This window comes from Massilia sp. 05N420, from assembly GCF_056397205.1.
The window spans coordinates 1-113,527 of record NZ_JBFTMX010000008.1; the positions used below are offsets into that span (position 1 = coordinate 1).

At 67.2% G+C, this 113,527-nt stretch carries 107 protein-coding genes and 1 pseudogene (1 of these 108 cut by a window edge); 62 read left to right on the forward strand and 46 right to left on the reverse strand.

The annotated features are described in order from the left end of the window. Window positions 1–107: 107 nt before the first annotated feature. The 3 genes from AC1DIX_RS06490 to AC1DIX_RS06500 all read right to left on the reverse strand — a co-directional run bounded on the left by AC1DIX_RS06490 (window position 108) and on the right by AC1DIX_RS06500 (window position 4,147). Window positions 108–278, reverse strand: a complete 171-nt coding sequence (locus AC1DIX_RS06490; protein WP_477322941.1) for a hypothetical protein — start codon at window positions 276–278, stop codon at window positions 108–110. Window positions 279–644: 366 nt separating this feature from the next. Then, window positions 645–1,127, reverse strand: a complete 483-nt coding sequence (locus AC1DIX_RS06495) for a hypothetical protein (RefSeq protein ID WP_477322943.1) — start codon at window positions 1,125–1,127, stop codon at window positions 645–647. Window positions 1,128–1,276: 149 nt separating this feature from the next. Further along, window positions 1,277–4,147, reverse strand: coding sequence for a TonB-dependent receptor (locus tag AC1DIX_RS06500; RefSeq protein ID WP_477322945.1), 2,871 nt, complete (start codon window positions 4,145–4,147; stop codon window positions 1,277–1,279). 256 nt (window positions 4,148–4,403) lie between these two features. Between AC1DIX_RS06500 and AC1DIX_RS06505 the strand changes: the two genes are divergently transcribed. From AC1DIX_RS06505 to AC1DIX_RS06545, 9 genes are all read left to right on the forward strand, one after another. Then, window positions 4,404–4,742 carry a hypothetical protein gene (locus AC1DIX_RS06505; protein WP_477322947.1) on the forward strand — a complete coding sequence of 113 codons (339 nt, stop codon included), beginning with the start codon at window positions 4,404–4,406 and terminating at the stop codon, window positions 4,740–4,742. A gap of 123 nt (window positions 4,743–4,865) precedes the next feature. Then, window positions 4,866–6,128, forward strand: coding sequence for a putative Na+/H+ antiporter (locus AC1DIX_RS06510; RefSeq protein ID WP_477322949.1), 1,263 nt, complete (start codon window positions 4,866–4,868; stop codon window positions 6,126–6,128). Between the two features lie 29 nt (window positions 6,129–6,157). Continuing rightward, window positions 6,158–6,619 carry a type VII toxin-antitoxin system HepT family RNase toxin gene (gene hepT, locus AC1DIX_RS06515; protein ID WP_477322951.1) on the forward strand — a complete coding sequence of 154 codons (462 nt, stop codon included), beginning with the start codon at window positions 6,158–6,160 and terminating at the stop codon, window positions 6,617–6,619. Between the two features lie 76 nt (window positions 6,620–6,695). Then, window positions 6,696–7,274 carry a DUF2760 domain-containing protein gene (locus AC1DIX_RS06520; protein WP_477322953.1) on the forward strand — a complete coding sequence of 193 codons (579 nt, stop codon included), beginning with the start codon at window positions 6,696–6,698 and terminating at the stop codon, window positions 7,272–7,274. Window positions 7,275–7,282: 8 nt separating this feature from the next. Continuing rightward, complete coding sequence (locus tag AC1DIX_RS06525) at window positions 7,283–9,142, forward strand: Hsp70 family protein (RefSeq protein WP_442122484.1); 1,860 nt, start codon at window positions 7,283–7,285, stop codon at window positions 9,140–9,142. A gap of 3 nt (window positions 9,143–9,145) precedes the next feature. After that, window positions 9,146–12,043, forward strand: coding sequence for an Hsp70 family protein (locus AC1DIX_RS06530; RefSeq protein ID WP_477322955.1), 2,898 nt, complete (start codon window positions 9,146–9,148; stop codon window positions 12,041–12,043). Window positions 12,044–12,064: 21 nt separating this feature from the next. Next, on the forward strand, window positions 12,065–12,379 hold the full coding sequence (locus tag AC1DIX_RS06535; protein ID WP_477322957.1) for a hypothetical protein: 315 nt from the start codon (window positions 12,065–12,067) through the stop codon (window positions 12,377–12,379). Between the two features lie 73 nt (window positions 12,380–12,452). Then, window positions 12,453–13,451, forward strand: coding sequence for an aldo/keto reductase (locus AC1DIX_RS06540; RefSeq protein WP_477322959.1), 999 nt, complete (start codon window positions 12,453–12,455; stop codon window positions 13,449–13,451). Between the two features lie 49 nt (window positions 13,452–13,500). Beyond that, on the forward strand, window positions 13,501–13,845 hold the full coding sequence (locus AC1DIX_RS06545; protein WP_442122470.1) for a TfoX/Sxy family protein: 345 nt from the start codon (window positions 13,501–13,503) through the stop codon (window positions 13,843–13,845). A gap of 21 nt (window positions 13,846–13,866) precedes the next feature. On the opposite strand, the gene AC1DIX_RS06550 is transcribed toward AC1DIX_RS06545, so the two are convergent. After that, a complete protein-coding gene (locus AC1DIX_RS06550; protein ID WP_477322961.1) occupies window positions 13,867–15,060 on the reverse strand; it encodes an L-dopachrome tautomerase-related protein in 1,194 nt (397 codons plus the stop codon). 18 nt (window positions 15,061–15,078) lie between these two features. Continuing rightward, window positions 15,079–15,873, reverse strand: a complete 795-nt coding sequence (locus AC1DIX_RS06555; protein ID WP_477322963.1) for an SDR family NAD(P)-dependent oxidoreductase — start codon at window positions 15,871–15,873, stop codon at window positions 15,079–15,081. A gap of 99 nt (window positions 15,874–15,972) precedes the next feature. Between AC1DIX_RS06555 and AC1DIX_RS06560 the strand changes: the two genes are divergently transcribed. The 14 genes from AC1DIX_RS06560 to AC1DIX_RS06625 all read left to right on the forward strand — a co-directional run bounded on the left by AC1DIX_RS06560 (window position 15,973) and on the right by AC1DIX_RS06625 (window position 28,381). Beyond that, window positions 15,973–16,890: a LysR family transcriptional regulator gene (locus AC1DIX_RS06560; RefSeq protein WP_442122483.1), complete on the forward strand. Its 918-nt coding sequence runs from the start codon at window positions 15,973–15,975 to the stop codon at window positions 16,888–16,890. Window positions 16,891–16,962: 72 nt separating this feature from the next. Next, complete coding sequence (yghU, locus tag AC1DIX_RS06565) at window positions 16,963–17,817, forward strand: glutathione-dependent disulfide-bond oxidoreductase (protein WP_477322965.1); 855 nt, start codon at window positions 16,963–16,965, stop codon at window positions 17,815–17,817. 85 nt (window positions 17,818–17,902) lie between these two features. Next, the gene (locus tag AC1DIX_RS06570; RefSeq protein WP_477322967.1) at window positions 17,903–18,529 is read left to right on the forward strand and encodes an SDR family oxidoreductase; all 627 of its coding nucleotides are present in this window, start codon (window positions 17,903–17,905) and stop codon (window positions 18,527–18,529) included. 113 nt (window positions 18,530–18,642) lie between these two features. Further along, window positions 18,643–19,314 (forward strand): PRC-barrel domain-containing protein, encoded by a 672-nt coding sequence (locus AC1DIX_RS06575; protein WP_442122465.1) that lies wholly within the window; start codon window positions 18,643–18,645, stop codon window positions 19,312–19,314. Window positions 19,315–19,391: 77 nt separating this feature from the next. Beyond that, on the forward strand, window positions 19,392–22,328 hold the full coding sequence (locus AC1DIX_RS06580; protein ID WP_477322969.1) for a monovalent cation/H+ antiporter subunit A: 2,937 nt from the start codon (window positions 19,392–19,394) through the stop codon (window positions 22,326–22,328). Then, window positions 22,328–22,684 (forward strand): Na+/H+ antiporter subunit C, encoded by a 357-nt coding sequence (locus tag AC1DIX_RS06585; RefSeq protein ID WP_442122463.1) that lies wholly within the window; start codon window positions 22,328–22,330, stop codon window positions 22,682–22,684. Before AC1DIX_RS06580 ends, AC1DIX_RS06585 begins: the two co-directional genes overlap by 1 nt. Next, window positions 22,681–24,300, forward strand: coding sequence for a monovalent cation/H+ antiporter subunit D (locus AC1DIX_RS06590; RefSeq protein ID WP_477322973.1), 1,620 nt, complete (start codon window positions 22,681–22,683; stop codon window positions 24,298–24,300). Before AC1DIX_RS06585 ends, AC1DIX_RS06590 begins: the two co-directional genes overlap by 4 nt. Further along, window positions 24,297–24,824 (forward strand): Na+/H+ antiporter subunit E, encoded by a 528-nt coding sequence (locus AC1DIX_RS06595; RefSeq protein ID WP_477322977.1) that lies wholly within the window; start codon window positions 24,297–24,299, stop codon window positions 24,822–24,824. The genes AC1DIX_RS06590 and AC1DIX_RS06595 overlap by 4 nt, the downstream gene beginning before the upstream one ends. Next, on the forward strand, window positions 24,808–25,086 hold the full coding sequence (locus AC1DIX_RS06600; RefSeq protein WP_477322980.1) for a K+/H+ antiporter subunit F: 279 nt from the start codon (window positions 24,808–24,810) through the stop codon (window positions 25,084–25,086). The genes AC1DIX_RS06595 and AC1DIX_RS06600 overlap by 17 nt, the downstream gene beginning before the upstream one ends. Continuing rightward, window positions 25,083–25,514 (forward strand): monovalent cation/H(+) antiporter subunit G, encoded by a 432-nt coding sequence (mnhG, locus tag AC1DIX_RS06605; protein ID WP_442122459.1) that lies wholly within the window; start codon window positions 25,083–25,085, stop codon window positions 25,512–25,514. The genes AC1DIX_RS06600 and mnhG overlap by 4 nt, the downstream gene beginning before the upstream one ends. 64 nt (window positions 25,515–25,578) lie before the next feature. Continuing rightward, a complete protein-coding gene (locus tag AC1DIX_RS06610; RefSeq protein WP_442122458.1) occupies window positions 25,579–25,947 on the forward strand; it encodes a nuclear transport factor 2 family protein in 369 nt (122 codons plus the stop codon). A 10-nt stretch (window positions 25,948–25,957) separates the two neighbouring features. Beyond that, on the forward strand, window positions 25,958–26,839 hold the full coding sequence (locus AC1DIX_RS06615; protein WP_477322982.1) for an alpha/beta fold hydrolase: 882 nt from the start codon (window positions 25,958–25,960) through the stop codon (window positions 26,837–26,839). Continuing rightward, window positions 26,836–27,699: a helix-turn-helix domain-containing protein gene (locus AC1DIX_RS06620; protein ID WP_477322984.1), complete on the forward strand. Its 864-nt coding sequence runs from the start codon at window positions 26,836–26,838 to the stop codon at window positions 27,697–27,699. The genes AC1DIX_RS06615 and AC1DIX_RS06620 overlap by 4 nt, the downstream gene beginning before the upstream one ends. Window positions 27,700–27,850: 151 nt before the next feature. Continuing rightward, the gene (locus AC1DIX_RS06625; protein ID WP_477322986.1) at window positions 27,851–28,381 is read left to right on the forward strand and encodes a DUF6622 family protein; all 531 of its coding nucleotides are present in this window, start codon (window positions 27,851–27,853) and stop codon (window positions 28,379–28,381) included. Here AC1DIX_RS06625 and AC1DIX_RS06630 read toward each other — a convergent pair. After that, the gene (locus tag AC1DIX_RS06630) at window positions 28,333–29,151 is read right to left on the reverse strand and encodes an alpha/beta hydrolase (protein ID WP_477322988.1); all 819 of its coding nucleotides are present in this window, start codon (window positions 29,149–29,151) and stop codon (window positions 28,333–28,335) included. The genes AC1DIX_RS06625 and AC1DIX_RS06630 overlap by 49 nt on opposite strands. Window positions 29,152–29,252: 101 nt before the next feature. Here AC1DIX_RS06630 and AC1DIX_RS06635 point away from each other — a divergent pair, with 101 nt between their 5' ends. Continuing rightward, window positions 29,253–29,966 carry a CPBP family intramembrane glutamic endopeptidase gene (locus tag AC1DIX_RS06635; protein WP_442122452.1) on the forward strand — a complete coding sequence of 238 codons (714 nt, stop codon included), beginning with the start codon at window positions 29,253–29,255 and terminating at the stop codon, window positions 29,964–29,966. Window positions 29,967–29,975: 9 nt separating this feature from the next. Here the strand turns inward: AC1DIX_RS06635 and hrpA are convergent, their stop codons facing one another. Beyond that, window positions 29,976–34,292 (reverse strand): ATP-dependent RNA helicase HrpA, encoded by a 4,317-nt coding sequence (hrpA, locus tag AC1DIX_RS06640; protein WP_477322990.1) that lies wholly within the window; start codon window positions 34,290–34,292, stop codon window positions 29,976–29,978. A gap of 46 nt (window positions 34,293–34,338) precedes the next feature. On the opposite strand from hrpA, the gene argA reads away from it, so the two are divergent. Both argA and AC1DIX_RS06650 read left to right on the forward strand, forming a co-directional pair. Beyond that, window positions 34,339–35,661, forward strand: coding sequence for an amino-acid N-acetyltransferase (argA, locus tag AC1DIX_RS06645; RefSeq protein WP_442122450.1), 1,323 nt, complete (start codon window positions 34,339–34,341; stop codon window positions 35,659–35,661). A gap of 35 nt (window positions 35,662–35,696) precedes the next feature. Next, the gene (locus AC1DIX_RS06650; RefSeq protein WP_477322992.1) at window positions 35,697–35,969 is read left to right on the forward strand and encodes an oxidative damage protection protein; all 273 of its coding nucleotides are present in this window, start codon (window positions 35,697–35,699) and stop codon (window positions 35,967–35,969) included. Window positions 35,970–36,053: 84 nt separating this feature from the next. Here the strand turns inward: AC1DIX_RS06650 and AC1DIX_RS06655 are convergent, their stop codons facing one another. The 4 genes from AC1DIX_RS06655 to AC1DIX_RS06670 form a co-directional block, all read right to left on the reverse strand. Further along, entirely contained in the window at window positions 36,054–37,301 is a 1,248-nt protein-coding gene (locus tag AC1DIX_RS06655; RefSeq protein WP_477322994.1) for a glycosyltransferase family 9 protein, read from the reverse strand. Window positions 37,302–37,648: 347 nt separating this feature from the next. Continuing rightward, window positions 37,649–37,984, reverse strand: coding sequence for a hypothetical protein (locus AC1DIX_RS06660; protein WP_442122447.1), 336 nt, complete (start codon window positions 37,982–37,984; stop codon window positions 37,649–37,651). A 13-nt stretch (window positions 37,985–37,997) separates the two neighbouring features. Beyond that, a complete protein-coding gene (rpiA, locus tag AC1DIX_RS06665; RefSeq protein ID WP_477322996.1) occupies window positions 37,998–38,675 on the reverse strand; it encodes a ribose-5-phosphate isomerase RpiA in 678 nt (225 codons plus the stop codon). Between the two features lie 55 nt (window positions 38,676–38,730). Further along, window positions 38,731–39,495, reverse strand: a complete 765-nt coding sequence (locus AC1DIX_RS06670; protein ID WP_477322998.1) for an autoinducer binding domain-containing protein — start codon at window positions 39,493–39,495, stop codon at window positions 38,731–38,733. Between the two features lie 132 nt (window positions 39,496–39,627). Between AC1DIX_RS06670 and AC1DIX_RS06675 the strand changes: the two genes are divergently transcribed. The 4 genes and pseudogenes from AC1DIX_RS06675 to AC1DIX_RS06690 all read left to right on the forward strand — a co-directional run. After that, window positions 39,628–40,107 (forward strand): VOC family protein, encoded by a 480-nt coding sequence (locus AC1DIX_RS06675; RefSeq protein ID WP_442122444.1) that lies wholly within the window; start codon window positions 39,628–39,630, stop codon window positions 40,105–40,107. A gap of 22 nt (window positions 40,108–40,129) precedes the next feature. Then, entirely contained in the window at window positions 40,130–40,972 is an 843-nt protein-coding gene (locus tag AC1DIX_RS06680; RefSeq protein WP_477323000.1) for a DUF1444 domain-containing protein, read from the forward strand. Window positions 40,973–40,993: 21 nt separating this feature from the next. After that, window positions 40,994–41,278, forward strand: a complete 285-nt coding sequence (locus AC1DIX_RS06685) for a hypothetical protein (protein ID WP_477323002.1) — start codon at window positions 40,994–40,996, stop codon at window positions 41,276–41,278. Continuing rightward, a pseudogene (locus tag AC1DIX_RS06690) lies at window positions 41,278–41,406 on the forward strand (hypothetical protein); the annotation flags it as partial. The gene AC1DIX_RS06685 and the pseudogene AC1DIX_RS06690, both read left to right, overlap by 1 nt. Window positions 41,407–41,671: 265 nt before the next feature. On the opposite strand, the gene AC1DIX_RS06695 reads toward AC1DIX_RS06690, so the two are convergent. From AC1DIX_RS06695 to edd, 4 genes are all read right to left on the reverse strand, one after another. Further along, window positions 41,672–42,154: a hypothetical protein gene (locus tag AC1DIX_RS06695; protein WP_477323004.1), complete on the reverse strand. Its 483-nt coding sequence runs from the start codon at window positions 42,152–42,154 to the stop codon at window positions 41,672–41,674. 99 nt (window positions 42,155–42,253) lie between these two features. Further along, on the reverse strand, window positions 42,254–42,838 hold the full coding sequence (locus AC1DIX_RS06700; RefSeq protein ID WP_477323006.1) for a Rhs element Vgr protein: 585 nt from the start codon (window positions 42,836–42,838) through the stop codon (window positions 42,254–42,256). A gap of 18 nt (window positions 42,839–42,856) precedes the next feature. Next, entirely contained in the window at window positions 42,857–43,483 is a 627-nt protein-coding gene (gene eda, locus AC1DIX_RS06705) for a bifunctional 4-hydroxy-2-oxoglutarate aldolase/2-dehydro-3-deoxy-phosphogluconate aldolase (protein WP_477323201.1), read from the reverse strand. A 21-nt stretch (window positions 43,484–43,504) separates the two neighbouring features. Beyond that, complete coding sequence (edd, locus tag AC1DIX_RS06710; RefSeq protein ID WP_477323008.1) at window positions 43,505–45,427, reverse strand: phosphogluconate dehydratase; 1,923 nt, start codon at window positions 45,425–45,427, stop codon at window positions 43,505–43,507. A gap of 254 nt (window positions 45,428–45,681) precedes the next feature. On the opposite strand from edd, the gene pgi reads away from it, so the two are divergent. The 9 genes from pgi to tal all read left to right on the forward strand — a co-directional run bounded on the left by pgi (window position 45,682) and on the right by tal (window position 54,103). Beyond that, window positions 45,682–47,322 (forward strand): glucose-6-phosphate isomerase, encoded by a 1,641-nt coding sequence (pgi, locus tag AC1DIX_RS06715; RefSeq protein WP_477323010.1) that lies wholly within the window; start codon window positions 45,682–45,684, stop codon window positions 47,320–47,322. Between the two features lie 19 nt (window positions 47,323–47,341). Beyond that, entirely contained in the window at window positions 47,342–48,238 is an 897-nt protein-coding gene (locus tag AC1DIX_RS06720; RefSeq protein ID WP_477323012.1) for an SMP-30/gluconolactonase/LRE family protein, read from the forward strand. Between the two features lie 179 nt (window positions 48,239–48,417). After that, complete coding sequence (gene zwf, locus AC1DIX_RS06725) at window positions 48,418–49,887, forward strand: glucose-6-phosphate dehydrogenase (RefSeq protein WP_477323014.1); 1,470 nt, start codon at window positions 48,418–48,420, stop codon at window positions 49,885–49,887. Between the two features lie 13 nt (window positions 49,888–49,900). Then, on the forward strand, window positions 49,901–50,755 hold the full coding sequence (locus AC1DIX_RS06730; protein ID WP_442122434.1) for an SIS domain-containing protein: 855 nt from the start codon (window positions 49,901–49,903) through the stop codon (window positions 50,753–50,755). Window positions 50,756–50,765: 10 nt separating this feature from the next. Further along, a complete protein-coding gene (locus AC1DIX_RS06735) occupies window positions 50,766–51,389 on the forward strand; it encodes a glutathione S-transferase family protein (protein WP_477323016.1) in 624 nt (207 codons plus the stop codon). A gap of 34 nt (window positions 51,390–51,423) precedes the next feature. Then, entirely contained in the window at window positions 51,424–52,125 is a 702-nt protein-coding gene (locus tag AC1DIX_RS06740) for a YjjG family noncanonical pyrimidine nucleotidase (protein WP_477323018.1), read from the forward strand. Window positions 52,126–52,209: 84 nt separating this feature from the next. After that, window positions 52,210–52,707 (forward strand): GAF domain-containing protein, encoded by a 498-nt coding sequence (locus AC1DIX_RS06745; protein WP_477323020.1) that lies wholly within the window; start codon window positions 52,210–52,212, stop codon window positions 52,705–52,707. Then, entirely contained in the window at window positions 52,701–53,111 is a 411-nt protein-coding gene (gene fos, locus AC1DIX_RS06750; protein ID WP_442122430.1) for a fosfomycin resistance glutathione transferase, read from the forward strand. Before AC1DIX_RS06745 ends, fos begins: the two co-directional genes overlap by 7 nt. 62 nt (window positions 53,112–53,173) lie before the next feature. Next, window positions 53,174–54,103, forward strand: coding sequence for a transaldolase (gene tal, locus AC1DIX_RS06755; protein WP_442122429.1), 930 nt, complete (start codon window positions 53,174–53,176; stop codon window positions 54,101–54,103). Window positions 54,104–54,226: 123 nt separating this feature from the next. Here the strand turns inward: tal and AC1DIX_RS06760 are convergent, their stop codons facing one another. Beyond that, window positions 54,227–55,294, reverse strand: a complete 1,068-nt coding sequence (locus tag AC1DIX_RS06760; RefSeq protein WP_477323022.1) for an NAD(P)H-dependent flavin oxidoreductase — start codon at window positions 55,292–55,294, stop codon at window positions 54,227–54,229. Next, the gene (locus tag AC1DIX_RS06765) at window positions 55,291–56,508 is read right to left on the reverse strand and encodes a YbfB/YjiJ family MFS transporter (protein WP_477323024.1); all 1,218 of its coding nucleotides are present in this window, start codon (window positions 56,506–56,508) and stop codon (window positions 55,291–55,293) included. The genes AC1DIX_RS06760 and AC1DIX_RS06765 overlap by 4 nt, the downstream gene beginning before the upstream one ends. 64 nt (window positions 56,509–56,572) lie before the next feature. Between AC1DIX_RS06765 and AC1DIX_RS06770 the strand changes: the two genes are divergently transcribed. Next, a complete protein-coding gene (locus tag AC1DIX_RS06770; RefSeq protein ID WP_477323026.1) occupies window positions 56,573–57,466 on the forward strand; it encodes a LysR family transcriptional regulator in 894 nt (297 codons plus the stop codon). A 14-nt stretch (window positions 57,467–57,480) separates the two neighbouring features. Here AC1DIX_RS06770 and AC1DIX_RS06775 read toward each other — a convergent pair whose 3' ends face one another. The 3 genes from AC1DIX_RS06775 to AC1DIX_RS06785 form a co-directional block, all read right to left on the reverse strand. Further along, the gene (locus AC1DIX_RS06775) at window positions 57,481–57,924 is read right to left on the reverse strand and encodes a hypothetical protein (protein ID WP_477323028.1); all 444 of its coding nucleotides are present in this window, start codon (window positions 57,922–57,924) and stop codon (window positions 57,481–57,483) included. A 3-nt stretch (window positions 57,925–57,927) separates the two neighbouring features. After that, a complete protein-coding gene (locus AC1DIX_RS06780) occupies window positions 57,928–58,434 on the reverse strand; it encodes a hypothetical protein (protein WP_477323030.1) in 507 nt (168 codons plus the stop codon). A 92-nt stretch (window positions 58,435–58,526) separates the two neighbouring features. Beyond that, a complete protein-coding gene (locus tag AC1DIX_RS06785) occupies window positions 58,527–59,051 on the reverse strand; it encodes a TetR family transcriptional regulator (RefSeq protein ID WP_477323032.1) in 525 nt (174 codons plus the stop codon). Window positions 59,052–59,308: 257 nt separating this feature from the next. Here AC1DIX_RS06785 and AC1DIX_RS06790 point away from each other — a divergent pair, with 257 nt between their 5' ends. The 6 genes from AC1DIX_RS06790 to AC1DIX_RS06815 all read left to right on the forward strand — a co-directional run bounded on the left by AC1DIX_RS06790 (window position 59,309) and on the right by AC1DIX_RS06815 (window position 68,766). Further along, complete coding sequence (locus AC1DIX_RS06790; RefSeq protein ID WP_477323034.1) at window positions 59,309–60,556, forward strand: efflux RND transporter periplasmic adaptor subunit; 1,248 nt, start codon at window positions 59,309–59,311, stop codon at window positions 60,554–60,556. Window positions 60,557–60,583: 27 nt separating this feature from the next. Beyond that, complete coding sequence (locus AC1DIX_RS06795) at window positions 60,584–63,742, forward strand: efflux RND transporter permease subunit (protein ID WP_477323036.1); 3,159 nt, start codon at window positions 60,584–60,586, stop codon at window positions 63,740–63,742. 8 nt (window positions 63,743–63,750) lie between these two features. Continuing rightward, window positions 63,751–65,172, forward strand: a complete 1,422-nt coding sequence (locus tag AC1DIX_RS06800; RefSeq protein WP_477323038.1) for an efflux transporter outer membrane subunit — start codon at window positions 63,751–63,753, stop codon at window positions 65,170–65,172. A 110-nt stretch (window positions 65,173–65,282) separates the two neighbouring features. Then, window positions 65,283–66,272: a M28 family peptidase gene (locus tag AC1DIX_RS06805; RefSeq protein ID WP_477323040.1), complete on the forward strand. Its 990-nt coding sequence runs from the start codon at window positions 65,283–65,285 to the stop codon at window positions 66,270–66,272. A 13-nt stretch (window positions 66,273–66,285) separates the two neighbouring features. Beyond that, on the forward strand, window positions 66,286–67,014 hold the full coding sequence (locus tag AC1DIX_RS06810) for a haloacid dehalogenase type II (RefSeq protein WP_477323042.1): 729 nt from the start codon (window positions 66,286–66,288) through the stop codon (window positions 67,012–67,014). A 123-nt stretch (window positions 67,015–67,137) separates the two neighbouring features. Beyond that, on the forward strand, window positions 67,138–68,766 hold the full coding sequence (locus AC1DIX_RS06815; RefSeq protein ID WP_477323044.1) for a methyl-accepting chemotaxis protein: 1,629 nt from the start codon (window positions 67,138–67,140) through the stop codon (window positions 68,764–68,766). A 12-nt stretch (window positions 68,767–68,778) separates the two neighbouring features. On the opposite strand, the gene AC1DIX_RS06820 is transcribed toward AC1DIX_RS06815, so the two are convergent. The 4 genes from AC1DIX_RS06820 to AC1DIX_RS06835 form a co-directional block, all read right to left on the reverse strand. Then, window positions 68,779–70,524, reverse strand: coding sequence for an ArnT family glycosyltransferase (locus AC1DIX_RS06820; RefSeq protein ID WP_477323046.1), 1,746 nt, complete (start codon window positions 70,522–70,524; stop codon window positions 68,779–68,781). A 96-nt stretch (window positions 70,525–70,620) separates the two neighbouring features. Next, entirely contained in the window at window positions 70,621–71,199 is a 579-nt protein-coding gene (locus AC1DIX_RS06825) for a DUF4337 domain-containing protein (RefSeq protein WP_477323048.1), read from the reverse strand. A gap of 8 nt (window positions 71,200–71,207) precedes the next feature. Further along, window positions 71,208–72,569: a sensor histidine kinase gene (locus AC1DIX_RS06830; protein WP_477323050.1), complete on the reverse strand. Its 1,362-nt coding sequence runs from the start codon at window positions 72,567–72,569 to the stop codon at window positions 71,208–71,210. Then, complete coding sequence (locus AC1DIX_RS06835; RefSeq protein ID WP_442122412.1) at window positions 72,550–73,251, reverse strand: response regulator transcription factor; 702 nt, start codon at window positions 73,249–73,251, stop codon at window positions 72,550–72,552. The genes AC1DIX_RS06830 and AC1DIX_RS06835 overlap by 20 nt, the downstream gene beginning before the upstream one ends. Window positions 73,252–73,483: 232 nt before the next feature. Here AC1DIX_RS06835 and AC1DIX_RS06840 point away from each other — a divergent pair, with 232 nt between their 5' ends. From AC1DIX_RS06840 to AC1DIX_RS06855, 4 genes are read left to right on the forward strand one after another with little or no spacing between them, the layout of a single operon-like run. Further along, window positions 73,484–73,870, forward strand: a complete 387-nt coding sequence (locus AC1DIX_RS06840) for a hypothetical protein (protein WP_477252676.1) — start codon at window positions 73,484–73,486, stop codon at window positions 73,868–73,870. Further along, window positions 73,867–75,138, forward strand: a complete 1,272-nt coding sequence (locus AC1DIX_RS06845) for a TolC family protein (protein WP_477323053.1) — start codon at window positions 73,867–73,869, stop codon at window positions 75,136–75,138. The genes AC1DIX_RS06840 and AC1DIX_RS06845 overlap by 4 nt, the downstream gene beginning before the upstream one ends. Further along, entirely contained in the window at window positions 75,135–76,295 is a 1,161-nt protein-coding gene (locus tag AC1DIX_RS06850) for an efflux RND transporter periplasmic adaptor subunit (RefSeq protein WP_477323057.1), read from the forward strand. The genes AC1DIX_RS06845 and AC1DIX_RS06850 overlap by 4 nt, the downstream gene beginning before the upstream one ends. Next, complete coding sequence (locus tag AC1DIX_RS06855) at window positions 76,285–79,401, forward strand: efflux RND transporter permease subunit (protein WP_477323061.1); 3,117 nt, start codon at window positions 76,285–76,287, stop codon at window positions 79,399–79,401. The genes AC1DIX_RS06850 and AC1DIX_RS06855 overlap by 11 nt, the downstream gene beginning before the upstream one ends. A gap of 21 nt (window positions 79,402–79,422) precedes the next feature. Here the strand turns inward: AC1DIX_RS06855 and AC1DIX_RS06860 are convergent, their stop codons facing one another. Then, window positions 79,423–80,616: an aminotransferase class I/II-fold pyridoxal phosphate-dependent enzyme gene (locus AC1DIX_RS06860; protein WP_442122407.1), complete on the reverse strand. Its 1,194-nt coding sequence runs from the start codon at window positions 80,614–80,616 to the stop codon at window positions 79,423–79,425. 198 nt (window positions 80,617–80,814) lie between these two features. On the opposite strand from AC1DIX_RS06860, the gene AC1DIX_RS06865 reads away from it, so the two are divergent. Continuing rightward, window positions 80,815–82,134 carry a carbohydrate porin gene (locus AC1DIX_RS06865; protein WP_477323065.1) on the forward strand — a complete coding sequence of 440 codons (1,320 nt, stop codon included), beginning with the start codon at window positions 80,815–80,817 and terminating at the stop codon, window positions 82,132–82,134. 8 nt (window positions 82,135–82,142) lie between these two features. Here the strand turns inward: AC1DIX_RS06865 and hemW are convergent, their stop codons facing one another. Together hemW and rdgB are read right to left on the reverse strand one after the other, a co-directional pair. Continuing rightward, window positions 82,143–83,399, reverse strand: coding sequence for a radical SAM family heme chaperone HemW (gene hemW, locus AC1DIX_RS06870; RefSeq protein WP_442122405.1), 1,257 nt, complete (start codon window positions 83,397–83,399; stop codon window positions 82,143–82,145). After that, on the reverse strand, window positions 83,396–83,986 hold the full coding sequence (rdgB, locus tag AC1DIX_RS06875; RefSeq protein WP_477323070.1) for an RdgB/HAM1 family non-canonical purine NTP pyrophosphatase: 591 nt from the start codon (window positions 83,984–83,986) through the stop codon (window positions 83,396–83,398). Before rdgB ends, hemW begins: the two co-directional genes overlap by 4 nt. A 111-nt stretch (window positions 83,987–84,097) precedes the next feature. On the opposite strand from rdgB, the gene AC1DIX_RS06880 reads away from it, so the two are divergent. After that, window positions 84,098–84,541 carry a nuclear transport factor 2 family protein gene (locus tag AC1DIX_RS06880; protein ID WP_442122403.1) on the forward strand — a complete coding sequence of 148 codons (444 nt, stop codon included), beginning with the start codon at window positions 84,098–84,100 and terminating at the stop codon, window positions 84,539–84,541. Here the strand turns inward: AC1DIX_RS06880 and AC1DIX_RS06885 are convergent. Continuing rightward, entirely contained in the window at window positions 84,538–85,608 is a 1,071-nt protein-coding gene (locus tag AC1DIX_RS06885; RefSeq protein ID WP_477323074.1) for a glycoside hydrolase family 43 protein, read from the reverse strand. The two genes, AC1DIX_RS06880 and AC1DIX_RS06885, sit on opposite strands and share 4 nt — an antisense overlap. A gap of 259 nt (window positions 85,609–85,867) precedes the next feature. Between AC1DIX_RS06885 and AC1DIX_RS06890 the strand changes: the two genes are divergently transcribed. Together AC1DIX_RS06890 and AC1DIX_RS06895 are read left to right on the forward strand one after the other, a co-directional pair. Further along, window positions 85,868–87,076 (forward strand): cation:proton antiporter, encoded by a 1,209-nt coding sequence (locus AC1DIX_RS06890; protein WP_477323080.1) that lies wholly within the window; start codon window positions 85,868–85,870, stop codon window positions 87,074–87,076. Between the two features lie 13 nt (window positions 87,077–87,089). Next, window positions 87,090–87,212, forward strand: a complete 123-nt coding sequence (locus tag AC1DIX_RS06895) for a DNA-binding protein (RefSeq protein WP_477323083.1) — start codon at window positions 87,090–87,092, stop codon at window positions 87,210–87,212. A 12-nt stretch (window positions 87,213–87,224) separates the two neighbouring features. On the opposite strand, the gene rph is transcribed toward AC1DIX_RS06895, so the two are convergent. The 3 genes from rph to AC1DIX_RS06910 are packed head-to-tail and all read right to left on the reverse strand — an operon-like array spanning window position 87,225 to window position 89,882. Beyond that, on the reverse strand, window positions 87,225–87,959 hold the full coding sequence (gene rph, locus AC1DIX_RS06900; protein ID WP_442122399.1) for a ribonuclease PH: 735 nt from the start codon (window positions 87,957–87,959) through the stop codon (window positions 87,225–87,227). Between the two features lie 11 nt (window positions 87,960–87,970). Further along, a complete protein-coding gene (locus tag AC1DIX_RS06905) occupies window positions 87,971–88,900 on the reverse strand; it encodes a PP2C family protein-serine/threonine phosphatase (protein ID WP_442122398.1) in 930 nt (309 codons plus the stop codon). Between the two features lie 10 nt (window positions 88,901–88,910). Further along, window positions 88,911–89,882 carry a serine/threonine protein kinase gene (locus AC1DIX_RS06910; protein WP_477323087.1) on the reverse strand — a complete coding sequence of 324 codons (972 nt, stop codon included), beginning with the start codon at window positions 89,880–89,882 and terminating at the stop codon, window positions 88,911–88,913. Window positions 89,883–90,000: 118 nt separating this feature from the next. On the opposite strand from AC1DIX_RS06910, the gene AC1DIX_RS06915 reads away from it, so the two are divergent. From AC1DIX_RS06915 to AC1DIX_RS06930, 4 genes are all read left to right on the forward strand, one after another. Continuing rightward, entirely contained in the window at window positions 90,001–90,888 is an 888-nt protein-coding gene (locus AC1DIX_RS06915; RefSeq protein WP_442122396.1) for a YicC/YloC family endoribonuclease, read from the forward strand. A gap of 225 nt (window positions 90,889–91,113) precedes the next feature. Then, window positions 91,114–91,761 carry a guanylate kinase gene (gene gmk / locus AC1DIX_RS06920; RefSeq protein WP_442122395.1) on the forward strand — a complete coding sequence of 216 codons (648 nt, stop codon included), beginning with the start codon at window positions 91,114–91,116 and terminating at the stop codon, window positions 91,759–91,761. A 62-nt stretch (window positions 91,762–91,823) separates the two neighbouring features. After that, window positions 91,824–92,027 (forward strand): DNA-directed RNA polymerase subunit omega, encoded by a 204-nt coding sequence (gene rpoZ / locus AC1DIX_RS06925; RefSeq protein ID WP_005665923.1) that lies wholly within the window; start codon window positions 91,824–91,826, stop codon window positions 92,025–92,027. A gap of 199 nt (window positions 92,028–92,226) precedes the next feature. After that, window positions 92,227–94,464 (forward strand): RelA/SpoT family protein, encoded by a 2,238-nt coding sequence (locus AC1DIX_RS06930; RefSeq protein WP_477252654.1) that lies wholly within the window; start codon window positions 92,227–92,229, stop codon window positions 94,462–94,464. 30 nt (window positions 94,465–94,494) lie between these two features. On the opposite strand, the gene AC1DIX_RS06935 is transcribed toward AC1DIX_RS06930, so the two are convergent. The 12 genes from AC1DIX_RS06935 to greB form a co-directional block, all read right to left on the reverse strand. Further along, window positions 94,495–94,860, reverse strand: coding sequence for a VOC family protein (locus AC1DIX_RS06935; RefSeq protein WP_477252651.1), 366 nt, complete (start codon window positions 94,858–94,860; stop codon window positions 94,495–94,497). A gap of 71 nt (window positions 94,861–94,931) precedes the next feature. Continuing rightward, window positions 94,932–95,729 (reverse strand): prohibitin family protein, encoded by a 798-nt coding sequence (locus tag AC1DIX_RS06940; RefSeq protein ID WP_442122392.1) that lies wholly within the window; start codon window positions 95,727–95,729, stop codon window positions 94,932–94,934. Window positions 95,730–95,855: 126 nt separating this feature from the next. After that, on the reverse strand, window positions 95,856–98,570 hold the full coding sequence (locus tag AC1DIX_RS06945; RefSeq protein WP_477323091.1) for an ATP-binding protein: 2,715 nt from the start codon (window positions 98,568–98,570) through the stop codon (window positions 95,856–95,858). Between the two features lie 112 nt (window positions 98,571–98,682). Then, window positions 98,683–100,221, reverse strand: coding sequence for a Tar ligand binding domain-containing protein (locus AC1DIX_RS06950; protein WP_477323093.1), 1,539 nt, complete (start codon window positions 100,219–100,221; stop codon window positions 98,683–98,685). Window positions 100,222–100,338: 117 nt separating this feature from the next. Further along, window positions 100,339–100,641, reverse strand: coding sequence for a hypothetical protein (locus AC1DIX_RS06955; protein WP_442122389.1), 303 nt, complete (start codon window positions 100,639–100,641; stop codon window positions 100,339–100,341). Between the two features lie 9 nt (window positions 100,642–100,650). Continuing rightward, window positions 100,651–101,445, reverse strand: a complete 795-nt coding sequence (locus AC1DIX_RS06960; protein WP_477323095.1) for a DUF6597 domain-containing transcriptional factor — start codon at window positions 101,443–101,445, stop codon at window positions 100,651–100,653. A gap of 33 nt (window positions 101,446–101,478) precedes the next feature. After that, complete coding sequence (locus AC1DIX_RS06965) at window positions 101,479–102,216, reverse strand: hypothetical protein (RefSeq protein ID WP_442122387.1); 738 nt, start codon at window positions 102,214–102,216, stop codon at window positions 101,479–101,481. A 19-nt stretch (window positions 102,217–102,235) separates the two neighbouring features. Continuing rightward, entirely contained in the window at window positions 102,236–102,601 is a 366-nt protein-coding gene (locus AC1DIX_RS06970; RefSeq protein WP_477323097.1) for a hypothetical protein, read from the reverse strand. Continuing rightward, window positions 102,588–104,435, reverse strand: a complete 1,848-nt coding sequence (locus tag AC1DIX_RS06975; RefSeq protein WP_477323099.1) for a carbamoyltransferase family protein — start codon at window positions 104,433–104,435, stop codon at window positions 102,588–102,590. Before AC1DIX_RS06975 ends, AC1DIX_RS06970 begins: the two co-directional genes overlap by 14 nt. Continuing rightward, entirely contained in the window at window positions 104,432–105,304 is an 873-nt protein-coding gene (locus AC1DIX_RS06980) for a GDSL-type esterase/lipase family protein (protein ID WP_477323101.1), read from the reverse strand. The genes AC1DIX_RS06975 and AC1DIX_RS06980 overlap by 4 nt, the downstream gene beginning before the upstream one ends. Window positions 105,305–105,631: 327 nt before the next feature. Then, complete coding sequence (locus tag AC1DIX_RS06985; protein ID WP_477323103.1) at window positions 105,632–106,231, reverse strand: biliverdin-producing heme oxygenase; 600 nt, start codon at window positions 106,229–106,231, stop codon at window positions 105,632–105,634. 3 nt (window positions 106,232–106,234) lie between these two features. Continuing rightward, window positions 106,235–106,801 (reverse strand): transcription elongation factor GreB, encoded by a 567-nt coding sequence (gene greB, locus AC1DIX_RS06990; RefSeq protein ID WP_477323105.1) that lies wholly within the window; start codon window positions 106,799–106,801, stop codon window positions 106,235–106,237. Between the two features lie 102 nt (window positions 106,802–106,903). Here greB and AC1DIX_RS06995 point away from each other — a divergent pair, with 102 nt between their 5' ends. The 4 genes from AC1DIX_RS06995 to AC1DIX_RS07010 all read left to right on the forward strand — a co-directional run bounded on the left by AC1DIX_RS06995 (window position 106,904) and on the right by AC1DIX_RS07010 (window position 111,313). Further along, the gene (locus AC1DIX_RS06995) at window positions 106,904–107,485 is read left to right on the forward strand and encodes a hypothetical protein (protein WP_477323107.1); all 582 of its coding nucleotides are present in this window, start codon (window positions 106,904–106,906) and stop codon (window positions 107,483–107,485) included. A 12-nt stretch (window positions 107,486–107,497) separates the two neighbouring features. Continuing rightward, window positions 107,498–108,964, forward strand: a complete 1,467-nt coding sequence (locus AC1DIX_RS07000; RefSeq protein WP_477323109.1) for a PAS domain-containing sensor histidine kinase — start codon at window positions 107,498–107,500, stop codon at window positions 108,962–108,964. Continuing rightward, complete coding sequence (locus tag AC1DIX_RS07005) at window positions 108,961–109,608, forward strand: response regulator (protein WP_442122379.1); 648 nt, start codon at window positions 108,961–108,963, stop codon at window positions 109,606–109,608. Before AC1DIX_RS07000 ends, AC1DIX_RS07005 begins: the two co-directional genes overlap by 4 nt. A 133-nt stretch (window positions 109,609–109,741) precedes the next feature. Beyond that, window positions 109,742–111,313, forward strand: coding sequence for a GGDEF domain-containing protein (locus AC1DIX_RS07010; protein ID WP_477323111.1), 1,572 nt, complete (start codon window positions 109,742–109,744; stop codon window positions 111,311–111,313). 4 nt (window positions 111,314–111,317) lie between these two features. Here AC1DIX_RS07010 and fliD read toward each other — a convergent pair whose 3' ends face one another. The 3 genes from fliD to AC1DIX_RS07025 form a co-directional block, all read right to left on the reverse strand. Then, window positions 111,318–112,673: a flagellar filament capping protein FliD gene (gene fliD / locus AC1DIX_RS07015; RefSeq protein ID WP_477323113.1), complete on the reverse strand. Its 1,356-nt coding sequence runs from the start codon at window positions 112,671–112,673 to the stop codon at window positions 111,318–111,320. A 41-nt stretch (window positions 112,674–112,714) separates the two neighbouring features. Then, window positions 112,715–113,068 (reverse strand): flagellar protein FlaG, encoded by a 354-nt coding sequence (locus tag AC1DIX_RS07020; protein ID WP_477323116.1) that lies wholly within the window; start codon window positions 113,066–113,068, stop codon window positions 112,715–112,717. Between the two features lie 85 nt (window positions 113,069–113,153). Beyond that, window positions 113,154–113,527: the end of a flagellin N-terminal helical domain-containing protein gene (locus tag AC1DIX_RS07025; protein ID WP_442122375.1), read on the reverse strand. The gene runs 439 nt beyond the window's last position; only the last 374 of its 813 coding nucleotides appear in the window; its start codon lies beyond the right edge, outside the window; its stop codon occupies window positions 113,154–113,156.

Consider the following 113,527-nt stretch of genomic DNA (forward strand, 5'->3'; position numbering starts at 1 on the left):
CCCTCGATGTCGTGGTGTTTAGACACTTCCACTTTGGCACATCGATGCCGTTTTCGGGTGGGGGCGTCCATCCCATTGCTAAGTGTTGAATCTGCCCAGCGCCGCTCTCAAAAAGGCGTCTGGACTGGCAATGCGCTGGCCATCCAGCGCCCCGCGCCAGCCGAAGTAGTGGTCCAGGTAACGGCCGCCGATTGCAGCAGGTCGAGCAGGCGGTCACGCTGGCGCCGGATCAGGCTGGACAGGCGTTGCAGGAACTGTTCGAACTGCCGTGCTTGCATGCTGCCTCCGTCAACGGTTCAGGTCGACATTGGACCGCAGGCTTGCAGAAAAGATTCCACACTTGGCGCGAACAGCGCCAATCAATTCGTAGTGCGTCCGATGCCCGCTTTTACGGCGCTGAATCGGCAGATTTCGTCGAGCTATACGGCTACCTCCGCTTGATCGCCTGTGCCACGTGAGAAAGATGGACAAGATTTAATAATGCGCGTGGCGTCATTCGATAACATGTCGATGTCAGCTAGGCCTGACAGGGAACATTCGGTTCTCACTCTCCCACGTTCGCCGGTGGACTTGTCTGCCGGCTTTTTTTTTGTTCGAAAAAAAGCCCGCATTGCGCGGGCTTCGCTGGAATCGAAACGGCAGCTTTACTGAGTAATCGGAGCGGCAGGCGCCGGGGTGACGGCAGGAGCCGGAGTGGCGTCCTGTACCGGCGTCGTGCTTGCAGCCGGAGCCGGGGTTTGAGCGGGAGCGGTAGCCGCTGCCGCGTCCGGTGCGGCAGGAGCAGCCGACGCCGGCGTCGTGACAGCGGTCTCCTGCTTGTCCTTCATCGTGTCGGTCTTCGCGACATGCTTGGCCTTGTTCTTTGCATGTTTGGCGCTGGTCTTCGCATCCTTGGCATGCGCCTTGGCCGCCTTCGCATCGTCATGTGCCTCTTTCGCGTCGGCTTGCGCTGCCTGTGCTTCCACATGCACCGGCTTGGTGGCGGCTTTCGATGCCTTCAGGTCGGCATTGTTGACCAGTACGGCCTGCTTGGAGGCCGGGGCCGCGGCCGGGGCCGGGGCCGGTGTCTGGGCAAACGCCGCGGTGGCGAACAGGGCGGAGATCACAGCGGCAATGGTTTTTTTCATGATAAAGATCCTCAGCTGTTTGTTGGTCGATGTGCTCGTAAAACGCAGCCTCTGCCCTAGGTGTTGACCTACTTTACAAACGCTTACGCTGCTGACAGATACTTACATGCTTTGCAACAGCGCCATCGCCAGCCCTGTTCGCCCCCCGCTCAGAACTTGTAGTTCAGCCCGACATTCACGAAACGCCCGACCGCTCCTGCCTGGTGCAGCGCCGGATTGTAGAAGGTCGACGGCGAGCTGCCGTAGGTCTGGAAGTCCAGCGGCGGCGGGCTGTTGAACAGGTTCAGCACCGAGGCGTGCAGGCTGAGCTTCTCCGACAGGCGGTACTCGCCATAGACGTCGACCGAGGTGAACGCACGGACCCGGCAGAATTCCGTATTCGGCGTCGCGAACACGAAGGAGATCGCGTCCGCGCAGGTGGCGGCATTGGTCGACGAGGGGTCGGTCACGGAGAAGCTGCTGACCCAGTTCACCGTGGTCGACACGGTCAGCGGGCCCTTGTCCCAGCCGATCTTGAGCTGGGCCCGGTCGCGCGGGTTGCCGGTATCGCCGGAGGTGGCCGACGGGCCGTGGGTGCCGGCCAGCTGGATCGCCTCGGCGCCGGTGGTACCCTGCTTGTACGAGATCATGTGGGTCGCGGTCAGCTGGGCGCTGAGTTTGCCGCCCGCCAGCGGCCAGTTCATGCGCGCGTCGAGGTCGATGCCGTTGGTCATCGTGTACAGCGCATTCTCGTAGGGATACGGTGCGAACAGCGCATTGCCGACCGGCGGCGTGACGGTCGAGAGGCTGCCGTCCGGGTTCACGAAGGGCTGGGCGATCGGCACGCCGCGCACCAGGAAGGGCGTCGCGTCGTAGGCCGGGTCGTTGATCGCACTGATGATCTGGTTGTCGATGCGGATGTGGTAGTAGTCCAGCGACACATTCAGGTTGCGGACCGGCTCCAGGATCAGGCCGAAGGTATAGGACTTCGATTTTTCCGATTTCAGGTTCTTGCCCGGGGTCTGGACGCCCGCGATCGACACATTGCATTGCTGCGGGAAGTTGCCGGGCGTCGTGGTGGGATCGACGCCCGTGTTCGCACACAGGACCGGATCCGGCTGGGTATTCGCGAAGAAATAGTTGCCGGTGTTGCCGATCTCGGCCGGATTCGGCGCACGGAAGCCCTCGGTATAGGTGCCGCGCAACGTCACCTGGCTGAGCGGCGACCATTTGAAGCCCGCCTTGGGCGTGACGGCCTTGTCGATGCCCATCACCTTGTCGTAGCGCACCGAGGCATCGAGCTCGAGGTTCTTCAGGATCGGCGCCACGATCTCGCCATAGCCGGCGGCAATGTTCTGGGTGCCGATGGCCCAGGCGTTATTGCCGATCTGGGCGCCATTGGCAACGGTGGGCGGCGCCTGGGCGTCGAGGGCGCGGTGCGTATATTCGAGGCCCAGGTTCAGGGCCAGCGCGCCGCCCTTCAGCGTCATCAGCTCGTGGCCGGCGGACACGCGCACGAACTGCAGCTTGCTGGTGGCCTTCGCATGCTGCATCGGGGCGATGAAGTCGCGCTGGGCCTGGGTATTGCCGCTGGCGGCGTCCCCGATCAGGTAGGGATGGACAGGATCGTTGAAGGCCGCTTGCAGGTTGGTGATGTTGAAGCCGTTGTTGATGTCCTGCCGGACCTTGCTCTCGCTGGCGCCGAGCGCGGCCGTCAGGTCCCAGCCGGCAAGGCTGCCGGCCAGGTCGGCGCCCAGGCGCCAGGTATCGGACTTCACGCCGGCGCGGCTGCCGCCCAGTTCGGGAAAGTTGTATTGCAGGACCTGGGGCCGCCCGGTCGTGTTGCCGGGATAGGTGGCGGGCACCGTGATCAGGACCGGCGCGCCCGGCGGCGTTGCCTCCGGAGGAATGCCCGGCCCATAGGCCAGCGCCGACAGTCCGGCCAGCCCGAGCGTGCTTGCATAGCGGTTCACCTGCTCCGCCTCCGAGCGGAAATACGAGCCCTTCAGGTTCACTTGCCAGTCGCTGCCCAGTTTCTGGACATAGGAACCGAGCAGGTTGATGTTCTTGGTGCTCGGTTGCAGCTGCAGGCCGCGGTCGCGGTAGGCGCACTGGCCGGCATTGAACTGGGCGCTGGTGCAGCCCGGCAGGTTGGTGACGGCGCCGGTGTCCGGATCGATCAGGTAGCCGGTAATGCTGGCCGGCTGGAAGCCATTGGCGGCGGTCGGCACGCCGCGGGTCAGGTTCTTGCCGCCGAAGGCCGTCCAGTCGGTATTCGTGAACGCCCGGTTGCGGTTGCTCGCCAGGATCTCGTTCTGGTGGCGGTATTCGAGCGCGATGTACGCGCTGTGGCCGTCGCGGTCGAGATCGCCCCAGCCGTGGATGCCCGAGGCGTGGGCGGTGACGCCGTCGCCGCGCCAGGCCTGGCCGGCCTCGGCGGTCAGCTCGCTGCCCGAGTATTGCTTCTTCAGGATCACGTTGACCACGCCGGCCACCGCATCCGAACCGTAGATCGAGGAAGCGCCGTCCTTCAGCACCTCGATGCGATCGATCGCCTCCATCGGGATCTGGCTGATGTCGACGAAGCTGCGCTGGCCGTCGTCCGACAGCGCATAGGGCGCCATGCGCTGGCCGTCGATCAGCACCAGGGTCRCGCCGACCGTCAGGCCGCGCAGGGAGATGCCGGAGGCGCCGGCCGCGAAGGCGCCGCTGAAGGATTGCGACAGCGTGCCCTGGCCGTTGGCGGTGATGTTGCGCAGCACCTCGGAAACGGAGGTGTAGCCCGTCTGCTTGAGCTCCTTGGCGCTGATGATCTGGACCGGGCTGGGCGTTTCGACGTCGGTGCGGCGGATGCGCGAGCCCGTCACCTCCACACGCTGAACCTGCTGGTTGGCGGCCGGCGTTTTGGTCGTGTCGGTCGTGGTCGAGGTGGTGGAATCCTGGGCGATGGCAGCCAGCGGAATGGCCGCCAGGCTGGCCAGGGCAAAACGAACCGCAAGGGTAAGCGGCTTTTGCAGGAAAACCGAATGCGATGTAGCCATGGGAATAGGTCTCCGTGATAGGAATTCGTCGAGTACCTGGCTAGCGGCCTTCTTCTTTTTCCCCGGCAGTCAGGCCGATCCATCAAAGCACCGGCGTATTTTGGTGTCAATTGAACGCGAATCAGTTACATCTTTGTGTGGCATTTTTGGTCACAAATTGCACCTTGTCTCTCGTTCCCCCATCGGTGGGGCTGCACGGCGTTGGGCGTGCTCACTAGACTTTCGCCTTCCCTTTGTGCAGCCGACCGGATCCGCCATGACCATCCTGATCAAGCTCCTGATTGCCGCCTTCCTCGCCTTCGGCGCCGCCTCGCCCGCCCCCGCCTCGCCCGCCCCCGCCGCGCAAGCCACCGCGCCCAGGCAGGCAAGCCCGCAACCCGCCGGCAGCGCCGACGCGGCCTCGAACCGGACGGTGTACAAGGCAATGCTGGACGAGACCCGGAAGATCAACGAGATCTGCGCGCGCGACCATTTCGGCAAGGCCTGCATCGCGGCGCAGGAAGAATTCCAGCGCAAGTTCCTGAAGCAGGTGCCCAAGTTCGACGCCGCCAACATAGCCATCGGCGCCGGCGGGCCGGAAAAACAGGCAAAGTAGGCAAAGTAGGCCCGCACGGCCGGCCATCCGGGCCCCGGCTGCAAAAAATGAAATAATGGCGGCATTGCCATTTCAATCAAGCTGCACAATGCCCGCTACCGCATGCTTCACCGGAGTGCCACGATGACCACGACCATGCAAACCATCGGCCTGGTCCTGTTCGTCGTGGCCCTGCTGCACACCTTCTCCACCCACATGTTCGAAGTGCTGGCGCACCGCCATCCGCGCCATGCCGGGCTGTTCCACCTGCTGGGCGAAGTCGAGGTCGTGTTCGGCTTCTGGGCCTTCGTGCTGATGGGTTTCATGGCCCTGGTCGAGGGCAGCACGGCGGCGGTCGACTATGCCGAGTCGCGCCACTACACCGAGCCGCTGTTCGTGTTCGTCGTGATGGTGGTGGCCGCCTCGCGTCCCGTGCTGGAAGCGGCGCGCGCTTTGCTGCGCATCCTCGCGGGGTTGATCTCTTCCTTGGCGCCGGTGCGCAAAGAGGTGGCCCAGGCCTGGCTGGCCCTGGCCCTGGTGCCGCTGTGCGGCTCCCTGATCACCGAGCCGGCCGCGATGACCCTGGCCGCCCTGATGCTGGCCCCGGCCGTGTTCCGCCAGGGCATGCCCGAATGGCTCAAGTACGGCGCGCTGGGCGTGCTGTTCGTGAACGTCTCGATCGGCGGCACCCTGACCTCGTACGCGGCGCCGCCGGTGCTGATGGTGGCCGGCACCTGGGGCTGGGACAGCGCCTGGATGCTGACCCACATCGGCTGGCGCGCCCTGGTCGCGGTGGTGTTCAACGCCACCGTCATCACCTTCCTGCTGCGGTCCCACCTGCGCCAGCTCGATACCTCCGTCGACGGCGAAACGGCGCCGGTACCGCCGCTGGTCTCGCTGATCCACCTGGCCTTCCTGGCCGCGGTGGTGCTGCTGGCCCACCATCCGGTGCTGTTCATGGGCCTGTTCCTGCTCTTCCTCGGTTTTACCCAGGCCTATAACCGCTACCAGTCGCCGCTGATCCTGAAGGAAGGCTTGCTGGTCGGTTTTTTCCTGGCGGGCCTGGTAGTGCTGGGCGGCATGCAGCAGTGGTGGCTGCAGCCGGCCGTCGCCAGCCTCGGCCCGACCGCCCTGTTCTTCGGCGCCCTGGGCCTGACGGCCGTCACCGACAACGCCGCCCTGACCTACCTGGGCTCGCTGATCACCGGCCTGTCCGATCACGAAAAATACATGCTGGTGGCCGGCGCGGTGGGCGGCGGCGGCCTGACGGTGATCGCCAACGCCCCGAATCCGGCCGGCGCCGCCCTGCTGCGCCACGGCTTCGCCGACGAGTCGATCGGCGCGGTCTGGCTGTTCCTGGGCGCCCTCGGTCCCACCTGTGCGGCGGCCATCATGTTCTTGTTGTAACGTAAAGCTTCGGACAACAAGGAAAAGCGATGGACAACGATCTGATGGTCAGCAAGACGGGCACCATCGAGCGCTGCATCAAGCGTGCCCGCGACGAGTACGAGAAGGACCCGACGACCTTTGTCGGCGACATCACGCGCCAGGACGCCGCCACGCTGAACGTGATCCGCGCCTGGGAAGCGGCGGTGGAGATGGGCGACTACGTGCTCGCCCATTACGGCCTCGGCACGCCGCGGGACGAACGCGAAGTGATCTCGCTGCTGGAACAAGGGGGCTGGATCGATCCCGCTCTGGGCGAGGACCTGAAGCGCACCGGCGAATTCTGCCGCGCCGAATGGGACTACCAGGCGGCACCGCTGCCGGCCCTGGTCACCATCATCAAGCGTGGACTCGACGATTTCGACGCCTATGCGAGCGCCCTGCTCGGCAGGGCCGCCGGCACGCCGGAACCCGCCGCGCCGCCGCAAACCACGGGCAATTCCGCCCTCTGACTCTGCCGCGCCTGGCCATCCATTTTTTGGCTAACTGGTATCATGCGCGCTTTCATGGACCGGACAACACAAGAACATGAGCCAACCGACCAACCTGCCCTCCTTCTGGAGCCGGCTTTCCCTCGCCTTCGGCGCCTTCTTCAAGACCCTGGGCGACGCCGAATTCGCCGCGCGCGTGCGCGATGACCAGATCGGCCCGATCGCCGCACCGACGCCTGCGCCTGCGCCTGCGCCTGCGCCCGCACCGACACCGGCCGCCGCACCGCTGCGCGTGGCCACGCCCGACGCCGCCCTGCAACTGCTGTCCCTGCTGCAGCGCGAGGCGCGCCTGATCGACTTCGCCAACGAGAACATCACCGTCTACAGCGACGCCGACATCGGCGCCGCCGCCCGCGTCGTGCACGAAGGCTGCGCCCGCGTGCTGCGCGAGCACTTCACGATCGAACCGGTGCGCAGCGAGCTGGAAGGCGCGCGCGTCACCCTGCAGGAAGGCTTCGACGCCGCCAGCGTGCGCCTGACCGGCAACGTGGTCGGCAAGGCGCCGTTCACCGGCACCCTGAGCCACCGCGGCTGGCGCGCCGCCAAGGTGACCCTGCCGCAACTCGCCGACAAGCACGACGCCAGCATCCTCGCTCCGGCGGAGGTGGAACTGTGAGCGCCAACATGGAAACCGCGCGCTATGCCATCGGCATCGACCTCGGCACCACCCACAGCGCCCTGTCCTGGGTCGACCTGCAGGCCAGCGACGGCGAAAAGGCCGACCAGGGCGTGCTGCCGATCCCGCAACTGAGCGGTCCCGGCACCGTCGAGGCGCTGCCGCTGCTGCCCTCCTTCATGTACCTGCCGCACCCGGACGAACTGGCGCCGGGCGAGCTGGCCCTGCCCTGGACCGATGGCCAGGCCGCGCCCGCTTCTTTATCCATCATCGGCGAAATGGCCCGTAGTCGCGGCGCCGGCACCCCGATCCGCCTGGTCTCCTCGGCCAAGAGCTGGCTGAGCCACCCGGGCGTGGACCGCCGCGCCGCCATCCTGCCGACGGATGCCCCGGAAGAAGTCGGGCGCGTGTCGCCGCTGGCGGCCTCGACCCGCTACCTGGAACACATCCGCAATGCCTGGAATGCCGCGCATCCGGAAGCGCCCTTCGACCAGCAGGCCGTCACCGTGACGATCCCGGCCTCCTTCGATCCCGGCGCGCGCGAGCTGACCGCGGAAGCCGCGCGCCATGCCGGCTACGGCAGCCCGACCCTGCTGGAAGAGCCGCAGGCGGCCCTGTACAGCTGGATCGAAGGCAGCGGCGGACGCTGGCGCAAGCAGGTGAAAGCCGGCGACATCGTGCTGGTGGTCGACGTCGGCGGCGGCACCAGCGACTTCTCGCTGATCGCCATCCTCGAGCGCGACGGCAACCTGGAGCCGCACCGCGTCGCGGTCGGCGACCACATCCTGCTGGGCGGCGACAATATGGACCTCGCGCTGGCGCACCTGGTGGCGCGCAAGCTGCAGGCGAACGGCACCCAGCTCGACGCCTGGCAGATGCGCGCCCTCACCTACGCCTGCCGCGGCGCCAAGGAACACCTGCTGGCCGATGCGAATGCCACCACCTGGCCGATCGTGGTGCCGAGCCGCGGCTCGAAGCTGATCGGCGGTTCGATCCGCACCGAACTCACGCGCGACGAAGTCACCACCTTCATCACCGACGGCTTCTTCCCGAAGGTCGAAGCATCAAGCAGACCGGCCACCCGCGCCCGCGCCGGCCTGACCCAGATCGGCCTGCCGTATGCGCAGGACGCCGCGGTGACCCGCCACCTGGCCGCCTTCCTGGCCCGCCAGGCCGGCGCCACCGCGGAGCTGGAAGGCTTCAATGGGCAGGTCAACCCGGAACATAGCTTCCTGCACCCGACCGCGGTGCTGTTCAATGGCGGCGTGTTCAAGTCCGAGATCCTGTCCCAGCGCGTGATGGACACCATCAACGACTGGCTGTACATGGAAGGCGCGGAACCGGCGCGCATGCTGGAAGGCGCCGACCTCGACCTGGCGGTCGCCCGCGGCGCGGCCTACTACGGCTACGCGCGCCGCGGCGGCGGCGTGCGCATCCGCGGCGGCACGGCCCGTTCCTACTACGTGGGCGTGGAATCCTCGATGCCGGCCATCCCCGGCATGGAGCCGCCGATCACGGCCCTGTGCGTGGCGCCCTTCGGCATGGAAGAAGGCAGCGAGCTGGAACTGCCGGGCCAGGAGTTCGGCCTGGTGGTGGGCGAGCCGGTGCACTTCCGCTTCTTCGGTTCGACGGTGCGCCGCCAGGACCGTATCGGCGAAGTGCTCGAGTTCTGGGGCCCGGACGAGCTGCAGGAGCTGAACGAGATCCAGGCCGAGCTGCCGGCGGAAGGCCGTACGCCGGGCGACGTCGCCCAGGTCAAGCTGCACGCGCTCGCTACCGAGGCCGGCACGCTGGAGCTGATCGCGGTGTCGCGCGAAGGCCAGCGCTGGAAGGTCGAGTTCGACGTCCGCGCCACCGAGCAGCAGTAAAAAGTGAGTGTGAACGGCGCCGTGGGCACATCGGCAGCAGCGCCGGCCTGGCTGGTCGGCATCGACCTGGGCACCACCAACACGGTGCTGGCCTATGCGGCACCTGGGACGCAGCAGGTCGACACCTTTGCCATCGACCAGCTGGTGGCGCCGGGCGAAGTCGCAGCAGGCCAACTGCTGGCGTCAAGCCGCTACCACCCGGCCGCGGGCGAACTGCCGGCCGGCGCCCTGCAACTGCCCTGGCAGGCCACCGACCCGGCCGGGGTGCCGGATGCCGTGGTCGGCCGGCTTGCCCGCCTGCTGGGCGCCCACACTCCTGGTCGCTTAGTTGCATCTGCGAAGAGCTGGCTGTCCCACCAAGGCGTCGACCGCACCGCGCCCATCCTGCCCTGGGGCGCGCCGGACGAGGTGCCCAAGGTCTCCCCTTTGGCGGCCAGCGCCGGCTACCTCGCCTACCTGCGCGCGGCCTGGAATACACGCCATCCCCGGCAGCCGCTGGAAAACCAGGACCTGGTCCTGACCGTACCCGCCTCCTTCGACGAGGGCGCGCGCGCGCTCACGCTGGAAGCGGCGCGCCTGGCCGGCCTGCCCTCCTTGCGCCTGCTGGAAGAGCCGCAGGCCGCCCTGTACGACTGGCTGCACCGCCACCGTGACACCCTGGCCGCCGAACTGGCGGACACGCGCCTGGTGCTGGTGGCCGACGTCGGCGGCGGCACCACCGACTTCAGCCTGGTCAAGGTGGCGCTGGAGGATGGAACGCCCAGGCTGACCCGTATCGGCGTCGGCAACCACCTGATCCTGGGCGGGGACAATATGGACCTCGCCCTCGCCCACCTGATCGAATCGAGGCTGGCGGCGCAGGATGGCCAGCAAGGCCAGCCTTCACGCCTGTCCGCCGCCCGCCTGGCCCAGCTGACCGAACGCTGCCGCGCGGCCAAGGAACAGTTGCTGGCCCCCGATGCGCCGGACCAGGTGAGCGTGACCCTGCTGGGCGCCGGCGCCCGCCTGATCGGCGCCAGCCGCAGCGCCCCGCTCACGCGCGAGGACGTCGAGCGCATCGTGCTGGACGGCTTCTTCCCGCTCAACGAGGCGCGGGAAGGCGCGCACCGGGCACGCGCCGGCATCGTCGAATTCGGCCTGCCCTATGCCAGCGATGCGGCCATCACGCGCCACCTTGCCGACTTCCTGCGCCAGCACGCCAGGGCAGCGCGCGAAGCCCTCGGCATCGGCGACGACGGCAGCCTGCCGGTCCCGGACATGCCGGTCCCGGACACGCTGCTGCTGAACGGCGGCGTATTCCGCGGCGCCGCACTCGCACGGCGGCTGGCCGACACCCTGTCCACCTGGCGCGGCGCCGGCATCCGCGTGCTGCACAACGCCGACCCCGACGTCGCCGTGGCGCGCGGCGCGGTCGCCTATTCGCTGGCGCGCCAGGGCCTGGCCCCGGGCATCGAAAGCGGTTCGGCGCGCAGCTATTTCCTGCTGCTGGAAGACTTGCAAACCCGTGCCCAGGCCGGCGGCGCATTGAAGGCCGTCTGCCTGCTGCCGCGCGGCGAAAAGCCCGGCGTCGAAGTGCGCCTGCTCGATCGCAGCTTCGGCCTGCGCCTGGGACGGCCGGTGCGCTTCCACCTGGTGTCGGCGATCGCCGATCCGCAAGGCAGCCGGCCGCAGCCGGGCGAGCTGCTCGAACTGGATCCGCTCGAGGTCGTGCGCCTGCCGGCCATCGCCACCGTGCTGCGCGCAAGGGACGCGGGCGCGAAGACTGAGATGCCGGTCCAGCTGGCGGCTTCGCTGTCGGAGGTCGGCACGCTGGAAGTGCATTGCGTCGCCGAAGATGGCAGCGGCCAGCGCTGGAAGCTCGAGTTCCAGCTGCGCGGGCAGGAAGACGAGGCCCGCGACGCCGGCGCGGACGGCGAGCTGCCGCCGCGACTCGATGAAGCCATCCAGCACATCGACCGCATCTTCGGCGCCCGCAACCAGCAGGTCGAGAGCCGCGAAGTACGCCAGCTGCGCGGCAGCCTCGAACACCTGCTGGGCGGCCGCGAACGCTGGGAGACGCCGCTGCTGCGCCGCCTGTTCGACGCCCTGATGGAGCGCGCGAAGGGCCGTCGCAGATCAAGCGAACACGAACGGGTCTGGCTCAACCTGGCCGGCTGGTGCCTGCGTCCCGGCTTCGGCCACCCGCTCGACGAATGGCGCATCGAGCAGCTGTGGGCCCTGTTCGAGACCGGCGTCCAGTATCACAAGGACAGCCAGGTGCGCGCCGAGTGGTGGACCTTGTGGCGCCGCGTCGCCGGCGGACTCTCCCTTGATGCGCAGCTGCGCCTGCTCGACGACTTCGCCTTCAACCTGCAGGCCGAGCCGGCGGATCGCGCCAGGCGTCCCGTCACCCTGGTCGACGGCAGCGAGGACGACATGCTGCGCCTGGGCGCCTCGCTCGAACGCATCCCCTCCGCCTACAAGGTCGAGATCGGCGACTGGATGCTGGGGAGAATCATGGCGATTCCGGCGATGCCGAAGCCGGACGCGAAAACCGCCGCCACCTATGCGCGCTATCTCTGGGCCCTGGCCAGGGTCGGCGCGCGCCAGTCGCTGCAATCCAGCGCCCACGAAGTCGCGACCATCGAGGCGGCCGGGCGCTGGCTGGAGATCCTGCTGCAGCTCGACTGGAAGCGCATCGAACCGGCCGGCTTCGCCGCCGCCCACATCGCGCGCAAGACCGGCGACCGCTCGCGCGACATTGGCGAGGCCTTGCGCCAGCAGGTACTGCACAAGCTGGCCGCCAGCGGCGCCCCTGCCAGCTGGGCCGCCATGGTGCGCGAGGTCGTGGAACTCGACCAGGCCAGCACCACGCGCATGTTCGGCGATGCGCTGCCGCCGGGCCTGAAGCTGCTGCGCTGAGCCGAACAAATGGCTTCGCACTTGAAAACCATCGCAGCGACATGCGCGATCGCAGCCGCCCTGACCTATTCCTCGCTGGCGGTGCCGGGACGGGTCAGCGCGGTGTGTTCCAATGTCGTCACCCCAAGCTATTGTCCAGTGCTCGCCTATGGCTTTCCGCTGCCCTTCCTCGCGGACAGCCAGGCAGTGTCGCCGGTCGGCTCGGTGGCCCGGGATCCCTTGTCCCTGTTGACCGGCGAGGATGACATTTTGTGGCCACGACTGGGGCTCACGAGCCTGTTCTGGTTGCTGGTGGCGATGATCGGCAGCCTGGCGTGGCGGCGCCGGCGCGCATAGTCCGGTTCTTCAACCGTGCGCCCTCCCCCACGGTGTAGCATGTTCCGCAACCGAGCATGAGAAAGGATCCACCGTGAACCAGCGCTACCAACCGATCACGCGCCTGGGCCTGGGCGGCACCGGGCTGGGCGACATGTACCACACCACCAGCGACGCGGCAGCCATCGCCACCGTCGATGCCGCCTGGGAAGCCGGCATCCGCTACTTCGACACCGCGCCCCACTACGGCGCCGGCCTGTCCGAGCACCGCTTCGGCCAGGCGCTGCGCAAGCGGCCCCGCCATGACTACACGCTGTCGACCAAGGTCGGGCGCCTGCTGGCGCCGCACATGCCCGGCGAAATCGAAGCGCCCTTCGTCGGCGCCCTGCCCTTCAAGCGCGTGATCGACTACACGGCCGACGGCGTGCGCCGTGCGGTCGAAGACAGCCTGCAGCGCCTGGCCCTCGGCCACATCGACATCGCCTACGTGCACGACCTTTCGCCCGACATGTTCGGGAAAGAATTCGAGCATTACTACCGGATCGCCGCCGGCAAGGGCGGCGCCTTCGAAGGCATGCTCAAGCTGCGCGAAGAAGGCTCGATCAAGGCCTGGGGCCTGGGCGTGAACACGGTCGATCCCTGCCTGCGCGCGCTGCGCGATTCCGATCCCGACATCTTCCTGCTGGCCGGCCGCTACACGCTGATGGAAACCACGCCGTTGCAAGATCTGTTCCCGCTGTGCGCCAGGCGCGGCGCCCACGTGGTGCTGGGCGGCCCTTTCAACTCGGGCTTCCTGGCCGGCGGCGAGCATTACGACTACCAGCCGGCCAGGCCGGAACAGCATGCGCACCGCGAACGCCTGCGCCAGGTGGCCAGCCGCCATCACGTCGACCTGCCGGCGGCCGCGCTGCAGTTCGGCGTCGCCCATCCGGTGGTGGCGGCGACCATCCCCGGCGCCAGCAGCCCGGAGCACCTGCGGCGCAATGCCACGCTCATGCACATCGAGATTCCGGCCGCGTTCTGGGAAGCGCTGCGCGCCGAGGGGCTGGTGCCGCCCGAGGCGCCGCTGCCGCCGCGGAAAGCGAGGACCTAGTATCGAACATCTGCTACCCTCCATGGTATCGACATCCTTGAGGGTACACATGGCAACTGAGCTGAGCTTCGTCGAATACGTTCTCGAAACCGTCAGGCTGGGCAGCCGCATGACGTACCGGAAGATGTTCGGCGAATACGCGCTCTACCTGGACGAGAAAGTCGTCGCCTTCGCCTGCGACAACAGCCTCTTCATCAAGCCTTCGCAGGCTGTGGGCAGGCTGGCGCCAGACCTGCCGCAGGGGCCACCCTACCCGGGCACAAAGGACTATCCGATCGCCGACGAGCTGCTCGACGATCCGGATCTGCTGCGCCGCCTGATCGAGGAAACGGCGGCGTTGATGCCGCTGCCGAAGCCGAAGAAAAAGCCGGCCAGGACGGCGGTCGCCGGCTGAGCGGGTTCCCTTATTTGCGGCTTACTTGCGGCTCATGCGCCACAGCTCGTAGCGCTCCTCGCCCGGCTTGACCTGGCCGGCGAAATGCCGGTTCAGGTTGCTGGAGGTGAAGACCAGCCTGCCGTCGGGACCGATCGCCGGCGTGTCCGGCCAGTGCACGCCCTCGTCCGCAGCCAGCAGTTCCATCGATCCGGTGCGCGGATCGTATTCGACGATGCCGTTGCGGCTGACGTCCGTGATGTACAACCGGCCCTCGGCGTCGGTGACGATGCCGTCGGTATTGCCGCCGACCTCGCCCAGGTCGCGTATCGCCCTGGCCAGCGCGGCCTTGCCGGCGCGCGGGTCGCGCAACAGGGCGGTCGGCATGGCGTAGGCATGGGTGCCGGTGGTGACGGTCCAGTACAGGGTCTGCCCGTCCGGCGACAGCGCGATGCCGTTCACTCCCAGCACCAGGGGCTTGCCGGGCCATACCTCTTCGCCATGCGACATCACGTTCACGCCGGGCTGCGGCATCAGGCTGGCATGCCGGTCGAGCAGGCGGCGCGCGCGGCCAGTGCCGAAGTCGACGACGATCAGGCCGGCCTGGTTGGCCGGCGCGCTACGCAGGCCGCTGTCCGAGACGTAGGCGATCCTGCGCGCTTCATCGACCACGATGTCGTTCAGGAAGCTGCCTTTGCGGTCCGCCACCGCGTCCAGCGTAATGGTCTTGACGAGCTTCCCGGTATATAGCTCGAACACCATGATCTTCTGCCCACCCTTGGGTGCGCTCGCCTCGCCGGCGACGAAGCCCTGGTCGAGCGCCCACAGCCAGCCATTGCGTTTATCGATGTAAAAGCCGAGCACGTTACGCAAGTGACTGTCGGGCGCACCGGATACCGCATTCGCCGCGGCCGAGGGAAAGGCCGTCAGCCGCGCCGGCCCGGTGGCGGCGCCCGTATCCAGGATGCTCAGGGTGGCCGGGCTGTCGGCCGATACCAGGCGCGGCGTGCTGACGAAAGCGCGTCCGTGTGCGTCGAAATGGATGCCGGCGATGGGGGCGCCGACCGAACCGGCGAAGGGAGCGCGGTCGCGGCCGCCCGCGGCGGCGTCCCAGCTCACGCCGGCGTAGCTGCGCCAGCGCTCGAGTGCGGGCCGGTCGGCCGCGCTTGCGGCGCCGGACAGGAACAGGGTGGTGGCCGCGGCATAGGCGGCCAGGAAAAAGCGATGCGCTTTCATGATGGCGACTCCTGCGAATTAGAGGATGGAACGGAAGCTGCCGCCTTCGACGCGCACGGCGGCGCCATTCGTTGCGGCGCCGAGCGGGCTGGCCAGCAGGGCCACCATGGCGGCGACCTCGTCGGCCTCGATCATGCGTGCGATCAGGGAGCTCGGGCGATAGGTATCGAAGAAGTGGGTTTCGATCTCGGCATCGCTCATGCCGGGACGCGGCGCGGTCTGGCGCAGGTACTCGACGATGCCGTCCGAGCGGGTGGCCGCGGGCAGCACGCTGTTCACGGTCACGCCGCTGCCGCGCGTGAGTTCGGCCAGGCCGCGCGACACCGCCAACTGGGCCGACTTGCTGACGCCGTAATGGATCATGTCCGGCGGCGTGAAGGCGCCTACTTCACTCGAGATGAAGATCACCCTGCCCCAATTCTTTTCCAGCAGGCGCGGGAAGTAGTGCCGTGCCAGGCGCACGCCCGACATCAGGTTCAGGTCGAGCATGCGCTCCCAGTCCACGTCGCGGATCTCGGCGAAGGGTTTGGCTTCGTAATAGCCGAGGTTGTTGACCAGGATGTCGGTGTCCGGCAGGGCGGCAGTCAATGCCAGCACGCCCTCGGCGGTAGCGAGATCGGCCACCAGGGTCGTGACCGTGGCGCCGGGCGCGGCGGCGCCGATCTGCGCCGCCGCGGCATCGAGCTTGTCCTGGCTGCGTCCGGTTATGCTGACCTTCCCCCCTTCCTTTGCCAGCGTGCGGGCAATGGCCAGGCCGATACCGGCGGTCGCTCCCGTCACGAGAGCGGTCTTGCCATTCAATTGCAGATCCATGTGCTTCTCCAATGCTGTGTTCAGGTCCACAACCTTATTCCCACCCACAAGCGAGATAAACTACGCAAAAAGCAAATTATTTGTTCTCAGGAGGATAAAATCAGCCGCCAATTCGATTACCTGGACGACCTCGAAGCCTTTCTCGCGGTGGCCGATCACGGCTCGTTCACGGCCGGCGCCGTGGCCCTGTCGACCACGGCCTCGGTACTGAGCCGTGCCGTGACGCGGCTGGAACACCGGCTCGGCGGACAGCTGCTGCGCCGCTCGACCCGCAAGGTGACCTTGACCGAGGCCGGCCGCCAATACCTGGAGCAGGCGCGCGCCGCCTTCACGCTGCTGGGCGACGCCGAGCGCGAGATCCAGGGCCAGGCCGACGCCATGACGGGCCGGGTGCGCATGAGCGTGCCCACCACCTGGGGCCATCACCGCCTGCCGGCGCTGCTGGCCCGTTTCACGCGCGCCTATCCGCAGGTGCGGGTCGAGCTGAACATCACGAACCGCAATGTGGACCTGGTCGCCGAGGGCTTCGACCTGGCGATCCGGCTCGGCCACCTGCCGGACAGCGGCCTGGTGGCGCGCAAGCTGGCGGACGAGCCGCTATGCCTGGTAGCCTCGCCGGACTACCTGCGCCGCGCGGGGACGCCCCAGACCCTGGGCGCGCTGCAAGGGCACGCCTGCCTGCCCTTCATCCTGCCGCGCACCGGCCGCATCGCGCCATGGGTGTTCAGGGATGGCGGCCGGGACATCGAGTGGACGGCGCCGTCCACCATCGCGGTGTCGGACGACGTGCTGGGCGTGGTGTCGCTGGCGGTGGCGGGCATCGGCATCGCCCAGAGCTATGACTTCATCGTGGCCCCGCACCTGGAGAGCGGACGCCTGGTGGAACTGCTGCCGCAACTGCGCGGCCGCTCCCGTCCCTTCTCGGTCGTGTACGCGCCGCACCGGCGCCAGTCGGCCGCCACCCGCGCCATGATCGCCATCCTGACGGGCGCGGACGGCTCCGGTCCCGCACCGTAGCCATTGTCGGCAAACTCGCCCGATTTGCGGCATCATCGTCCTCCTCGATAGCACGCAAACAAGGAGAAATCGATGACCAGCAGCTCGAACCCCTTCTCGACCTACGTCCCGCCACGGGTCTGGTCGCCCGCCACACCATCGGGCGGCGCCTTCGCCAACATCAACCGCCCGATCGCCGGCGCCACCCATGAGCAGGAGCTGCCGGTCGGCAAGCATCCGCTGCAGCTGTATTCGCTGGGTACGCCGAACGGCCAGAAGGTCACGATCATGCTCGAGGAGCTGCTGGCCGCCGGCCACGCCGGCGCCGAATACGACGCCTGGCTCATCAAAATCAACGAGGGCGCCCAGTTCGGCAGCGGCTTCGTCGGGATCAACCCGAACTCGAAGATCCCGGCCCTGGTCGACCGCAGCGGCGACAAACCCGTGCGCGTGTTCGAATCCGGCTCGATCCTGGTCTACCTGGCGGAAAAATTCGACGCCTTCCTGCCGAAGGAATTGCCGGCCCGCGCCGAGACCTTCAACTGGCTGATGTGGCAGATGGGTTCCGCGCCTTTCGTGGGCGGCGGCTTCGGCCACTTCTACGCCTATGCGCCGGAAAAGCTGGAGTATCCGATCAACCGCTATGCGATGGAAACCAAGCGCCAGCTCGACGTGCTCGACCGCCTGCTGGCCGAGCGCCGCTTCGTTGCCGGCGACGAGTACACGATTGCCGACATGGCGATCTGGCCCTGGTATGGCGGCATGGTGATGGGCGAGCTGTACGAGGCGGCCGAATTCCTGTCCGTGCACAACTACCAGCAGGTGCGGCGCTGGGCCGACGAGGTCGGCGCGCGCCCGGCCGTGATCCGCGGCCGCAAGGTCAACCGCGTGCGCGGCAAGCCCGAGGAACAGGTGGCCGAGCGCCACGACGCCGCCGATCTCGACTGATTTCTTGCCTGGCGTCTATCGGACGCGCCTCGAGGCCGTTTGCGGCTAGTATCTGTTCAGTTTCCAGCCGCATGGACGAACCCTCATGGACGATTCCGACCGCAAGGACGGGCGCGGGGTCCAGCCCTCGCGCCGCCGCTTCGTAGGCACCATGGCCGCCGGCCTCGCTGCGGCGCCGGCCGCTGCCCGTTCCCTGACGCCGCCTCCCTATCCCGGTCCGCCCGTCCCGCGCCAGAAGCAGGACTGGCCCGGCCTGGCCGGCCGCAATGCCGTCGCGCTGCCGGGCGACATCCGCGACGAAGCCTTCTGCAAGAAGATGGTGGAGCAGGCCGTGCGCCAGCTGGGCGGGCTCGACATCCTGGTCGACAATGCGGCGCGCCAGCAGTCGATCGATTCCATCCTCGAGCTCACCACGATGGAGCTGGACTGGCATTTCAAGACCAATCTGTACGCCCTGTTCCGGATCACCAGGGCGGCGCTGCCGCACCTGCCGCAGGGCGCCAGCATCATCACCACGGCGTCGGTGCAGGCTTACGACCCCTCGCCCAAGCTGCTGGCCTATTCGCAAACCAAGGCGGCCCGGGTGGCCTTCACGAAATCGCTGGCCAAGCAGCTGGCGGACAAGGGCATTCGCGTGAACGCGGTGGCGCCCGGGCCGGTCTGGACGCCGCTGCAGGTGTACGGGCTGGCCGGCGGCGCGGGGAATCCCTGACCGCCAGAGGAGAGCAGCCGGCACAATTGATCGTCATCAAACGCGCGGGGTACGCGCCTTTTACCCTGACCGGGTTGCACCGACACCAACCCAATACCAGCAGGAGAACCGTCATGAGTTATGCAGACCGCGACAAGTACGGCATGTACAAGGACACCGGCCACGCCGGTCCCGGCCCCGCCCTGATGGGGGCGGACACCCTGCTCGGCGACGGCGTCGTCAACGGCGCCAACGAGGATCTGGGCGACATCAAGGAGATCATGCTCGACATGAACACCGGCCAGGTCGCCTACGCCGTGCTGGCCTTCGGCGGCTTCCTCGGCATGGGCGAGAAGCTGTTCGCCGTGCCCTGGCAGGCCCTGCACCTGGACACCGTCAACCACCGCTTCGTGCTCGACGTCGAGAAGGAGCGCCTGAAAACCGCCCCGGGCTTCGACAAGGATGCCTGGCCCGACATGGCCGACGTCCAGTGGGCCAGCCAGGTCCACAGCTTCTACGGCACCGACCCGGACCGCGGCGGCCCGCCGAGCATGGGTCCTGACGTGGCGATGCGCGGCATGCCGGGCGGCGCCGGCTCGGTGTCCGGCATGGGCGCGGGCATGGGCGGCCTGGGCGCCGGCCATGCGGGCGGCGTCCAGACCGGCGCGGGCGTGGCCTCGGGCGTGGGCGGCGGCGCGGGTGGCGGCGACCTCGGCTCGGGCAGCGGCATCAGCACCGATCCGCGCGCCGGCAATCAGGGCGGCGACGACGACCTGAGCCACATCCGCGGCAGCAATATCGGCTGAGGCCCGTCGTCAGGAGCCACTTTGCGAAACGGAATGCGAGACGACTTCAACCATCACAACTTGCCGGGCCAGCGCTGATGCCGATGTGGCCGCTGTCCCTCCTGGTCCTGCTTCCGTTCATCGGCGCCTTCGTGGCCGTGTGCATGCCGGAAGGCTCGCGCACGCGCCCGGCGGCGGTGGCCGGGCTGGCGACCCTGGCCGCGCTGCTGCTGGCCGTTTCACGGTTCGGGCAAGTCCGCACCGGCGAGGTCCTGCGTGCGCGCGCCGCCTGGCTGCCCGAGGCCGGCCTCGACCTCGTCTGGCGGATGGACGGGCTGGCCTGGCTGTTCAGCGTGATCGTGCTGGGCGTGGGCCTGCTGGTGCTGGTCTATGCGCGCTACTACATGTCGCGCAGCGATCCGCTGGGCCGCTTCTTCGCCTACATGCTGGCCTTCATGGGCTCGATGCTGGGCGTGGTCTTGTCCGGCAATATCATCCAGCTGGTCGTGTTCTGGGAGCTGACCAGCCTCACGTCCTTCCTCCTGATCGGCTACTGGCACCAGCGTAACGATGCGCGGCGCGGCGCCCGCATGGCCTTTACCGTGACCACGGCGGGCGGGCTGTGCCTGCTGGCCGGCATGCTGACGCTCGGCCACATGGCCGGCAGCTACGAGCTCGATGCGGTGCTGAAGGCGGCCGACCGGATCCAGGCCCACCGTCTCTACCCGACCGCGCTGGTGCTGATCGCGCTCGGCGCGCTGACCAAGAGCGCGCAGTTCCCCTTCCACTTCTGGCTGCCGCACGCGATGGCCGCGCCGACCCCGGTCTCGGCCTACCTGCATTCCGCGACCATGGTCAAGGCCGGCGTGTTCCTGCTGATGCGCCTGTGGCCGGTGCTCTCGGGCACCCAGGAATGGACCTGGATCGTCGGCGGCGCCGGCGTCTGCACCCTGCTGCTGGGGGCCTTCTACGCCATCTTCCAGCACGACATGAAAGGCCTGCTGGCGTATTCGACCATCAGCCACCTGGGCCTGATCACCGTCCTGCTGGGCATCGGCACCCAGCTGTCGGTGGTGGCGGCGATCTTCCACACCATGAACCATGCGGTGTTCAAGGCGTCGCTGTTCATGGCGGTCGGCATCATCGACCACGAGACCGGCACCCGCGACATGCGCATCCTGCGCGGGCTCGGGAAGGTCATGCCGTTCACCGCGGCGCTGGCCGTGGTCGCCAGCGCCGCCATGGCCGGGGTGCCGCTGCTGAACGGCTTCCTGTCGAAGGAGATGTTCTTTGCCGAGGCGGCGCTGGCCGGCGGCACCGAGGACTGGTCGATGGCGGTGGCGGCCACCCTGATGGGGATCTTCAGCGTCGCCTACTCGCTGCGTTTCATCGGCGTGTTCTTCGGCCCGCTCGCGCATGACATCCCGAACCGCCCGGCCCACCAGATCCACGAGCCGCCGCGCTGGATGCGTTTCCCGGTCGAGTGCCTGGTCCTGCTGTGCATCGCCGTCGGCGTGCTGCCGGCGCGCACGGTCGGCGCGGTGCTGGCGGTGGCCACCCGCGCGGTGCTGGGGCCGAACATGCCGGAATACGACCTCGCCATCTGGCACGGCTTCAACCTGCCGCTGCTGATGAGCTTTGTCGCGCTGGCCGGGGGCTGCGTGTTCTACGTCTTCCTGCGCCGCCGCGCCAATCTGCGCCAGCGCACCGACGTGCCGGTGCTGCACCACCTGAAGGGCGCCCAGGCCTACGAGAACATCATGCAGTGGCTCAGCCTTGCGGCCGCCTGGCTGATCCGCTGGACCGCCACCCGCCGCCTGCAGCCGCAGTTCCGGGTCATCGTGTTCATGCTGGTGGCCGCGCCGCTGCTGCTGGCCCGGCCGCTGCCGGCCTGGAACCCGCCGGACCTGGGCGACTTCGACCCGCGCTTCTCGCTGCTGTGGCTGATCGGCGCCGCCTGCGCGGTGGCGGCGGCCTGGAAGGCCAAGTACCACCGGCTGGCGGCACTGATCATGGTCGGCGGCACCGGCATCGCCACCAGCATCAGCTTCCTGTGGCTGTCGGCGCCGGACCTGGCGCTGACCCAGCTGATGGTGGAAACCGTCACCACGGTGCTGATCCTGCTCGGCCTGCGCTGGCTGCCGCTGCGCCGGGCCCCGCCCGGCCTGCTGGCGCGGCCGCCGGCCTCCACCCAGTTCCGCCGCGCGCGCGACCTGCTGCTGGCGCTGGCCGGCGGCCTCGGACTGGCGGCCATCAGCCACCTCGTGCTGACCCGCCCCGGCGGCCGCAGCATCAGCGATTTCTACGTGCTGCGCGCGCTGCCGGAAGGCGGCGGGGCCAACGTGGTGAACGTGCTGCTGGTCGACTTCCGCGGCTTCGACACGATGGGCGAGATCACCGTGCTGGGCGCGGTGGCGCTGACCGTGTACGCGCTGCTGCGGCGCTTCCGGCCGGCGCCCGAGAGCGTGGTGATCCCGCTGCAGCAGGCCAACGACGCCGACCCGGCGGTGCGCCAGCCGCCGGCGCTGCAGGCCGCCGGCGGCTACCTGATGATCCCCGCCGTCTACATGCGGCTGCTGCTGCCGGTGATGGGCACCATCGCCGCCTATTTCTTCATGCGCGGCCACAACCTGCCGGGCGGCGGCTTCGTCGCCGGCCTGATCTTCGCCACCGCCCTGATCGTGCAGTACATGGTGGCCGGCACCGAATGGGTCGAGGCCCACCTGCGCCTGCGTCCGCACCGCTGGATCGCCTGGGGCCTGGCAACCGCCTGCGGCACCGGCCTGGGCGCCTGGCTGCTCGGCTACCCCTTCCTGACCAGCCATACCGCCCACCTGGCGCTGCCGGTGCTGGGCGAGATCCACGTGCCGAGCGCCTTCGTGTTCGACCTCGGCGTGTTCCTGGTGGTGGTCGGCTCGACCATGCTGATCCTGGTGGCGCTGGCCCACCAGTCGCTGCGCAGCCACCGGCTCCCGCCCGGCGCCGCACGCGCCGCGGCACCGTCGGCGCTGCCGCCGGCCAAGGAGATCCAGTAATGGAAGCCGTCATCTCGCTGGCGATCGGCATCGTCTTCGGCGCGGGCATCTGGCTGGTGCTGCGGCCGCGCAGCTTCCAGGTGCTGTGCGGGCTGATGCTGATGTCCTATGCCGTCAACCTGTTCATCTTCGTCATGGGCCGGCTGTGGATCGACCGCCCGCCGCTCATTCCTTCCGATCTGCCAGCAGGCAGCGCGCCCGATCCGGCCGCGCTGGCCGACCCGCTGCCCCAGGCCCTGGTGCTGACCGCGATCGTGATCGGCTTCGCCACCACCGCGCTCTACCTGGTGGTGATGATCGGTTCGCGCGGCCTGACCGGCACCGACCACGTCGACGGCAGGGAGCCCGAGCCATGAAGGCGCTGGACCACCTGCTGCTGGTGCCGATCCTGCTGCCGCTGCTGTGCGGCGCGGTGCTGACGCCGCTGACCCAGGGCTGGCACCGGCTCAAGTTCGCGCTCGGCTACGCTTCGGTGCTGGGCATGCTGGCGACGGCGCTGGCGCTGGCCGCGCTGGCCGACGGCGGCTACTGGGAGGACGGCATCGGCGTCTACCTGGCCGCCAACTGGGCGGCGCCGTTCGGGATCGCCCTGGTGGCCGACCGCCTGGCTGCGCTGATGCTGCTGCTCACCGCGTTGCTGGGCCTCGCCGCCCTGCACTTCGCCAGGCAGCGCTGGGGCCGGATCGGAGCGCACTTCCATACGCTGTTCCAGTTCCTGCTGATGGGGATCAACGGCGCCTTCCTGACGCACGACCTGTTCAACCTCTTCGTGTTCTTCGAGGTGATGCTGGCGGCGTCCTACGGCCTGGTGCTGCACGGGTATAACGCCGAACGGCTGCGCGCCAGCATGCAGTACATCGCCGTCAACCTGGCCGCCTCGCTGCTGTTCCTGCTCGGCGCAGCGCTGATCTATGCCGCCGCCGGCACCCTGAACATGGCCGACCTGGCCGCCCGCGTGGCCGCCATGCCGCCCGCGGACCGCGGCCTGCTCGAGCTCGGGGCCACCGTGCTGGCGCTGGCCTTCCTGATCAAGAGCGCGATGTGGCCGCTCGGCTTCTGGCTGCCGACCACCTATGCCGCCGCCTCGCCCCCGGTGGCGGCGATGCTGGTGCTGATGACCAAGGTCGGCGCCTACGCCATCCTGCGCCTCTGGCTGCTGCTGTTCCCGATAGCCGAAGGCGCGGCGGCCGGCTTCGGCTCGAATTTCGGCTACCCTGCGCTGCTGTGGGGCGGCATGGCCACCATCGTGTTCGGCGCCGCCGGCATGCTGTCCACGGACAGCGCCGGGCGCCTGGCCGGCTATGGCGCCATCGTCTCGTCCGGGACGCTGCTGGCGGTGATCGGCTACGGCCAGGCCTCGCTGGTGGCGACCGGGCTGTACTACCTGGCCGGCTCGACGCTCGCGATCGCCGCCTTCCTGCTGCTGATCGAACTGATCGAACGGATCCGCACCCCGCGCGCGGCGATGCTGGCATTGACGATGGAGGTCTGGGCGGTCGAGGACAAGCCGGACGAGCCGGAGGGGCGCGGCGTGCCGGCCGCGATGGCCTTCCTGGGGCTCTCCTTCGCCGCCTGCGCGCTGGTGATCGCCGGCCTGCCGCCGCTGTCCGGCTTCGTCGCCAAGTTCAGCCTCTTCCACGCGCTGCTGAATCCACCGGACGGCCCCATTCCGGCCGCCGGCTGGGCGCTGATGACCCTGATCATCGCGGCCGGCCTGGTGGCGGTGCTCTCGATGATGCGCTTCGGCGTACGCACCTTCTGGGCCAGCAGGGTCGATGCGCCGCCCAGGCTGCAGCGCTCGGAAGTCCTGCCGGTGGTCTTCCTGCTCGGGCTAACGGTCTTCATGACGGTCGAAGCCGGACCGATCTTCGGCTACCTGGGCCGCACCAGCGAAGGCATCCACCGGCCGGCGGACTACATCGCCCGGGTGCTGGGCCAGCCGCCGGTGGCATCCGCGGCGGAGGCGAAATGACGCGCTGGCTGCCCTTCCCCCTCGTCTCGCTGGCCCTGTGCGCCCTGTGGCTGCTGCTGAACCAGACCGTGCATCCGGCCCACCTGCTGCTGGGTGCCGCCATCGGCATCGCCGCGCCGCTCCTGAGCCGCAAGCTGCAGCCACTCGGCTACCCGCGCATGCGCACGGCGGCGCAGTGGCGATCCCTGGTGCGCCTGCTGGCCATGGCTTCGGTGGAAGTGGTGCGCTCCTGCTTCGCGGTGTGCCGGATCATCCTGTTCGCCGATTACACGCGGGTCAATTCGCAGTTCATCCGGGTGCCGCTGACCCTGCGCGATCCCTACGGCCTGGCGGCCCTGTCCTGCCTGATCAACATGACGCCCGGTACGGTCTGGGTCGAGATCCTGCCCGAGCGCCACGAACTCGCGCTGCACGTGTTCGACCTGAAGGACACGCAATGGTGGATAACCACCATCAAGACCCGTTACGAACAACCCCTGATCGACATCTTTGAAACGGAGGCTTCCCGTGGCGACCCTGTTTGAACTGGCGGTCGGCTATGCGCTCGTGTGCGTGCTGGCGGCCATGCTGCTGTGCACCGTGCGCCTGCTGGCCGGTCCCTCGGCCCACGACCGCGCGCTGGCGCTCGACACCTTGTGGATGTGCGGGATGCTGCTGGCGCTGGTGCTCGGCATCCGCTACGGCTCCCTGGTGTACTTCGAAGCGGCGATGCTGATCGCGCTGCTGGGCTTCGTCTCGACCGTCGCCCTGGCCAAGTTCCTGATGCGCGGGGAGATCATCGAATGAGCGGCCTGGAACAGCCCCCGTCCTGGGCACTGGCGGGCGCCGCGCTGCTGCTGGTCCTGGGCGCCAGCATCACCCTGATCGGCGCCCTCGGCCTGCTGCGCCTGCGCACCTTCTACCAGCGCATCCACGGGCCGGCGATCACGATCACGCTCGGCGCCGGCTCCGTGCTGCTGGCGTCGATGCTGTACTTCACGGCCGCGCAATCGCGCCTGGTGATGCACGAACTGATCATCGCCGCCTTCCTCTTGATGACGGCGCCGGTGGTCTCGATGATGCTGATGCGCGCCGCCGTCTACCGCGACCTGCGCGCGCGCCGCCAGGACTCCGGCGTGGAAGCCGGCAAGGTGTACGCCGTCGCCCCTGCGCAGCAACTGGCCGCCCCGCCGCCGCCGTCCCCGGATGCGGGTCCGCCATTACCTGGGAGGTAATCGCCACGCGGCACGCTGCCCGGCACACTGGTCTCCATCAACCACCCGCCACAAGGAGATCGCCATGAACCACGCAGCCACCCAGGCCACCATCATCGCCGACCGCTACCTCGCCGTCTGGAACGAACGCGACGACATCACCCGCCGCGCCCGCGTCGCCCAGCTGTTCGCTGCCGACGCCACCTATGCCGACCCGATGATGCACGGCAGCGGCATCGACGGCATCGACAGCATGATCGCCACCGCCCAGCGCCAGTTCCCCGGCCTGCGTTTCAGCCTGCACGGCGCGCCGGACGGCCACGACAACGTGGTGCGCTTCTCGTGGACGCTGGCCGCCGACGGCGCCGCGCCGGTGGCCAGGGGCAGCGACGTCGCCTACATCGACGGGCGCGGCCGCCTGCTGAAGGTCACCGGCTTCCTCGACGCCGTCTGAGGAGACCACCATGAGCCCCCGTGCACGCGTCGCCGGCCCCAACGCCATCGCCACCGCGGATGGGGTCCAGCTGTTCTACCGCGACTGGCCCGGCAGCCGAGCGCAGGCCCAGCCCGTCCTCTTCGTCGGCGGCTGGTCCATGCCCTCGACGTCCTGGGGCTACCAGATGATGGCCCTGCGGCGCCGCGGCCTGCGCTGCATTGCCTTCGACCGCCGCGGCCACGGCCGCTCCGGCGACCCTGGCGGCGGCTACGTTTTCGACACCCTGGCCGGCGACATCGCCGCCGTGATCGACGCCCTCGACCTGCGCGACGTGGTACTGGTCGGCCACTCGATGGGCTGCAACGAGATCGTGCGCTACCTGAGCCGCTTCGGCAGCGCGCGCATCGAGCGCATCGCCCTGCTGGGACCGATGACGCCGGGCGTGACGCTTTCGCCCTCAAATCCGGGCGGGGTCGATCCGGCGCTGCTCGAGCAGTTCCGCAGCCGGCAGCTGCTGCGCGACTACCCGTTGTGGATCGAGGAGAACATCGAGCCTTTCGTGCCGGGCGCGAACGCGACGACCAGGGCCTGGCTGGCCGCGATGGCCCTCGATAATTCGCTGCAGGCCCTGCACGATTGCCACGCCGCGGTCCAGGGCGCCGACATGGTGGACGAGCTGCGCGCCATCGACGTGCCGGTGCTGATCATTGCGGGAGATCGGGACGTCTCGGCGCCGCTCGACCTGACCGCGCGCCGCAGCGCCGCCCTGGTCCCGGACGTGCGCCTGCGGGTGATCGAAGGCGCGGCCCACGGCATGTTCGTGACCCATGTCGAGCGGGTGAACACCGATCTGCTTGAGTTCATTTCCGAGCCCGGTTACATTGGGCGCGACCGACAGGAGCGAGGATGAGCACAGCCACAGCAAACATCGAAGACACCGGCACCGGGGCGGAGTCGACATACTTCAGCGACTTCGCGTCCGCGCTGCGCTACTGGCGCACCCGGCGCGGCGTCAGCCAGCTGCGGCTGTCGACCGACAGCGGGGTCTCGCAGCGCCACCTGAGTTTCCTGGAGAGCGGCCGCTCCCAGCCCAGCCGCGACCTGATCCTGAAGCTCGGCATCGCGCTCGACGTCCCGCTCCGGCAGCGCAATGCAATGCTGCTGGCCGCCGGTTTCGCGCCGGCCTACCAGGAACGCAGCCTGTCCGACCCCGAGCTGGCGAGCGTGATGCAAGCCCTCGAATTCATGCTGCGCCAGCAGGCCCCCTTTCCGGCGCTGGTGGTCGACCGCCTGTGGAACCTGGTGATGTTCAACGAGCCCGCCGCCGGCATGATGAAGTGGCTGCTCGGCATGCCGGAGGAAGCGGTCATCCCGCGCGACGGTTCGGTCAACGTGCTGCGCCTGATGCTGAGCCCCGACGGCCTGCGCCGCCACCTGCTCAACTGGGAAGCGGTGTGCGCCGACAGCCTGCTGTGGATCCAGCGCGAAGCCATGGCCGACGGCCCGGGCAGCGAAGCGACCGCCCTGCTGGCGGAACTCTCCATCCTGCCCGGCATGCCCTCGGCCGGCCACCTGCCCAACCTGGAGCGGAGGGCGCTGCCCTTCCTGCCCCTGCAGATCGCCCGCGACGACATCCGCCTGAACCTGTTCACCACCATCACCACGCTCGGCACGCCGCACGACGTGACGGTGCACGAGCTGCGGCTGGAGTCCTTCTTTCCGGCGGATCCGGAGACGGCGGCCTGGTTCCGCGAGCGTTTCGGCGGCTAGACAGGCCACGGAGGCGCTGCAACTCGCGCCGCCAGGCTGCATTTCGCGCCGGTTCGCCGCAATTCGTCGCATGCCGTCCCGCCTTCTCCACGACCAGGGCAAAGTGTGCTCACCCGATGCACTTTACCCAACGAACCCGAAGGAGCCCATCATGCTGCAGCAGATCCTGATCCACACCCCCGTCTACGTCTGGGCCATCCTGGCCGTGCTGGTCTGGCGCGGCACGGCCGCCCTGCGCGACCGCGAGATGAAAGTCCGCAGCCTGTTCATCGTCCCGGCCGTGATGCTGGCGCTGTCGCTGCAGGACGTCGGCAGCAAGTTCGGCTCGAGCGGCCTGGCCTACGCCGCCTGGGCCGCCGCGGCGGCAATCAGCGCGCTGCTGGTGTGGAAATCCGGCCGCAGCCGCACGGCGCCCGGCTCTGTCCCCGGCAGCGTGATCGTGCGCGGCAGCTGGGTACCGCTGGCCATGATGATGGCGATCTTCTTCACCAAGTACGCGGCCTCGGTGCTGCTGGCGGTGCTGCCGCATGCGCGCCAGGATGCGCTGGTGGCAGCCGGCGTGTGCGCCCTGTTCGGCGTCTTCAACGGCTGCTTCCTGGGCCGCCTGGCGCGCGATGTCGCCGCCGTGCGCGATCAGCGCGGCTTGAACACCGCCCGGAATGCCTTCAACGCGGCCGGATGATAGATGGTGGCATGCGTCTCGCCGGGCCAGGCTTCATAACTGAAGCCGAGGCCCGGCGCCTTTTCCAGACTGTTCTTCAGCGCGGCATCCATGTCGGGCAGGCCGTCGGCGCTGGCCGCGATGTAGAGGGTCTTCTTCACCGCGCCGGACGGCGGCTGCGTGCGCAGGCGCTGGGCCAGCCGGCGGTCGTTCCACCACAGGCTGGGGTCGATGGCGATATAGGTGTCGAACAGGTCGGGCTCCAATGCCAGGGTCTCGACCACGAACAGCCCGGCCAGCGATTCGCCGACGATCGCCCGCTCCCGCGTGACGCGGTAGCGCTTTTCCACTTCCGGCATCAGCTCGGTGCGGATGAAGTTGCGGTAGGCCTGGGAGCCGCCGACCTGGGGTGCGATGCTGCGGTCCTTCGCAACCTCGGTAGGGCCGGTGAGGTCGCGCCGGCGCTGGGTGTTTTCGATTCCCACCAGCAGGAAGGGCCGCACGGTGCCGTTGCCGGCGCCGACCTGCAGCAGGCCGGCCACGTGCAGGAAGTCTTCCAGCATGCCGCCGTCCGGCATGTACAGCACCGGCAGCGGCGTGCCGGCGGGGATGCCGGCCGGGACGTAAACATTGATGCGCCGGGTCTCGCCGAGCGCGGCGGACTGGATGGTCCAGGTGTCGCCGATGGACAGCGGCGCGGCTGCGGACGCGACTGCCGGCGCCGCCACCGCGGTGTTCCAGCAGCCGATCGACAGGCAGACCGCGAAGACGGCGGAAGTGATACGTGACATTGGCATGCTCATTCTTTCTTATGATTGTGACAAAGCGTGGATTTGTTGGGCACCCGCGGCTGCTATTGTCCAGCATGGCCAACAGTATCCACTTTTTTCCCTTGCCCGACCTGCTTCTGACGCTGTATCTGCTGCTCGTCTTCCCTCTTCAACGCCTGTGGCGCAGCCTGCATCCGGCGCCGCGCAAGCCGCCGCTGCCGCCGCTGCGGACCTACTGGAAACAGGCCCGCTTCGTGCTGGTACTGCTTGCCGCGCTGGCTGCGGTCATGTGGACCGGCGGGCATTCGGCGGCAAACCTGGGGCTGGCCTTCCCGCGGACGTCCGCCGCGGCCTGGGGCCTCGCCATCGCCTGCGGCGTGCTGCTGGCCCTGCACCTGGCCGGCAAGCGGATGGAGCGCAGGATGACGCCGGCGCAGCTCGCGGCGCAGGAAGCACGGCTGCAGCAGCTGCCCTTCGTGATGCCGCGCACGGCGCTCGAGACCGCGGCCTACCTGGCCACCTCCGTTCTCATGACCGCGGCCTGGGAGATCCTGTTCCGGGGCTACCTGCTGCTCGTGGTACCGCCGTTCACCGGCCTGCCCGTGGCGCTCGCGCTGGCCGCCATCGCCTACGGCGCGGCGCATGGCTACAAGAATCCGCGCCAGTTCGCCGGCTCGATCGCGGCCTCCTTCGCCTTCGCGATCGGCTATGCGCTCACCAGGAGCCTGTGGTGGCTGATCGTGCTGCACGCGGCCGCGCCGGTCACGATGCTGTTCACCGTGCGAAAAATCCAGGCGCGGGCGGCGCAGGCCGCGGCATCCGCGTCGGCGGCATAGCCGCGCGGCTCAGCGCAGCATCGACTCCCACACCTTCTGCAGGCGCTTGCTGGACACCGGCATCGGCGTCCTCAGCTCCTGCGCGAACAGCGAGACGCGCAGCTCTTCCAGCATCCAGCGGAAGTCCGTCATGCGCGGATCGAGGTTCTTCAGCGGCTGGTTCTTGATGGTGCGCTGGAACTGGGTCGCCGCCGTCTGCCACTCCGCCATCAGCTGGGCGTCGCGCGCCGTATTGGTGCGCAGCTTTTCGAGGCGCACGTTCATCGCCTTCAGGTAGCGCGGGAAGTGGGCCAGCTGGCTGTACTCGGTGTCGGCGATGAAGCGCTTGTGCACCAGTTCCTTCAGTTGCGCCTGCATGTCGGCGGCCACCGCCTGCGGCAGGTTCTGCAGGCGCTTGGGCATGCCGTGGAACTCGGCCAGCACCTGTCCCACCAGGCGCGCGATCTCGTTGATCAGGAGGCCGATGCGGCCCTTGCCCTCGTCCTTGCGCTTGTTGAAGGACGCGGCATCAATCGGCAGAGGATCCTGCAGGCAGGCGATGTCGATGGCCTTGTTGACGATCTGCTCGCGCAGGTCGTCGGACGAACCGACCGACATGAACTGCATGCCCATCTGCTGCAGGCCGGGGATGTTCTTCTCGGCGAACTTGAGCTGGTCCTTGAACTGCAGCGCGAACAGGCGGCGCAGGCCGATGCGGTGGGTGCGCGCGGCCACGTTGGGGTCGTCGAAGACTTCCAGGTCGCAGTGCGTGCCCTTGTCGACCAGGGCCGGGAAGCCGATCAGGGTCAGCTTGCCCTGGTTGATCTCCAGGAGTTCCGGCAGCTCGCCGAAGGTCCAGCTGGTGATGTTGGTAGTGGCCGATGCCGGGGTGCTGGCCGGTGCCGCTGCCGCTGCCGCTTCCTTGCCTTTCGCCGCCGGCGCATTCGCAGCGGCAGCAGGAGCGGAAGCCGTGCCGGACGCCGAGCCGGATGCCGCAGCGGGCTTGCCGAACGCCGCCTGCGCCTTCGCCTGGCCGCTGGCCACGGCCGCCGGCGTGGATTCCGCCATGCGCTGGAAGCTCTGGCGCGCCTGGCTGCCCAGTTCCGCCTGCAGGGTTGCCAGGCTGCGGCCCATGTCGAGCTGGCGGCCATGCTCGTCGACCACCTTGAAGTTCATGAACAGGTGGGCCGGCAGGGTCTCCAGCTTGAAGTCGGTGGTCAGCACGCGCGCACTGGTGTGCTGGTGGATGTCGGCGATCAGCGCATCGATGAGATCTCCTCTGCCGAAGCGCACCGGGTCCTGGTTGCGCTCGAAGAAGCCGGCCGCGTAGTCCGGCAGCGGCACGCAGTGGCGGCGCAGCTTCTGCGGCAGGGATTTCAGCAGCAGCTGCACTTTTTCCTTCAGCATGCCGGGCACCAGCCAGCCCGGACGCGCCGAGGGGATCTGGTTCAGCGCGAACAGCGGCACGGTGAGCGTGACGCCGTCGCGCGGGCTTCCCGGCTCGAAGTGGTAGCTCAGCGACATCTCGATGCCGGTGACGTTCATCGTCTTCGGGAACAGCTCGGTGGTGACGCCGGCCGCCTCGTGGCGCATCAACTCCTCCTTGTTCAGGAAGAGCAGCTTCGGGTTGTCGCGCGACGCGTCCTTGTACCACTTCTCGAAGCCGGCGCCGTTGACGATGTCGCCCGGGATCTCCTTGTCGTAGAAGGCCGCGATCAGCTGGTCGTCGACCAGCACGTCGAGGCGCCGCGACTTGTGCTCGAGGTTCTCGATTTCACGGATCAGCTTGTGGTTGTGGGCGAAGAAGGGCGCACGGGTGTCGTAGTCGCCCGCCACCAGCGCGTCGCGGATCAGGATCTCGCGCGATTCGGCCGGATTGATGTTGGCGTAGTTGATGCGGCGCTGACTGTAGACGACGATGCCGTACAGGGTCGCGCGCTCGCTGGCCGTCACCTGGGCGCTGCGCTTCTCCCAGCGCGGTTCGCCCCACGATTTTTTCAGCAGGTGGCCGCCGATCTTCTCGACCCACTCGGGCTGGATCTGGGCCAGGGTGCGCGCGTACAGGCGCGTGGTCTCGACCAGTTCGGCCGCCATCACCCACTTGCCCGCCTTCTTGCCGAGGTAGGAACCGGGCCAGATGTGGAACTTGATGCCGCGCGCACCGAGGTAAGCCCCGGAGTCGTCTTCCATCTTGTAGCCGATGTTCCCCAGCAGGCCGGTCAGCAGCGCCATGTGCAGCTGATCGTAGGTGGCCGGGGCTTCGTTCATGCGCCAGCCCTGCTCCCTGACGATGGTAAGCAGCTGCGAATGCACGTCGCGCCACTCGCGCAGGCGGACCTGCGAGAGGAAGTTCTCGCGGCAGTTTTCCTGCAGCTGGCGGTTGGTTTTCTTGTGCTCGATGGCCTGCTCGAACCAGCGCCAGATCTTCACGTAGCTGAGGAACTCGCTCTTCTCGTCGGCGAATTTCTTGTGCTTCTCGTCGGCCTGCTGCTGGTATTCCATCGGCCGGTCGCGCGGGTCCTGCACCGACAGCGCCGACGCGATGATCAGCATCTCGGTCAGGCAGTTGTTGTCGACGGCGGCCAGGATCATGCGGCCCACGCGCGGGTCGAGCGGCAGCTTGGCCAGCTTGCGCCCCATGGGGGTGAGTTCGTTGGCATCGTCGACCGCGCCCAGCTCCTGCAACAGCTGGTAACCGTCGGCGATCGCGCGGCCCTGCGGCGACTCCACGAACGGGAAGGTCTCCACGTCCGTCAGGTGCAGCGACTTCATGCGCAGGATGACTGCCGCCAGCGAGGAACGCAGGATCTCCGGCTCCGTGAATTTCGGGCGCTGCAGGAAATCCTGTTCTTCATACAGGCGGATGCAGACGCCGTCGGCAACGCGGCCGCAGCGGCCGGCGCGCTGGTTGGCCGCCGACTGCGCGATCGGCTCGACCTGCAGCTGCTCGACCTTGTTGCGGTAGCTGTAGCGCTTCACGCGCGCCAGGCCGGAGTCGACCACGTAGCGGATGCCGGGCACGGTCAGCGAGGTCTCGGCCACGTTGGTCGCCAGCACGATGCGGCGCGCATTGGTGGTCTTGAAGACGCGATCCTGCTCCTCCACCGACAGGCGGGCGAACAGCGGCAGGATCTCGACGTGCGGCGGATGCTGCTTGCGCAAGGCTTCGGCGCAGTCGCGGATCTCGCGCTCGCCGGGCAGGAAGACCAGCACGTCGCCCTGTCCCAGGCGGCAGAGCTCATCCACGCCGTCGACCACGGCGTCGATCAGGTCGCGCTTGTCGCGCGCGGCCTGGGCCTTCGACACCGACTTGCCCGCATCTTGCCTGCCCTCTGCGGGCGCGCCGGCCGTGACCGGGTCGCGGTCGACCGGGCGGTAGCGCACCTCGACCTTGTACAGGCGGCCGGAGACTTCGATGACCGGCACCGGCTTGCTCTCGCTGCCGAAATGGCGCGCGAAGCGCTCGGCGTCGATGGTCGCCGAGGTGATGATCACCTTCAGGTCCGGGCGGCGCGGCAGGATCTGCTTCAAGTAGCCCAGCAGGAAGTCGATGTTCAGGCTGCGTTCGTGGGCCTCGTCGATGATGATGGTGTCGTAGGCCTTGAGCAGCGGGTCGGTCTGGGTCTCGGCCAGCAGGATACCGTCGGTCATCAGCTTGACCCAGGCGCCAGGCTGCAGGGTGTCGTTGAAGCGCACCTTGTAGCCCACGTGCTCGCCCAGCGGCGTGCCCAGTTCGTGGGCGATGCGCTTGGCGGTGCTTGAAGCCGCGATACGGCGCGGCTGGGTGTGGCCGATCATGCCCTTCTCGCCGCGGCCCAGTTCCAGGCAGATCTTCGGCAGCTGGGTCGTCTTGCCGGAACCGGTTTCGCCGGAGACGATGATGACCTGGTGCTTCTGCAGGGCTTCGGCGATCTCGCGGCGGCGGCCGGAGACCGGCAGGTCTTCGGGGAAGGTGATGACGGGCAGCGGCGTGCGCATCGGCGGCTTGCGTTCGGCGCGCGGCTGCTCGCTGCGTCCCGGCTCCTTGCGTGGCTGCTCCTTGCGTGGCTGCGCACGTTCGCCGTCTTGCGGCGTCGCTGCGGGCGCACGCGCTTTCGCCTGCGCGAGCGCATTCGCCAGCGCACCATCGCGTCCACCTCGCTGGCCCCCACCTTGGCGGCCATCGCCACCACGGCGCTCGCCGGCCTCGCGGTGCACGCGTTCCGGCTTGGCCTGCAGGTCCGGCGTCTTCGTCAGCGGCGCGCGCGTGTCGGCGCCGCCCGCGTCCTGGCGGGACGGGCTTGGATTGCGGTCGGTGGAAGCGGCGCGCGCCGGGCTCGGCGAAGGCTTGTTACTCTGTTCTGACATTGATTTTTACAAGGTATTTGGTGCGCAAGTCGCGCAGCCAATTATAATGCGGCAAATGGAAAACCCTACCCAATTCGTCCAGTGGCTGCGCTCGGTCGCGCCGTATATTCACGCGTTCGGCGGCAAGACTTTCGTCGTCGCCTTCCCAGGTGAGCTGGTCGCCGCCGGCGCCCTGCCCGTGCTGGCCCAGGATCTGTCCCTGCTGGTGGGCCTCGGCATCCGCGTCGTGCTGGTGCACGGCTCGCGGCCCCAGGTCGCCGAGCAGCTCGCCCTGCGTAACGTCGAGGGACGCTTCCACAACGGCGTGCGCATCACCGACGGCGCGGCGATGGAATGCGCGAAGGAAGCGGCCGGCGAACTGCGCCTGGACATCGAGGCTGCCTTCAGCCAGGGTTTGCCGAACACGCCGATGTCGAATGCCCACATCAGCATCGTCTCCGGCAACTTCGTGACCGCGCGTCCGCTGGGCGTGATCGACGGCATCGACTTCGAACTGACCGGCGTCACCCGCAAGATCGCGGCCGAGAAGATCCACCCGATCCTGCAGACCGAGGACAATATCGTGCTGCTGTCGCCGCTCGGCTTCTCGCCGACCGGCGAGGTGTTCAACCTGACCATGGAAGACGTGGCCTCGCAGGCGGCGATCGCCCTGCATGCCGAAAAGCTCATCTTCATCACGGAAACGCCGATGATGCTCGACGCCGCCGGCGCCGAGATCCGCGAACTGTCCTCGCACCAGGCCGAAGCCGTGCTGCAGGCGGGTTTCCTGCCGAACGACGCCTCGTTCTACCTGCAGCATGCGATCAAGGCCTGCAACAGCGGCGTCGACCGCTCCCACATCGTGCCCTTCCAGCTGGACGGCTCGGCCCTGCTCGAACTGTTCACCCACGACGGCGTGGGCACCATGATCAGCCACGAGAACCTGGAGAGCCTGCGCCAGGCCACAATTGAGGACGTCGGTGGAATTATCAAGCTCATCGAGCCGCTGGAAGCCGACGGCACCCTGGTCAAGCGTCCGCGCGAGCTGATCGAACGCGAGATCGACCATTTCTCCGTCATCGAGCACGACGGCGTGATCTTCGGCTGCGCCGCGCTCTACCCCTTCCCCGGCGAGAAGATGGGCGAGATGGCCTGCCTGACCGTGAGCCCGGACGCCCAGACCCAGGGCGACGGCGAACGCATCCTGAAGAACATCGAAAACCGCGCGAGGGCCGCCGGCCTGACCAGGCTGTTCGTGCTGACCACCCGCACCGCGCACTGGTTCAAGAAGCGCGGCTTCGTGCCGGCCACCGTGGACGACCTGCCGAAGGACCGCGCCCACATGTATAACTGGCAGCGCCGGTCGCAGATTTTCATCAAGACCTTATAATTGTCGCTTTCGAATTTCGAACCAGGAGCAAGAACATGGCGCGCACCGTCCACTGCATCAAACTGAACAAGGAAGCCGAAGGCCTGGACTTCCCGCCCTACCCGGGCGAACTGGGCRAGCGGATCTATGAAAGCGTGTCGAAGGAAGCGTGGCAGGGCTGGCTCAAGCACCAGACCATGCTGATCAACGAAAACCGCCTGAACATGGCCGACGCCCGCGCCCGCAAATACCTGGCGACCCAGATGGAGCGCCATTTCTTTGGAGAAGGCGCCGATGAGGCGGCCGGTTACGTGCCGCCGACGGCCTGATCGTCCGCATCGCAGTAAAGAAAATTAACGGCGCCGGATCTGGCGCCGTTGTCGTTTCCGCAAGTCGAAACGCTCAGGGTGAGCTCAAGCCTTGAGCGCCGCCATCACATCCTGCACGACTATCCTGTCGACCCAGTCGCCGCGCTGGGGGGCGGTGATCACGGTGCTGTTGGCCCGGTCGATCGGCGCCCATTCCGGATTGTTCTGCCGCATCAGGGCGATCACCGGCACGTGGACGGCATTCGCCAGGTGCATCACGGCCGTTTCCACCGAGATGACCAGCTCGCACAGGCTCAACACGGCCGGCAGCTGGAAGAAGTTGTCTTCCGCACTGAACAGCCAGGTCCGCTCCAGCCCGGCCGCGGCGAACAGCTCGCGGGCCCGCCCCAGTTCCTCGGGCACCACGTTGACGACGAAGCCGGCGTCGCGCCAGTCCGCCTCGCAGCGCATGGTCCGGATCAGCCCGATGACCCGTTCGAGCGGCCAGCTGCGTTCCACCGACTTGGAAAACGCGTTGACGAAAACCACGCGGGACGGCTTGCCGTCGACGCCCATGAAGCCCCAGTCCGCGAACTGCCTGCGCGCATAGGCCATCCACTTGTCCGCCACCTGGAGCACCGGGAAGCGCGCGGACGGCGGGATCTCCATGCCGAACAGCTGGGTGAACCAGCCGGCGTAGATGTCGCTGATGTGCTGCCCGGCATGGGAAGCCGCCGTGTAGGCCGGAATGAAGGCATCCAGCTTGCGGTAGACGAGGCGCTTGGGCAGGTCGTAGGGCCGCACCCGCTTCTTCTGCCCGACCACGAAGCCCTGCGGGCTGATGCTGCGCGCCAAGCTGGCGTACTTGTGGCGCTCCAGCACGGCGAGCGAGACCACGACCGGATAGTCTTCCCGGCGCGCCGCTTCCAGCGATTCGCGGTAGAGCCGGGGGCTGTAGGTTTCGTCGTAGACCTTGTGGATGCAGGAGCATTCGGCCAGCCAGTCGTACAAGGCATACTTGCGGAGCTGCTCCCATTCCGAAGAACGGGAGGTGCGGCGGCGCTCATCGACCCACAGGTGGATCTTCAGGTGGGGATGGGCCTGGGCGAAGGCCTGGAAGCAGGCCTGCAGGTAAGTGAAGTCGCCGATGGCCAGGTGGGCGATGAACAGGATCTTGTCGGCTTGCCGCAGCAGTGCGGGAGCGACCAGCGGGGCCTGCACGGCCGGAGGAAAAGGACGGACGGCATCGAATCCCGATGGTTGCGGCACAACATAAGGCCCGGCGAAAGCGGGCTTGGCGGCATGCTTGCGCCAGGTATCGAGCCCGATGGATTGTTCACCTGCTGGTTTCATATTCCGACCTTGCACTGAAGACGATGCGGAAATTCTATGGGGAATCAGCCATGCGAAATGCAAATGAACTGTAAGAATTGGTAAAGTTATGTCAAGACGATAGCATGGTGCACTGCACAAGCATGCATGCGCACGATTGGATGAACGAAAAGCACACAAAAGCGCCGAGCGCGCGACGGCGCCCGCACAAACGCGAATCGATGCGGCTGCGTCAGCGTCAGCGTCAGCGCGGCGGCGTCAGCCGTATTCGAAGAAGTCCCCCGCCTTGTCTGGCTTCGACACCAGCAGAACCAGCAGGATCAGCGCCAGCTGGATGGCGAAGGCCAGGCGCGGCGAACCCGCTCGCCTCACAGTTGGCGGCACTGGCGCATTTCGCAACGCGCCATGAACACCTTGCCGTTATCGCATTGCATGCGGTAGACCTCGACCGGCCCCGGCTCGGTGACCAGGGCCGCGCCCTGCCCGCCCGTGCAGGCCTGCTGCCTGGCCAGCTTCTCGACGGTGTTCGACGAGACGCCCAGGCGGAACGGCAGCTTCTGGATCGGCGTGCCGTCCGCGTCGACCGGCCCGGCAGGCCTGGCCGGCACCGCCGCCGCCGCGGATACGGGCGGCATCGGTTTGTGGAACATCGAGCAGCCGCCCAGCAGCGCGGCAAGGAAGATCATGCATGGCAGACGCTTCATGCCGCGCTCCGGATCAGAAGCTCAGGGTCTTGACGCCTTCCGCCATGCCCAGCAGGCAGACGTTGGCGCCGCGCTGGGCAAACAGGCCGACGGCGATCACGCCGACGATCTGGTTGATTTCCGTTTCCAGCGCCACCGGATCGGTAATCGACAGGCCGGCCACGTCGATGATGTGGCCGCCGTTGTCGGTGACGAAGGCTTCATCGCTGCCCGCCTTGGTGCGCAGGCGCGGCTGGCCGCCGAGGGCCGCCAGCTTGCGCATCACCGCCGCGCGCGCCATCGGCACGACTTCGACCGGCAGCGGGAACTTGCCCAGGGTCTGGACCAGCTTGGAGCCGTCGGCGATGCACACGAAGCTCTTCGAGACGGAGGCGACGATCTTCTCGCGCGTCAGGGCCGCGCCGCCGCCCTTGATCATGGCGCCGGAGGCGTCGATCTCGTCGGCGCCGTCGACGTAGACGGAGATCGAGTCGACCTCGTTCAGGTCACGCACTTCGATGCCGTGGCTGCGCAGGCGGGCGGCGGTGGCTTCCGAAGACGCGACCGCGCCCTTGATGCGGTGCTTGATCTTGCCGAGTTCGTCGATGAAGTAATTGGCGGTCGAGCCGGTGCCGACGCCGATGATTTCGCCGTCGACCACATAGTCGATGGCGGCGCGGGCTACCGCCTGCTTGAGTTCGTCCTGAGTCATGATGGTGTTGTTGGTAGGTGAGAAATGCCGCCATTCTACCGGATGCGGGCGAAGCTCAGATCAGCCGCAGCATCGCCGCCTTCAGCACACCCGCCGTCTTGTTGGCCGCGCCCAGCTTGCGCAGCGCGTTATCGATGTGGAAGATTACCGTGCGCTCCGAGATCGCCAGGATCTCGGCGGACTCCGAGGCCGTCTTGCCGTCCGCGGCCCAGCGCAGCACCTCGACCTCGCGCTCGGTCAGCCTGATGGAGGCCGCGCCATCCGGCCTGGCGGCCAGGATGTTCGACAGCGCCGCATGCGCCGCCTGGGCCAGCCAGTGCATCTTCTGCGAGTTCGCCTGGTATTCGCCGTGCCCGATGGGTTCACCCGAACGGGCAAGCGTCAGCAGGCTGGCGACACCCTTGAGGTCGTGCGTCGGCTGGGCCCAGCCGATCTGCAAGCCATGGGCGCGCGCATCTTCCCACAGCGCGCGGCTGGATGCGAACAGCGCCTCCGACCACAGCAGGGACCGGGTCGACGTCATGCCGTGGGCCACGGTGGGATCGTCCTTCATGTAATGCTCGGACTGGTATCTCAGCTGCCAGGCTTGCGGGTAATTGTTCACCATGATGGTGCGCGGGTTCGAGAACGGCAGCGGCAAGCGCATGCCGAACGCGCAGTAATCGAAGCCGAGTTCCTCGGCCGCCTTTGCCAGCAGGTCCAGCAAGGCGGCCTCGCTGCGCGCTTCCGCCAGGCCGTGCAGCCAATCCTGATGTCCATCCATGCCGAACTGCTGCGCCACCCTGCTCTCCAGGTAAGGGAACCGTGATACCTCGAACACGCCGGCCTGCAAGAACTTACAGTGCCTTGCCGGACAGAAGACTGCTAGACTGGCGTGCCATGAATTGTTGCCAACAATAACACAAGAAGCACCCTACCCAGCCGGCATTTTTTCACCCCTGAGGAGACGAGGATGATCAGCAAGAACACGATTTGCCTGTGGTTCGACAAGGATGCACTGGAAGCGGCGCAGTTCTACGCCGCCACCTTTCCGGACAGCGCGGTCACGGCGGTCCATCACGCGCCGGGCGACTACCCTGCCGGCAAACAGGGCAATGTGCTGACGGTCGAGTTCACGGTGGCCGGCATTCCCTGCCTCGGCCTGAACGGCGGTCCGGGCCACCCGCACACGGACGCCTTTTCCTTCCAGATCGCCACCGAAGACCAGGAAGAAACCGATCGCCTGTGGAATGCCATCGTCGGCAACGGCGGCCAGGAAATCGCCTGCGGCTGGTGCAAGGACAAATGGGGCCTGTCGTGGCAGATCACGCCGCGCGTGCTGTCCGAAGCCATCGTCGACCCGGACCCGGCGGCGGCCAAGCGGGCCTTCGAAGCGATGATGGGCATGGTGAAGATCGATGTCGCGGCCATCGAGGCGGCGCGGCGGGGCTGAGGCAGGCCGACTGGAGCTGCTCATGATCGGAAACTGGAAACCCGCGATCCTGCTGGCCGCGCTGGCGGCGACGGCGAATGCGTTTGCACAGCAAATCCCGGCCGCTGAAGCCGCTTTCACGGAATACGTCGCCGCGCAAGTGCGCCTGCAGCCCCTGGCCGGCCAGGCGGTCACGATCAAAGGCCCGCTGACCCTGAAGGTAGGGGATCTGCAGGCCAATCTGGACCGGGTTTTCGGTTTCTGCGGCGCGAATGCCGCAGCCTGCCAGGGCGAGATCGACCGCTACGTGCAGGGCGTCGCGCAAGTCATCAAGGATATGAATGCGCTGCCCCGCAAGGAAGACGTGCGCCTTGCCGTTCGTCCGAGCTCGTACCTGCAGCAGTCGGCCGCGGCCACCGGAAAAACCGTGCGGAGCTGGCCCCTGAGCGGCGGCCTGGTGGTCATGCCCGTGCTGGATTCGCCCCGCACCACCCGTTCCCTGAACGAGGACGACTTCAAGAAACTGGGGTTGAGCGCGGAGCAGGTCCTCCAGCTCGGACGAGACAATCTGGTCCGGACCCTCGCGCCCCTGATGACGCAGGCGCGCGTGGCGAAACACGGCCAGATCGGCGACCTCACCGGCGACGCCTACGAATCCAGCCGCCTGGCCTTGCACGACAGCTGGGCGCCGCTGGCGGAAGCGCAGGGCGGCACCCTGATCGTTGCGGCGCCCGCGCGGGATGTTATTTTTTATGTCGGTGAAGAGTCGCCGCAAGCCATCGACGCCCTGCGCGCCCTGGTAAACGACGTCATGAAAAAGGTGCCGGCGCCGCTCTCGCCGGCGCTGCTGCGCTGGACGAGAACCGGATGGGAGCCGGTTCCCTGACAACCCACCAAGGGAGATACCATGTATCGCTGTCCGCACTGCAGCGACCTGTCGATCTCGGGTGCGACGCAACTGTCTCCGCCATTCGATGGCCGGGTCAAATGCTCTACTTGCGCTGCCGAGCTGAAGGTGAAAATCAAGCTGACCAACTTCATCCTGCCGGCCTATTTCATGAGCCGGAGCTTGATGGGATTGCTCTTTCATATCCATATTGACCTGGATATTTTCTGGGAGATGACGATCGTCCTCATCCTGGCTTTCCTCCAGATCCGTTTAAGCACCTACGAGGAAGTCCGGAAGCCCTGATGCCCCTGAGGGATCGGGCGAGATACAGGAGACACATCGTCGACCAGTTCACCGGCGGCTGCCCCTACCGTGTCGGCCTCTGCCACTGCCTCGACTGCCGCAAGCATCACGGCGCCGTCTTTCACGCATCCGCGATCTTCCCGGAACAGGCGGTGGACATCGAAGGCGAGGCGCGCCTATGGCGGCAGGCATTTCCGCCCGCACTGCGTTTCTTTGGTGTTCGCGAAAAGCGGGTAAGAAATCGAGGTCTACCTGAGGGCGCTGGACAAGCCGGACCAGTTCAGGCCGACCTACGAACTGTGGACCGTCCGCTGCGAATCCTGGCTGCCGCCTTTTCCCCTCGCCAGGCATTACGAATACGACCGCCCGGACGGACGTACCGAAGACTAGTCACTACTCCGGCGGCAGGCAGCCGAACAGGCGCTTGCCCGGCCGCTCGCCATCCCAGATCTGGTGCACGGCGGCGCTGCCGTCGCGCTGCTTTGCCAGGCAAAAGCGCGCCTCGTAGCCCTGGACGGTGCCGCGGAGCTTGCCGGGCCTGGCCTCGATGCGCAGGTAATAGACCTTGCCCGGCTCCAGCGTGGCCGCCCTGGTGCGCGGCAGGGACGCGACCTGCCCGCCGTAGGGCACGCACATCGAGAAACGGAGCGGGAAGGTGCGTTCGGGCGGCATGGTCATCTTCCACAGCGGGCGCTGGCCGTCCGAAACGGTGACGGAGTGGAAGTCCGGCGTTCCTTCGCGGTCTTCGCGCGGACTGATGGTGAAGCACGGACCGCCGCGCGGGCCCTCACGCACCTCGGCCGCGCCGATGCGGGCCGCGGCGTCCGCAGCCGGCACGAGGATACACAGCACGCAGAGAAGGGGTGGGAATCGCATGACGGTCTCGCCTGGGAACGAACGCACGCGGGAAAGCCTACGTTGACGGGCTCGGCTGGGGGTTGATTGGGCACAAGTGGGGTTTGCCTGGGCTAGGGATTACTTATCAAACTTGGGTTCCCGCCTACGCGGGAAGTCATTTCGGGCTGTGCCCGGAATGCGGGCTAAAGCGCGGGCCCGGCCCTTTGGGAGGTTATCGCGGTCCCTCGGGTTGGACAGGAATCCGGCCAGCACATGTTCGTACAACCCCAGCTGATGCGCATGCCTGCGCTGGCGCACAATGCGCGGCAGTTGCAGGAATTTCAGTGCGAAATAATCGGCCAGCAGCTCGCCCTGGGCTTCCATATTGTAGTCGGCCAGGCTGGCGCCATCGCGCAGTTCGTAGTGGTAGGACAGGCCCAGGCGGATCGCGCCGCGCAGGCGGACCGGGTAGCCGAGCTGGTGCTGCCACACGTGCACCATCTCATGCATGAACCAGTGGATGACGGTGGGATTGCCCAAGCTGTAGTCGGGCAGGAAGCAGGAACGGTGGAAGTAGATGCTGCCGTTGGGGGACATCGCGCAGTTCTTCGGCTGCAGCGGCAGGTAGCGGCGGTCGTGGACCCGCACGCGGCCGTAGTCGATGGCGCCGCCGAACAGCAGCGACGCCATCGCGATCTCGCCCGGGGTCAACCCGCGCGCCATGCGGACCCGGACCGGACCTTAAGCAGCGGCGCGCAGGCTCGACGCGGACTTGGCCAGGTCGGTGATCAGGTCCCAGTCGCCGGCCTTCATCGCGTCCGCCGGGGTCAGCCAGGAGCCGCCCACGCAGGCCACGTTCTTCAGCGCCAGGAACTGCGGCGCGGTTTCGATCGAGATGCCGCCGGTCGGGCAGAAGGTCACGTCCGGCAGCGGGCCGCCGATCGCCTTCAGCATGCCGACGCCGCCCGCCGGCACCGCCGGGAACAGCTTCAGCTGCTTGAAGCCGGCTTCGCGCGCCGCCATCACTTCGGACGGGGTCATGCAGCCCGGCAGCAGCGGCAGGCCGCTCTTCTTCGCTGCCTCGATCAGGGCCGGGGTCAGGCCCGGCGACACGCCGAACACTGCACCGGCATCGCGCGAAGCGGCGAATTCTTCCGGCTGGGTCAGGGTGCCGACGCCGACGATCGCGCCTTCGACCTGGGCCATCGCGCGGATCGCCTCCAGGCCGTGCCTGGTGCGCAGGGTCACCTCGAGCACGCGGATGCCGCCGGCGACCAGCGCCTTGGCGAGGGGAACGGCGTGGTCCGGATCATCGATCGCGATCACCGGGATCACGACGGCCGACTTCATGATGTCGAGCAGGCTCATATCAGTACTCATCGTTTGCTTTCACTTGGCGGTGGATTTGCGGAACAGGAAATCTTCGTCGGAACCCGGCATGATCTCACCACTGTCGGTGCCTTCATGCAGAGGGACGGTGGTGTCGATCAGCGACGGCAGCGGGAAGTGGGCGGCGCCCTCCTCGGCTGCGGTGACGGATTTGCGGAACACCTCGAACAGCTCGCGGCCCATGCCGATGTGGCTCCTGCTGAGGTCGGCCGTGGCCATCTTGCGCGATGCCCACACGTCGGCCGGCACCAGCGCCTCGAGCGTGCCGGCGGTCGCATCGACCCGGATGATATCACCGTCGCGCACCAGGCCCAGCGGACCGCCGGCCAGGATTTCCGGCGACACGTGGATCGCCGCCGGCACCTTGCCGGACGCGCCCGACATGCGGCCGTCGGTGACCATCGCCACGTGGTAGCCGGCGTCCTGCAGGTTCGACAGCGCCGGGGTCAGCGCATGCAGTTCCGGCATGCCGTTGGCGCGCGGGCCCTGGAAGCGGATCACGGCGACGAAGTCGGTGTTCAGATGGCCGGCCTTGTACGCATGCATGAAGTCTTCCTGCGAATCGAAGGTCTTGGCCGGCGCCTCGACGATGTGGTGTTCCTTCTTGACGGCCGAGACCTTCATCACGGCACGGCCCAGGTTGCCCTGCACGAGGATCAGGCCGCCATCGGGGCTGAACGGGTTGGTGTGCTTGCGCAGCACGGCCTCGTCGCCGCTCTGTTCCGGCAGGTCTTTCCAGACCACCTGGTCGCCGTCCAGGAAGGGTTCCTTGCAGTGGGCGCGCAGGCCGCGGCCGAGGATGGTGTTGACGTCGTCGTGGGCCAGGCCGGCATCCAGCAGTTCGCGCATCACGAAGGTCGGTCCGCCGGCGGCCTGGAAGTGGTTCACGTCGGCGTCGCCGTTCGGGTAGACGCGCGCCAGCAGCGGCACCACCTTCGACAGCTCGTCGAAATCGTTCCAGTCGACCACGATGCCGGCTGCGCGCGCGATCGCGATCAGGTGCATGGTGTGGTTGGTCGAGCCGCCGGTCGCGTGCAGCGCGGCGATCGCGTTGACGATGCTCTTCTCGTCGACGATGTGGCCGATCGGCATGTACTCGCCGCCCTGCTGGGAGATCTTGACGGCGCGCTGGGCAGCGGCGCGGGTCAGCGCGTCGCGCAGCGGGGTGCCCGGGGTGATGAAGGCGGCGCCCGGCAGGTGCAGGCCCATCATCTCCATCAGCATCTGGTTGCTGTTGGCCGTGCCGTAGAAAGTGCAGGTGCCGGCGCCATGGTAGGCCGCGGATTCGCCTTCCAGCAGCTCTTCGCGGGTGGCCTGGCCTTTCGCATAGCGCTGGCGGATCGCCGCCTTTTCCTTGTTCGAGATACCGGTGGTCATCGGGCCGCCCGGCACGAAGATGCCCGGGATGTGGCCGAAGTGCAGCGCGCCGATCAGCAGGCCCGGCACGATCTTGTCGCAGATGCCCAGGTAGAGCGAGGCATCGAACATATTGTGCGACAGCGCGATGGCGGTCGACATCGCGATGGTATCGCGCGAGAACAGCGACAGTTCCATGCCCGGCTGGCCTTGCGTGATGCCGTCGCACATGGCGGGCACGCCGCCGGCGAACTGGGCCACCGCGCCGACGTCGCGCACCGCGTCCTTGATCACTTTCGGGAAGTACTCGAAGGGCTGGTGGGCCGACAGCATGTCGTTGTACGAGGAAACGATGGCCACCGACGGCTGCTTCTGCTCGCGCAGCTTGAGCTTGTCGCTGGCCGGGAATGCCGCAAAGCCGTGCGCCAGGTTCGTGCACGCCAGCGTCCCGCGCTGGACACCTTTGACGCGCGCCGCGTCCAGGTGCGCCAGGTAAGCCTGGCGCGAGGGCCGGCTACGCTGGATGATGCGTTGGGTCACCTTCTCTACTACGGGATGCACCGCCATGATCGTTCCTTATGAATTGGATTTCTGAAATTTTACTACAAAATGCGAGGGGGCGCATGCTGGCGCCCCGCTTTCAATTGCAGCCTTAGGGAATTCGGGTGTTGATCGCGGGCACGGTGTGCCCGCCCTGCCGTAGGGTGAGCACCACGCTCACGCAACTTCGAACACAATTTGTAGTGATTTTACGCCCACTTCCTGTATGATTCGATAACCTGCACAAAATGACATCATACCGTCCGTCGTCACCACTACCTATGCGCCAACCTCTTCTCACCAGCACCACCAGCTACCAGTCGCTCCGTAACCATGCTTCCCAGGCCCGGGAGTGGCAGATGCGCGAGCTGTTCGCACAGGATCCGCAGCGCTTCGAACGCCTCTCCTGCGAGGCCGCCGGGCTGTTCCTAGACTATTCAAAAAACCGTCTGGACGGGCGCACGCTTGAACTGCTGGCGCAACTCGCGCGCGAGCGCGGCGTCGAGCGTTTGCGCGACGCCATGTTTGCCGGCGAGAAGATCAACCTGACGGAAAACCGCGCCGTCCTCCACACCGCCCTGCGCGCGCCGCGCAACAAGCCCTTCACGCTGGACGGCCAGGACGTGACCGGCGACGTGCACGCCGTGCTGGACCATATCCGGACCTTCAGCGACAGCGTGCGCAACGGTTCGTGGAAGGGCTACACCGGCAAGGAGATCACCGACGTCGTCAACATCGGCATCGGCGGCTCCGACCTCGGCCCGAAGATGGTCTGCCTGGCGCTGCGCCAGTTCGCCCATCCGCGCCTGAGCATGCACTTCGTCTCCAACGTCGACGGCCACGACATGGACGCGGCGCTGTCGCGCGTGAACCCGGAAACCACCCTCTTCATCATCGCCTCGAAGACTTTCACCACGGCCGAGACCATGATGAACGCGAACACGGCCCGCGCCTGGTTCCTGCAGAACGCGCCGGAAGAGGCGCTGGCAAAGCACTTCGTGGCGGTGTCGACCAACGTCGAAGCCATCAAGACCTTCGGCATCGATCCGGCCAACATGTTCCCGTTCTGGGACTGGGTCGGCGGCCGTTACTCGGTGTGGTCGGCGATCGGCCTGCCGGTCGCGCTGTGCGTGGGCTTCGGCTACTTCAGCGATTTCCTGGCCGGCGCCCACGCCATGGACGAGCACTTCCGCAGCGCCCCGATCGAGCAGAACCTGCCGATGATCCTGGGCCTGGTCGGCTTCTGGAACCGCGAGTTCCTCGACTGCGCCTCGGTCTCGATCGCCCCCTACCACCAGGACCTGAACCGCTTCCCGGCCTACCTGCAGCAGCTCGACATGGAAAGCAACGGCAAGCGCGTCACGCGCGCCGGCGACACCATCACCGACTACGACACCGGCCCGGTGATCTGGGGCGACGTCGGCACCAACGGCCAGCACGCCTACTTCCAGCTGCTGCACCAGGGCACGGACGTGACACCGATCGATTTCATCGCCGCCCTGCGCCCGGCCCACGAGTTCCACAACCACCACGCGGCCCTGCTGGCCAACTGCTTCGCGCAGTCGGAAGCCTTCATGAAAGGGAAGACCGCGATTGAAGTACGCGCCGACCTGGCCGGCCAGCCGGCGGAAGAAATCGAGCGCCTGGTACCGCACAAGACCTTCCCGGGCAACCGCCCGAGCAACACCATCCTGATGGATTACCTGAACCCGGCCACCCTGGGCGCCCTGATCGCGCTGTACGAGCACAAGGTCTTCGTGCAGGGCGCGCTGTGGGACGTCAACAGCTACGACCAGTGGGGCGTCGAACTGGGCAAGGTGCTGGCCAAGAAGATCGAGGCGGAGCTCAACGGCGACGTGCAGCCGGCCCGGCACGACAGCTCGACCAATGGCCTGATCGCGCGCGCCAAGGCCGCCATCTGAGTCTCTGTAAGGATTCCTCATGAAAACCGAACATTTCGTGGTAGCGCACGACGAGGCGATGAAGACCGGCGAATGCCCGATCTGGCATGCGGTCGAATCGGCGCTGTACTGGGTCGACATTCCCGGCCTGACCGTGCACCGCCTGCATCCGGCGAGCGGCAAGTATTCGGCGTGGAAGATGGACAGCGAACCGTCGGCCCTGGCCGTCGACGTCGACAACAACCTGGTGATCTCCACCCGCAACGGCTTCGTCTACCTGAACACCAGCAGCGGCGAAGCCGAGGACATTGCGCCCGCGCCCTACGATACGAAGATCATGCGCTTCAACGACGGCCGCGTGGACCCGCTAGGGCGCTTCTGGGTCGGCACCATCTACGAACCGCGCGACCAGCCGAAGGCCGAGATGTACGTGCTGGACAGGGGCAAGCTGCGCCTGGCCTGGAGCGGCGGCATGACCAATTCGAACGGCCTGGCCTGGTCCCTGGACGGCAAGACCATGTTCCACGCCGATACCACCAGCCACCGCATCGACTGCTACGACTACGACCTCGCCAGCGGCACCGCGTCGAACCGCCGCAACCTGGTCACCTTCGAGGCCGATAAAACCTCGGGCACCTATGGCGGCCGTCCCGACGGCGCCGCACTCGACAGCGAAGGCAATTACTGGATCGCGATGTACGAAGGCGGCCGCATCCTGAAGCTGTCGCCCACCGGCGAACTGCTGCAGCAGATCGACCTGCCGGTGAAGTGCCCGACCGCGGTCTGCTTCGGCGGCCCGGACCTGCGTACCCTGTACGTCACCAGTGCGTGCGGCGGCCGTCCGGCCGAGGAGCTGGCGGCGATGCCGGACAGCGGCAAGGTGCTGGCCTTCCGCGTCGACGTGGCCGGGCTCGAGATGCCGGAATACCGCGGCTGATGTAGGGCGGGCGCGGCCGGCGTGGGCACACCGTGCCCACGCGAATGCCCGCCATTAAATGGATGTGGCACCATATTTCCTCGGATCGCTCGATGACGTAGTAAATTTTCTTGCGTGATCAATATTCGTGTAGTAAATTTACAATTCAAGCTTATCCCTCCCTTACGATCAGATACTCCATGGCACTTTCCGATTTCGATCTCGTTTTCTTCGGCGGCAGCGGCGACCTCGCGATGCGCAAACTCCTGCCCGCGATGTATGCCCGCGACGTCGCCAACGACCTTCCCCCGAGCGCGCGCATCATCTGCGTGGGCCGCGAAGAAATGACGCAGGAAGGCTTCCTGCAGATGGTCGAGACGAATTCGAAGCCGCATATCAAGGAAAGCGTCGCCGAAGCCGCGTGGAAGAAATTCCTGGACCGCATCACCTGGGTGTCCGTCGATGCCGTCAACCTGAAGAGCTACGCCGGCCTGGCCGAGGCATTGCGCAAGGACGAGTCCCTGACCCGCGTGTACTACCTGGCCACCCCGCCCTCGCTGTTCGCGAAGATCTGCGACAACCTGGCCGCCAGCGGCCTGGCCACGCCGAACTCGCGCGTGGTGCTGGAAAAGCCGCTGGGCCGCGACCTGGAGTCGGCCAAGCAGATCAACCTGGACGTCGGCAAGGTCTTCGCCGAATCGCAGATCTACCGGATCGACCACTACCTGGGCAAGGMRRCSGTGCAGAACCTGMTGGCSCTGCGCTTCGGTAACGTCCTGTTCGAGCCGCTGTGGCGCCGCGAGTGGATCTCGGACGTGCAGATCACCATCGCCGAGAAGATCGGCGTCGGCAACCGCCTCGGCTACTACGACAATTCCGGCGCCCTGCGCGACATGCTGCAGAACCACCTGCTGCAGCTGCTGTGCATCGTCGCCATGGAACCGCCGACCTCGATCGCGCCGGACGCCGTGCGCGATTCCAAGCTGCAGGTGCTGCGCTCGCTGAAGCGCTTCACGCCGACCACGCTGACGCAGAACATCGTGCGCGGCCAGTACCGCGCCGGCTACGTCGACGGCCAGCCGGTGCCGGGCTACCGCGACGAGCCGGGCGCRCCCAAGCAGTCGAAGACCGAGACCTTCGTCGCCATGAAGGCCGAGATCGATACCTGGCGCTGGGCCGGCGTGCCCTTCTACCTGCGCACCGGCAAGCGCATGGCCGACCGCCTGGCCGAGATCGTCGTGCGCTTCAAGCCGATTCCGCACTCGATCTTCAACCAGCCGACCTCCAGCTTCCAGCCGAACAGCCTGGTGATCCGCCTGCAGCCGGACGAGGGCCTGTCGCTGAACCTGATGTCCAAGACCCCGGGCGACGGCATGCGCCTGAAGCAGGCCGAGCTCGAACTCGATTTCCGCGAGCAGTTCAAGGCGCCGCGCATGGAAGCCTACGAGCGGCTGCTGCTGGATGTACTGCGCGGCCAGCTGACCCTGTTCATGCGCGGCGACGAGCTGGAAGCGGCCTGGGAATGGGTCGAGCCCATCCTCGATTACTGGGAGCAGGACGACACCTCGCCGGTGCCCTATTCCTCCGGCACCTGGGGCCCGGCCGCGTCCAGCGCCCTGATCGGCCGCGACGGCCTGCAGTGGCGCGAAGAAGCGCTGCCGGAAGATTAAGGACGCCGACCCCGTGCTGCTCGATTCCATCCGCACCCAGCTCGACTCGCTGTCGAAATCCGAACGCAAGGTGGCGCTCGCCGTGCTGGCATCGCCCAGCGCCACCGTCAGCCAGAACATCACCGCGCTGGCGCGCGCAGCAGGGGTCTCGGAGCCGACCGTGGTGCGCTTCTGCCGCACCCTCGGCTACGACGGCTGGCATGAGTTCAAGCTGAAACTGGCGCAAGGCCTGGCGCTGGCCTTGCCCGGCGCCACCGAGCAGCCGGCCCAGGACGACCTCGCCGCCGACCTGGTCAACAAGATCTGCAGCCGCTCGATCAACACCCTGCTCGACCTGCGCAACAACCTCAAGCCGGAGCTGATCCAGAAGGCGCTGGACATCCTGTCGCGCGCCAACAAGATCGAGTTCTACGGCCAGGGCACCTCCGGCTTCGTGGCCGCCGACGCCCAGCACAAGTTCTTCCGCTCCGGTGTGCCGACCATCGCCTACACGGATCCGGCGATCCACTCGATCGCCGCGGCCCTGCTGCGCGAAGGCGACGTGGTGGTGGCAATTTCTCAACGCGGCAACAATCCCGCACTCACGCGTTCCGCGAAACTGGCGCGCCGCGGCGGCGCCGAGGTGATCGTGCTGGCGCCCTCCGGCACCCCGCTGGCGGACATGGCCAGCCTCTTGATCCCGATCGACCTCGTGTTCGCGATCGACCCCTACACGCCGATTTCGGCGCGCCTGGCCTACCTGGTCGTGATCGACGTGCTGGCGGTCGGCCTGGCCCTGAAGCGCGGGCCGGAGTTCAGGAAGAAGATGCAGAATGCGCAGAAGGCGCTGCAGGAATTCGACATGCAGTTCGATTCCTTCATCGGTTGATCCCGGCGCCGTGATTACCGTCTGGGGCAACGCCGATTCGATCAATGTACAGAAAGTCCTCTGGTGCTGCGAGGAGCTGGCGCTCGACTATCGCCGCATCGACGCCGGACGCCACTTCGGCGTGGTCGGCACGCCGGCCTTCCGCAACCTGAATCCGAACGGCCTGGTGCCCACCATCGAGGACGACGGTTTCGTGGTCTGGGAATCCAACACCATCGTCAGGTACCTCGCGGGGCGATACGCGCAGGATGGCCTGTTGCCGCTCGAGCCGCGCGCGCGCGCCGATGCCGAGCGCTGGATGGACTGGACGAATTCGACCTTGTGGCCGGCCCTGCTGCCCCTGTTCCGCGCCTTCATGCGCACGCCCGCGGCCGACCGCGATCCGGCAAGGATCGAGGAGCAGCGCATTGCCGCCCTGTCCACGATGCGCATTCTCGACCGCCATCTGGGCGGCCAGGATTACGTCGGCGGCGCCACGTTCACGGTGGGCGATATCGCCGCGGGCTGCGCGGCCTGGCGCTGGTTCGCCCTGCCGATCGAACGCGAACCCCTGCCCGGGCTGCAGGCATGGTTCGACCGCCTTGCTGCGCGCCCGGCCTTCCGCAAGCTGGTGATGACGCCGCTGACCACCTGAGACAGAGTTCGCATGCTCGGCTAATATATAGCCGATGAAACATACGCTCTTCCTCTTCGACCTCGACGACACCCTGCTCGACTTCAAGGCATCCGAACAGCTTTCCTTCGTGCGCACCATGCAGGCGCTCGGCCTGAAAGACGGCATCGAAGCCCTGTTCCCGCGATATCAGGCGATCAATATCGCGCTGTGGAAGGAATTCGAGCTGGGGACCGTCTCGAAGGATTTCCTGAAAGTCGAACGCTTCCGCCGTACCTTCGCGCAGAAGGCCCTCGACCTCGATCCGCAAGCCGCCAGCCACCTCTATCTCGAGTCGCTGTCGGACACCGTCGTCCTCATCGACGGCGCCAGGCAGGTCTGCGAAGCCTTGTCCGCCATCGGCGAGGTCGGCATCATCACCAATGGCGTCGAGCACATCCAGACCCGCCGCATCGCCAGCTCGGGTTTGAAGGACCACATCTCCTTCGTTTCGACCTCCGAAGCCTGCGGCTTTGCCAAGCCGGACAGCCGCTTCTTCGACTACGCGGCGAAGATGGCGCGCGCCTTTGCGAAGCGGGAAACCGTCATCGTCGGCGACCGGCTGGACGCCGACATCCTCGGCGCCAACCGCTTCGGCATCGACAGCTGCTGGTTCAATCCGGGCAAGCTGGGCAATGCGGGCGAGGCCGTGCCGACCTGCGAAGTCGACAGCCTGCATGCCATCGTGCCGGCCCTGCGGCAGCTGGCCGCCGCCTGAAAGGCGCCATCCGGTTCGGCCCGGCAGTATTGCCATGCTGGCGGTAAAATATCGCTTTCCGATCAGTTCCTTCGAGCTCACGTCATGCACATCAATCCCGAACGCAGCACCCGCCCCGACTACGACCTGCTGGTACGCCAGGTCGCCAGCGTCCTCGAAGGCGAGCGCGACCTCACCGCCAACGCCTCGCAGTTTTCGGCGCTGGTCTACGACACCCTGGCCGACCTGAACTGGGCCGGTTTCTATTTCACCGTGCCGAGCAAGAAGGGCGAAGGCCAGGATCTGCTGGTCGGCCCCTTCCAGGGCAAGCCGGCCTGCGCCCGCATCCCCTTCGGCCGCGGCGTCTGCGGCACCACCGCCGTGCAGCGCGAGACCATCGTGGTGCCGGACGTGCACGCCTTCCCCGGCCACATCGCCTGCGATTCGGCCTCGGCCTCGGAGATCGTGCTTCCGGTCATCAAGGACGGCAAGCTGGTCGGCGTGTTCGATATCGACAGCCCGAAGCTGGAACGTTTCTCAGATGAAGACAAGGCCGGCCTGGAGCGCATGGTCGCGGCCTTCCTGGACGCCACCGATTGCTGAGCGGACTGAATCACCTGACCCTGGCCGTTGCCGACCTCGAGCGCAGCTTCGCCTTTTACAAGGACCTGCTTGGCTTCAAACCGGCAGCGATCTGGAACACGGGCGCCTACCTGAGCCTGGGCGAACTATGGCTGTGCCTGTCGCTCGACGGCAAGCGCGCAGCCCCGGCCGAGCCGGACTATACGCACTACGCCTTCGATGTCGCCCAGGTCGATTTCGCCGCTTTCCGTGCGCGCCTGCTCGAGGCCGGCGCCGTCGAGTGGCGGAAAAACAGGAGCGAAGGCGATTCCTTTTATTTCCTGGATCCTGACGGCCACCAGCTCGAGGTCCACGTCGGCAAACTGGCCAGCCGCCTGGCCCAGTGCCGTGCGGCGCCATATGCCGGCATGCGTTTTTTCGAATAAATCGCCGGCTGCCGGTGCGGTACAATCACGGAATCCGTATCTCACATCACTTGCCACGCACCATGAACCAACTCGAACAGCTCAAGCAGTACACCACCGTGGTGGCCGATACCGGCGACTTCCAGTCGATCAAGGCCTACGCGCCGCAAGACGCGACCACCAACCCCTCGCTGATCCTGAAGGCGGTCCAGAAGCCGGAATACCGTCCGCTGCTGGAAAAAGCAGTCGCCGACTCCAAGGGCGCTTCGGTCGAAGAGATCGTCGACCGCCTGCTGATCGCTTTCGGCGTCGAGATCCTCAAGTTCGTGCCGGGCCGCGTCTCGACCGAGATCGACGCCGCGCTGTCCTTCGACACCGAAGCGACCGTCGCCAAGGGCCGCGAACTGATCGCCCTGTACGAAGCCGCCGGCATCAAGCGCGAGCGCGTGCTGATCAAGATCGCCTCGACCTGGGAAGGTATCCGCGCCGCCGAGATCCTGGAAAAAGACGGCATCCGCTGCAACCTGACCCTGCTGTTCTCGCTGTGCCAGGCCGTGGCCTGCGCCGAAGCGGGCGTTCAGCTGATCTCGCCGTTCGTGGGCCGTATCTACGACTGGTACAAGAAATCGACCGGCACCGACTACCAGGGCGCCGACGATCCGGGCGTGCAGTCGGTCAAGCGCATCTACCAGTACTACCGCAAGTTCGGCTACAAGACCGAAGTGATGGGCGCGAGCTTCCGCAACACCTCGCAGATCCTGGAACTGGCCGGCTGCGACCTGCTGACCATCTCGCCGGACCTGCTGCAGAAGCTGGCCGACGCCGACGCGACCGTCGAGCGCAAGCTGGTGGCCGACCAGTCCGCGGACATCGAAAAGATCGCGATGGACGAGAAGACCTTCCGCTTCATGCTGAACGAGGACGCGATGGGGACCGAGAAGCTGGCCGAGGGTATCCGTGCCTTCGTTGCGGATTCGGTCAAGCTGAAGAAGATGATCGAGGAGCTGCGCTGATTTTGCATAAGCTGACGTAACGCACGCAGAACTTGGATCCCCGCCTGCGCGGGGACGACGTGGTGGTGTGTGCGGGAATGACGGTAGTGGGTGAACGGCGGCATTCGTGCCGCCGTTTTCCGTTTACATCGCCATTTCCCTGGCAAGCTGCTGCAGCATCTCCCCCGCCGGCATCTCGCGCGCCAGCGGCGCTCCCTGCCCTGCCCACTGCGCCGCAAACTCGTGGTTGCCGGCCTTGGCGGCCGCGGCGTGCAGCTGCTTGGCCGCATCGTAGGCGACCGGATACGGGGCCGGCGGCGGGCTGCCGGCCGCGTCGCCGTGGGCGATCAGGCGGTTGAGCATGCCGCGCGCCGGGCGTCCGGAAATGGCCGCGGTCATGCGCGTGGCCTCGGCCCGTTCGCTCTTCAGGTTTGCGCGGTAGGCGGCGCTGGCCGAGGATTCCGGCGCCAGGATGAAGGCGGTCCCCAGCTGCGCCGCCACCGCGCCCAGGTCCAGCGCGGCCCTGATTCCGGCACCGTCCATGATGCCGCCGGCGGCGACGATCGGCAGGCCGGTCTTCCTGACCAGCAGGCGCACCAGCACCGAGGTGCTCAGGCCTTCGTCGCCTTGTTCCGGATCGAACATGCCGCGGTGGCCGCCAGCCTCGATGCCCTGGGCCACGATCGCCATCACACCCGCCCGTTCGATGATCCCGGCCTCGCGCAGGCTGGTGGCGGTGGCCATCGTGAACACGCCCGCCTCGTGAAAGGCGGCCAGCCGTTCGGCGGACGGCAGGCCGAAGTGAAAGCTCACGACCGCCGGACGCAGCTCGAGCAGCATGCGGAACATGTCTTCATCTTCGTTGAAGGATTTGTAGATCTCGTCGAGCGAGATTGGTGCCGCGATGCCCGCATCGGCGAACAGGGGCGCGAGGTGGGCGAGCCAGGCCGCTTCGCGCTCGGCATCGCGGCGTGCCGGCACATGGCAGAACACGTTCGCATTGAAGGAGCGGCTGGTCAGGGCGCGCGTTTCTTCCAGCATGTGGCGCGCCTGGGCGGCATTGCTCGCTCCCAGTCCCAGCGATCCCAGGCCGCCGGCGTTGGACACCGCCGCCGCCATGCGCGGCGTCGACACGCCGGCCATCGGCGCCTGGATGATCGGATACTGGAGCGCGAGGCGTTCAAGGAATTGCTGGCTCTGGCTCGGATTCATGGTTTCCCCTTTCGATGTGCAATGTGCGAGTTCGTTTTCCACAGCCAGGCTGCGCTGCCCAGCAGGCCCAGCGCCGACAGCGCCAGCGCCATGTGCAGGGCCGCGGCCTCGGTGTCCGTCAGGCGGGCGATGCCCGCGCTCACCAGCGGCCCCGCCAGCTGGCCGACTGCGAAGCCTGCCGTCATCCTGCCCAGCACGCGCGTGGCCTGCCCTTCGGCACGCGCGCGCGCCTCCTGCATGCCGACCATGGTGATGACCATGAAGGTGCCGCCCACCAGCAGCGCCGCCAGGGTCACGCTGGCCAGCGAGGTCCACACGGCCGGCAGCAGCACGCCGACCGCCATCAGCAGGTGGGYGGCCGCCCACACGCCCAGGCGCTGCGCCTTCGCCAGGCGCCAGGACACCAGCACCGTGGAGATGGCCGCCGCGGCGCCGAACACCGGCCAGGCCAGGCCGAACACGGCGGGGTCGTCGACCAGTTGCCGCGCCAGCGCCGGCAGATAGGTGGCGGGCAGGATGTAGCCGAAGCCGAACAGGGTATAGCAGACGACCAGGCCGAAGGTGGCTTGCGGCGCGGCGGGCCCGGTGGCGGCCGCTGCGGCTGCGGGCATGGGCGCCGGCGGYGCCGGCAGGCTGCGGCTCAGCACCAGCGGCAGGATCGACGCCAGTGCGCCCAGCGCCGCCAGGCCGATCCATAGTTGCGGCGAGGGCAGCGAACGCCCCAGCAGCAGGCAGAACATGCCGGCGGCGGCAATGCCGATCCCGACGCCGGAAAACTGGACCCCGGCCAGGTCCGGACGCCCGATCGCCGCCAGCCAGCCGAGGCCCCAGGCGCTGGTCGCGACCAGGGTCCAGGCGCTCATCACGCCCGCCAGGAAGCGCAGCACTGCCCACCAGAAGCCGGAGGCGGTCCAGCCGACCGCCGCCGTGATCAGCACGGTGCCGGCCAGCCCGAGGGCAAGCAGCAGCGCCGGCTTGATGCGCAGGCGCGAGGCCGCCAGCGCCCCGGCCAGGTAGCCCAGGTAGTTGGCGGCGGCGAGCATGGCGCCGGCGTGGCTGTCGAGCAGCCCGTCCCTCACCATCAGCGGAAACAGGGGCGTGAAGGCGAAGCGGCCGATGCCCATGGCCACCGCCAGCGAGATCATGGCCGCGGCGCAGACGGCGGCGGCAACGCGGCCGCTCCTGGCGGCAAGGGGAAGTGTCGTGCTATCCATGCCTGTATTAAAGCGCAAGCTGGGTGCGCTGACTAATGAATAAAAATGGACTATCATTCTCTCCATGAGAACGATCGACCTGGAAGCCCTGCTCATTTTCCGTACCGTCGTCAGCGAGGGTGGCGTGAACCGGGCCGCGGAAAAGCTGCACCGCGTGCCATCCAACGTCACCACCCGCATCCGGCAACTGGAAGAGTACCTCGGCGTGCGCCTGTTCCGCCGCGACGGCCGCTCGCTCAGCCTGACCGCCGAAGGCAGGACGCTGCTGAACTACGCGACCCGCCTGCTGCGCCTGGCCGACGAAGCCGTCGACGAGCTGCGCAGCGGCAAGCCGCAGGGCGTGTTTCGCCTCGGTTCCCTGGAAAGCACGGCCGGCAGCCGCCTGGCGCCCATCCTGTCGCGCTTCCACGAAGAACATCCGGGCGTGGTGGTGGAGCTCGTCACCGGCACCACCGGCGCCCTGCTCAAGGCGGTCAGGAGCTTCGAGATCGAAGCTGCCTTCGTGTCCGAGCCTTTCACCGCGCCCGAGCTGGAAGCCTTGCCGGTGTTCCGCGAAGAGCTGGTGCTGATCACGCCCCTTGCCACGGGTCCGGTGCGCGATGCGAAAGACCTCGGCCGCCTGACCATGATCGCCTTTACCCACGGCTGCTCCTACCGGCGGCGCCTGGACGAATGGCTGGGCAGCGAAAACGTGACAGTGGAACGGGTGCTCGAATTCGGTTCCTACCAGGGCATGATCGCCTGCGTGGCGGCGGGGACCGGCTTTGCCGTCGTGCCGCAGAGCGTGCTCGGCGCGCTGCAGGCCGCGGACAAGGTGAGGCAGCACAAGCTGCCGGCACACATTGCGGAGAACCGGACCCACCTGGTGTGGCGCGGCGAGGCTTCGCTGGCGCTGGAAGGCCTGATCTCGATGCTGCGCGCGGAATCCCCTGAAGACGTGCCGGCCGATGTGCATTGATCTTTCGGAAGAATTTATTTCTTGCGGTGAAAACGCCGCGAACTCACCGGCTTGCCGTTCTCATATTCGATGACTTCGATGTGCTGGGTATCGTAGACCAGCGGATAGCGAATCCTCACGTCCTCGCCGGCGCGGCCGCAGGTGCTGCTGCGCAAGGTCAGCAGATAGGTCGGGATGCTGCCCGGGAAGCCGGCCAGGAATCTGGTGCCGCGTCCATCGAGGTACACCGTGCCGGGCTTTTCCTTTTTCAGTGCGAATTCCTGCTCGCAGGGCGGGACCGATTTATCCGGTCCGCTCCAGCGCAGGCGATCGTCCTTGACGCTCAGGACGGTATAGGCGGCTTGTGCCGCCGGCCGATCGTCCAGCAGCCAGCGGCCCGCGAACGGCAGCGCCTGCGCCTGCGCCAGGACCGAAGGGGCGCAGCCGAGGCCGAGCAGGAATGCCAACAGCAATCTCATGGGCTAGCGCGCCAGTGCCGACAGCCTCAGCCAGACGAAGCGGACGGCGTGATACAGCAGCGCGCCGACGGCGGCGAAGACCAGCGCGGCGATCATCGGCAGGATGGCGCCCAGGAACACGCTCATCCCCATCACGAAACCGAGCACGCATTCGGCGCGGTAGACCGGATGGAACAAGGCGATGACGAACACGCCCTGGGCCATGATGTCGCTGACCTCGGGCTTGCCGGAGACGAAGCACAGCGCCAGCGTGAATCCATACAGCAGGCTGGCGACGAAACCTGCGGCCATGGCACGGGTACCGCCCTGCCCGCCTTCACGGCGGCGCTCGATGCGGCCCAGCAGGAACCAGGCGAGGACCGGCAGGGTCAGCACTCCCCACCAGTTGGATACCGCGGGCAGGTCTTCGCGCGCCAGCAGGTGGTGGGCCGGGACACCGCCGTGCAAATGCTGCCAGCCCAGCAGTACAACCATGAACAAGGCTAGCGCAATGGTCAGTCTGGTACGCATGCCGTCCTCCACAAGGAAACAGGCCCCATCCTTGCATCAGTTGGCAATATTGTAAACATGCATACTCGAAGGCTTGCCGGGCTCAGGCGGGCTCAGGCGCGCCCCGCCCGCAAGCCTTCCATATACGGATCGATCACGCACTTCCCCAACTCGAGCAGATCGAAGCTCTGGGGCGCGAACATCCAGTTGCGGACCAGTCCGTCGATCATGGTCCACATCGCCAGCGCCAGCGTGCTCGGCTCGACCTTGCAGGAGATCAAGCCCTGGTCGGCGGCCAGCTTGATGCGGCGTTCGACGCGCGCCATCCACTGGCTCAGGCTATGCTGGCGGCGGCAGCGCACCGCATCCATCTCGTCGACGAACTCCACCTTCAGCATGGCGATCTCGAACACGCGGCGGGCCACCGGGTCCTCGACCGTGCGGCGCAGCACGGCCAGCATGTACTCGCGCAGGTCGGCCAGCGGATCGCTCGAATCGGCTTCGTCCAGCACCTGCAGCTCCGCCTCCAGCGGCAGGATCGCGCGCTCCATCATCGCGTTGAACAGGGCGCCCTTGTCGTCGAAGTGCCAATAAATCGCACCGCGCGTCACACCGGCAGCGGTTGCGATATGCTGCAAGGTCGTTCTCGAAACACCCTGTTCAACAAACAATTTCTCTGCAGCATCAAGGATACTGTCACGCGTGGCAGCGGCCTCTTCTTTGGTTCTGCGGGCCATTGGCGCCTATCTCCATTTTTTGGTGGTCAAGAAACATTAAACATACACTCGTGATAGTATATCCCCGTTTACCTAAAAGCCAATGACGAATCGTTGTGCGGTGCCGGAGTAGTACTGCAGGACGGTTTTGTCCTTTTTTCAACAGAAGGAAGCACTTAATGCGTTCTGCCCAACCATCTACCCTGAATCTGACCAGGATTGCCGCGTGCACCCTGACCGCCCTGGCCCTGCTGTCGGGCTGCGGCCACAAGGATGCCGCCCAGGCCGGCGCCGGTGCCCCCGGCGGCAAGATGCCGGCGCCGCAAGTCGGCGTCATCACGACCAAATTCCAGCAGGTTGCCCTCGAAACCGAACTGCCGGCCCGCGTCGAAGCGATCCGCGTGGCCGAGGTGCGCGCCCGCGTCAACGGCGTCGTCCTGAAGCGCCTGTTCACCGAAGGCAGCATGGTCAAGCAGGGCCAGTCCCTGTTCCAGATCGATCCGGAGCCCTACCAGGCACAGCTCAACAGCGCCCAGGCCTCGCTCGGCCGCGCCCAGGCCAACCTGACCTCGGCTTCGGCCACCGTCGAGCGCTACAAGCCGCTGGTCGAGGCGAATGCGGTCAGCAAGCAGGAGTTCACCAACGCCGTCGCCGCCGCCAAGCAGGCCGAAGCGGACGTCAACGCCGCCAAGGCGCAGGTGAAGATCGCCCAGATCAACTATGGCTATGCGAACGTCTACGCCCCGATCTCGGGCCGCATCGGCCGCGCCCTGGTGACCGAAGGCGCACTGGTATCAAGCACCGAGGCGACCCAGATGGCGCTGATCCAGCAGACCGACAACGTCTACCTGAACATCACCCAGTCCGCCGCCGAACTGCAGCGCCTGCGCAAGAGCGCCGGCAACCGCGGCATCGACTCGGCGATCCCGGTGTCGGTGATCCTCGACGACGGTAGCGAACTGGGCCGCAAAGGCAAGCTGCTGTTCTCGGACGTGACCGTGGACCCGACCAGCGGCCAGGTCACCCTGCGCGCCCAGGTCGCGAACCCGGACAGCGCCCTGCTGCCGGGCCAGTACGTGCGCGTGCGCCTGGCCCAGGCCGAGCTGCCGTCGGGCATCCTGGTGCCGCAGCAGGCCGTGACCCGCGGCGGCCAGACCGGCGACACCGTGATGGTGATCGGCGCGGACAACAAGCCGACCCCGCGCACCGTCAAGATCGCCTCGCAGGAAGGCGCCAACTGGGTCGTGACAAGCGGCCTGAAGGAAGGCGAGAAAGTGATGGTCGACGGCTTCCAGAAGCTGCAGATGCTGCCGCCGGGCACCCCGGTACAGCCGGTGGCATGGACTCCGCAGAACGCCAACAGCGCCCCGGCCGCGGCCGGTTCGCCGGCCGCCGCCGCCGCCGGCACGGGCACTACCCGCCAGTAAGAGCAACATTAGAAACAGGACTTCCCAATGGCTCGTTTTTTTATTGACCGCCCAATTTTCGCCTGGGTGATCGCGCTGTTCATCATGGTGCTTGGCGGCGTCGCCATCAAGCAGCTGCCGATCGCGCAATACCCGACCGTGGCGCCGCCGTCGATCGTCGTCAGCGTCGCCTACCCTGGCGCTTCCGCACAGACCCTCGAAGACTCGGTCATCTCCGTGATCGAACGCGAGATGAACGGTTCRCCCGGCATGGTCTACATGGAGTCGACCAGCCAGGCCAACGGCACCGGCTCCATCACGATCTCCTTCGAGACCGGTACCGATCCCGACCTGGCCCAGGTCGACGTCCAGAACCGCCTGTCGCGCGCGACCCCGCGCCTGCCGGCTGCCGTGACCCAGCAGGGCGTGCGCGTCGACAAGGCCCGCTCGAACTTCCTGCTGTTCACCATCCTCTCCTCGGACGACCCGAACTGGGACCCGATCGCGCTGGGCGACTACGCCTCGCGTAACGTGCTGCCCGAGATCCAGCGTATCAAGGGCGTGGGCCAGGCCCAGCTGTTCGGTACCGAGAAGGCGATGCGCATCTGGATCGACCCGGCCAAGCTGGTCGGCTTCAAGCTGTCCGCTTCCGACGTCAACAACGCGATCCGCGCCCAGAACGCCCAGGTGGCGTCCGGCACCATCGGCGACCTGCCGCTGAACGTCGGCCAGCAGATCACCGCGACCGTGGTCGTGACCGGCCAGCTGTCGAACGTCGAACAATTCGGCAACATCGTGCTGCGCGCGAATCCGGACGGCTCCACCGTGCGCCTGAAGGACGTGGCCCGCATCGAGATCGGCGGCCAGGCGTATTCGACCTCGGCGCGCCTGAACGGCAAGCCGTCCAGCGGTATCGGCGTGCAGCTGTCACCGACCGGTAACGCGCTCGAGACCGCTAACCTGATCAAGACCCGCATGGCCGAGCTGCAGAAGTACTTCCCGCACGGCATGAAGTATGCGATTCCCTACGACTCCACCAAGTTCATCCAGATTTCGATCAGCCAGGTCATCGAGACCCTGATCGAGGCCGTGATCCTGGTGTTCATCGTGATGTACGTGTTCCTGCAGAACATCCGCTACACCCTGATCCCGACCATCGTGGTGCCGGTCGCCCTGCTCGGCTCCTTCGCCACCCTGCTGGCGCTGGGCTTCTCGATCAACGTGCTGACCATGTTCGGCATGGTGCTGGTGATCGGTATCGTGGTCGACGACGCCATCGTGGTGGTGGAGAACGTCGAGCGCATCATGTCCGAGGAAGGCTTGCCGCCGCTGCAGGCGACCCGCAAGGCCATGGGCCAGATCTCGGGCGCCATCATCGGCGTGACCGTGGTGCTGATCTCGGTGTTCGTGCCGCTGGCCTTCTTCGCCGGCGCGGTCGGCAACATCTACCGCCAGTTCTCGGCGGTGATGGTGTCCTCGATCGCCTTCTCGGCCTTCCTGGCGCTGTCGCTGACCCCGGCGCTGTGCGCCCACCTGCTCAAGCCGGTGGAAGCCGGCCACCACATGGAGAAGCGCGGCTTCTTCGGCTGGTTCAACCGCACGTTCAGCACCGGCGCCAAGCGCTATGAAGGTTTTGTCGGCAAGATCCTGCGCCGCACCGGCCGCGCACTGGTCGTCTTCGTGCTGCTGCTGGGCCTGGTCGGCCTGGTATTCACCAGGATGCCGAACTCCTTCCTGCCGAACGAAGACCAGGGCTACATCATCGCCAACATCCAGCTGCCGCCGGGCGCCACCGCCGAGCGCACCGACGCCGTGCTGAAGGCCGCCGAAGCCTATGTGCTGAAGCAGCCGGAAGTCGCCGACATGGTATCCGTGACCGGCTTCTCGTTCTCCGGCCAGGGCCAGAACATGGGTCTCGCCTTCATCCCGCTGAAGCCCTGGGACGAGCGCAAGGCGCAAGGCTCGGACGCACAGAGCCTGGCCGGCCGCATCACCGGGCACCTGATGGCGCTGCGCGATTCCTTCATCTTCGTGGTGAGCCCGCCGCCGATCCCGGAACTGGGCCGCGGCGCCGGCTTCTCCTTCCGTCTCCAGGACCGCGGCGGCCTCGGCCACGCAGCCCTGCTGCAGGCGCGTAACCAGCTGCTGGGCATGGCGATGCAATCCCCGGTCCTGACCGGCATCCGTCCGGAAGGCCTGGAAGATGCGCCGCAGCTGCAGCTGGAGATCGACCGCGACAAGGCGAACGCCCTGGGCGTGACCTTCGATGCGATCAACACCGCGATCTCGACCTCGCTGGGTTCGAGCTACGTGAACGACTTCCCGAACGCCGGCCGCCTGCAGCGCGTGGTGGTCCAGGCCGACGCCAAGGACCGCATGCAGCCGGAAGACCTGCTGCGCCTGAACGCCCTGAATACCAAGGGCCAGCCGGTGCCGCTGTCGGCCTTCGCCAGCACCAAGTGGATCAACGGTCCGCAGCAGACCACCCGCTACAACGGCTATCCGGCGATGAGCATCACCGGCGAACCGAAGCCGGGCTACTCGTCGGGCGACGCGCTGCAGGAGATGCAGAACTTGGCGGCCAAGCTGCCGGCCGGCTTCGCCTACGAATGGACCGGCCAGTCGCGCGAGGAAATCCTGTCCGGCTCGACCGTGTTCGTCCTGATCGGCTTCTCGCTGCTGGCGGTGTTCCTGGCCCTGGCGGCACTGTATGAGAGCTGGTCGATCCCGGTCTCGGTGCTGCTGGTGGTGCCGCTGGGAGTGCTCGGCTCGCTGCTGGCCGCGACCATGCGCGGCATGCCGAACGACGTCTACTTCAAGGTCGGCCTGATCACCGTGATCGGCCTGGCGGCGAAGAACGCGATCCTGATCATCGAGTTCGCGAAGGACCTGCAGGCGCAGGGCAAGTCGCCGATCGAGGCGGCGATCGAGGCGGCGCACCTGCGTTTCCGTCCGATCATCATGACCTCGCTGGCCTTCATCCTCGGCGTGCTGCCGCTGGTGATCGCCAGCGGCGCCGGCGCGGCTTCGCAGCGCGCCATCGGTACCGGCGTGATGGGCGGCATGATCACCGCGACCGCGCTCGGCGTGTTCTTCGTGCCGGTGTTCTTCGTGGTCATCCGCAGCATCTTCAAGGGCAGCAAACGCCAGCAGGAGATCTACGAGCACCACGCCGAAGCCGCAGGTATTGCGAAAGAAGAAATATGAACGGAACCATGAAAAAAGTCCTGACTCCCCTGGCCCTGGCCATGCTGATGACCGGCTGCGTGAACCTGGCGCCCAAGTACGAGCGCCCGGCCACGCCGGTGGCCGGCGCCTTCCCGACCGTGGAAGGCACCGTCCACAGCGGCAACCCGGTGGCGGCCGAGGCCCCGGCCAGCATCGCCTGGCAGCGCTTCTTCGCCGACGCCCGCCTGCAGCAGCTGATCCAGATGGCGCTGGCGAACAACCGCGACCTGCGCGTCTCGATCCTGAACATCGAGCAGGCGCGCGCCGCCTTCCAGATCCAGCGGGCGGCGCGTTTCCCGCAGGTTAATGCGGGCCTGACCGCCAACCGCGCCTCGACGCCCGGCGACGCGCCCCTGACCAGCGTCTACCAGGCCGGCCTGTCGGTGTCCGCCTTCGAGCTGGACCTGTTCGGCCGCGTGCGCAACCTGAGCGATGCGGCGCTGGCGCAATACCTGGCGACCGAGGAAGCACGCAAGACGGCGCAGATCAGCCTGATCGCCACGGTGGCCAATACCTACCTGGCCCTGCTGGCCGACAAGGAACTGCTGGACCTGACCCAGCAGACCCTCAAGACGCGCGAGGAATCGCTGCGCCTCTCCCAGCTGCGCTTCGACAACGGCGTGATCTCCAAGCTCGACCTGCAGCAGGCGGTCTCGCTGGTCGAACAGGCCCGCACCGTGCTGGCCCAGCAGCAGCGCCTTATCGCGCAGGACACGAATGCGCTGACCCTGCTGGTCGGCCAGACCATTCCGGACAACCTGCCGCCGGGCGCGACCCTGGCGGCAACCAACCTGCCGGACCTGCCGGCGGGCCTGCCGTCCGACCTGCTGGTCGCGCGTCCGGACATCCGCTCGGCCGAGCAGCAGCTGATCGCGGCGAATGCCGACATCGGCGCGGCGCGCGCGAACTATTTCCCGCGCATCTCGCTGACCGGCAGCGCCGGCAGCGCCAGCTCCGAGCTGTCGGGCCTGTTCAAGTCCGGCTCCTTCGGCTGGAGCTTCGCACCGCAGGCGATCCTGCCGCTGTTCGACTTCGGCGCCCGCCGCGCCGGCGTCGAGAGCGCCGTTGCCGGCCGCGACATCGCCGTGGCCCGCTACGAGAAGTCGATCCAGACCGCCTTCCGCGAAGTCTCGGACGCCCTCGCCGGCCAGGCCACCTTCAGCGAGCAGCTGCGCGCCCAGCAGGCCGTGGCGGCAGCGGAAAGCGACCGCTTCAACCTGTCGGACCTGCGCTACCGCAACGGCACCGCCAGCTACCTCGACCTGCTGGATGCCCAGCGTTCGCTGTTCACCGCCCAGCAACAGGCGATCGAAGCGAACCTGGCGCGCCTGCAGAACCAGGTCACGCTGTACCGCGTGCTCGGCGGCGGCTGGACCGAGCCGGCGGGGAACACGACCGCGGCGCGCTGAGCTCTGAGTTACTCCGCGTAATTGAAAGCGCCCTACCGGGGCCGGCTTGTGATTTCGGTATCATGAAATCGCAGGCCGGCCCCGGTCTCTTTTTGCGGCGTCTTCATGTCATGCGAATCTTTCTGCGCGCACACTGGAAAGCCCTGGTCGCCATCATCCTGCTGGTGGTGCTGGCGCTGTTCACCGTGAGCCCCGGCGCCGCGGTGCCGGAGATCCCGCTGGCCTCGCGCCTGCGCGCCCACGTGGCCGCCATCGATGCCGGCGAGCGCGGCGCGGCCACTCCGGCCAGGCGGGAACGGGCCGCGCGCTACATCGAGGACGTGCTGCGCGGCGACGGCTACGCGATCCGGCGGCAGCGCTACCAGGCCGGCGGACCACATGCGCCCCGCCTCGTGCGCAATATCGAGGTCGCGGTATCGAATCTCGCGCCCGGCGCCAGGCCGACGCGCATCTTCATCCTCGGCGCGCGCTGCGACCCGGCGCCGGGCGACGACGACGGCAGCGGCGCCGCGGCGGTGCTGGAGCTGGCGCGCCTGCTGAAGGACCTGCGGCCCAGCCAGGGCACCGAAGTGAAGTTCGTGTTCTTCATCGACGAAGAGCCGTCCTGGTCCAGGGATGGGGAACCGGGTAGCGCGCAGCGGCTCGAAGACGCGCCGGCGCCGCACGACGCCGGCTGGTACGCGCTGCGGCGCCACGGCCGCAAACTCCCGCCCGGCGCGAAGGAGGATGCCGCACGTCCGGACACCGGCAGCCCGGACGCCGGCAGCTTCATCGCCTACGTCGGCACGCTCGAATCCTCGCGCCGGGTACAGGATGCCCTGTCCGCTTTCCGGGCGACTTCCGACCTGCCCTCCTACGGCCTGGCCGCACCGGCCTATGTGCAGGGCGTGACCCTGTCCGGCCACGCGTCCTATGGGCACGCCGGCTATCCCGCCGTCATGGTCACGGACACCGCCTTCCTGCGCTATCCCTACTACAAGATGGATGCCGGCGACCAGGCCGGTGACACGCCGGGCAGCCTCGACTACGCCGCCACGGCGCGCGTGCTGGAGGGCCTGGCGCGCACCATCGTGGCGCTGGCGGCCGGCGCCCAGGGCTGAGCGGGGAGCGGACATGAATTGCAAGCTGCAGCAGGTCGGCTTCCTCGGTTTCGACGTGTTCGGCACGGTGGTCGACTGGCGTTCGGGCGTGGCGCGCGCGGCCGCGCCCTTCCTGGAGCGCTACGACATCGCACTCGACCCCTTCGACTTTGCCAACGCCTGGCGCGCGCTGTACCAGCCGGCAATGGAGAGCGTGCGTTCGGGCGAACGGCCCTGGGTCCGGCTCGACGTCCTGCAGCGCGAAAACCTGGAGCGGCTGCTCGCCGGCCATGGCGTGGCGGTCGACGATATTCCGGAGCAGGACCTGGCCGAGCTGACCCGCGCCTGGGACAGGCTGGACCCGTGGCCGGATGTCGCCGACGGCCTCGCGCGACTGAAGCGCCGCTTCGCCATCGCACCGATCTCGAACGGCCATATCGCCGGCATGCTGCAACTGGCCCGCTTCGGCGGCCTGCCCTGGGACGCCATCCTGGGCGCGGAGATTTCGCGCAGCTACAAGCCGCAGCCCGCCACCTACCTGAAATCGCTGGAAGCGGCCGGCTTCGAGCCCGGCCAGGCGGCGCTGGTGGCCGCCCACAACGGCGACCTGCGGGCCGCGCGGGCGCTGGGAATGCACACCGTGTTCGTGCGCCGGCCGCACGAGTATGGACCGGACCAGGACCAGGACCTGCGGGCCGAGGAAGACTGGGACGTGGTTGCCGATTCGCTCATCGAGGTGGCGGATATTCTTGGCTGCGCCTGAGAAATATTGAACAGATCTCGGACGCGGCAAAATTGCCACAGATTGCGCCCTTCGCTCGAAAGAATTTCCATACCACAAGTAAATATCGCATACTTTCCCTACAACAAAAACCATGGGAGACACATGAAGTACCTGCTACGCCATACGCGCATCGGCACCCGCCTCGCCGTCGCTTTTGCCCTGATCCTGGTGCTCGCCACCATCGCCACCGCTTCCGCCCTCATGACCGCCCGCGCCAACGCCGAGGCCACCGAAAGGATGCTGGCCGTGCCGCTGGCCAAGGAACGCATGGTGTCCGACTGGAACGTGAACACCTATTCCGCGATCGTGCGCACCTCGCTGATTGCGCGCAGCACCGACAACACCCTCAGCACCGTCTTCGCCAAGGACATCGCCGACAGCGTCACCCGCAGCACCGAGATCATCAAGAAGGTCGAGCCCCTGCTCGTTTCTCCGGAAGAAAAGGCCAAGCTGCAGGAAGTGCAGGCCCTGCGCGCCAAATACCAGGCCGCCAAGGTCGAGGTGATGAATGCCAAGAAGGCCGGCGACTCCGCGACCGCCGAGCGCCGCTACGACGAGGGCTTCGCCCCCGCCGCCCAGGCCTATTCCGCCGCGCTGCAGGAACTGCTGTCGATCCAGCGCCGCACCATCGACGCAATGACCCGCGACAGCCGCGCCACCTATGAGGAACATTCCCGCCTGGTGCTGCTATTGAACGGTTTGATGATCGTGCTGGGCGCATTCGCCGCGGTGGCGATCACGCGCAGCATCGTCCGTCCGCTGTCGCGCGCCGTGCAGGCGGCCGAAACCGTGGCGGCCGGCGACCTCACCGGGTCCTACGACCACGGCCGCCGCGACGAGATCGGCGCCCTGATGCGCGCGATGCAATCCATGAGCGACGGCCTGGCCAAGGTCGTGGCCGAGGTGCAGGCCGGTTCGCGGACGATCGCCGCCGGATCGACCGAAATCGCCAGCGGCAACCTCGACCTGTCGGCGCGCACCGAACAGCAGGCCAGCTCGCTGGAAGAAACCGCGGCCTCGATGGAAGAACTCACCTCCACCGTGCGTCACAACGCGAACAACGCGACCCAGGCCAACCAGATGGCGCAGGCGGCCTCGCAGGTGGCCGCGCGCGGCGGCGAGATCGTCGGCCAGGTGGTCGATACCATGGGCGCCATCGACGGCGCCTCGCGCAAGATCGTCGACATCATCGGCGTCATCGACGGCATCGCCTTCCAGACGAATATCCTGGCGCTGAACGCGGCGGTCGAGGCGGCGCGCGCCGGCGAACAGGGCCGCGGCTTCGCCGTCGTGGCCTCCGAAGTGCGCAACCTGGCCCAGCGCTCGGCCACCGCGGCGCGCGAGATCAAGGCCCTGATAGGCGATTCGGTCGCCCAGGTGAACAATGGCACGACGCTGGTGCAGCAGGCCGGCGCCACGATCGAGGAAGTGGTCGCCAGCGTGGCGCGCGTGGCCGACATCATGGCCGAGATCACCGCCGCCAGCCGCGAGCAGAGCGCCGGCATCGACCAGGTCAACGCGGCGATCACGCAAATGGACCAGGCCACCCAGCAGAACGCGGCCCTGGTCGAGGAAGCCGCCGCCGCCGCCTCCAGCATGCAGGACCAGTCGGTACGCCTGGAGCAGCTGATGCGCCGGTTCCGCCTGGCGGAGACGGCCAGTGGACGCCAGCCCGGCGCCCGTCCGGCGCCTACGGCGTCCCGCCTTGCCGCACCAGCCGCCGCTGACTAAGGCCTGCGCCGGCTAAGGCCGGCGCCGGTACAGCCGGAATCGCTCGCGGTCGTCGGCCGGCCGCGTCCCCTCCCATACCGCGACCCACCGCCGGCCGTCGACCCGGCGGGGCGCCTCGCCGCGCCAGTCTTCCACCAGCAGCAGGCGGCAATCGGCGGCCTGCTTCGACTCCACTCTCTGCGTGACCACGCCGGTGTAATAGCGCAGCATCGCCCGCTCGCTCTCCCCGAGTCCGGGACTGGCGACGCACTCCGCACCCGGCGCCAGGAAGGGGCGCATCGAGGTGAAGACGTTCCGGTAGGATTTGACCTGGTCGACCCAGGGAGTGAACAGGCCTGCCGCCAACAGCCAGCAGAGGGCGAGACCGACCGCCCATGTCTGCAGTGCGACCTGGCGGGGCGCGCGCCAGAACATCAGCGCCAGCGCAGCCGCGCTCGCCAGCGCGCAGGCGCCGACGACGGCGGCATCGAGATGCCGGTCCGGCACCGGCGGCAGCTGGGCATACAAGCCATGCAGGTGCAGCGGATCGCCCGAAAACATGACATAGGCCCAGGTCAGCCACAGCAAGGCAGCGACGGCGCCGAAGACCAGCCGGGCGGCGCCGCGCCATGCGCGTTCCAGGCGTGCACCGGGCGACACGGCGCTGGACGCACCGAGCAGCGACAGCGGGATCAGCAAGGGCAAGGCGTAGCCGCCGCGTGCGGAAGCCGACAGGACCAGCACGCCCAGGATCACCCCTGCCATGACCAGGTTGGCCTGCAGCAGTTCGTTGGTGCGCAGGGTGCGCCGTTCGCGCCACAGGCTCAGCAGGGCCAGCGGCAGCGCCGGCAGCGTCACCCACCACAGATTCCTCGACCAGAAGCCGCTGTCGTGCGCCGCGCCCAGCTCGGAAACGGCAAAGCCGACGAAGCGCCCGATGTTGTTCACCCAGAACCAGTCGGCAAACAGCGCTGGCGAACGGGCATACAGGACGGCCGGCCAGATCAGGAGCCAGGGCAGCGCCGCGGCCAGGGCCGCCAGCCCGGTACGCAGATAGGCAAGCCGGCGCCAGCGACTGAAACAGAGCGGCAGCAGGAGCGCGCTCAGGCCGAACACGCCGGGCGCCAGCAGCCCTTTCGCCAGGAAGCCGATGCCGACGCCGGTGCCGATTTCGAGCCCGCTCGCAACCGGCGACTGGCGCCATCGCGGCAGGCCGGCAAGTCCGACCGCCACGCCGGCCAGCAAGGCCAGGTCGGTCAGCATCAGGTGGGCGTAGGTTTCCAGTCCCACGCAGGCGAGCAGCACGAAGACCGCGGTGCGTCCGAACTCGCGCCCGCGCCAGCGGCGCCCGCAGCGCGCGACCGCGCCGCAGGCAAGCAGGACGAAGACCCCGGCCGCCAGGCGGGCGCCGTCGCACATCGGGAGAACGCCGGCAAAGATCCGGGCGAGCGCCGCGGCAAGCCAGTAGAACAGCGGCGGCTTTTCAAGGAAGGTTTCGCCGGCCATGGTCGGCACCACCAGGTCGCCCGTGGCCGACATGCTGCGCACGATTTCCGCGATATAGGTTTCGTCCTGTTTCCACGGCTCGTGGCCGAGCAGGCCGGGCAAGGCATACAGGAGGATGAAACAGGCGAAGGCCCGGCTCGAGCCGGCCAGCACGAAGCGGCTGCGCTCGAACCCGCCCGCGGACGGCTCCGGGTCCGCCGGGCGCCGTCCGGCCTCGGCGGCGCCGCGAACCGGCGGCCTTTCACGTTCAATCAGGGAAGACTCGTAATCCATCGATGACCCAGTGCGTAAAGACTGCGGGTGATTCTAGTCCCGCATGCCGTTAGCATGGGTTACAGATTAGTCATCTTTGAAGCAGCTCATGCATCGTCAGGAAACGAGGAACGCGGAGGCCGCGGCGCCGAAGCCAGCCAGTGCCGACAGCCCGACGCCCCACAGCAGCCAGCGCCGCCGCGTCAGCACCGTGATGGCCGCCAGCGCCACCGCGATCTGCACGCAGCTCAGCGCCAGGGCCAGGCGCTCATGCGGCCGCAGCTTGGCGTCGGACTCCGCCGCCAGCTGGCGCGATTCCTCCTGCAGCTTCTCCGCCGTGCGCTGCACCCCGATGCGCGCCCGGTCTTCCTTGTCGCGCACGTCGGCGAAGCGCTGGCGCTGCGCCGGCTCGGTGGCCAGCGCCGCGGCGGCGCCGGCGATCTGCGCCTTGGTCGACTTGGCCTGGTAATAGGCCCACTGGTCGCTGGCCTGGGCCTGCTTCAGGATGCTCTCGTTCTTCAGGAACATCGCCTCGGTCTGCGCGTTCCCGCTCTGGTAGTTGATGAGTGCGCCCACCGTCGACAGGATCGCCGTCATCAGCGCGACCTTCTGCGCCAGGCCGTCGCGTTCGCGCTCGGCGGCTTCTTCCAGCGCATGCTCGTGCGGGCTGGGCACTTCGTAATCGTCGTCGTCCATGGCGGCTCCTAATCGCGGAAAACCAGGCTGGCTTCCAGCCCCGGTCCGGCGTTGCGCAGGCGCAGGCCGGCGCCGTGCAGTTGGGCGATCGCGGTCACGATCGACAGGCCGAGGCCGTTGCCCGGCAGGTGGCGGCTCTGGTCGACGCGGTAGAAGCGTTCGCACAGCTTGCCGATATCGGCTTCCGGCACGCCCGGGCCGTAGTCGCGCACCGACACCACCGTTTCTTCCTGGCTGGCGTACACGCCGACGTCGACCCAGGTGCCGGCGGGGGCGTACTTGATGGCGTTGTCGATCAGGCTGGCCAGCGCCGTCGCCAGCAAGTCGCGGTCGCCACGCACGCTCGGCGCCCCGGTGCCGACATAGCGCAGCACCATGCCGCGTTCCTCGGCGGAGGCTTCGTACAGCTCGGCCATGTCGCGCGCGATGGCGGCGATGTCGACCTGGCCGAAGGAGCGGGTCCGCACGCCGCTCTCGGCGGCCGCGATCTGCAGCAGCTTGTCGAACAGGCCGATCACGTTGTCGATTTCTTCGATCGCCAGGCGGGCGTCGCCGACCAGGGCCTGGGGATCGGCGGTGGCGGCGAGCGCCCGCTCGAGGCGGCTGCGCACCCGGCCCAGCGGCGTGCGCAGGTCGTGCGCGATCGAGTTCGACACATGGCGCACACCTTCCATCAGGGACTCGATACGGTCGAGCATCTGGTTGATGTCGGTGCCGAGGCGCGCGAACTCGTCATTGCCCTGCACCGCGATGCGGCTCGACAGTTCGCCGGCGGCGATGCGCGCGGCGGTGCGCCGGATATGGCCGATACGGGCGTCGATCTGGCGCCGGAACAGCAAGGCCCCGGCAAAGGCCAGCAGCAACGAGATCGAGGCGCTGATCAGGAGCGCGCGCTCGACCACCTCGCGGATGGCGTCGAGTTCGCTGAGATCGCGCCCGACCACCAGTTGCCGGCCGCCGCCGAGCGGCATGGCCAGCAGGCGCACCGACACGACGCCCTTCCTGCGCTTCATCGTGTCGAACACCAGCTGGCCCTGCGGCGCTTTGCCCTGCCAGGGCGGCAGGTTGCCGGCCAGCAGATGGCCGCTGCCGTCGAGCAGGCCGACCAGTTCGGTGTCGCTGTCGATGCGGTCGTGCAGCTGCAGGTCGATCTGGCGTATCAGCTCGGCGTCGCTGCCGGCATTCCACGCGCTGACCAGGCGCAGCGCGATGGCCTGGATCTTGTTGTCCATCGAACGTTCGAACACGCCCACGGTGCCGGCATAGAAGACCGTCGACAGCACCGCCACCGACAGCGCCACCAGCAGGCCGTAGCCGACCGCCAGCCGCGCGACGATCGAGCCGCGCAGGCTAAGCCGCAGACGGGCCATAGCCTGAGGCGCTCAGCACATAGCCGGCGCCGCGCACCGTGTGGATCAGCGGCGGGTCGAAGTCCTTGTCGATCTTGCTGCGCAGGCGGCTGATCTGCACGTCGATCACATTGGTCTGCGGATCGAAGTGGTAGTCCCACACCCCTTCCAGCAGCATGGTGCGGGTGACGATATGGCCTTCGTGGCGCATCAGGTATTCCAGCAGGCGGAATTCGCGCGGCTGCAGCAGGATCGCCACGCCACGCCGCGTGACGCGGTTGGTGCGCAGGTCGAGCTGCAGGTCGGCCACCTGCAGCTGGCTGACCTCGTGCGCCCAGCTGGCCCGCCGCGTCAGGTTGGCCACGCGCGCCAGCAGTTCCGACATGACGAAGGGCTTGACCAGGTAATCGTCGCTGCCGGCGCGCAGGCCGCGCACGCGCTCGTCGACGCTGCTCAGGGCGCTCAGGATCAGCACCGGTGTGGTGTCGCCGCGCCCGCGCAATTCCTCGAGGATGCCGACGCCGTCGACCTGGCCGGGCAGCATGCGGTCGAGCACCACGATGTCCCAGTGGCGTTCGCGCAGCTCGCGGCTGCCGTCGGTGCCATTGTCGAGCGTGACCACGGTATAGCCGGCGGACTCAAGGCCGGTGCGCAGGTAGCTGCAGGTTTCGGCGTCGTCTTCGATGACAAGACAATGTGGCATGGCAATAGAAAAAAGGGGCCGGCGGCATGCCGGCTCGAACAGGCAGTATAGGCGAGCTGCGGATTGCCCGGCATTACCGATCGGTAAGCTGGGCGTTTCTGCAACGGCAAGCCCTGGCCGGATTAAGACTTCGTAATGATTACTCGATGGTAATCTCGCCCCGCTTGCGCCTGCCTATCATGCGTGGCTGTCCAGCGCGAATTTTCCGCGCGTATTTTCCTCAGAGGATAGCATGCGTATTGGCTCACTCATCATCGGCCTGGCGGCCTGCGGCTGCCTGGCTTCGTGCGTCCAGGCCCTCGGCCACGGCGAGGTTGACTGGGACCATGGCGCCCGCCGCGCCAGGGTGCTGGCGACACTCGGCCCGCAGGCGGCCGAAGCCGAAGCGCGGACCTGCGTTCCGGATGGCTGGGACTGGCAGGCGGACCGACGCTACGTGCGGGTACGCTACCGCGGCGTGCGCCTGCACCGTGAGACCGTCGCGACGGTAGCGGAAGGCCTGGCGCCGCAGCCGGGCGACGAGGTCGAGCTGTGGCCGCAAGACTGCCGCGCCGGGCGGCTGGCGCGCGTCGAGCGTGTGCTGTCCCCACCGGCCGCCGATCTGGGGGGCCGGCAGTGAAACCTTTGCGCAAGACCATCCTGCCGCTGCTGGCCTGCTGGCTGGCCGCCGGCCCGGCCGCCGCCCAGGCCCTGCGTCTCGACGAGGCGCTGGCGCTGGCCTACGGCCGCAACCACGACCTGAAGTCGGCCGCGATCGCCGTCGACAGCGCGGCCGCGGCCGTGACCAGCGCCTCTGCCGCGCCCAATCCGGTGCTGACGCTGCAAACCATGAACATCAATCCGGCGGCCGGCATCGGCTCCGGTCCGCTGCGCAGCAAGACCGTCGACAGCGCGGTGCGCGTCGACCAGCTGATCGAACGCGGCGGCAAGCGGCGGCTGCGCGCCGCCGCCGCCGGGCAGCTGGAGCAGGCCGCACGCTTCGATCTCGCGGACGCGCGGCGCCAGCTGCGGCGCGACGTCGCCGGCGCCTATTACGACCTGCTGGCGGCCCAGCGCCGCGCCGGGATCGCCGCCGAGTCCGCGGCCCTGGCCGACCATGCGATGCAGGCGGCCGAGACGCGCCGCCGCGCCGGCGACCTGGCCGGCGCCGATACGGCCCGCCTGCGCATCGACACCCTGCGCGTGCACAACGATGCCGACGACGCCACCGCCGACCTCGACCAGGCCCGGCGCGCGCTGGCCCTGTTGCTCGGCCTGGACGACGCGGCGGCGCTGAGCGCGGCCGGCGACTGGCCCGCAGCGCTGCCGCCGGCGGTGCTGGAGGCGGCTGCGGACGCCGCGATCGAAGCGCGCGCCGACGTCGCCGCCGCGCGTGCGCGCGTGCAGGCGGCCCGGACGGCGCACGAGCTGGCGCTGGCGGGACGCACGCGCGACCTGACGGTCGGTGTCCAGGTCGACCACTACCCGGCCAGCGCCGCCAATCCCCAGGGCAGCGGCAACAGCATCGGGGTGTCGGTCCAGGTGCCGCTGTTCGTGCGCTACGCCATGCAGGGCGAGATCCGCAGCGCCGCCGCAGCGCTCGACGCCGCCGAGGAAAACCTGGCCCGGACGCGGCAGAACGCACGCGCCGAGATCGGCAAGGCGAGAGCCCAGGCCGAAGCCGGCGCCCGCCGCGTCGAACGCTACGACGGCGAACTGCTGCCGGCCGCGCGCAAGGCCGACGACACCGCCGAATTCGCCTTTGCGCACGGCGCCATCGGCGTAATGGACGTGCTGGACGTGCGCCGCGCCTGGCGCGCCGCCCAGCTCGACGCGCTGGCGGCGCGCGCCGATTTCGCCAAATCCCTGGCGGCCCTCGACGCCGCCCTCTCACGAGAGCACCCATGACGAAGAATCAGAAACGACTGGCGCCTCTGGCGCTTGCCCTCCTCGCCGCCGGGCTCGGCTGGTACGCCATGCGCCCCGCCGCGGAACCGGCGCCGCAGGCACGGACGCAGGCGGCTTCGCGCGCCGGCCAGGATCAACTTTTCAGCCTGCCCGATGGCGGCGCCCAGATGTCCTTCCTCCGCATCGTCCCGGTCAGCGCCCAGGCCCTGCCCGTGGCCGAGCCGGTCGCCGGCCGCATCGCCTACGACGAGGACCGCACCAGCCGGATCGCCTCGCCGGTGCAGGGCCGCGTCACGGCCCAGCGGGTCGACGTCGGCGACAGCGTGCGCGCCGGGCAGCTGCTGGCGGAACTCGATTCGCCCGACCTGGCCAGCGCCCAGGCCGACGAACGCAAGGCCGCCGCCGACGAAGAGCGCAAGCGGCTGGCGCTGGCGCGTACCCGGATGCTGGTCGAGGCCGACGTGCTGGCCCGCAAGGACGTCGAGAACGCGGACGCCGACTACCGCCAGGCCGACGCCGAGGCGCGCCGCGCGCGCCAGCGAATCGGCAACCTGCATGCGCAAGGCAAGGTGGACGGCCGTTTCGGCCTGCGCGCGCCGATCGCCGGCACCGTCGCCGACCGGCAGCTCAACATCGGCCAGGAAGTGCGGCCGGACCAGGCCAATCCGCTACTGGTGATCAGCGACCTGCGCCACCTGTGGGTGATCGCCGACGTGCCCGAGCGCGTGGCCGCCTCGCTGCGCCCCGGCCAGCCGGTGCTGGTGGAGACCGATGCCTTCCCGGGTAAAAGCTTCCACGGCCGCATCAAGCGCATCGGGGTGGCGGTCGATCCGGTCTCGCGGCGGGTGCAGGTGAGATGCGAGCTGGACAATCCAGACGGCAGCCTGAAGCCCGACATGTTCGCCCGCGTCGCCTTCGTGCCCGCGGCTGGCGCGGCGCAAGCCCTGCCGGTGCCGAACACCGCACTGGTGACCGAAGGCCTGTACACCTACGTGTTCGTCGAACGCGACCGCGGCACGTTCGAGAAGCGGCGCGTGCGCGTGGCCCTCGGCGGCGCTACCCACAGTTATATCGATACCGGCCTGCACTCGCACGAGCTGATCGTGACGGAAGGAGCGCTGCTGCTCAATGCGGAGGCGTCGAACCATGCTGGCTAAGTTCATCGACCTGGTGCTGCGCCAGCGGGTGGCGGTGCTGTTCCTGACCGCCTGCCTGGCGGCGGTCGGCTGGCATGCGCTGGACGACCTGCCGATCGAAGCCTTTCCCGACGTGCAGGACGTGCAGGTGCAGGTGGTGACCCAGCTGCCCGGCCAGGCGGCCGAGGAAGTGGAGCGGGTGCTGACCCTGCCGATCGAGCGCGAGCTGAGCGGCGTGCCGCGCCAGACCCAGCTGCGTTCCGTAAGCATCGGCGGACTGTCGGTGATCACCCTCACCTTCGCCGACGGCACCGACGATTATTTCGCCCGCCAGCAGGTGCTGGAACGGCTGCAGAACGTGACCCTGCCGGCCGGCGTGCAGCCGGCCCTGGCGCCGCTCAGTACCGCGGTCGGCGAAGTATTCCGCTACGTGCTCGAGGTGCCGTCGGACATGCCCGGCAACGAGGCCAGGGCGCTGCAGGACTGGGTGCTGCGCCCGGCGCTGCGCTCGGTACCGGGCGTGGCCGACGTGGTCAGCTTCGGCGGCACCGTCAAGGAATACCAGGTACTGGTCGATCCGCTGGCCCTGAACCGCTACGGCGTCACCCTGGACCAGGTGCGCCAGGCCCTGAACAATGCCAGCGCCAACGCCGGCGGCGGCCTGGTGCGCCGCGGCGACGAATCCCTGGTGGTGCGCGGCATCGGCATCTTCGAGCGCATCGAGGACATCGGCCGCGCCGTGGTCAGCGCCAGCAACGGCCGCACCGTGCTGGTGTCGGACGTCGGCCGGGTCGAGGTCGGCCACAGCCCGCGTTCCGGCATCGTGTCGTTCAACCGCGCGGACAGCGTGGTCGAAGGCATCGTCCAGATGAGCAAAGGCGCGAACGCGGCCAAGGTCGTGGCCGACGTCAAGCAGGCGGTGGAGCAGCTCGGCGCGCGGCTGCCGCCGGGCGTGCGCATCCGCACCATCTACGACCGCAGCGAGCTGATCGGGCATACGGTACGCACCGTGGCCGAGAACCTGGTGGTGGGTGCGCTGCTGGTGATCGCGATCCTCGTCATCTTCCTCGGCAACTGGCGCGCCGCCCTGATCGTGGCCGCCGTGATCCCGCTGTCGCTGCTGTGCGCCTTCATCGTGCTCGACGCGCGCGGGATTCCGGCCAACCTGATCTCGCTCGGCGCGGTCGACTTCGGCATCATCATCGACAGCGCCGTGGTGCTGGTCGAGGCGCTGCTGGTGCGCCTGCACCTGCAGGCGCGCGCCGCCCACCCGCCATCCGCGGAAGCGGCGGTCAGGGACACGGTGGCCGGCCTGGGCCAGCCCATCCTGTTCGCCAAGGCCGTGATCGTGGTCGCTTTCATCCCCATCTACACCTTCCAGCGCGTCGAAGGCAAGATCTTCTCGCCGGTCGCGTTCACGCTCAGCTTCGCGATGCTGGGCGCCCTGCTGCTGACCATGACGCTGCTGCCCGCACTGCTGGCCTGGGCCCACCGCGCCAGCCCGCTGCGCGAGCGGCCGAATGCCTGGCTGGCGCGGCTGCAGCGGGCCTACCGCGCCTTCCTGCTGCGCGCCCACGCGCACCGGCTCGCGGTGTTCGGCGCCTCCGCCGCGCTGCTGGCGCTGACCTTGGCGCTGGCGCCCCTGCTGGGCAGCGAATTCCTGCCGAAGCTGGACGAAGGCAACCTGTGGCTGACCATCGAGCTGCCGACCTCCAGCTCGCTCGAGACCACCAGCGGCATCGAACACCGGGTGCGCGCCATCCTGCAGTCCTACCCCGAGGTCGGGAATATCGTCGCGCACGTCGGCAGGCCGGATGACGGCACCGATCCCAAGGGACCGAACAATATGGAGGTCCTGGCCGACCTGCGCCCGCACCAGGAGTGGCGCTTCGCCGACAAGGAAGCGCTGGTCGCGGACATCTCGCGCCGCATCCATGCGCTGCCGGGCGTGCCGACGAATTTTTCCCAGGTCATCGAGGACAACGTCGAGGAAGCCCTGTCCGGCGTGAAGGGCGAGATCGCGGTCAAGCTGTACGGCCCCGACCTCGCGGTACTCGGCCGCAAGGCGGAACAGGTGGCCGAGATCCTGCGCGGGATCCGCGGCGCCGCCGACGTCGAGGCGGTGCGCATCGGCGGCCAGAGCGAACTCGATATCGCCATCGACCGCGAGCGCATCGCCCGCCTCGGCCTCAACGTCGCGGACGTGAATGGCGCGATCCAGGCCGCGCTGGGCGGGATCGCCGTCAGCCAGTTCTACGAAGGCGACCGTCGCTTCGACCTGACCCTGCGCCTGGACGAGAAGGCCCGCGATTCGCTGGACGGCATCGGCGCGCTGCAGGTCAGCCTGCCAGGCGCGGCCGGCAGCGTGCGCCTGGCCGACATCGCCCGGATCGGCACCCGCCAGGGCGCCGCCCGCATCAGCCGCGAAGGCGGCCAGCGCAACGCCTCCGTAAAGGCCAACCTGCTGGGCCGCGACCAGGGCAGCTTCGTCGCCGAAGCGCAGGCCAAGGTGGCCGCGCAGCTGCAGCTGCCGCCCGGCTACCGGATCGTGTGGGGCGGCCAGTTCGAGAACCAGCAGCGCGCGCTGCGGCGCCTGCGCATCATCGTGCCGCTGACCGCCTTCCTGATCTTCGCACTGCTGTTCGGCGCCTTCCGCTCGGTGCCCAAGGCCTTGCTGGTGCTGGCGATCGTGCCGTTCACGCTGGTCGGCGCGGTGGCTGGACTGGCCCTGGCCGGACTGCATTTCTCGATCTCGGCGGCGGTCGGCCTGATCGCCGTGGCCGGCATCTCGGTCCAGAACGGCGTGATCCTGGTCGAGCAGATCGTCGAGGTGGCGCGCGGCGGCATGGCGCCGTGGTACAGCGCAGTGGAWGGTGCGGTGGGCCGCCTGCGTCCGATCCTGATGACGGCCCTGATGGCCGGTCTGGGCCTGCTGCCGGCCGCGCTGTCGCATGGAATCGGTTCGGAAACCCAGCGCCCGTTCGCCGTCGTGATCGTTGGCGGCATCGTCTCGGCGACGATCTTCACGCTGGTGCTGCTGCCGCTGGCCTATCCGTATTTTGCCGGACGCGGCCCGCGCCGCGAGGCCGCGGCGCCGGCGCAACCGGCCGAGGAGCCGGTAACTTAAGGAGGGAAATTGGCGGGCAGGTCAGGCGCTCAGGCGCGCCATCACGGACACCACGTGGTCGATCTGCTCGCGCGTATGCGCCGCGTTCAGCATGAAGCGAAGGCGCGCCTGACCCACCGGCACTGCCGGGAACTGGATCGCGTCGACGTGCACGCCCTCGGCCCGCAGCGCGCGCGCGAAATGCTGGCAGCGCGCGGCATCGCCGATCAGCACCGGCACGATCGGCGTGGCGGTCGAGGTCAACTCGTAGCCGAGCGGACGCATGCGCTCGACGAAGTAACGCTGGTTGTCCCACAGGCGCGCGCGGCGCTCCGGCTCTTCCTGCAGGATGTCGAGCGCGGCCAGCAGGGCGTTGGCCTGGTCCGGCGGCGGCGGGCAGGTGAAGCCGTAGGCGGAACTCGTCAGGCGCAGCACGTCGGCCATCTCGCGCTCGAGGGCGACGAAGCCGCCGATCGCGCCGAGCGCCTTGCTCAGGGTACCCATCTGCATGATGGTCGGGCTGTAGCAGCCGAAGTGTTCGGAGGTGCCGCCGCCGTTCGCGCCCAGCACGCCGGTGGCGTGGGCATCGTCGATGTACAGGATGGCGCCGTAGCGCTCGGCCAGCTGGGTCAGCTCGGGCAGCGGCGCGATCGTGCCTTCCATGCTGAACACGCCGTCGCTGACGATGATCGGGCTGTAGCCGTCGGCCGCCTTGAGCAGCGATTCCAGGTGGTCCATGTCCGCATGGCGGTAGGTGTGGCGCACGGCGCCCGACATCAGGATGCCCTCGCGGATGCTGATGTGGTTGTACTCGTCCGTGAAATAGGCGTACTTGCGCCGCGTCTTGGCGCGGTAGCCGTGCAGGCGCGCCAGCATGCCGGCCTTGGTCAAGGTCGACAGCACGCCGATATTGGTCATGTAGCCGGTGACGAACAGCACCGCGTCGGTCTTGTGCTTGAGGGCGCCGAGGCGGCGCTCCAGCTCACGGTACACCGGCAGGTCGCCGCCCAGCAGGCGCGACTCGCAGTTGCCGACGCCATAGCGATCGAGGCCGGCCTTGGCGGCATCGACCAGGCGCGGATGGTTGGCCAGTGCAAGGTAATTGTTGGTGCTGAAGGAGACGGCCGCTTCGCCGTTGACCCGGAACACCGGGTCGGGCAGCGTGTCGTGCACCGCCGATTCGTGATGGATGGCGTGGCTTCGCAGCCAGTCGGCGATATCGCTCAGGTCGTGCATGGTGATCGTGTGGCGGTGTGAAGAAGGATGGCGGGGCCAAAGGCCCACGTGCGGAGTGCGTGCAGTATAGGTGCGGCTGAACAGTGGAAATATTACGGTTCGGTAATGTCGTTGTAAGCACGCACGGATGACCAATCTGTAATGACACCGTCATACGACGCGGCTATCATGCGTGCGCTGTCACGAAGTGAGATTCCGATGTTCCGTTTTACCCAACAACAAGCCGCCTGGCTGCTGCTGGCCGCGCTGGCCCCGGCAGGCGCGCGCGCCGACGAACTGCCGCGGGAAGAAACCTGGAATACCCACGCCCAGGCCACCTGGGTCTGGCAGCTCAAGCCTTCCTTCCCTGCCGCCTACAGCGGGCCGAACAGCCTGTCGCCGCAGCGCGAGACCGGCTATTCCTTCAGCGCCACCGCCGCCTTCGGCCTGCGCCCCTGGGCCGGGGGGGAACTCTATCTCGACCCGGAACTGGTGCAGGGCAAGGCCTTCTCTGGCCTGCACGGCCTGGGCGGCATGAGCAACGGCGAGCAGCAGAAGACCAGCGGCCCCAACCCGACGCTGTACCGCGCGCGCCTGTTCCTGCGCCAGACCTGGAACCTGGGCGGCGAACGGCAGGCGGTGGAATCCGACCTGAACCAGCTGGCGGGTGCGGTCGATAGCCGGCGCCTGGTGCTCACGGCCGGCAACCTGGCCGTCAGCGACATCTTCGACAACAACACCTATGCCCACGACGCCCGCAGCGAGTTCATGAACTGGGCCCTGCTGGCGCATGGGGCATGGGATTTCGCGGCCGATGCCCGCGGCTATACCTGGGGCGCGGCGCTCGAGTACTACGACGGTCCGTGGGCGGTACGCGCCGGACGCTTCATGATGCCGGCCGAATCGAACGGCCTGCCGCTCGACAAGCGCATCTTCCGCCACTACGGCGACCAGCTCGAAGTCGAACGCGCCACCTCCTGGCTGGGCCAGCCCGGCAAGCTGCGCCTGCTGGCTTTCCGCGACCGCGCGCGCATGGGCGGCTTTCGCGATGCGCTGGCGGCGGCGGACGGCGGCATTCCGGACGTGGCGCAGGTGCGCCGCGAACGCAGCAAGACCGGATTCGGGGTGAGCGCCGAACAGGCGCTCGGCGAGGATGCGGGCGTGTTCGCGCGCGCCAGCTGGAACGACGGCCGCTCGGAGACCTATGCCTTCGCCGAGATCGAGCGTTCCGTCTCCGCCGGGGTCACGCTGCAAGGCGCGGCCTGGGGCCGGGCCGGCGACAGCCTCGGCCTGGCCGTCGTGAGGAACGGCCTGTCGGCCGCGCACCGCGCCTACCTGGCCGCCGGCGGCGTCGGTGCCTTCATCGGCGACGGCCGCCTCGACTACCGCCCGGAATCGATCGCCGAGGCCTACTACAAGATTCCGCTCGCGAAGGGTGTCGAGCTGACGCTCGACTTCCAGCACATCGCCAACCCCGGCTACAACCGGGCGCGCGGGCCGGTCGACGTCGGCTCGCTGCGCCTGCACCTGTCGTACTAAAATCAGTACTAGTCCGCCAGGAACATCTCCTGCAGGTCGTTGAGGAAGCGCTGTCCCAGCTCGGTCGGCTTGATGAGCTTGAAATCGCGGTCGATCAGGCCTTTCGCTTCGGCTTCGTTGAGGGCCTTCTCGATCATGGTGATGGACAGCCCGGTGCGCTCGCCGAACAGGTTCGGATCGAAGCCGCCGGTCAGGCGCAGCGCGTTGAGCATGAACTCGAAGCCCATGTCGGCGCGCGCGATCTCGTGCTCCTCGCTCACCGCATTGCCCTTTTGCGCCGCCTCGATGAAGGAAGCCGGCTGCTTGTAGCGCACCTGGCGCAGCACGCGGTGCGGGAAGGACAGCTTGGAGTGGGCGCCGGCGCCGATGCCGAGATAGTCGCCGAAGCTCCAGTAATTCAGGTTGTGGCGCGCCCGGTGTCCCGGCTTGGCATAGGCCGAGACCTCGTAGTGCTCATACCCTGCCCCCGCCATCTTCTCGAGGATCATGTCCTGGATGTCGGCGCTCTCGTCGTCGCTGGGCAGCTGCGGCGGATACTTGGCGAACACCGTGTTCGGCTCCATCGTCAGGTGGTACAGCGACAGGTGGGGCGGCGCGAAGGAGAGCGCGGTATCGATGTCGCGCTTTGCCTCATCCAATGTCTGCCCGGGCAGCGCGAACATCAGGTCGAGGTTGAAGTTATCGAAGTTGGCCTGCGCGATCTCGACAGCCTTCCTCGCTTCGTTCTCGTCATGGATGCGGCCCAGGGCCTGCAGGTGCCTGCCGTTGAAGCTCTGGATGCCGATCGACAGGCGGTTGATGCCGCTGGCGCGGTAGGCCTTGAACTTCTCGGCCTCGAAGGTGCCGGGATTCGCTTCCATCGTGATCTCGGCATTGATCTCCAGCGGCAGCAGGGTGCGCAGGTCGGACAGCAGGCGGTCCAGCGCGGCCGCCGACATCAGGCTGGGCGTGCCGCCGCCGATGAACACGGTGTGGATCTTGCGGCCCCAGATCAGCGGCAGCGACTGTTCGAGGTCGGCGCGCAGCGCGTCCAGGTATTCCTGTTCCGGGGCCAAGCCCTTCGATTCGTGCGAGTTGAAGTCGCAATAGGGGCATTTGCGCACGCACCAGGGCCAGTGGATGTACAGCGACAGCGGCGGCAGCGCCGCCAGGTTCAGGGAACCGGGCTGCAGGTATTGCAGGGCGGCGGTGGCCGGGGAACGCATGTCGTTCGAACTGCGGGTGCCGGCCGGGACGCCGTTGCCGACGGGTTTAATCGGGATCATTTCAGTTTCAGCTTGTCGACCAGTGCGCGGATCGCCTGGCCCCGGTGGGAAATCGCGTTCTTTTCGGCCGGCTCCAGCTCGGCGGTGGTCTTGCCCAGTTCCGGGATCAGGAAATGGGGGTCGTAGCCGAAGCCGTTGGCGCCGCGCGGCGCATCCACGATCCGGCCGCGCCAGATGCCGTCGGCGATCACCGGCTGCGGGTCGTCGGCGTGGCGCACGTAGACCAGCACGCAGTAGTAATAGGCGGACTTGTCGGCGTGGCTTGCGAGGTCCTGGATCAGCTTCTCGTTGTTGCGGGCGTCCGACTTCGGCTCGCCGGCATAACGCGCCGAGTATACGCCGGGCGCGCCGCCGAGGGCGTTCACGCACACGCCGGAATCGTCGGCCAGCGCCGRCAGGCCGGTCAGGCGCGAGGCGTGGCGGGCCTTCTGCAGGGCGTTCTCGACGAAGGTGCCGAAAGGCTCTTCCGCTTCGGGAACGTTGAATTCGCCCTGCGGATGCAGTTCGAAGCCGATCGGGGACAGCAGCTGGGCAAATTCCTTGAGCTTGCCTGCGTTATTCGAGGCAAGGATGAGGCGTTGGGTCATGGTCTTGTTGGAAAGCGCGGGGAAGGCCATATTTTAGCCGTCTTGACTTATCCGGGTGCGGTACTAGGCTGATTCATCGGCCACATGGGGCCGAGTCACTGGAGAGATGTCATGGACGCACAACAAAACAAGCAAGTGATACAGGAAGCTTACCGTCTGTTCCTGAACGGCGACATCCGCGGCGTGATCGAACGCTGCGACGACAATGCGGAATGGACCAGCCCGGACTCGGAATACATTCCCTTCGCCGGCACCTTCCACGGCAAGCAAGGCATTGCGGATTTCTTTTCCCGGCTGGACGCCAATGCGCAAGCCCTGCGCTTCGAACCGCGGGAATTCGTGGCGGAAGGCGACAAGGTCATCGTCCTCGGGCATGCCACGTGGCAGGCCAAGCCGACCGGACGCAGTTTCGATACCCCCTTCATCCACGCGTTCACCATGCGTGACGGCAAGGTGATCCGATTCGAAGCGCATGCCGACACGGCGGCCGGCGAACGGGCTTTCCGTTCAGACCAGTCCGCCCAGCCTTCCATGCCGAGCCAGCTGCACCATTAAACGCCAGGGCCGAGAGGACGTGGCGCCACCCCTTCATTGCTCATGACCACCGGCCGGATCGTGCCGTCCTCATTGAAGATCATCCGGTCGATGGCCATCTCGCGGTGGTGGCCGTTGTCGTCGCCCAGCGGCCGGCGGTGATAGACGATATACCAGTCGTCGGTCCCCGGCACGTTCACCACCGAATGGTGCCCCGCGCCGCGTGCGATCTTGCCGTCCTGCGCCAGGATCGTGCCGATGCGCTTGAACGGCCCGACGGGCGAGGAACCCATCGCATAGGCGACGCGGTAGTCGGGCCCGGTCCAGCCGCCTTCCGACCACATTAGGTAGTACACGCCCTTGCGCTTGACCATGAAGGAGCCTTCCACATAGTCGGGGTCGGGCGTGATTTCCTTGTAGGTCGTGCCGTCGGGGAAAGGCAGCACGCTCAGCAGGTCCGGCGCCAGCCTGACCACGTTGGCGTGCTTCCAGCCGCCGTAGTACATATAGAACTGGCCGTCGTCGTCCCTGAACACCATCTGGTCGATCGGCTGGGCGCCGTTGACGATCTCGCCGATCAGCGGCTTGCCGATGGCATCCCTGAACGGTCCCTCGGGGCGGTCGCTGACGGCCACGCCGATGCCGCCCGGCTGGCCGTTGCTCTTGATGTCGTTGGCGCCGAAGAACAGGTAGTACCTGCCCTTGTGCTCGATCGCCGACGGCGCCCAGACCGCGTAGGCGGCCCAGGCGACGTTTTCGACGTCGAGCACGTGGCGATGTCTGGTCCAGTGCACCAGGTCAGGGGAAGAAAAGGCGTCGAGGAAGGTCTGCTTCAGGTAGGGCTCCCAGATCAGCTCCTTCTGCGCGCGCATCTTCTCCTGCGCGGCCGTGAAGCGGGTGGAACGGTCCTGCTTGCCGTAGTCGTCGGAATAGGTCGGGTAGATCCAGTACTGGCCCTTGAAGATGCGGATTTCGGGATCGGCGTACCAGCCGGGGACGATCGGGTTGGCCGCCTGTGCGAGGGTGCCGGCGGCGGCCATCCACAGCGAGATCGCGGCGTGGCTTACGAGACGTGGATACTTTTTCATCACTCTCATCGATGTCAGTCGAAGTGGTCATTCCCAAAACTATTATCGCCGACGAAAAAGACGAATGTTCCGAAAGCGCCGCTCGTCCACGTCTGTTTCGTGGTTTCGCGATAAACGAATCATTTGCCGCCGCTATTTACCTATCAAGACATAGCGGCTGTTTGGAAACGCTCCCATTTCCACCGGAAATTGCTTTGCATCGAGTTAATTGTTCGCTAGCATCCCGCCATTACATGATTACGTAATCCCGAGGAGACCCATGAGCACCACCGAAATCTTCCTGCTCGCGATGCTGCTGATCTTCGTCGCGCCCTACCTGGTCTGGCGTCTCTTCAGGACCGATTACTTCGCCCCGCTGGCCATCGTCCAGATCATCATGGGCATCGTGCTGGGGCCGGGCGTGGTCGGTGCCCTCTTCCCCGAATACCACCGCTTCGTCTTCAATCCCGACGTCGTGAAGACCCTGAACGGCGTCGCGCAATGGGGCGTGATGCTGTTCGTGATGCTGGCCGGCGTCGAACTCGACCTCAAGAAGGTCTGGCAGTACCGCCGCGAAAGCGCGACCGCGGCCGGCCTGTCGCTCGGCATGCCGCTGCTGTTCGGCTGCGGCGCCGCCCTCCTGCTGGTCCATTACGAAGGCTGGATGGGACCGAAGGCCGCGACCTGGCAGTTCATGCTGGGCACCGGCATGGGTTGCGCGGTGACCGCGCTGCCGGTGCTGGTGCTGCTGATGGAGAAGCTCGACATCCTGCGCCAGCCGATGGGCCAGCGCATCCTGCGTTACGCCAGCCTCGACGACGTCGCCATCTGGGGCGTGCTGGCGCTGATCATGCTCGACTGGGAACGCGTGGGCCGCCAGCTCGGCTTCCTGCTCGCGTTCGCCATCTTGACCGTTTTGTTCCGCCGCCTGATGGCGCGCCTGCCGCGCAGCGACCGCTGGTACGTCGCCCTGATCTGGCTGATCGCCTGCTCCTTCGGCGCCGACTGGGCCGGCTTGCATTTCATGGTCGGCGCCTTCCTGGCCGGCGTGGTGATGGACGCCGAGTGGTTCGGCCAGGACCAGCTCGACGCCCTGTTCAAGAACGTGCTGCTGGTGCTGATGCCGGTGTTCTTCCTCAGCACCGGCCTGCGCACCAAGTGGGACCTGGGCGGCTACCAGGTGTTCTTCGTCGGCGGCCTGCTGCTGTTCGCGTCGGTGGCCGGCAAGCTGGCCGGCGCCCGCATCGCCGGCAAGGTCCTCAAGTGGAAGGATGGCGAGGCCTCGATCATCGGCTGGCTGCTGCAGACCAAGGGCCTGATCGAGATCATCTTCGCCAACATCCTGCTCGACAAGCAGATCATCACCAGCGAGACCTTCACGGCCTTGCTGCTGATGGCGGTCGGCAGTACCATGCTGACGATACCCGTGGTGCACCCGAAGCTGAACCGGGCGCAGAACCGCGGATTGGTCAACCAGGCCAGCTCCTGACTTCATGAACCGTATGGCGAGAACGGGACTCACGAAATCCCAGATCAGGGCCTGCCGCGACCGGCTGCTGGCCGAGGGCCGCTACCCCTTCGTCGACGCGCTGCGCCTGCGGCCGCCGGCGCTGAAGTTCCCCTGATCTGCCGCCGGATTACGCCGCCAGACCCAGCGCCCGCTTCTGCACGGTCACCAGCTCGCGGATACCCAGCTCGGCCAGGTCGAGCAGGCGGTTCATGCCGGCGCGCGAGAACGCCGCGCCTTCGGCCGTGCCCTGCACTTCGACGAAGTGGCCGAGATCGGTCATCACCACGTTCATGTCGGTGTCGCAGTCCGAATCCTCGATGTAGTCGAGGTCGAGCACCGGCATGCCTTTGTAGACGCCCACCGACACCGCCGCCACGAACTGCTTGACCGGCACCGCGCCGAGCAGGCCCTGGCCGACCAGGGCATTGAAGGCATCGTAGGCCGCCACCATCGCGCCCGTGATCGAGGCCGTGCGSGTGCCGCCGTCGGCCTGGATCACGTCGCAGTCCAGGTGCAGGGTGCGCTCGCCGAAGGCCTGCAGGTCGAACGCCGCACGCAGTGAGCGGCCGATCAGGCGCTGGATCTCCTGGGTGCGGCCGGACTGCTTGCCGCGCGCCGCCTCGCGGTCCATGCGCGTGTGGGTCGAGCGCGGCAGCATGCCGTATTCCGCCGTCATCCAGCCCTGCCCTTTCCCCTTCAGGAAACCGGGCACCTTGTCTTCGATGCTGGCGGTGCAGATCACCTTGGTGTCGCCGCATTCGATCAGCACCGAACCCTCGGCATGCTTGGTGTACTGGCGGGTCAGCCTGACGTCGCGCAGCTGGTCGACGGTACGGTTGCTGGGGCGGGAAGTGAAGCTCATTGGGGTCCTTGTCATTTGAGTAGCTGGGATGATTTCTCGATCGCGTCGCGGATCTCGGCGATGGCTTTTTCGATGTCATCGTCGTCGAAGTCGTCGGCCATGCCGGCGGCGGCGGGATGCTCGGCCAGGCGGGTCGTGACCTCGCCTTCCGGCAGCATCAGGGTCGAGACCATGCTGTCGTCGCCGGCGGACGGCGCATCATGCGCGCCCTGCCACTGGATGGCGAGGGCGGTGGTGTTGTCGGCGCGCTGGCCGGCGATCGCGGTGGCCATGCCGATCATGTCCGGCACCGCCTGCACGATCGTGTGGGTCGAGAGCTGGTGCACGATCTCGGTGTCGGGCAGGACGCCCCACAGGCCGTCCGAACAGAGCAGCAGGACGTCGCCCGGCTCCAGGCTGGCCTGGCGCGACAGCTCGACCCTGGGCGGCGCCGACGCCCCGAGGCAGCTGTACAGCTTGTTGCGGTCCGGATGGGTGTTGCGCTCGCCGGGGTCGGCCAGGCCCTTGGCGATCAGGTGCTCGATGTGCGAATGGTCGCGCGTGCGCGCCAGGATCTGGCCGCGCCGCAGCCAGTACAGGCGCGAGTCGCCGCAGTGGGCCCAGACGGCGCAATTGTGCTGGACCAGGCAGGCGACGATGGTGGTGCGCGGATTGTCCGGCATCGCGTGTTCGCGGGCATAGCGCTGGATCGCTTCATGGGCCTGCATGAAGGCCTCTTCGAGGAAGCGCTCAGGCTTCTTCACCCAGGGCGTGGCCACGTTGCGGAACAGGGTCGACATGGTCTGCAGGGCGATGGTCGCCGCGACCTCGCCGCGCTGGTGGCCGCCCATGCCGTCGGCCAGTACCAGCAGCAGGGCCTCGCGGGTGTAGCTGTAGCCCATGCGGTCCTGGTTGACTTTGCGGCCGCCGATATGGCTCTGCTGGTAGACGGAAAACTGCATCGGGTTCCTTTCAGGTCTGGCCGCGGAAGCGGTTGACGAAGCCGCGCCAGCCGGACATCGGCGCTTCCTGTGCCGGGGTCGGCGCCGGCGCATGCGCCGAAGGGCCGGTTTGCAGCACCTTCTGCACCGCGAACACGCTCTGCGGGCGCGCCAGCGGATCCATCGCCAGGCACGCCCTCACCATCGCCACCAGTTCGGCCGAATAGGCCACGCCGATCTTGTCGATGCGGGCCACCATCTCGTCCGCGCCCCTGCGCTGGTCGGCCGGCTGCGGCGGCGCCCCGGCCATGCAGGCATAGATCGCGGCGCCGATGCTGTAGATGTCGGTCCAGGGGCCGAGCGTGGCGCCCTTCGCGTACAGCTCGGGGGCGGCGAAGCCCGGCGTGTACATCGGCGCCAGGGTCGGCACGTCGGTGTTGATGGTCTGGCGCGCGGCGCCGAAGTCCAGCAGCAGCGGGGTGCCATCGGTACGCAGGTAGATGTTGGCGGGCTTCAGGTCGAGGTGCAGCAGCTTGTTGGCATGGACCTCGCGCAGGCCGCCGCAGACGCCCTTGAAGGACTGGCGGATGAAGCCCTCGCCGGCGCGCTGCCCCCGCGCCAGCAGGCGCGAGATCTGCTCCTGCAGGGAGTGGCCGGACTCGTAGGCCATCACCATGTAAACCGTGTCGTTGGCGCGGAAGAAGTTCAGCACCCGCACCACGTTCGGATGGACGATCTTCGCCAGCGCCCTGCCCTCTTCGAAAAAGCACTTCAGGCCGATGCGGAAGACCGGCAGGTTGGCCTTCGAAATGCTCGGGGCCAGCTCGCCGGGCTGGCGCAGCGCCAGGGCGCTGGGCAGGTATTCCTTGATCGCGACCGCATTGCCGTCGCCGTCATATGCAAGATAAACAATACTGAACCCGCCGGACGCAATTTTCTTTACAATGCGATATCCGCCAATTTCCAGCCCGTCGGGCAGGGGAGCGTTATTTTGTGCAGCCATTTGGGAAAGTATTCCTTGCGTAACACGGCGATTGTGTGGATAAATCACCGCTTTGTAAAGAATAAACGGCCACTTCAGGGCCTGTGATTATCCGGGGACTCCATTGAGCATTTCTAGCATGACAGGTTATGCGGTCGCCACCAGCGAAGGCGCTGCGGGTACCCTCACGATCGAGATCAAGAGCGTCAATTCGCGCTTCCTCGACCTCCAGTTCCGCATCAACGACGAGCTCCGTGCGCTCGAACCGGACCTGCGCTCGGCGATCATGGCTGCGATCACGCGCGGCAAGGTAGAAGTCCGCCTCTCGTTCGGCCGCAAGGCGGCGAGCGGCTCCCAGGTGCTGAACCACGAGCTGCTGGCCGACCTCGCGCGGCTGCAGGGCGAGGTCACGCGCCATTTCGTGTCCGCTCCCCCGATGACGGTGGCCGAGCTGCTGCGCTGGCCGGGCGTGATCGAGGAAGCCCAGGTGGGCCAGGAGTCGCTGCAGGCCGACGTCGCCGAGCTCACCAAGAAAGTGGTGGCCAACTTCGTCGACAGCCGCCAGCGCGAAGGCGCGGCCCTGGAAGCGATGCTGCTGTCGCGCATCGAATCGATGGAAGCCATCGTCAAGCGCATCATGCCGCTGATCCCGCAGGTGATCTCGCAGTTCCAGCAGAAAGCGGTCGAACGCATGCAGGACGCGCTGGGCCTGGCCGGCCACGGCAATCCGCAGGTGCTGACGCGACAGGAAGTTTTCGAACGAATTCGCCAGGAAGTCACTTTGTATGGCATCCGCATCGACGTCTCCGAGGAGCTGTCGCGCCTGACCGCGCACCTGAACGAGACCCGCCACATCCTGAAGAAAGGCGGCCAGGTCGGCAAGCGCCTGGACTTCATGATGCAGGAGCTGAACCGCGAAGCGAACACGCTGGGCGCCAAGGCTTCGGTCAAGGAGCTGGCGGATGCGTCGATGGAGCTCAAGCTCCTTATCGAGCAGATGCGGGAGCAGGTGCAGAATCTAGAATAATCGTGGGTCAGAGCCCGAACTTGGCGGGTAGGCTCTGACCCCGACTGATTAAACGGGTCAGAGCCCGAACTTGGCGGGTGGGCTCTGACCCCGACTGACTATATGCCGGGCTGATTTGCCTGGCGCACGTGGGCACGGGGTGCCCACCCTACATCGATTCGTAGGGTGGGCACTCCGTGCCCACGGACATTATGAATATCGAATACACGTAACAAAGGAACAACCATGCACACCAACGCCTTCTCCGGCAGCCTCTTCATTGTCGCGGCCCCGTCGGGCGCCGGCAAGTCGACCCTGGTCAATGCGCTGCTGGCGCAGGAGCCGGGCATCAAGCTGTCGATCTCGACCACCACGCGTCCGCCGCGCCCGGGCGAGCAGGACGGCGTCCATTACCAGTTCACCACCGCCGAGGATTTCGTCGCCCGCTCCGAGCGCGGCGAGTTCCTGGAGTGGGCCGAGGTACACGGCAATTACTACGGCACCAGCCGCCTGATGGTGGAACAGGAGATGAAGAACGGCACCGACATCCTGCTGGAAATCGACTGGCAGGGCGCGCGCCAGGTGAAGAAGCTGTTCCCGGATGCGGCCGGCATCTTCATCCTGCCGCCGTCGATCGCGGCGCTGGAGGAGCGGCTGCACAAGCGGGGCACCGACGAACCGCACATCATTACGCGACGTTTGCTGGCTGCGGGCGGCGAGATCGCTCACGCTCCCGAGTTCGAGTATGTTATCATCAACGAAGAGTTCAACGTCGCCCTGTCCGAGCTGCAGGCGATTGTCAAAGCGACACGAGCACGATTCGCCCAGCAGGCGGCCCGCAATGCTTCGCTGTTCGCGCAGTTGGGAATCCACGCGCATCAACCGCAAAATTAAACCCTCCGGGGTCATTGGCTGACGCCGATCGACCTCGACCGATCATCATTTTGGAGTAGACCATGGCCCGCATCACCATCGAAGATTGCCTGAAAAACGTCCCGAACCGTTTCCAGCTGACCCTGGCCGCCACCTACCGCGCACGCCAGCTGCTGCAGGGCCACACCCCGAAGGTCGAAGCCAAGGACAAGCCGACCGTCGTCGCCCTGCGTGAAATCGCCGCCGGCAAGGTCGGCCTGGAAATGCTGAAAAAGGTCCCGATGTAATTTTTGGGGTCAGATTTCTTGGCAGATTTCTTGGGGTCGGATCCCGGTTTTTACGCCTGGGATCTGGCCCCAACTGATTTTGGAGCCGGAATCAGTGAATCGAGAATAAGTCGGGGTCAGAGCCCAACCGCATGAACCGGGCTCTGACCCCGACTTGTTCTGATATGCTGTTCTCCACAGCGGCCGATTTTCTTCGAGTATGACTTTGTCTCCACCGGATTCCATCCACTCAGGCACCACCAAAGGCCGGCCCAGCCGGCCTGCAAAGCCACAGGAAGCCGAACCGGCGCCTGCTCCTGGCGTCGCGTCGATCAGCCACCTGGCCAGCAAGCTGGCCGAATACCTCACGCCCGCCGAACTCAAGAAGGTCAAGGAAGCCTACCGCTTCTCCGACGAGATGCACCTCGGCCAGGTGCGCAAGTCGGGCGAACCCTATATCTCCCATCCGATCGCCGTCGCCGAGATCTGCGCCGACTGGAAGCTCGACGCCCAGGCCATCATGGCCGCGCTGCTGCACGACGTGATCGAGGACCAGGACGTCAAGAAGGAAGAGCTGCTCGAGCGCTTCGGCCCGCAGGTGGCGAACCTGGTCGACGGCCTGTCCAAGCTGGAGAAGATCGAATTCCAGAGCGTGGTCGAGGCCCAGGCCGAAAACTTCCGCAAGATGCTGCTGGCCATGGCATCCGACGTGCGCGTCATCCTGATCAAGCTGGCCGACCGCCTGCACAATATGCGCACGCTGGGCGTGATGGCGCCCGCGAAGAAGCGCCGCATCGCCGGCGAGACCATGGAAGTCTACGTGCCGATCGCGCACCGGCTCGGCCTGAACGACATCTACCGCGAGCTGCAGGACCTGTCGTTCTCGCACCTGTACCCGCTGCGCTACCGCACCCTGGCCAAGGCGATCAAGGCCGCGCGCGGCAACCGCCGCGAAGTGGTCAAGAAGATCCTCGACGCCGTCAAGAACCAGCTCGCCGCCGCCGGCATCCATGCCGAAGTCTACGGCCGCGAGAAGACCCTGTTCGGCATCTATAAAAAGATGCGCAACAAGCACCTGTCGTTCTCGCAGGTGCTGGACGTGTACGGCTTCCGCGTGGTCGTCGACACCGTGCCGAACTGTTATGTGGCGCTCGGCACCCTGCATGCCCTGTACAAGCCGATGCCCGGCAAGTTCAAGGACTACATCGCGATCCGCAAGATCAACGGCTACCAGTCGCTGCATACCACCCTGATCGGCCCCTACGGCACCCCGGTCGAATTCCAGATCCGCACCCAGGAAATGCACCGCACCGCGGAAAGCGGCGTGGCGGCGCACTGGCTGTACAAGACCGGCGACCAGAACATGTCGGACCTGCAGCAGCGTACCCACGTCTGGCTGCAGTCGCTGCTCGACATCCAGCAGCAGACCGGCGACTCGGCCGAGTTCCTCGAGCACGTCAAGGTCGACCTGTTCCCGGATTCGGTCTACGTGTTCACGCCGAAGTCGAAGATCATCGCCCTGCCCCGCGGCGCGACCCCGCTCGACTTCGCCTACTCGATCCACACCGGCATCGGCGACCACACCGTGTCCGTCAAGATCAACCACGAGCCGGCCCAGCTGCGCACCGAGCTGCACAATGGCGACATCGTCGAGATCGAGACCGACCCGAACTCGCGCCCGAGCCCGACCTGGCTCTCTTTTGTGCGCACCGGCAAGGCGCGCTCGGCGATCCGCCACTACCTGCGCACCATCAACCTGAACGAATCGGTGGAACTGGGCCAGGAACTGCTGTCGCAGGCACTGGGCCAGCTGGGCATCCGCGGCGAAATCCAGCAAACCACGATCGAGAAGCTGCTGTCCGAATCCTCGGCCAAGTCGATGGAGGAGCTGTACGCCGACATCGGCATCGGCAAGCGCATGCCGGCGCTGGTGGCGCGCCACATCTTCGGCCTGATGGACAATCCGGTCGACACGGTGCCCACCCAGCCGAGCAGTTCGCCGGAACTGGATCCGGTCACGATCTACGGCAGCGAAGGCGTGTCGGTGCAGCTGGCGCCCTGCTGCCTGCCGATCCCGGGCGACCAGATCATCGGCCAGCTGCGCCGCGACCAGGGCCTGGTGGTCCACACCGGCGATTGCTCGCAGGCCAAGCGCCTGCGCAACAAGGAGCCGGACCGCTGGATCGCGGTCCAGTGGGGTACGGAGCTGAACCGCCGCTTCGACTGCCGCATCCGCCTGCTGATCAACAACGAGAAGGGCATCCTCGCCCGGGTCGCCGCCGAGATCGGCGAGTCCGACGCCAACATCACCTATGTGGGCATGGACGAGGACGACGAACACATGATGACCCAGCTGCGCTTCACCATCCAGGTGAAGGACCGCGTACACCTGGCCCACCTGATCCGCAACCTGCGGCGCGTGGCCGGCGTGAACCGGGTCGAGCGCGAGCGGACCTGATTTGCGCGTGGGCTCGGAGAGCCCGCGCGTTCAACGCACGGCCGCCAGATCGAACACGGGGTTGTAGATCAATCCCAGCACATTCCCGAACGGGTCTTCCAGCTCGCCCACCTTGATCCCCTCCCCGACTTCCTGGATGGCTTCGTGCACGGTCGCACCCAGCCCGAGGATGCGCGCGAACTCGGCCTCGATGTCGTCCACGCCCCAGTACACCACCGAGCCCGCCGTGCCCGGCGTCCCGTCCGGCACCAGGCCGAGTTCGAAGCCGCCGATGGCGAAGCCGACGTAGAAAGGCTGGTCGAAATAAGGTGCGCTGCCGAACACCTCCGTGAACCAGGCCTTGGCCTTGCCGAGGTCGGACACCGGGTACTTCACGGTACGTAATCCCTTGATCATATTCGTCTCCTTGAATGGCAAAGCGGCATCATGCCCGACGCCGCCCGCCGTGTATTGGAAAAATGGAAGCTTTACTTGGCCGGGCTCACATTGATGAAGGGGATGGCGCCGCCGGCCACATTGGGCAGCTTGCCGTCCCACTTCTCGATGGCCTGGCGCTGGTTCTCCATCTCGCGCAGGCGGATCAGTTCCGGCGTCACCTGCTGGCGCTGCACGGCCAGCGATTCGGCCTCGGCCCTGGCCTGGGCCACGCGCTGCTTGGCTTCGACCTCGATGCGCTGCAGGTCGCGTTCCGCCTTCAGCTTGAGCTGCTCGGCCGTGGTCTTGGCTTCGATCGCCTCGTTGAAGGAGCGCGAGAAGTTGAAGTTCACGATCGAGAACTCGTCCACCACGATGCCGTGGCGCGCCAGGCGCTCGCGCAGCTGGGTCACGATCTGGTCGCGCACGTCGGTGCGCTTGGCGATCAGCTCCTCGGCCGTGAAGCGCGCGGTGACGGCCTTCACGGCTTCCTGCACCGATGGGATGATGATGCGCGTGCCCGGCTCGTTGCCGAGGTCGCGGAACACCGTCACGGCGGCTTCCGGCTTGACGTGGTAGTTCAGGGCCACGCGGGTGTGCACGGTCTGCAGGTCGCGCGAAGCGGCATCGCCGTCGCCCTCGCCCTTCTGGATCGAGACGTTGACCAGGTTGAGCTTCTGCGCCAGCGGCACGCGGAAGTGGATGCCCTCGCTCAGCACCTCGCTGCTCGGGCTGCCGAAGGTCGTCATCACGCCGCGGTGACCCGCCGGCACGGTGCCGAAGGGCGCCAGCGCCACCAGCAGGATCAGCACGATCACAAACCCCAAGGCCTTCAACGGAAAGCTTCGCATTTCGATGTCCCTTTCTGAATTGTTCTGACGAACTATTTATGAACTGCCAACAAAGTGTATAGCGGCAGAAGCGATAAGAACATCAGGAAATTCGGATGTTGAAGTTCAGGAAATTCGAAGCCGGCCTCAAGCTCGCTCCCGGTTTGTCTTCAAGGCGGCGCGCTGCAAGATCGCCGCCAGGCGTTCCAGGTCGACCGGCTTGATCAGGTGTTCGTCGAAGCCGGCCAGCAGCGATTCCGTGCGGTCTTCCTTGCGGCCGCGGCCCGTCAGGGCGATCAGGTAGGGCCTGGGATGGACGCGCGCAAGCTGGCGCGCGAGCTCGAGTCCGTCGACGTGGGGCATGCCGAGGTCGAGAATCAGGATGTCCGCCGGGCGCTCGCCGAACATCCTCAATGCCTGCTCGCCATCGTAGGCCACCGTCACCTCCGCGCCGCGGGCACGCAGCAGCATGGCCAGGGACTCGGCGGCGTCCACGTTATCGTCGGCCACGAGGACGCTGGCCTCGAGCTTCGCCGCCGGTTCGCAGCCGGCGGCCGGCGGCTGCGCATCCCGATGGCGGCTGGCCAGCGGCAGGCACAGGGTGAAGGTGGAGCCGCGATCCTTGCCCTCGCTGGCCGCGGTGAGCGTGCCGCCATGCAGTTCGGCCAGGCCGCGGGCGAGCGACAGGCCGATGCCCAATCCTCCCTGGGCCAGGTGACGCGCGCTGCCCACCTGGACGAAGGCCTCGAACACCTGGGAAAGCATGTCCGGCTCGATGCCGATGCCATTGTCGCTGACGGTGAACATGCAGTGCGCATCCGCTTTCTCGAGCCGCACCTCGATCCGGCCGCCCGCGGGCGTGTACTTTGCCGCGTTGTTCAACAGGTTCGACATGAGCTGGGCGATCCGGACCGGATCGGCAAGCACCCACACGGGTTCGTCCGGCAAAGCGATGTCGACGCGATGGCGCCCGGCCTCGATGAGCGGCATGCTGACCTGGAGCGCTTCGTGCACCAGGCCGGTCAGGTCGATGGTCTCCTTCCGCAATTGAATCTTGCCGCGGCCGATACGCGACACATCGAGCAGATCGTCGAGCAGGCGGCCCATGCGGGCGCTCTGGCGGCTGATCATCGCCGCGAGCCATTCGACGCGCTCCCGGTCCGCATGCTGGCTCACGAGCAGCGAGGCAGCGTTGGCGATCGGCGCCAGCGGGTTGCGCAACTCATGGGCGAGGGTGGCGATGAAGACGTCCTTGCGCGCATCCGCCTCGGTCAACTGCGCCATCGCCTGCTTGCGTTCCGTGATGTCGAGCGCGAGCGAGAAGACCGCGTCGATCCTGCCCTGCTCGTCGCGCAGCGCCGAATTGTGCCATTCGCATTGCACGACCGTGCCGTCGCGCCGGATATTCCGGTTTTCGCTCTTGATGTAGGCGGCCTCGTCGGTGACGAGCGCAGCCATGATCCCGTCGACGATGTGGAGATCGTCGGGATGGATGAGCTGGAGGGCATCGATCGGTTTGCCGATCACCTCGGAGGCGGGCCAGCCGAACAGTTCCTCGGCGCGCTTGCTCCAGCGCCGCACGATGCGGTCGCCGCCCCACTCGATGGCGGCCAGCGGCGTGTTTTCCAACAGGGCGTGCAGGCGCTCGAGATATTCCCACTGGGCCCGTTCGGCCTCGATCCGCTCGGTCACGTCGTTCACGACGACCACCCTGGCGGCCAGGCTTCCTTCGCTGGTGTAGATCGGCGCGCCGCTGACCGAGAACACCCGGCGGTCTCCCGCGGCCACGCGTTCCACGATCTCGTCTTCGAAGGGGCCTTGCCCGGCCGCGCGGTCGGCCTGCGCGACGACCATGTCCATGATCCCGGACCGGCCGCCGTCGATCAGCGCCTTGCCGCGTGCGTTGACGACGGCCTGGCGCTCGTCGCCGTCGAAGACGAACACCCCTTCGGGCAGCTGGTGCAGGACGGCCGCCAGCAATTCGTTGGACTTTTCGCGCACCCGCGATTCGATCATGTCGTCGAAGGCCGCTCGCAGGCGCACGTGGATGCTGAGGTTTTCGGCGCCGAGAACGCCGAGCAGGAACAGGGACCCCAGCAGGCTGCCCAGCCTGCCGACATAGAGGCCGAGATCGAAGGACTGGTTGTCGAAGGAGGCCGCCAGCGCGATGTCGTACACCCAGGTCAGCATGACCACGCTCAGCCACAGGTCGAGCAGGGTGCGCGGCCGCTTTTGCAGCACGGCGGCCAGGGCCAGTATCGACACCGCCAGCACGATTCCGATGCCGGCAAAATAGGTCCCGCCGGCACGGCGGTTCGCGGCGAGCGAAGCGACGAGCGGGTCCGGCCCGATGGCGAATCCGATGACGACGATGAGCAGGGTGCATAACGACAGCACTGCCTGGCGCCTGCGCTGGCGGCGTGACGGTTCGCCGCTCGCGAAGGCGTAGCCGAGCACGCAGGCCGAGAAGATCCCATGCCATGCGAGGTAGAGCCAGTCGTTGGCCTGCCGGCTGCTGATCGACTGGAACAGACTGATGAATTCGGGGAACAGCAGCGTGTAGGCGCAGGCCGCAACCGAGGAGAACAGGTAGCCGAACGCGAGGATGGCCAGGGCCGCTGAGCGGCGCAGCTGCATCTGGCCGATCAGCATCAGGCCGGTGAGCAGGCCGGTGATGGCCAGCCCGGCGCTCTGGATCTCGACGATGCCCAGGGCCGGGCTGACCGGCGCTTCGGCAACGCCAAGTACGGCGACGTAGGCGGCGACACCCGCGAGCAGGGTCAGGAGGACGAAGCGCGACTGGCTCCTGCCTGGGGCGCGGCTGGCAAGCTCGATCAGCTCCGGGTGGGTGCGGAAGGACACGTGTGTTCCAATGTGGTTGACGGCACGTTGAGTAGAAACCGGTTGCGCCGGTCTCACAATCCTACAGCAGTTTCTTCAAAGTCCAGCTAACGCCCGCAGGCCCAGGCACCCGCTAGGCGGTCAACAGCATGGCGCCGCGCTGCGGTGCCTGATGGTGCTCGAGCTGGAACACCGCGACCGCATCCGTCAGGGACCTGGCCTGTTCCTGCAGCGAGGACGAGGCCGCGGCCGCTTCCTCGACCAGGGCGGCATTCTGCTGCGTCACCTGGTCCATCTGCAGCACGGCGCGGTTGATCTGCTCGATGCCCTCGCTCTGCTCCTGGCTGGCGGTCACGATCTCCGACATGATGCTGGTCACGCGCGCCACGCTCGCCACCACCTCGCTCATGGTGGCGCCGGCCTTGTCGACCAGTTCGGTGCCGGTATCGACATTCGCCACCGAAGCCGTGATCAGTTCCTTGATCTCCCTGGCGGCGGCCGCCGAGCGCTGGGCCAGGTTGCGCACTTCGCCGGCGACGGCCGCGTTCAGCGCCAGGATATTCGTCTGGAAGGCGATACCGTCGATCACGCCGATGATGTCGACGATGCGCCTGGACGAATCGCTGATGGTGCCCATGGTGTCCACCACCTGGGCCACCAGCTGGCCGCCGCGCAGCGCCACTTCGGATGCCGACACCACCAGCTGGTTCGCCTGGCGTGCGTTGTCGGCATTATGGCGCACCGTCGACGTCAGTTCTTCCAGCGAGGACGCTGTTTCCTCCAGGCTGCTGGCCTGCTCCTCGGTGCGGCCCGACAGGTGCAGGTTGCCGGAAGCGATCTCGCTGCTGGCGCCGGCGATGAAACTGCTGCTGTCGCGCACGCTGCGCACGGTGCGGGCCAGCTGGCCCTGCATCTTCGCCAGGCCCGCCAGCAGCTTGCCCATCTCGTCCTCGCGCTCGATGACCACGCTGGTGGCCAGGTCGCCTTCGGCCATCGCATGGAAGTGCCGCAGCGCCTGGTCCAGCGGGCCCATGATCGCGCGCACCAGCGACACCGACGAGACCATGATCAGCAGGGCGCCGATCACRATGCCGGCAATCGACGTGTACATCACCTTGTCGGCCAGGTGCACGCCGCTTTCGTAATGGCTCTTCGCTTCCCTGATCTGGTACTGGTCCAGCTTGCCGGCAGCGTCATTGAAATCGGTGTAGAGGTTCAGGAGCCGGTTGTTCAGGGCATCGATCGCCGCGGCATCCTGTTTTTTCACCGCCTCCGCCAGCGCCAGCAATCCTTCCCTGACATAGACGTCGCGCCTGGCGACGACGTCGCGCGCCAGTACGCTTTCCTCCGCGTCCTGAGGCAGGGCCATGTAGGCGGCCCAGGACTTGTCGGAATCGGCCAGGAAAGCCGCGACGCGCTCCAGCGTCTTGCCGACTTCCGGATCCTCGGGATGCAGGGCGGCGCGGTCGATGGCGAAACGGGCGCGGGACAGGAAATTCTTCGAATCGTTGACCGAGATGCTCGACACCAGCTGGTTCGAATACACGTCTTCCAGCGAGGACTCGAGGGAGCGCATGCCGAAAACGCCCAGCAAGCCGAATGCCAGGATGATCAGTCCAAGGAAGGCCATCGTCGCGATGAGGCGGGTGCGTATCGTGAGCTTGTTGAACATTTTATGACCTCAACAAAAAGAGTGCCAAAGGGAAACCAGACACGAGTCCCTACTATACGATTTCCTCCGGGAAAAATTTGTTAATCCAGGTAAAGATTGTGGTTTTTGGTGAGATTTTCACATTCCGAGGCTGCTGCGCAACCAATCCCGTCCACGCGCATCCAGCGCCTTGTCGATGACCTCGGCCGGCAGGCTGTACACGGTGGCCCAGGTGGCGCGGCCGTCCGCCGCATTCGACGGAAAGCTGGTGGTCTCGATCGGCCAATGGTATTTGCGTTTCAGGGAACGGACGATGGCGGCGAGCGTCACGCGTCCGCGCAGGGGCTCGGCGCCGGCCTGGTCGGTATTCGACAGCAGGATCGCGAGGACCTGGCCGCGCGCCGTGCGCGGGCCGGGAAAAGTGGGGGTTTTCTTGGGCATGCCGGCATTCTAGCCGGCCCGGCCCGTCCGCGGCCGCGCGAAGTCCTGCGGCGTCTCCCCGGCAAACTGCTGGAACTCGTGGATCAGGTGCGACTGGTCATAGTAGCCGCACTCCCCCGCCAGCCCGGCCCAGTCGATGGCGCCCGCGCCGCTGCCCGCTTCGGCACGCAGGGCGGCGCTGGCGCGCCGGAAGCGGCACACCATGGCGAAGGTCTTGGCGTTCAGGCCGACCCGCTCGCGGAACTGCTGGGCCAGGTGCTGGCGCGAGACGCCCAGCGTGCCCGCCAGCTCCTCGATGCGCAGGGCGCCGCCGGCACGCTCGATCTGCCCGACGGCCGCGCGTACCAGGCGGCCGGCGCGATCCGGGCCGCCATCCGGGGCGCGGCCCAGGCGCGCCAGCAACGCACGCTCGATGACCGCCAGGCGCTGCTCAGCGCTCGATGCGCGATCCCACAAGGCTGCCGCCAGCGCCTCCGCCTCATGGCGCGGCCACAGCTCGGACAAGGCCGGATGCCCGTCCTGCAGGGCGTGCAGCGGCAGGTCGAAAAAGGCGCGCGCGGCGCCCGGCAGGAAGCGCACCGCCACCGTCAGCACCGGCTGCGTCACCTCGACCCGGTGCGGGCGCGACATCATCCCGGCGACGAAGCCGAGCGGCGCGCCGTCCTGCCACAGGATGTCGATGCAGTTGTCCGGCAGCACGCGGTGGCGCACCGGCGCGCCGCTCGGCGCCGCGTGGCTGGTCCACAGGCAGGCGACGTGGCCTGCGAGAAGCGGATGGGGCGGATATTCGCGGTACAGGTGCATGCCCCGAGTATAGTGCGGCGTATCAGGAAAATACTACACGGGGAAAGTACAGCGGAACCCGACGTAGGGCCGCTGCGCTCCCGGTTTCTCGTCGATTACCGTGAAGAGCCCCGCTCCTTCCTGCGACGACCAGGCGCCGCCCCGCGCCAGCGCCCGCCCCCACCAGCAGCGTCCGGCCTTCGGCCACCAGCCCAGTCCCCGCTCCCAGCGCCTGCCGGGCGCCCCCGACACGGTGGGCGAGGTCTCGGCGAAGCCGCGCGCCACGATGCCATCCGGGTTGCCCTGCACGTCGTCGAACACCCAACTGAAGGCATTGCCCGCGGCATCGTGGATGCGCTCGCCGGTCGACAGGACGTGCCAGCGCCGCTCGCGCGCATCGGGAGAGCACACGCAAGGCGGCTGGGCGCAGCCGAAGCCGGCCAGGTGCAGGCCCCGGTACAACTCGCCTGCCCCGGCCTCGCCGCCGCTCCAGTTCGCGTCCTGGCGCGCCAGGTCATGCGCGATGGCCAGGGCCTGCAGTTCGGTCAGCAGGCCAAGCCCAGCCTCCGCACAGGCGCGCTGCGCCGCGTGATAGCTGACGTTCACCCACGGCGGCGCATCCTCGCGCAGCAGGACCTGGCCGTCGGGCCCGCACGCCGCCAGCCAGCGCGCGACGGCGAAGGCCGGCACCGTGATGCCGCATGGGAGGACGGTCTCCGGCACCACGACGAAGCCCGGCGGGCACGCGAGACCGGCCGCCACCGCAGCGACTTCCGCATCGGCGTTCTTCATGTTCGGCCACCATGCCCGGCTAGAACATCTGGTAGATATAGGGCGACAGCTCGGCCTCGGGCCGCGCCTGCACGTAGAGGGCGTGCAGCGCCGCCGCCGTCTCGGCCGCCAGCGGCGCCTGCGCCGCCAGTGCCGGCCGGCCCGCCGCCAGCCAGCAGGCCGCCAGGCGCTGCCCGAACTCGCCGGCATCGAGACAGGACGCGGACAAGAAATCCTCACGCGCCATCGCCGGCCGACCGCGCTGGATGTAATAGCTGGGCAGCTGCGGGGCCGGTCCCATCGGGAATGGCGCCTGCCCCCTGGCCGGCGGCGCGGCGCCCGCGGTCAGGGCGTCGAACAGGGCCGCCGTGGCCGCACCCAGTACCGCATCGTCAATCGAGCTCATAGGTCTTTCTCCAGTCTTCGTCGTCGGGCAGAGGCGCCTGTTCCGAACGCCACAGCAGCACGTCTTCCAGCACCAGCAGGTCCATCTCGGTACGCATGAAGCAGCGGTAGGCATCCTGCGGACTGCACACGATCGGCTCGCCGCGCACATTGAACGAGGTGTTCACCAGCAGCGGGCAGCCGGTCAGGCGCTCGAAGGCTTCGATCAGGGCGCGGAATTCCGGATGGCTGTCGCGGTCGACGGTCTGGATCCGCGCCGAATAGTCGACGTGGGTGATGGCCGGCACGTCGCTGCGCGGCTGGTTGATCAGCGCCATCATGTCGTCGTCGCCGCCCTCGAAGGCGCTGGTATCCATCGGCCGGCGCCGGTCCTCGCGCACCGGCGCCACCGTCAGCATGTAGGGGCTGTCGCCGTCGTAGTCGAAATAGTCGGCGCACTTTTCCCGCAGGACGGCCGGCGCGAACGGGCGGAACGACTCGCGGTACTTGATCTTCAGGTTCATCGTGGCCTGGGTGCGCGGGTTGCGCGGATCGCCCAGGATCGAGCGTGCGCCCAGCGAGCGCGGGCCGAATTCCATCCGCCCCGACAGCCAGCCGACGATCTTGCCTGCGGCCAGCGCCTGGGCCACCAGCCCCAGCCTTTCGTCGCGGCCCGCGATGCGGTGATAGCGGTAGCCCTTGCGGTCGAGGAAGGCGAGGATCTCCTCACTCGAATAGCGCGGCCCCAGGTAGCTGCCGCGCTGGGCGTCGCCGGCCCCGGCCGGACGCGCGCACGGCGCCTCGAAGTAGCCGTGGTGCGCCATCAGCGCCGCGCCGAGGGCGCCGCCGGCATCGCCCGCCGCCGGCTGGATCCAGATGCCGTCGAACAGCCCGGCCTTCGCCAGCTTGCCGTTGGCGACGCAGTTGAGCGCCACGCCACCGGCCAGGACCAGGTTCTTTTCGCCGGTGAGGCGGCGCAGGTGGCGCGCGGTCCTGAGGACGATGTCCTCGGTCACTTGCTGGATGCTGGCCGCCAGGTCCATCTCGCGCCGCGTGATCTGCGACTCGGGCGCGCGCGCCGGACCGTCGAACAGCTCCGCGAAGCGCGGCCCGGCCATCGCCATGCCGTCGATATAGCCGAACCAGGCCATGTCGAGCCGGTAGGAGCCGTCCGGGCGGATGTCGATCAGGTGGTCGCGGATGCGGTCGGCGTATTTCGGACGGCCGTAGGGCGCCAGTCCCATCAGCTTGTATTCGCCGGAATTGACCTTGAAGCCGCAGAAGCTGGTGAAGGCGCTGTACAGCAGGCCCAGCGAGTGCGGGTAGTCGATTTCGGCGAACAGCTCGAGCCTGCGCCCATGTCCCAGGCCGAGGCTGGTGGTGGCCCATTCGCCGACGCCGTCGATGGTCAGCACCGCGGCGCTGTCGAAGGGCGAAGGATAGAAGGCGCTGGCGGCATGCGCCATGTGATGTTCGGTGAACAGCACCCGTCCTTCCCGTCCGAGCGTGCCGAGCGTGCGCTGCACGTGCTCGTTGACCCAGATCTTGTCGCCCAGCAGATTGCCGGCGGCCTGGGCGAACAGCCTGCGCCCGTCCGGTCCGCCCGCGCAGGCGTTCTGCACCACACGGTCGAAGGTCAGCAGCAGATTGTCGTAGAACACGATCGCGTCGAGATCGACGGCATCGACGAAGCCTTCCTCGAGACAGTAGTTGATGGCGTTGACGGGAAACGAAGGGTCGTGCTTCCTGCGCGTGAAGCGCTCTTCCTGCGCGGCCGCGACGATCTCGCCGTCGCGCACCAGCGCCGCCGCCGCGTCGTGGTAGTAGCCGGCAATGCCCAGGATGGTCGCGCTCATGCGAGCTCCCGCAGCTCGGCCGCCGGCAAAGGGCTCGGCCTCTGCGCCAGCATCCCGGCCAGCACGGGTTCGAGCGAGCGCGCCAGCGCTTCGTGTCCGGCCGGCGTGAAATGGATGTCCTTTTCCCAGCGCAGGCGGCGCCGCTCGGCCGGGGCAATGCGCAGCAGCCCGGGCAAAGGATCGTGCAGCGCACAGCCCAGGTCGGCCGCCAGTTCGGCGAAGCGGGCCTGGTAAGGCGCGGCGTCGCAGGTCTGGTCGAGGTGCTGCGGGAGGGGAATCGGCAGCAGCAGCACCGGCTTGCCGAGTGCACCGATCCACTGCGCGAGGATGGCCCGCATCAGCAGCCAGGCCGGGCTCGACGGCGAATCGTAATGCGGCAGCGGCTGGTACTGGGTAAGCTTCTGCACCACGTCGCGCACGCCGAGAGCCGTGACCATCCTGCGCAACGCCATGAAGCGTCCGCCCTGGTCGACCGCAGCGGCCTGCTCGGGGCTCAACCCGGCTTCGTCAAAGGGTTCGCGGCGCGGCGGCACCTGGCAAAGCCGCAGCTCGCCGTCTTCGAGCTGGAAATAGGGTTTGGCGTAAATGCGCTCGCGGCCGTGCTCGTCGTGGTGAGGCCGGAAACGGGCATTGACGCGCCGGATGTTTTCGACGAATACCGCAATCACGACGAGGTCGTGTTCGATGTCCTGGGCGAATTCACGCCAGATCAGATATTGCTGGTCGGTACCCGTGGAAGACAGGCCGAAATTGAATAATTCGACCGGGCCGGCCTCGCTGGCGGATRAATATGTCTCCAGCAATTCCGTATAGCGCCGGCGGTTCGGCACGGCATCGCCGGCCGTGAAGGAATCGCCGAACACAAGCACGCGCCGATGTCCCGGCCTACGTTCCTGCACAAATTCTTTATCGGAGCGGAAGCCTAGTCCGTTGACTTGCATCAGGTACCCGCCGCCTTCGTGCGGGATACGAACCCGCAGGCCGGGAATATAGCGATAGCCGATGACTGGATGGTATTCGTAAAACTGTCTCATCATTTCCCCTGTTTTAGACCACGGAAATGATGATGATTTATTTGCTTATGAAGATTTTATCCGGACTCAAAACCGCACTATGTATTTACACCATTCTTAATTGAATTATTTGACTTAAGAAATAATACGAATAAGAAATTAACCTTTAAAACAATTCGCGGATCAGGAATCGCGGTGCCTATCCAGCGCGAGGATGCTGTCGAAAGCCGCGCAAGCCCCGGCGCAGGCCTCCAGGATCTCTTCCGGACTGCGCACCTGCTCGCGCAGCACCTGCATGAAGCTGCGCCAGCGCGGGCCGGGACCGGCCTCGTTCCCCTTCAGGTAGCGCAGCGGATGTGGGGCCAGGCGCCGGTGCAGGCGCTGGTACAGGACGGCGCCGCCCAGCTGCGAGCCTTCGATTACGTAGCACACGCCCCAGCGCCAGGCGGGGCTGGCGGCGGCCGGCCAGTCCGATGCCGCAGGCGCGGGCAGCGGCGCGGCCGGCATGCCGCGCTCGGCCAGGTCCTGCTCGATCAGGGCCAGCCGCTGGGCCTGGTCGAATTGCGGCCCGCATTGCGGTCCGTCCGTGAAGCCCGTCAACCAGGCCTGCAGCGGTGCCAGCCAGGCGCGCAGCATGGCGAGATGGGAAGCGTAATCGCCGAGGGAGGCATCGTCGGCGCCGATCGGCAGCCCGCTGTCGAGCGCCTGGTGGCGGCTCGCGGTGGCCGAGCGCAGCGCGGCAAGGGGATCCGGCTCGCGCGCCGACCCGGAGGGGTGTTTCATGAATCAGTCCGTGATGGGTTCGGGATAGTCGACGCTGAGGATTTCCAGATCGTCCGTGCCCTGCGGCGTCTGCAGGGTCACGACCTCGCCCTCGCGCGCCTTGGTGAGCGCGCGTGCCACCGGCGAGACCCAGCTGATCCGGCCCTTCAGCGGATCGAGCTCGTCGATGCCGACGATGGTGACGGTGTGCTCCTCGCCCGCCTTGTTCAGATAGCTGACGGTGGCGCCGAAGAAGACCTGGTCGTTGCCGTGGTGGACCGAGGGATCGACCACGAAGGCCGAGTCGAGGCGCTTGGTGAGGAAGCGGATGCGGCGGTCGATCTCGCGCAGGCGCCGCTTGCCGTAGATGTAGTCGCCGTTCTCGGAACGGTCGCCGTTCGAGGCGGCCCAGTGCACCACGCGCACGACTTCAGGCCGGTCGACGTCGATCAGCTGCAGCAGCTCGTCCTTGATGGCCTTGTGCCCGGCCGGGGTGATGTAGTTCTTGGAGCCGGCCGGAATCTGTTGGGCCAGCGCCAGGGCTTCGTCATCGTCGTCGTTATCGGACTCTTTTACAAATGCCTTGTTCATGCGTCCTATTGTAGCCGCAAGCGCACGAATATGATGTGCGCGCGGCACGGCCGTGACGGCGGACGCCGCCATTTCCCGTATCATTCGGGCATGACACGAGCCATGACGAATGCGCGTACCCGGCTGTTCGCGCCGCTGGTGCACCTGGCCGCCCTCTTCCTGCTGCTCGAGGAATGGTGCTGGGACGTCGGCGCATGGCTGGGCGCCGGCCTGGCGCGCTGGCCGCTGCTGGCGGCGCTCGAAGCGCGCGTGCGCCTGCTGCCGCCCTGGGGCGCGCTGTGCCTGTTCGTGCTGCCCGGCCTGCTGCTGTTGCCGGTCAAGCTGCTGGCCGTGGTGGCGATCGCGCACGGCCATGCGGTGTCCGGCATCGCCACCATCGTGGTCGCCAAGCTGGGCGGCGCGGCGGTGGTGGCGCGGCTGTACGCGCTGACCCTGCCGACCCTGCTCGCGGTCGGCTGGTTCGCGCGCTTCCACGGCTGGTTCATGACGCTGAAAGACCACTGGGTCGGCCRGCTGCGCGCCAGCCACGCCTTCGTGCAGGCCGGACGGCTGCTGCGGGCCATGCGGCGCACGCTGCGCCGCTGGCGCAACCGGCGCGGCGCCCGCTTCGGCAGCCGCCACGCGAGCCGCGCCTCCCGGGTGCTGCGGCGCTTCGTCGTCCAATGGCGCGCACGGCGCCGCTGATGGAACAACAAGATGAACAATGAGACGAAACTGGCCCCGGCCATGCAGGCCGCCGCCACCGAGATCTACCTGATCGATGCCGACACCTTGCTGCTGGTCGACGTCAACCAGGCGGCGCGCCAGAACCTCGGCCACGACCTGGCCCGACTGAACGCGATGACGCCGCTCGACCTCGCCCCCGCGCTGGACCGGGCCGAACTCGAAGGACTGCTGGCCTCGCTGGGTCCGGAAGTCGGCGCCCAGGTCAGCCTGGCTACCCGTTTCCTGCGCGCCGACGGCAGCCGCTATCCGATCAAGCTATGCTTCCTGCGCATCCTGCGCGACGGCCGCTCGCTGTTCCTGGCGATCGGCGACGACCAGTCGCTCGCCCACGCCGCCAGCACTGCCCTGCAGCAGTACCAGGCGCGCTTCAACGCGGTGGTCGACCATACGCCGGGACTGGTCTACCAGTTCGTGCTGCACCCGGACGGCAGCAGCGCCTTTCCCTACCTCAGCGAGGGCTGCGGCGCCCTGCTCGGGCTGTCGGTGAGCGAATTGCAGCAGGATCCGACGCGCTTCCCGGAACTGATCCTGCCCGAAGACCGCAAGAGCTACCAGGACGCGATGCTGGCCTCGAAGGCGAACGGCAGCGCCTGGAACTGGGAAGGCAGGATCCGGATCAACGACACCTGGAACGACGTCAAGTGGATCAACCTGCGCGCCACCCCGTCCCCGCTCGACGGCGGCGGCATGCAGTGGGACGGCATCATGACCAACATCACGGCCAGCAAGCTGGAACAGGAAGAGACGCGCCGCTCGCGCGCCCGCCTGGCCGAGCTGACCGAGCACATCGAGCAGGTCAAGGAACAGGAGCGCACCCGCATCGCGCGCGAGATCCACGACGATCTCGGCGGCAACCTCACGGCGATCAAGATGGCGCTGGCCATGCTGGCAGCGCGCCTGCCGCAGGAAAAGGTGCTGCAGGAAAAGGCCGACTACCTGGACAGCCTGGTCGACCGCACCATCGAGGCCGTGCACCGGATCTCGCTCGACCTGCGGCCGTCGACGCTGGACCTGGGCATCGTTGCCGCGATGGAATGGCAGGCGCGCGAGTTCGAGAAGCAGATGGGCATCGCCTGCGTCGTGCGTATCGACGGCGCCGCCGACGGCCAGGAAATCGAGGGCGAACTCGACCCGGACCGCGCCAGCGCCCTGTTCCGCATCTTCCAGGAAGCGCTGACGAATATCGCCAAGCATGCCCACGCCACCCGGGTCACGGTGAGCCTGCGCCGCCAGCGCCAGCACCTGACCCTCTCCATCTGCGATAATGGCCGCGGCATCACCCCGGCCGACCGCGTCAAGCCGCACTCCTTCGGGCTGCGCGGCATGAGCGAGCGGGCCCGTGCGCTGGGCGGCACCCTGAACCTGTCGCCCGCGCCCGGCGGCGGCACGATGGTGGTCGTCAAGATCAGGCTGCAATCCGAACTAACCCGAGCATGACAGAAAAAGCCAGCATCCGCGTTTTTATCGCCGACGACCACGCCATCGTGCGTGCCGGCCTGAAACAGATCCTCGCCGAGGAACGCGACATTTCCGTCGTCGGCGAAGCCGAGACCGGCCTTGACGCCGTCAAGCTGTTCCGCAAGTCGCGCTGCAACGTGCTCCTGCTCGACATCTCCCTGCCCGACCGCAACGGCATCGAAGTGCTCAAGCAGATCAAGGACGACAAACCGGAGCTGGCAGTGCTGATGCTGTCGATGCACCGGGAAGACCAGTACGCGATCCGCTCGCTGAAGGCGGGCGCCTCCGGCTACCTGACCAAGCAGAGCGCGCCGCGCGAGCTGGTCAATGCGATCCGCCAGGTGGCCGGCGGCCAGCGCTACGTGAGCGCCCAGCTGGCCCAGGTGCTGGCGGCCCAGCTCGGCGAAGACCATGAGAAGCCGGTCCACGACACCCTGTCGGACCGCGAATACCAGACGCTCACGATGATCGCCTCCGGCAAGACGGTCAGCGAGATCGCCAGGGAACTGTCGCTGTCGGTCAAGACGGTCAGCGAATACCGCTCGCGCCTGTTGTCGAAAATGAAGCTCAAGACCAGCGCCGAGCTGACCCATTACGCCATCCGCAATCAGCTCATTGACTGATTGACCAGGAACTTGCCACCATGTCAATACATTCCGCATAACTGAGTGGTATTCCGGTGTTTTTTCGATCGATCGACATCAGGAAACAGCGTTACGATGGCGATAATAACTATTCGAAGTAGCAACGTCGCACATGTCCAGCTCTCCCCTGAACCCGGCCGAGATCGCCCGGGAAGCCTTTCGCCGCCTGGCGACGCGGCGCATCGCGCCCACGCCCGACGCCTACCGCGAGATCTATAACGAGATCGCCGGCCTCGCCCTGCCCGCGGCGCCGCCTGCCGCCCCGGCTCCCGAGCCGGACCCGGGCGCGGAAAACGTGCTGTCCGGCTTTGCCTACCGTCTCGCCGACACGCCCGGCGAACTGGCCGAGTTCGGCACCCGCCTGAACCGCGCGGTCAAGCAGCGCGACTGGGACGGCTATGCGCGCACCTTGTCGCAGCTGGCCGAGAAGCACTTGCGCCGCCACACCCATCCGGTGATGGCGCTGGGCGTCGAGAACGCCGAAGCCAAGCTGATGCGCGACCTGCTCAGCCGCACCCTGAGCTTCGCCGTGGCCGCCCTGCTGCCGGCGGCGTCGCCGCTGGCCGGCGAGGCCGAATCGCTGGGCGCCGCCGTCAGGACCGCGCACGACGAGGCGGCGCTGCACGAGATCGGCGCACGCCTGAAGGAACTCTGCTACCAGATCGAACTGAAGAGCGGCGACAGCGGCGAGCAGCAGGAGCTGCTGCTGCGCCTGTTCAAGCTGCTGCTGGAAAACGTCAGCGAACTGCTGGACGACGACAGCTGGATGCGCGGCCAGATCGCCGCGGTCCAGGACCTGATTTCCGGTCCGCTCGACGCGCGCGCGCTGGAAGACGCGACGCGCAGCCTGAAGGACGTCATCTACAAGCAGGGCCAGCTGAAGACCGGCATCGCCGACGTCAAGTCGACCATGAAGAACATGATGATGACCTTCATCGACCGGCTCGGCTCGGTGGCGGCCTCGACCGGCAGTTACCAGGAAAAGATCGGCGGCTTCTCGGAACGCATCCGCGCCGCCGCCAACATCGAGGAACTCAACCTGGTGCTGGAAGAAGTACTGCGCGAGACCCGCGCGGTGCAGGCCGAGGCGCTGGCCTCGCGCGACCGCATGCTGGCCGCCCACCAGGAGGTGCAGGAAGCGGAAGCGCGCATCAAGGACCTGGAAGCGAAGCTGCAGCACATGAGCGAACTGGTGCGCGAAGACCAGCTGACCGGCAGCCTGAACCGGCGCGGCCTGGACGACGTGTTCGAGCGCGAAAGCGCGCGCGCCGACCGCCGCGGCACGCCGTTGTGCGTGGCCCTGCTCGACCTCGACAATTTCAAGAAGCTCAACGATACCTACGGCCACCTGGYCGGCGACAAGGCCCTGCGCCATCTGGTGAAAGTGGTCAAGGACACGCTGCGCTCGATGGACGTGATCGCGCGCTTCGGCGGCGAGGAGTTCCTGATCCTGCTGCCGGAGACGACTGTGGAAGCCGCCAGCGCGGCGATGGTGCGGGTGCAGCGCGAGCTGACCAGGCACTTCTTCCTGCATGAGAACGAGAAGATGCTGATCACCTTCTCCTGCGGCGTGGCCCTGCGCCGCCAGAACGAGGATCAGGCCGCGCTGATGGCGCGCGCCGACAATGCGATGTACAAGGCCAAGACCAGCGGCAAGAACCGCGTGGTGATCGCCGACAGCTAGACGGTTAGTAAGAGGAAGACAGCGAGGCCAGCTGCGTGGCCAAGTAGTTGCTGGTGCTCTTCATGTTGGCCATCGCGGTGTCGAGCGCGTTGAACTGCTTCCGGTAGCGCGCTTCGGTCTGCGTCAGGCGATCCTGGATCGTGCTTTCCTGGTCGCTCATGCGCTTGAGCGTGTCGTTGATGCCGTCGGTGCGGGTCTGGATCACGCCTTTCGAGCCCAGCATGTCGGTGGTCAGGGCGGTCAGGCGGGTGCCGACGCCGCTGGTCGACGAGAACAGCTTGCTCAGGTTGTCGAAGTTGCTGTCGATCGCCTTCTGCAGCTTGTCGGGCTTCTCCAGCATCAAGGTGCCGTCGCGCTGGAACACGATGCCGATGTCGGACAGGTTCTTGAGGTCGCCCGCGTCCGAGGTCGCCTTGCCGAGTTCGCTGCGCAGCTGGCTCAGGATGCCGCGCGCCGACGAGTCGCCGTTGAGCACGGCGCCGGTCTTGGTCGAGGTGTTGTACGAAGTCAGGTTGCCGACCGTGCTCGCGATCTTGTTGTAGGCGTCGATCAGGCCCTGGACGTTCTTCTTGATCGTGTCCGAGTCCTTGGCGACCGTCACATTGACCGGAGCGCCGACATTGGTCTTGGCCAGGTTCAGGGTCACGCCCTTGATCGCGTCGGTCACGGTATTGGACGACTTGACCACGGGCATTCCGTCGACCGTGAATCGAGCGTCGCCGGCCTTCTGCTGCCAGCTCATCGTGGTCGTCATCGGATCGGTATTATCGAACTGGGCCACGCTGCCGGTGGCCGCGATCTTCACGGTGTTGGCCGAACCGGTATCCTTGGCCGTGACCACCAGGTGGTTCATGGTGCCGTCGTTGATGACGGTGGCGGTCACGCCGGCATCGGCGCCGTTGATCGCGCTCGCCAGTCCCGACATCGAGAAATCGTCGAGGGGAATGTTGACGGGGTTGCCGCTGCCGACGCTGATCGTCATCGAGCTGTTCGCCGGGCTGAAGATCTTGGTGGGATCGACGCCGGCCGAACTCAGCTTGTCACTGGTGGCCAGCTTGCTGACTTCGATGGCATACGTACCGGCGGTGGCGCCGCCGCCTGCAGGCGTACTGGCCTTCATGATGGTTTCGTCGCTGGAAGCGGCGGTCAGCGCAGCCAGCGAAGTACCGGTGACCGACTTGACGGCCGTCTGGAACGAGGAAATCGCGCTTTTCAGCGTACCGAAGGCCGACAGCTTCGACTTGTAGCTGGTTTCCTTGGCCTGAAGCTGGGTCAGCGGCGTGCTCTCGGCCTGCATCAGCTGGGTGACCAGCGATTCGATGTTCAGACCTGATCCGATACCGGTCGAAACGATTGCCATCGTGTGTCCTTATCAAAAGAAAAAAGGGCGCTAGGCGCCCATCATGCTTTTTCCCGCAACAGCAGGCCCTGCATCTTGTCGATCGAGTGCGCCAGCGCCAGCGCCTCCGCGCTCGGGAACTGGCGCAGTACTTCCTGGGTCGAGGTGTCGACGATCTTGACCACCGTCTTGCCGCTTTCCTCGTCGATCGAGAAACGCAAGCCCTGGGCGGTGAACTGCGGATTCTCGTTCAGCTTGCCGACCGCGTTTTCCACCGCATCGCGAGCCGGCGCCGGTCCCTGGTTGCCGGCGTTGGCGCCCGGTGCAGCCGGCGCCCCCCTGGATGGCGAATTGGACGCCGGCGCCGCTGCGTTCCCGGGTGCAGCCTGTACGCTACCAGATAAGGGATTCAGCATCACGACACTCCTTTCCAAAACGACGCTGGGCGAGGTGTTTCCGCAACACCTCGCTCAGCTTTCCTATCCGAATTATAACGTTCGATCAGCGCAGCAGGCTCATCACGCCGTTCGGCACCTGGTTCGCCTGGGCCAGCATCGCGGTACCGGCCTGTTGCAGGATCTGGGCGCGGGTCAGCTTGGCGGTTTCAGCAGCGAAGTCGGTATCCATGATGCGGCTCTTGGCGGCCGACTGGTTTTCGATCGAGCTGTTCAGGTTGTTGATCGCGTAGCCCATGCGGTTCTGCGCAGTACCCAGCGAAGCGCGCTCGGTATTCAGTGCGCTCAGGGCGCTGTCGACCTGGGCCAGGGCTGCCGTTGCGGAGGCGCCGTCGGTGATCGCACCGATGGTCATGCCGGCAAAGGCGGTGTCGGAGCCGAAGCTGATGGTGATCTTCTGGCCGGTATCGGCGCCGACCT

Coding starts and splice junctions, on each gene's coding strand:
- AC1DIX_RS06890 (WP_477323080.1), top strand. CDS start 85,868: ATGAGCACCACCGAAATCTTCCTGCTCGCGATGCTGCTGATCTTCGTC.
- greB (WP_477323105.1), bottom strand. CDS start 106,801: ATGAACAAGGCATTTGTAAAAGAGTCCGATAACGACGACGATGACGAA.
- AC1DIX_RS06630 (WP_477322988.1), bottom strand. CDS start 29,151: ATGTCACGTATCACTTCCGCCGTCTTCGCGGTCTGCCTGTCGATCGGC.
- AC1DIX_RS06675 (WP_442122444.1), top strand. CDS start 39,628: ATGATCAGCAAGAACACGATTTGCCTGTGGTTCGACAAGGATGCACTG.
- AC1DIX_RS06700 (WP_477323006.1), bottom strand. CDS start 42,838: ATGGCGCGCGGGTTGACCCCGGGCGAGATCGCGATGGCGTCGCTGCTG.
- AC1DIX_RS06620 (WP_477322984.1), top strand. CDS start 26,836: ATGAGCACAGCCACAGCAAACATCGAAGACACCGGCACCGGGGCGGAG.
- AC1DIX_RS06685 (WP_477323002.1), top strand. CDS start 40,994: ATGTATCGCTGTCCGCACTGCAGCGACCTGTCGATCTCGGGTGCGACG.
- AC1DIX_RS06960 (WP_477323095.1), bottom strand. CDS start 101,445: ATGCACCTGTACCGCGAATATCCGCCCCATCCGCTTCTCGCAGGCCAC.
- AC1DIX_RS06840 (WP_477252676.1), top strand. CDS start 73,484: ATGCGTATTGGCTCACTCATCATCGGCCTGGCGGCCTGCGGCTGCCTG.
- hrpA (WP_477322990.1), bottom strand. CDS start 34,292: ATGTCAGAACAGAGTAACAAGCCTTCGCCGAGCCCGGCGCGCGCCGCT.
- AC1DIX_RS06985 (WP_477323103.1), bottom strand. CDS start 106,231: ATGAAACACCCCTCCGGGTCGGCGCGCGAGCCGGATCCCCTTGCCGCG.
- hemW (WP_442122405.1), bottom strand. CDS start 83,399: ATGATCCCGATTAAACCCGTCGGCAACGGCGTCCCGGCCGGCACCCGC.
- hepT (WP_477322951.1), top strand. CDS start 6,158: ATGGACAACGATCTGATGGTCAGCAAGACGGGCACCATCGAGCGCTGC.
- AC1DIX_RS06590 (WP_477322973.1), top strand. CDS start 22,681: ATGAAGGCGCTGGACCACCTGCTGCTGGTGCCGATCCTGCTGCCGCTG.
- AC1DIX_RS06660 (WP_442122447.1), bottom strand. CDS start 37,984: ATGAAGCGTCTGCCATGCATGATCTTCCTTGCCGCGCTGCTGGGCGGC.
- rpiA (WP_477322996.1), bottom strand. CDS start 38,675: ATGACTCAGGACGAACTCAAGCAGGCGGTAGCCCGCGCCGCCATCGAC.
- AC1DIX_RS06975 (WP_477323099.1), bottom strand. CDS start 104,435: ATGAGCGCGACCATCCTGGGCATTGCCGGCTACTACCACGACGCGGCG.
- rpoZ (WP_005665923.1), top strand. CDS start 91,824: ATGGCCCGCATCACCATCGAAGATTGCCTGAAAAACGTCCCGAACCGT.
- AC1DIX_RS06545 (WP_442122470.1), top strand. CDS start 13,501: ATGGCAACTGAGCTGAGCTTCGTCGAATACGTTCTCGAAACCGTCAGG.
- AC1DIX_RS06790 (WP_477323034.1), top strand. CDS start 59,309: ATGCGTTCTGCCCAACCATCTACCCTGAATCTGACCAGGATTGCCGCG.
- AC1DIX_RS06490 (WP_477322941.1), bottom strand. CDS start 278: ATGCAAGCACGGCAGTTCGAACAGTTCCTGCAACGCCTGTCCAGCCTG.
- AC1DIX_RS06800 (WP_477323038.1), top strand. CDS start 63,751: ATGAAAAAAGTCCTGACTCCCCTGGCCCTGGCCATGCTGATGACCGGC.
- AC1DIX_RS06815 (WP_477323044.1), top strand. CDS start 67,138: ATGAAGTACCTGCTACGCCATACGCGCATCGGCACCCGCCTCGCCGTC.
- AC1DIX_RS06965 (WP_442122387.1), bottom strand. CDS start 102,216: ATGAAGAACGCCGATGCGGAAGTCGCTGCGGTGGCGGCCGGTCTCGCG.
- mnhG (WP_442122459.1), top strand. CDS start 25,083: ATGAGCGGCCTGGAACAGCCCCCGTCCTGGGCACTGGCGGGCGCCGCG.
- AC1DIX_RS07020 (WP_477323116.1), bottom strand. CDS start 113,068: ATGCTGAATCCCTTATCTGGTAGCGTACAGGCTGCACCCGGGAACGCA.
- AC1DIX_RS06695 (WP_477323004.1), bottom strand. CDS start 42,154: ATGCGATTCCCACCCCTTCTCTGCGTGCTGTGTATCCTCGTGCCGGCT.
- AC1DIX_RS06955 (WP_442122389.1), bottom strand. CDS start 100,641: ATGCCCAAGAAAACCCCCACTTTTCCCGGCCCGCGCACGGCGCGCGGC.
- AC1DIX_RS06780 (WP_477323030.1), bottom strand. CDS start 58,434: ATGCGTACCAGACTGACCATTGCGCTAGCCTTGTTCATGGTTGTACTG.
- AC1DIX_RS06830 (WP_477323050.1), bottom strand. CDS start 72,569: ATGGCCCGTCTGCGGCTTAGCCTGCGCGGCTCGATCGTCGCGCGGCTG.
- AC1DIX_RS06505 (WP_477322947.1), top strand. CDS start 4,404: ATGACCATCCTGATCAAGCTCCTGATTGCCGCCTTCCTCGCCTTCGGC.
- AC1DIX_RS06740 (WP_477323018.1), top strand. CDS start 51,424: ATGAAACATACGCTCTTCCTCTTCGACCTCGACGACACCCTGCTCGAC.
- fliD (WP_477323113.1), bottom strand. CDS start 112,673: ATGGCAATCGTTTCGACCGGTATCGGATCAGGTCTGAACATCGAATCG.
- AC1DIX_RS06510 (WP_477322949.1), top strand. CDS start 4,866: ATGACCACGACCATGCAAACCATCGGCCTGGTCCTGTTCGTCGTGGCC.
- AC1DIX_RS06720 (WP_477323012.1), top strand. CDS start 47,342: ATGAAAACCGAACATTTCGTGGTAGCGCACGACGAGGCGATGAAGACC.
- AC1DIX_RS06525 (WP_442122484.1), top strand. CDS start 7,283: ATGGAAACCGCGCGCTATGCCATCGGCATCGACCTCGGCACCACCCAC.
- edd (WP_477323008.1), bottom strand. CDS start 45,427: ATGGCGGTGCATCCCGTAGTAGAGAAGGTGACCCAACGCATCATCCAG.
- AC1DIX_RS06940 (WP_442122392.1), bottom strand. CDS start 95,729: ATGCGAAGCTTTCCGTTGAAGGCCTTGGGGTTTGTGATCGTGCTGATC.
- eda (WP_477323201.1), bottom strand. CDS start 43,483: ATGAGCCTGCTCGACATCATGAAGTCGGCCGTCGTGATCCCGGTGATC.
- AC1DIX_RS06905 (WP_442122398.1), bottom strand. CDS start 88,900: ATGCAGTTTTCCGTCTACCAGCAGAGCCATATCGGCGGCCGCAAAGTC.
- AC1DIX_RS06520 (WP_477322953.1), top strand. CDS start 6,696: ATGAGCCAACCGACCAACCTGCCCTCCTTCTGGAGCCGGCTTTCCCTC.
- AC1DIX_RS06575 (WP_442122465.1), top strand. CDS start 18,643: ATGAGTTATGCAGACCGCGACAAGTACGGCATGTACAAGGACACCGGC.
- AC1DIX_RS06570 (WP_477322967.1), top strand. CDS start 17,903: ATGGACGATTCCGACCGCAAGGACGGGCGCGGGGTCCAGCCCTCGCGC.
- AC1DIX_RS06865 (WP_477323065.1), top strand. CDS start 80,815: ATGTTCCGTTTTACCCAACAACAAGCCGCCTGGCTGCTGCTGGCCGCG.
- AC1DIX_RS06615 (WP_477322982.1), top strand. CDS start 25,958: ATGAGCCCCCGTGCACGCGTCGCCGGCCCCAACGCCATCGCCACCGCG.
- gmk (WP_442122395.1), top strand. CDS start 91,114: ATGCACACCAACGCCTTCTCCGGCAGCCTCTTCATTGTCGCGGCCCCG.
- AC1DIX_RS06930 (WP_477252654.1), top strand. CDS start 92,227: ATGACTTTGTCTCCACCGGATTCCATCCACTCAGGCACCACCAAAGGC.
- AC1DIX_RS06850 (WP_477323057.1), top strand. CDS start 75,135: ATGACGAAGAATCAGAAACGACTGGCGCCTCTGGCGCTTGCCCTCCTC.
- AC1DIX_RS07005 (WP_442122379.1), top strand. CDS start 108,961: ATGACAGAAAAAGCCAGCATCCGCGTTTTTATCGCCGACGACCACGCC.
- AC1DIX_RS06580 (WP_477322969.1), top strand. CDS start 19,392: ATGCCGATGTGGCCGCTGTCCCTCCTGGTCCTGCTTCCGTTCATCGGC.
- AC1DIX_RS06915 (WP_442122396.1), top strand. CDS start 90,001: ATGACAGGTTATGCGGTCGCCACCAGCGAAGGCGCTGCGGGTACCCTC.
- AC1DIX_RS06680 (WP_477323000.1), top strand. CDS start 40,130: ATGATCGGAAACTGGAAACCCGCGATCCTGCTGGCCGCGCTGGCGGCG.
- AC1DIX_RS06595 (WP_477322977.1), top strand. CDS start 24,297: ATGACGCGCTGGCTGCCCTTCCCCCTCGTCTCGCTGGCCCTGTGCGCC.
- AC1DIX_RS06810 (WP_477323042.1), top strand. CDS start 66,286: ATGAATTGCAAGCTGCAGCAGGTCGGCTTCCTCGGTTTCGACGTGTTC.
- AC1DIX_RS06625 (WP_477322986.1), top strand. CDS start 27,851: ATGCTGCAGCAGATCCTGATCCACACCCCCGTCTACGTCTGGGCCATC.
- AC1DIX_RS06495 (WP_477322943.1), bottom strand. CDS start 1,127: ATGAAAAAAACCATTGCCGCTGTGATCTCCGCCCTGTTCGCCACCGCG.
- AC1DIX_RS06860 (WP_442122407.1), bottom strand. CDS start 80,616: ATGCACGACCTGAGCGATATCGCCGACTGGCTGCGAAGCCACGCCATC.
- AC1DIX_RS06775 (WP_477323028.1), bottom strand. CDS start 57,924: ATGAGATTGCTGTTGGCATTCCTGCTCGGCCTCGGCTGCGCCCCTTCG.
- AC1DIX_RS06835 (WP_442122412.1), bottom strand. CDS start 73,251: ATGCCACATTGTCTTGTCATCGAAGACGACGCCGAAACCTGCAGCTAC.
- AC1DIX_RS06805 (WP_477323040.1), top strand. CDS start 65,283: ATGCGAATCTTTCTGCGCGCACACTGGAAAGCCCTGGTCGCCATCATC.
- AC1DIX_RS06885 (WP_477323074.1), bottom strand. CDS start 85,608: ATGAAAAAGTATCCACGTCTCGTAAGCCACGCCGCGATCTCGCTGTGG.
- AC1DIX_RS06910 (WP_477323087.1), bottom strand. CDS start 89,882: ATGGCTGCACAAAATAACGCTCCCCTGCCCGACGGGCTGGAAATTGGC.
- AC1DIX_RS06970 (WP_477323097.1), bottom strand. CDS start 102,601: ATGAGCTCGATTGACGATGCGGTACTGGGTGCGGCCACGGCGGCCCTG.
- AC1DIX_RS06770 (WP_477323026.1), top strand. CDS start 56,573: ATGAGAACGATCGACCTGGAAGCCCTGCTCATTTTCCGTACCGTCGTC.
- AC1DIX_RS06880 (WP_442122403.1), top strand. CDS start 84,098: ATGGACGCACAACAAAACAAGCAAGTGATACAGGAAGCTTACCGTCTG.
- AC1DIX_RS06895 (WP_477323083.1), top strand. CDS start 87,090: ATGGCGAGAACGGGACTCACGAAATCCCAGATCAGGGCCTGCCGCGAC.
- AC1DIX_RS06655 (WP_477322994.1), bottom strand. CDS start 37,301: ATGAAACCAGCAGGTGAACAATCCATCGGGCTCGATACCTGGCGCAAG.
- AC1DIX_RS06610 (WP_442122458.1), top strand. CDS start 25,579: ATGAACCACGCAGCCACCCAGGCCACCATCATCGCCGACCGCTACCTC.
- AC1DIX_RS06555 (WP_477322963.1), bottom strand. CDS start 15,873: ATGGATCTGCAATTGAATGGCAAGACCGCTCTCGTGACGGGAGCGACC.
- AC1DIX_RS06935 (WP_477252651.1), bottom strand. CDS start 94,860: ATGATCAAGGGATTACGTACCGTGAAGTACCCGGTGTCCGACCTCGGC.
- pgi (WP_477323010.1), top strand. CDS start 45,682: ATGCGCCAACCTCTTCTCACCAGCACCACCAGCTACCAGTCGCTCCGT.
- argA (WP_442122450.1), top strand. CDS start 34,339: ATGCGGCAAATGGAAAACCCTACCCAATTCGTCCAGTGGCTGCGCTCG.
- AC1DIX_RS07000 (WP_477323109.1), top strand. CDS start 107,498: ATGAACAATGAGACGAAACTGGCCCCGGCCATGCAGGCCGCCGCCACC.
- AC1DIX_RS06585 (WP_442122463.1), top strand. CDS start 22,328: ATGGAAGCCGTCATCTCGCTGGCGATCGGCATCGTCTTCGGCGCGGGC.
- AC1DIX_RS06550 (WP_477322961.1), bottom strand. CDS start 15,060: ATGAAAGCGCATCGCTTTTTCCTGGCCGCCTATGCCGCGGCCACCACC.
- tal (WP_442122429.1), top strand. CDS start 53,174: ATGAACCAACTCGAACAGCTCAAGCAGTACACCACCGTGGTGGCCGAT.
- AC1DIX_RS06825 (WP_477323048.1), bottom strand. CDS start 71,199: ATGGACGACGACGATTACGAAGTGCCCAGCCCGCACGAGCATGCGCTG.
- AC1DIX_RS06745 (WP_477323020.1), top strand. CDS start 52,210: ATGCACATCAATCCCGAACGCAGCACCCGCCCCGACTACGACCTGCTG.
- AC1DIX_RS06820 (WP_477323046.1), bottom strand. CDS start 70,524: ATGGATTACGAGTCTTCCCTGATTGAACGTGAAAGGCCGCCGGTTCGC.
- AC1DIX_RS06760 (WP_477323022.1), bottom strand. CDS start 55,294: ATGAATCCGAGCCAGAGCCAGCAATTCCTTGAACGCCTCGCGCTCCAG.
- yghU (WP_477322965.1), top strand. CDS start 16,963: ATGACCAGCAGCTCGAACCCCTTCTCGACCTACGTCCCGCCACGGGTC.